The sequence below is a fragment of the Campylobacteraceae bacterium genome (genome assembly GCA_013215945.1).
Classification (GTDB): Bacteria; Campylobacterota; Campylobacteria; order Campylobacterales; family Arcobacteraceae; genus NORP36.
The window spans coordinates 1-85,651 of record JABSOM010000015.1 but is presented as its reverse complement, the minus strand read 5'-3'; the positions used below and the strand labels follow the sequence as shown (position 1 = coordinate 85,651).

75 protein-coding genes, 2 tRNA genes and 1 riboswitch are annotated in these 85,651 nt (G+C 28.0%); of the genes, 48 read left to right on the top strand and 29 right to left on the bottom strand.

The features are described 5' to 3' along the window. The 13 genes from HRT41_14185 to thiD all read left to right on the top strand — a co-directional run. The coding region (locus HRT41_14185; protein ID NQY25171.1) for a hypothetical protein at positions 1 to 2,333 on the top strand (2,333 nt) is incomplete at its 5' end. 111 nt (positions 2,334 to 2,444) lie between these two features. After that, a tRNA-Glu gene (locus HRT41_14180) sits at positions 2,445 to 2,520 on the top strand. 219 nt (positions 2,521 to 2,739) lie between these two features. After that, a complete protein-coding gene (locus HRT41_14175; protein ID NQY25170.1) occupies positions 2,740 to 3,783 on the top strand; it encodes a 3-dehydroquinate synthase in 1,044 nt (347 codons plus the stop codon). After that, on the top strand, positions 3,773 to 5,422 hold the full coding sequence (locus tag HRT41_14170) for a mechanosensitive ion channel (GenBank protein NQY25169.1): 1,650 nt from the start codon (positions 3,773 to 3,775) through the stop codon (positions 5,420 to 5,422). The genes HRT41_14175 and HRT41_14170 overlap by 11 nt, the downstream gene beginning before the upstream one ends. Beyond that, positions 5,423 to 6,688, top strand: a complete 1,266-nt coding sequence (gene mtaB / locus HRT41_14165) for a tRNA (N(6)-L-threonylcarbamoyladenosine(37)-C(2))-methylthiotransferase MtaB (GenBank protein ID NQY25168.1) — start codon at positions 5,423 to 5,425, stop codon at positions 6,686 to 6,688. Further along, complete coding sequence (locus tag HRT41_14160) at positions 6,672 to 8,138, top strand: AAA family ATPase (GenBank protein NQY25167.1); 1,467 nt, start codon at positions 6,672 to 6,674, stop codon at positions 8,136 to 8,138. Before mtaB ends, HRT41_14160 begins: the two co-directional genes overlap by 17 nt. Further along, complete coding sequence (gene bioV / locus HRT41_14155; protein NQY25166.1) at positions 8,122 to 8,646, top strand: pimelyl-ACP methyl ester esterase BioV; 525 nt, start codon at positions 8,122 to 8,124, stop codon at positions 8,644 to 8,646. Before HRT41_14160 ends, bioV begins: the two co-directional genes overlap by 17 nt. A gap of 27 nt (positions 8,647 to 8,673) precedes the next feature. Further along, positions 8,674 to 9,213 carry a molybdopterin adenylyltransferase gene (gene mog, locus HRT41_14150; GenBank protein NQY25165.1) on the top strand — a complete coding sequence of 180 codons (540 nt, stop codon included), beginning with the start codon at positions 8,674 to 8,676 and terminating at the stop codon, positions 9,211 to 9,213. Between the two features lie 64 nt (positions 9,214 to 9,277). Then, positions 9,278 to 9,994 (top strand): thioredoxin fold domain-containing protein, encoded by a 717-nt coding sequence (locus HRT41_14145; GenBank protein NQY25164.1) that lies wholly within the window; start codon positions 9,278 to 9,280, stop codon positions 9,992 to 9,994. A 101-nt stretch (positions 9,995 to 10,095) separates the two neighbouring features. Beyond that, complete coding sequence (locus HRT41_14140) at positions 10,096 to 12,297, top strand: endonuclease MutS2 (protein NQY25163.1); 2,202 nt, start codon at positions 10,096 to 10,098, stop codon at positions 12,295 to 12,297. A gap of 32 nt (positions 12,298 to 12,329) precedes the next feature. Then, positions 12,330 to 13,433, top strand: coding sequence for a succinyl-diaminopimelate desuccinylase (gene dapE / locus HRT41_14135; GenBank protein NQY25162.1), 1,104 nt, complete (start codon positions 12,330 to 12,332; stop codon positions 13,431 to 13,433). A 186-nt stretch (positions 13,434 to 13,619) separates the two neighbouring features. Beyond that, a riboswitch (TPP riboswitch) is annotated at positions 13,620 to 13,709 on the top strand. A gap of 45 nt (positions 13,710 to 13,754) precedes the next feature. Next, positions 13,755 to 15,167, top strand: a complete 1,413-nt coding sequence (locus tag HRT41_14130; protein NQY25161.1) for a hypothetical protein — start codon at positions 13,755 to 13,757, stop codon at positions 15,165 to 15,167. Further along, positions 15,154 to 15,966: a bifunctional hydroxymethylpyrimidine kinase/phosphomethylpyrimidine kinase gene (gene thiD, locus HRT41_14125; GenBank protein NQY25160.1), complete on the top strand. Its 813-nt coding sequence runs from the start codon at positions 15,154 to 15,156 to the stop codon at positions 15,964 to 15,966. The genes HRT41_14130 and thiD overlap by 14 nt, the downstream gene beginning before the upstream one ends. A gap of 4 nt (positions 15,967 to 15,970) precedes the next feature. On the opposite strand, the gene HRT41_14120 is transcribed toward thiD, so the two are convergent. Further along, a complete protein-coding gene (locus HRT41_14120; protein NQY25159.1) occupies positions 15,971 to 16,333 on the bottom strand; it encodes a helix-turn-helix transcriptional regulator in 363 nt (120 codons plus the stop codon). Between the two features lie 136 nt (positions 16,334 to 16,469). Here HRT41_14120 and HRT41_14115 point away from each other — a divergent pair, with 136 nt between their 5' ends. Together HRT41_14115 and HRT41_14110 are read left to right on the top strand one after the other, a co-directional pair. Next, the gene (locus HRT41_14115) at positions 16,470 to 17,060 is read left to right on the top strand and encodes an NAD(P)H-dependent oxidoreductase (GenBank protein NQY25158.1); all 591 of its coding nucleotides are present in this window, start codon (positions 16,470 to 16,472) and stop codon (positions 17,058 to 17,060) included. Positions 17,061 to 17,146: 86 nt separating this feature from the next. Next, entirely contained in the window at positions 17,147 to 17,791 is a 645-nt protein-coding gene (locus tag HRT41_14110; protein ID NQY25157.1) for an NAD(P)H-dependent oxidoreductase, read from the top strand. A 31-nt stretch (positions 17,792 to 17,822) separates the two neighbouring features. Here the strand turns inward: HRT41_14110 and HRT41_14105 are convergent, their stop codons facing one another. Then, a complete protein-coding gene (locus HRT41_14105) occupies positions 17,823 to 19,070 on the bottom strand; it encodes a diguanylate cyclase (protein ID NQY25156.1) in 1,248 nt (415 codons plus the stop codon). A 159-nt stretch (positions 19,071 to 19,229) separates the two neighbouring features. On the opposite strand from HRT41_14105, the gene HRT41_14100 reads away from it, so the two are divergent. Continuing rightward, the gene (locus HRT41_14100) at positions 19,230 to 20,837 is read left to right on the top strand and encodes an ATP-binding cassette domain-containing protein (protein NQY25155.1); all 1,608 of its coding nucleotides are present in this window, start codon (positions 19,230 to 19,232) and stop codon (positions 20,835 to 20,837) included. A gap of 22 nt (positions 20,838 to 20,859) precedes the next feature. On the opposite strand, the gene HRT41_14095 is transcribed toward HRT41_14100, so the two are convergent. From HRT41_14095 to HRT41_14085, 3 genes are all read right to left on the bottom strand, one after another. Next, positions 20,860 to 21,336 carry an acyl-CoA thioesterase gene (locus tag HRT41_14095; protein ID NQY25154.1) on the bottom strand — a complete coding sequence of 159 codons (477 nt, stop codon included), beginning with the start codon at positions 21,334 to 21,336 and terminating at the stop codon, positions 20,860 to 20,862. Positions 21,337 to 21,457: 121 nt separating this feature from the next. Next, entirely contained in the window at positions 21,458 to 23,407 is a 1,950-nt protein-coding gene (gene ligA, locus HRT41_14090) for an NAD-dependent DNA ligase LigA (GenBank protein NQY25153.1), read from the bottom strand. A gap of 55 nt (positions 23,408 to 23,462) precedes the next feature. Then, entirely contained in the window at positions 23,463 to 24,161 is a 699-nt protein-coding gene (locus HRT41_14085; GenBank protein NQY25152.1) for a class I SAM-dependent methyltransferase, read from the bottom strand. Between the two features lie 237 nt (positions 24,162 to 24,398). Here HRT41_14085 and HRT41_14080 point away from each other — a divergent pair, with 237 nt between their 5' ends. From HRT41_14080 to HRT41_14050, 7 genes are all read left to right on the top strand, one after another. Then, on the top strand, positions 24,399 to 25,496 hold the full coding sequence (locus HRT41_14080; protein NQY25151.1) for an ABC transporter substrate-binding protein: 1,098 nt from the start codon (positions 24,399 to 24,401) through the stop codon (positions 25,494 to 25,496). Positions 25,497 to 25,500: 4 nt separating this feature from the next. Further along, positions 25,501 to 27,411, top strand: a complete 1,911-nt coding sequence (locus HRT41_14075; GenBank protein ID NQY25150.1) for a hypothetical protein — start codon at positions 25,501 to 25,503, stop codon at positions 27,409 to 27,411. A 61-nt stretch (positions 27,412 to 27,472) separates the two neighbouring features. Then, on the top strand, positions 27,473 to 27,838 hold the full coding sequence (locus HRT41_14070) for a YbgC/FadM family acyl-CoA thioesterase (protein NQY25149.1): 366 nt from the start codon (positions 27,473 to 27,475) through the stop codon (positions 27,836 to 27,838). Further along, positions 27,835 to 28,317: a hypothetical protein gene (locus tag HRT41_14065; GenBank protein ID NQY25148.1), complete on the top strand. Its 483-nt coding sequence runs from the start codon at positions 27,835 to 27,837 to the stop codon at positions 28,315 to 28,317. Before HRT41_14070 ends, HRT41_14065 begins: the two co-directional genes overlap by 4 nt. A gap of 59 nt (positions 28,318 to 28,376) precedes the next feature. Beyond that, positions 28,377 to 29,624, top strand: a complete 1,248-nt coding sequence (locus HRT41_14060) for a M48 family metallopeptidase (GenBank protein NQY25147.1) — start codon at positions 28,377 to 28,379, stop codon at positions 29,622 to 29,624. Continuing rightward, positions 29,617 to 30,924, top strand: a complete 1,308-nt coding sequence (locus HRT41_14055; protein NQY25146.1) for a DNA recombination protein RmuC — start codon at positions 29,617 to 29,619, stop codon at positions 30,922 to 30,924. Before HRT41_14060 ends, HRT41_14055 begins: the two co-directional genes overlap by 8 nt. Before the next feature lie 64 nt (positions 30,925 to 30,988). Continuing rightward, positions 30,989 to 32,200, top strand: a complete 1,212-nt coding sequence (locus HRT41_14050) for an EAL domain-containing protein (protein NQY25145.1) — start codon at positions 30,989 to 30,991, stop codon at positions 32,198 to 32,200. Here the strand turns inward: HRT41_14050 and HRT41_14045 are convergent. Continuing rightward, positions 32,183 to 32,869 carry a DUF2461 domain-containing protein gene (locus HRT41_14045; protein ID NQY25144.1) on the bottom strand — a complete coding sequence of 229 codons (687 nt, stop codon included), beginning with the start codon at positions 32,867 to 32,869 and terminating at the stop codon, positions 32,183 to 32,185. The genes HRT41_14050 and HRT41_14045 overlap by 18 nt on opposite strands. 79 nt (positions 32,870 to 32,948) lie before the next feature. Between HRT41_14045 and HRT41_14040 the strand changes: the two genes are divergently transcribed. Both HRT41_14040 and HRT41_14035 read left to right on the top strand, forming a co-directional pair. Next, on the top strand, positions 32,949 to 33,290 hold the full coding sequence (locus HRT41_14040; GenBank protein ID NQY25143.1) for a hypothetical protein: 342 nt from the start codon (positions 32,949 to 32,951) through the stop codon (positions 33,288 to 33,290). Between the two features lie 171 nt (positions 33,291 to 33,461). Further along, a complete protein-coding gene (locus HRT41_14035) occupies positions 33,462 to 35,393 on the top strand; it encodes an EAL domain-containing protein (GenBank protein ID NQY25142.1) in 1,932 nt (643 codons plus the stop codon). Here the strand turns inward: HRT41_14035 and HRT41_14030 are convergent. The 6 genes from HRT41_14030 to ccsA all read right to left on the bottom strand — a co-directional run bounded on the left by HRT41_14030 (position 35,390) and on the right by ccsA (position 42,631). Then, a complete protein-coding gene (locus tag HRT41_14030; protein NQY25141.1) occupies positions 35,390 to 35,980 on the bottom strand; it encodes a membrane integrity-associated transporter subunit PqiC in 591 nt (196 codons plus the stop codon). The two genes, HRT41_14035 and HRT41_14030, sit on opposite strands and share 4 nt — an antisense overlap. Then, a complete protein-coding gene (locus HRT41_14025) occupies positions 35,977 to 36,876 on the bottom strand; it encodes an MCE family protein (protein ID NQY25140.1) in 900 nt (299 codons plus the stop codon). The genes HRT41_14030 and HRT41_14025 overlap by 4 nt, the downstream gene beginning before the upstream one ends. Further along, positions 36,866 to 37,606 carry an ATP-binding cassette domain-containing protein gene (locus HRT41_14020; GenBank protein NQY25139.1) on the bottom strand — a complete coding sequence of 247 codons (741 nt, stop codon included), beginning with the start codon at positions 37,604 to 37,606 and terminating at the stop codon, positions 36,866 to 36,868. The genes HRT41_14025 and HRT41_14020 overlap by 11 nt, the downstream gene beginning before the upstream one ends. Further along, positions 37,607 to 38,689, bottom strand: coding sequence for an ABC transporter permease (locus tag HRT41_14015; protein ID NQY25138.1), 1,083 nt, complete (start codon positions 38,687 to 38,689; stop codon positions 37,607 to 37,609). It abuts the gene before it with no gap. After that, a complete protein-coding gene (locus HRT41_14010) occupies positions 38,682 to 39,818 on the bottom strand; it encodes a hypothetical protein (protein ID NQY25137.1) in 1,137 nt (378 codons plus the stop codon). The genes HRT41_14015 and HRT41_14010 overlap by 8 nt, the downstream gene beginning before the upstream one ends. Before the next feature lie 92 nt (positions 39,819 to 39,910). Next, positions 39,911 to 42,631, bottom strand: a complete 2,721-nt coding sequence (ccsA, locus tag HRT41_14005; GenBank protein NQY25136.1) for a cytochrome c biogenesis protein CcsA — start codon at positions 42,629 to 42,631, stop codon at positions 39,911 to 39,913. 258 nt (positions 42,632 to 42,889) lie between these two features. Here ccsA and cmoB point away from each other — a divergent pair, with 258 nt between their 5' ends. After that, a complete protein-coding gene (gene cmoB / locus HRT41_14000) occupies positions 42,890 to 43,804 on the top strand; it encodes a tRNA 5-methoxyuridine(34)/uridine 5-oxyacetic acid(34) synthase CmoB (GenBank protein ID NQY25135.1) in 915 nt (304 codons plus the stop codon). Here cmoB and HRT41_13995 read toward each other — a convergent pair. From HRT41_13995 to dnaJ, 4 genes are all read right to left on the bottom strand, one after another. Beyond that, positions 43,796 to 44,755, bottom strand: coding sequence for a GGDEF domain-containing protein (locus HRT41_13995; protein ID NQY25134.1), 960 nt, complete (start codon positions 44,753 to 44,755; stop codon positions 43,796 to 43,798). The two genes, cmoB and HRT41_13995, sit on opposite strands and share 9 nt — an antisense overlap. A gap of 8 nt (positions 44,756 to 44,763) precedes the next feature. After that, positions 44,764 to 45,540 carry a GGDEF domain-containing protein gene (locus tag HRT41_13990; GenBank protein ID NQY25133.1) on the bottom strand — a complete coding sequence of 259 codons (777 nt, stop codon included), beginning with the start codon at positions 45,538 to 45,540 and terminating at the stop codon, positions 44,764 to 44,766. Between the two features lie 222 nt (positions 45,541 to 45,762). After that, on the bottom strand, positions 45,763 to 46,356 hold the full coding sequence (locus HRT41_13985) for an MBL fold metallo-hydrolase (GenBank protein ID NQY25132.1): 594 nt from the start codon (positions 46,354 to 46,356) through the stop codon (positions 45,763 to 45,765). 295 nt (positions 46,357 to 46,651) lie between these two features. Then, on the bottom strand, positions 46,652 to 47,776 hold the full coding sequence (gene dnaJ, locus HRT41_13980) for a molecular chaperone DnaJ (protein NQY25131.1): 1,125 nt from the start codon (positions 47,774 to 47,776) through the stop codon (positions 46,652 to 46,654). 125 nt (positions 47,777 to 47,901) lie between these two features. Between dnaJ and recR the strand changes: the two genes are divergently transcribed. Genes recR through HRT41_13960 form a run of 4 tightly spaced genes read left to right on the top strand, consistent with a single transcriptional unit; the run spans position 47,902 to position 51,154 of the window. Continuing rightward, the gene (gene recR / locus HRT41_13975) at positions 47,902 to 48,474 is read left to right on the top strand and encodes a recombination protein RecR (GenBank protein ID NQY25130.1); all 573 of its coding nucleotides are present in this window, start codon (positions 47,902 to 47,904) and stop codon (positions 48,472 to 48,474) included. Next, positions 48,474 to 48,647, top strand: a complete 174-nt coding sequence (locus tag HRT41_13970; GenBank protein NQY25129.1) for a uracil-DNA glycosylase — start codon at positions 48,474 to 48,476, stop codon at positions 48,645 to 48,647. Before recR ends, HRT41_13970 begins: the two co-directional genes overlap by 1 nt. Before the next feature lie 3 nt (positions 48,648 to 48,650). Next, positions 48,651 to 50,177, top strand: coding sequence for a PAS domain-containing sensor histidine kinase (locus HRT41_13965; protein ID NQY25128.1), 1,527 nt, complete (start codon positions 48,651 to 48,653; stop codon positions 50,175 to 50,177). A gap of 53 nt (positions 50,178 to 50,230) precedes the next feature. Further along, the gene (locus tag HRT41_13960) at positions 50,231 to 51,154 is read left to right on the top strand and encodes a dUTP diphosphatase (protein NQY25127.1); all 924 of its coding nucleotides are present in this window, start codon (positions 50,231 to 50,233) and stop codon (positions 51,152 to 51,154) included. Between the two features lie 32 nt (positions 51,155 to 51,186). On the opposite strand, the gene HRT41_13955 is transcribed toward HRT41_13960, so the two are convergent. The 6 genes from HRT41_13955 to HRT41_13930 form a co-directional block, all read right to left on the bottom strand. After that, positions 51,187 to 53,775, bottom strand: a complete 2,589-nt coding sequence (locus tag HRT41_13955) for a peptidase (protein ID NQY25126.1) — start codon at positions 53,773 to 53,775, stop codon at positions 51,187 to 51,189. Then, complete coding sequence (locus HRT41_13950) at positions 53,776 to 55,284, bottom strand: helix-hairpin-helix domain-containing protein (GenBank protein NQY25125.1); 1,509 nt, start codon at positions 55,282 to 55,284, stop codon at positions 53,776 to 53,778. It abuts the gene before it with no gap. A gap of 9 nt (positions 55,285 to 55,293) precedes the next feature. Beyond that, a complete protein-coding gene (locus HRT41_13945; GenBank protein ID NQY25124.1) occupies positions 55,294 to 56,238 on the bottom strand; it encodes an ATP-grasp domain-containing protein in 945 nt (314 codons plus the stop codon). A gap of 10 nt (positions 56,239 to 56,248) precedes the next feature. Further along, on the bottom strand, positions 56,249 to 57,346 hold the full coding sequence (locus HRT41_13940) for a M20 family metallopeptidase (GenBank protein NQY25123.1): 1,098 nt from the start codon (positions 57,344 to 57,346) through the stop codon (positions 56,249 to 56,251). A gap of 183 nt (positions 57,347 to 57,529) precedes the next feature. Next, the gene (locus HRT41_13935; protein NQY25122.1) at positions 57,530 to 58,480 is read right to left on the bottom strand and encodes an ATP-grasp domain-containing protein; all 951 of its coding nucleotides are present in this window, start codon (positions 58,478 to 58,480) and stop codon (positions 57,530 to 57,532) included. 183 nt (positions 58,481 to 58,663) lie between these two features. Beyond that, a complete protein-coding gene (locus HRT41_13930; GenBank protein NQY25121.1) occupies positions 58,664 to 59,899 on the bottom strand; it encodes an argininosuccinate synthase in 1,236 nt (411 codons plus the stop codon). A 67-nt stretch (positions 59,900 to 59,966) separates the two neighbouring features. Between HRT41_13930 and HRT41_13925 the strand changes: the two genes are divergently transcribed. Genes HRT41_13925 through lptB form a run of 4 tightly spaced genes read left to right on the top strand, consistent with a single transcriptional unit; the run spans position 59,967 to position 62,357 of the window. Further along, positions 59,967 to 60,212 (top strand): RNA-binding S4 domain-containing protein, encoded by a 246-nt coding sequence (locus tag HRT41_13925; GenBank protein ID NQY25120.1) that lies wholly within the window; start codon positions 59,967 to 59,969, stop codon positions 60,210 to 60,212. Between the two features lie 26 nt (positions 60,213 to 60,238). Next, entirely contained in the window at positions 60,239 to 61,228 is a 990-nt protein-coding gene (trpD, locus tag HRT41_13920) for an anthranilate phosphoribosyltransferase (protein NQY25119.1), read from the top strand. Further along, positions 61,229 to 61,642, top strand: a complete 414-nt coding sequence (tsaE, locus tag HRT41_13915; protein NQY25118.1) for a tRNA (adenosine(37)-N6)-threonylcarbamoyltransferase complex ATPase subunit type 1 TsaE — start codon at positions 61,229 to 61,231, stop codon at positions 61,640 to 61,642. Beyond that, complete coding sequence (lptB, locus tag HRT41_13910) at positions 61,635 to 62,357, top strand: LPS export ABC transporter ATP-binding protein (GenBank protein ID NQY25117.1); 723 nt, start codon at positions 61,635 to 61,637, stop codon at positions 62,355 to 62,357. Before tsaE ends, lptB begins: the two co-directional genes overlap by 8 nt. 13 nt (positions 62,358 to 62,370) lie before the next feature. On the opposite strand, the gene HRT41_13905 is transcribed toward lptB, so the two are convergent. The 3 genes from HRT41_13905 to HRT41_13895 are packed head-to-tail and all read right to left on the bottom strand — an operon-like array spanning position 62,371 to position 65,877. Next, positions 62,371 to 63,687, bottom strand: coding sequence for a diguanylate cyclase (locus tag HRT41_13905; protein NQY25116.1), 1,317 nt, complete (start codon positions 63,685 to 63,687; stop codon positions 62,371 to 62,373). A gap of 7 nt (positions 63,688 to 63,694) precedes the next feature. Further along, on the bottom strand, positions 63,695 to 64,423 hold the full coding sequence (gene kdsB / locus HRT41_13900; protein NQY25115.1) for a 3-deoxy-manno-octulosonate cytidylyltransferase: 729 nt from the start codon (positions 64,421 to 64,423) through the stop codon (positions 63,695 to 63,697). Beyond that, positions 64,420 to 65,877, bottom strand: coding sequence for a PAS domain S-box protein (locus HRT41_13895; protein NQY25114.1), 1,458 nt, complete (start codon positions 65,875 to 65,877; stop codon positions 64,420 to 64,422). Before HRT41_13895 ends, kdsB begins: the two co-directional genes overlap by 4 nt. Before the next feature lie 57 nt (positions 65,878 to 65,934). On the opposite strand from HRT41_13895, the gene polA reads away from it, so the two are divergent. From polA to HRT41_13870, 5 genes are all read left to right on the top strand, one after another. After that, on the top strand, positions 65,935 to 68,640 hold the full coding sequence (polA, locus tag HRT41_13890; protein ID NQY25113.1) for a DNA polymerase I: 2,706 nt from the start codon (positions 65,935 to 65,937) through the stop codon (positions 68,638 to 68,640). Between the two features lie 102 nt (positions 68,641 to 68,742). Continuing rightward, complete coding sequence (locus HRT41_13885; GenBank protein ID NQY25112.1) at positions 68,743 to 69,444, top strand: response regulator transcription factor; 702 nt, start codon at positions 68,743 to 68,745, stop codon at positions 69,442 to 69,444. 26 nt (positions 69,445 to 69,470) lie between these two features. After that, complete coding sequence (locus HRT41_13880; protein NQY25111.1) at positions 69,471 to 69,665, top strand: hypothetical protein; 195 nt, start codon at positions 69,471 to 69,473, stop codon at positions 69,663 to 69,665. Beyond that, positions 69,665 to 70,123, top strand: a complete 459-nt coding sequence (locus HRT41_13875; GenBank protein ID NQY25110.1) for a DUF2116 family Zn-ribbon domain-containing protein — start codon at positions 69,665 to 69,667, stop codon at positions 70,121 to 70,123. Before HRT41_13880 ends, HRT41_13875 begins: the two co-directional genes overlap by 1 nt. 1 nt (position 70,124) lies before the next feature. Continuing rightward, complete coding sequence (locus HRT41_13870) at positions 70,125 to 71,399, top strand: response regulator (protein NQY25109.1); 1,275 nt, start codon at positions 70,125 to 70,127, stop codon at positions 71,397 to 71,399. A gap of 11 nt (positions 71,400 to 71,410) precedes the next feature. Here HRT41_13870 and HRT41_13865 read toward each other — a convergent pair whose 3' ends face one another. The 3 genes from HRT41_13865 to hemB form a co-directional block, all read right to left on the bottom strand. Beyond that, on the bottom strand, positions 71,411 to 72,226 hold the full coding sequence (locus tag HRT41_13865; GenBank protein ID NQY25108.1) for a prolipoprotein diacylglyceryl transferase: 816 nt from the start codon (positions 72,224 to 72,226) through the stop codon (positions 71,411 to 71,413). A 144-nt stretch (positions 72,227 to 72,370) separates the two neighbouring features. After that, a complete protein-coding gene (gene argF, locus HRT41_13860; GenBank protein NQY25107.1) occupies positions 72,371 to 73,297 on the bottom strand; it encodes an ornithine carbamoyltransferase in 927 nt (308 codons plus the stop codon). Positions 73,298 to 73,560: 263 nt separating this feature from the next. Then, the gene (gene hemB, locus HRT41_13855; protein NQY25106.1) at positions 73,561 to 74,535 is read right to left on the bottom strand and encodes a porphobilinogen synthase; all 975 of its coding nucleotides are present in this window, start codon (positions 74,533 to 74,535) and stop codon (positions 73,561 to 73,563) included. A 61-nt stretch (positions 74,536 to 74,596) separates the two neighbouring features. Here hemB and ribA point away from each other — a divergent pair, with 61 nt between their 5' ends. The 9 genes from ribA (at position 74,597) to HRT41_13810 (ending at position 85,370) form a co-directional block, all read left to right on the top strand. Continuing rightward, positions 74,597 to 75,172 carry a GTP cyclohydrolase II gene (gene ribA / locus HRT41_13850; GenBank protein NQY25105.1) on the top strand — a complete coding sequence of 192 codons (576 nt, stop codon included), beginning with the start codon at positions 74,597 to 74,599 and terminating at the stop codon, positions 75,170 to 75,172. Between the two features lie 8 nt (positions 75,173 to 75,180). Further along, positions 75,181 to 75,768, top strand: coding sequence for a 16S rRNA (guanine(527)-N(7))-methyltransferase RsmG (gene rsmG / locus HRT41_13845; protein ID NQY25104.1), 588 nt, complete (start codon positions 75,181 to 75,183; stop codon positions 75,766 to 75,768). Then, complete coding sequence (locus HRT41_13840) at positions 75,765 to 75,974, top strand: hypothetical protein (GenBank protein ID NQY25103.1); 210 nt, start codon at positions 75,765 to 75,767, stop codon at positions 75,972 to 75,974. The genes rsmG and HRT41_13840 overlap by 4 nt, the downstream gene beginning before the upstream one ends. Beyond that, positions 75,950 to 76,357, top strand: coding sequence for a hypothetical protein (locus HRT41_13835; GenBank protein NQY25102.1), 408 nt, complete (start codon positions 75,950 to 75,952; stop codon positions 76,355 to 76,357). Before HRT41_13840 ends, HRT41_13835 begins: the two co-directional genes overlap by 25 nt. A gap of 26 nt (positions 76,358 to 76,383) precedes the next feature. Beyond that, positions 76,384 to 76,542 carry a hypothetical protein gene (locus HRT41_13830; GenBank protein NQY25101.1) on the top strand — a complete coding sequence of 53 codons (159 nt, stop codon included), beginning with the start codon at positions 76,384 to 76,386 and terminating at the stop codon, positions 76,540 to 76,542. Continuing rightward, positions 76,520 to 78,535 (top strand): glycine--tRNA ligase subunit beta, encoded by a 2,016-nt coding sequence (locus HRT41_13825; protein NQY25100.1) that lies wholly within the window; start codon positions 76,520 to 76,522, stop codon positions 78,533 to 78,535. Before HRT41_13830 ends, HRT41_13825 begins: the two co-directional genes overlap by 23 nt. Positions 78,536 to 78,927: 392 nt before the next feature. Further along, on the top strand, positions 78,928 to 83,133 hold the full coding sequence (locus HRT41_13820; GenBank protein ID NQY25099.1) for a transporter substrate-binding domain-containing protein: 4,206 nt from the start codon (positions 78,928 to 78,930) through the stop codon (positions 83,131 to 83,133). Between the two features lie 50 nt (positions 83,134 to 83,183). After that, a complete protein-coding gene (locus HRT41_13815) occupies positions 83,184 to 84,245 on the top strand; it encodes an HD domain-containing protein (GenBank protein NQY25098.1) in 1,062 nt (353 codons plus the stop codon). Between the two features lie 372 nt (positions 84,246 to 84,617). Next, the gene (locus tag HRT41_13810) at positions 84,618 to 85,370 is read left to right on the top strand and encodes a DUF3365 domain-containing protein (protein NQY25097.1); all 753 of its coding nucleotides are present in this window, start codon (positions 84,618 to 84,620) and stop codon (positions 85,368 to 85,370) included. Positions 85,371 to 85,467: 97 nt separating this feature from the next. Here HRT41_13810 and HRT41_13805 read toward each other — a convergent pair. Further along, positions 85,468 to 85,544: transfer RNA gene (locus tag HRT41_13805), tRNA-Thr, on the bottom strand. Positions 85,545 to 85,651 lie beyond the last annotated feature (107 nt).

The window sequence follows — 85,651 nt, the reverse complement described above, 5'->3', positions numbered from 1 at the left end:
GGAGTACAGTAATTAATACAGAAGAAACAGCTTTAGCAAGTGAGGGAATAAGTGTACAATTTTCTGCTTCTTCAACAACAGCTAATGCTGGTATGTGGGGATTAAATACAGGAGAGACTACAACAAGTTCTACTTCATACGCAATAATTGATTATGCAATTTATATAAGTGGTTCAAATATGAGTATTTATGAAAATGGTTCATCAAAAGGTGCATCAACTTCTTATACTACTGATGATGTATTATCAATTAATATAGATAGAGAAAGCGGAGTTGTTACGTATTTAAAAAATGATGTCGTTTTTTATACATCAACAAATATTGCCAATTTAGATGCAGAATATGGGTTTTTAGGAGCTCCTTACTCTACTGGTGCAGGAATTACTGACTTAAAATTTTCAGATACAAATGGTATTAATATTTATGAAAATGCAGGAGAGAATCAAACAATTGCAGTATTAAGTGCAGAAGATGATGACAGTACTTCTTGGACCTATGAATTAGTAAGTGGAGATGGTTCTACAGATAATGCTGCTGTAAGTATTGGTGGAGTTAATAACAATGAACTTATATTAGTTGCAAACCCAAATGCAAGTACACAAGAAAACTATTCAGTAAGAGTACAAGTTACTGATAATCATGGAAATACTTATGAAGAAATCATTGCGTTTAATGTTGTTCCTAATGCAGCACCTACAGATATAGAGTTTTCATCTACTGAAGCACTGGTTGTGAGAGAAAATCCAGGAGAAGAAGAAGGTATCACCGTATTATCAGCAAAAGATGATGACAGTAGTTCTTGGACTTATACTTTGATTTCTGGAGATGGTTCTAGTAATAATGCTCTTGTAAGTATTGGTGGAGTAAATGGGGATGAACTTATTTTAAAAAGTTCAGTAGATATAAGTGAAGATGCAAACTATTCAGTAAGAATTCAAGTTGAAGATAATCATGGAAAAACATTTGAAAAAATTGTAGAATTTAAGGTTCTTGCAAACAGTGGTACTACCTCAAGTAATGGAGATTTTACTTTTGGAGATGTAGATGATTCTACTAGTTCTTTATTATATACATGGGGACAAGCAGTACAAAAATTTACAGGACATACTTTTGGGGATAATGAATTAAATATTCCAGATATTACTTTGAATAATTTAAGCGATAATACCATTGTTGTTTTAAGTAATATTCAAATAGGAATGGTGATTTTTGACAAATCAAATCCAGATAATACTTTTACTTCTAGTATTTATAATACAAGTGTTGATGTTAGTTCTTGGGATTTAGAAAATTTGAGTGTTAATGTTGCTCAAAATATTTTTACTCATGTGAATTCTTATTCTTATGGCTCTGTTTATAGAACAGATGCGTATCAAGAAGAAATTACTTTAAGTGTAAGAACAAAAGATGCTACAAACCAAGAACAAGGTGTTATCCAAGAAGTAAGCTTAAGTATTAATGTAACAGAATCAGCAAGATGGATATCTTCTCCTATAATCTTAGATTTAGACCATGACGGAATAGAAACCCTAGGCTTAGAAAATGCAGTACGTTTCGATATTGATGCTGATGGAGATAAAGATAAAACAGGTTGGGTTGGAGCTGATGATGGTTTACTTGTCCGAGATATCAATGGTGATGGAATAATCAATGATGCTTCTGAGTTATTTGGTGAAGAAACCATAAAAAATGATGGCACAAAAGCCAAAGATGGATACGATGCTTTAAAAGAACTTGATTCTAATAATGATGGTGTTATTAATAAAGATGATGAATTATTTGATGAATTAAAAGTTTGGAGAGATTTAAATTCTGATGGTATTACTGATGAAAATGAAATGATTTCTTTAGAAGCAGCTAATGTTTCTGAAATATCATTACAGTATGAAGAAAGTAATATCGAAGATAAAGGAAATATTATTGGGCTTCAAGGTTCTTATAAAGACAATGAAGGAAATGAACATGCTGCTGCTGATGTATGGTTCTCATATGACAAAAACTCTGCTTCTGAAGGTATTGATTTAGATATAAATAGAATAAACAATTCAACACTTAATTTGAACAATGATAAACAAGATATTATTAATTTAAAATTTGATGAATTAATTGCTTCAACAAATGAAGATGATGAACTTATTATATTAGGAGAACGTGGAGATAGTATTATTTTAGATGGTGGAATTAAAAGCGATGAGAATGAAGATGGAAAGTGGGAACAAAGTGGTACCAAAGAAGACGAAGAAGGTAAAACCTATAGTGTCTTCCAAAGTACTAATGGTACCAGTATTGTTAAACTTCTAATTGAAGAAGACATAGATATAAATACTTTCTAGAAGAATAAAGCAAAGTTATTTACTTTGCTTTATTCTTCAAAATATACAATTATTTTCTACTTTAAGCATCATTAAAAACTATCTTGATTATAATCTGCATCCTATATTATTGACCCCGTCGTCTAGTGGCCAAGGACAACAGGATTTCCTCCTATTAACGCAAGTTCGAATCTTGCCAGGGTCGCCAATACTATAAAAACTCACAAATAATTTTTTTGAGTTACTATTTTTCCTGTAGTTTTTGTATTTATTAGTAGAAAATTAAAGCTAAAAGTCATTTAATACTAAGAAAAATTATAATTTTTTGCATAAATCCTAGCTCATTTACCTGCCCTTATATAGAGACATCAACTCAAATTAATAATTTTTAGATATAATCACTATACTTTATAAACATGGAAGATACATGACAGTTAATATTTCTTTACCCAATGACGTCACTTATGATATAACAATTAATAAACTTAAAAACAATTATTTTGATAGAAAAGTAGTTATTGTTACAAACCCAACTATTAAATCCCTTCATTTAGACTATCTTCTTCAATTTATTTCAGCAAAAGAGTTAAGTATAGTAACTATTCCTGATGGAGAACAGTACAAAAATATGGAAAACTTGGAACTAATATTAGAGCATTGTTTTTTAAATAAACTCAATAGAAAATCATTATTGATTGCTTTTGGTGGGGGAGTTATTGGGGATATGACGGGCTTTGCAGCCTCTATTTACCAAAGAGGAATAGAATTTATACAAATACCTACTACTTTACTTTCTCAAGTGGATGCAAGTGTTGGTGGAAAAACAGGAATTAATAATAAATTTGGGAAAAATCTAATTGGTGCTTTTCATCAACCAATGGCAGTGAATATTGATCCTTCTTTTTTATTAACTCTTCCTAAAAGGGAATTTGCAGCAGGTGTTGCAGAAATTATTAAAATGGCTGTTACTTTTGATAAAGATTTTTTTGAATACCTAGAAACAAATGATTTGGATTCTAATGAAAACATTATAAAAGCGATTTCATTATCCGTTCAAACAAAAGCCATGGTAGTTAATCAAGACGAAAAAGAAAATGGCATTAGAGCTGCATTAAACTATGGACATACTTTCTGTCATGTAATAGAAAAAGAAACACAGTATAAAAAATATTTACATGGTGAAGCTGTTGGTATTGGAATGTGTATGGCAAATGATTTAGCATTTAAACTGGGGCTAATGAGCCAAGAAGATGTAAAAAGAGTAAAAGATGCACTTAAACGTTTTAATATTCCTACTTCTTATAAAATAAAAGATATTGATGCTTTTTATGAAGATTTTTTCTTAGATAAAAAATCTTTGGATGACAAAATAAAATTTATTTTGCCTAAAGGCCTCGGAGACTGTATAATAACTAGTGATGTTAAGAAAAACGATGTTATGGATGTATTAAAGGCATATAATGAAATATAACAAATTTATTCAGATGTTTTTCCTTAGTTTTTGTTTTTTATTTTCTTTGAGCGCGATTGCTGCCCAAAATGATGTAAATTTGGACATGAATACTCTTGTTCAAAATGATCAAGATCTTGAAAAAATCAATTTTATTAATAATAAATTAAAAAAGATTGATGAAGATATTAAAAACAATATCTTATTAAAACGTTATTCAAATTATACAGCTTATAGAAAAATTTCTGCCGAGTTAGATGATTTGGAAATATATTTTAAAAAGATAAAACGAAAAAGAGGCGCTAAGTACAAAGAAGACAGATATCAGCTTTCTAATAAAATTAGAATCAAAAAGAATGAACTTGAGTTGATTGATGAATATAAAGATTCTCCTATTGGTTCTTTGATTAATCCTCCTGAAGTAGGAAAAATTGAGCGTATTACGAATCCCTTTGGAATTATTAATGCATTGTCTTTTAGTAAAAAACTACAAAAAAATAATAAAACGTTTAAAGCTTTAAGTACCGAAGTTTCGAGTTTAACTTCCTTAATTGAAGAAAAGATTTTTTTATATTTAGAACTGTATAACTTAGAACTTTTTAATATTGATAAAAAAGAAAAGTATAAAAAGAATATTATCTTTCTTGAAAAAGAGAAAAAAGATTTTATTATGGTTCTTGAAATTATTTCAACAACACAAGAAGTTTATGCAAGAAGAATAGAACAAATCATATTAGAAAACAATGATCAAATATCTTTACAATTTGAGCAAATGTTAACTATGGCTATCATTATTTTTTCGCTCTTTTTGCTTTCTTTTTTAATTAAATTAGCATTAAAAAAATATTTTTCACAAAATGACAATTATTACATGACCAATAAAATCATTAATTTCATGTTGGCTTTTATGGTCATTATGATAGTAATGTTTGCATATATTGACAATGTATCGTATTTGATTACTATTTTAGGGTTTGCATCTGCTGGTATTGCTATTGCATTAAAAGATTGGTTTATGTCAATTTTTGGATGGATGGTTATAGTTACTTCAGGTTCTATTCAAGTAGGCGATAGAATTAAAGTAACCAGAGGTGGGGTTCAAGCTGTTGGAGATGTACTTGATATATCTTTATTTAAAATAACAATTAGAGAAGATATTACTTATACTTCTTATACTGTAAATAGAAGAACAGGAAGAATTATTTTTATTCCTAATAATTATATATTCTCAGAAATAATTATGAATTATACTCATGCAGGTTTACGTACTGTGTGGGATGGTATTGATATTGTAATTACTTATGATTCTAATTATAAAAAAGCCCAGCATATAGCAAGAGAAATTTTAAAGCATTATTCTAAAGGATATACAGATATCACGCGAAAACAATTATCAAAAATGAGAAATAAATATTCTTTAAGAGCTACAGGAGTAGAACCTAGAATTTATACTTTTGTGGAATCTTATGGAATAGTCATTTCTTCATGGTATCTTACAAACTCATATTCAGCTCTTGTATTAAGAAGTACTATGAGTCCGGAGATTTTGGAAGCTTTTATGAAAGAAGACGATATAACCATCGCTTACCCTACTCAAACTATTAATAATGGAACTGGTCCTACTCAAAGAGTGGCACCCTTAGATTTACCGGAAGTATAAATGAATTTTACAAAAAACAAACAAAAAGTATATTTTAAAACATTTGGTTGCAGAACCAATGTTTTTGACACTCAAGTTATGATGAGTAATCTAAAAGACTTTGATATTACTTTGAATGAAGTTGATGCAGATGTTGTTGTTATTAACTCTTGTACGGTTACTAATGGGGCTGATTCAACAGCAAGATCTTATATTAATTCTTTAAAAAAGATGCCGAATGTTCCAAGAGTTGTTTTTACAGGTTGCGGAGTTTGGACAAAGGGTGAAAAACTTTTTGAAGAAAAAAAAGTAGATGCTTTATTTGGCCACAGTGAAAAAGAAAAAATCAATGAATTGTTATTGCAAAAAGAGCGTTTTTTCGAAGCAGGGGACTTAGAGCATTTAGATAATACTATCGTTGAAGAATTTATTGGAAAAAGCAGAGCTTTTATTAAAATTCAAGAAGGCTGCGATTTTAGATGTTCTTATTGTATTATTCCTTATGTAAGAGGAGATGCAAGGTCTTATCAAGAAGATAAAATTCTGGAACAAATTAAAACCTTAGCTAATAATGGTTTTGGAGAGTTTATTTTAACAGGAACAAATGTTGGCTCTTATGGTAAGAAAAAACATACTTCTTTAGCAAAATTACTTAAAAAAATTGCTAAGATAAAAGGTGTACGACGCATTAGAATGGGAAGTATTGAACCCATACAAATTGATGATGAATTTAGAGAGCTTGTAAACGAACCCTTTATGGCAAAACACCTTCATATTGCTTTGCAGCATACTTCAAAAGAGATGCTTAAAATTATGAACAGAAGAAATAAGGTTTTAAAAGATTTAGAATTATTTGAGTTTTTAAGAAATAATGGTTATGCTTTAGGAACAGACTTTATAGTGGGACATCCAGGTGAGAGTGAAGAAATATGGAGTGAAGCTATGGAGAATCTAAAACGTTTTCCATTAACACATGTTCATGCTTTTACCTATTCAAAAAGAGATGGAACGCCAAGTGCTACTATGAAAGGCGAAGTTAGAGGGAATATTGCAAAAGAAAGATATAAAGAATTGACTTCTATCATCAAAGAAAAAAATTATATCTTTAGAAATAAAAACACTCAAAAATTAGAAATTTTAATTGAACAAAAAAAGAACGGAAAATATATTGGTTTGGATCAATTTTTCAATAAAATTGAAGTAGAAAGCGATAGAGATTTAGTCGGTGACTGGATTTATATAGATAATTATAAAAGAAACGAGGAATATAATGTCGCAAGATTCTAATAATAAGAACTTAGATAACAATCTTAAGTTTATGATTTTATCATCAATTGTTTTATTCATACTGTTTATTTATATGATGCTTAAAGGGGATACCAGAATCGCTGGAACTTCCTATTACGTAGGTTTATTTTTTCTTATTATGTTGTTGCTTACAGCAATAGTACTAAGAATAAACAAAGACAAATTAAAAGCCTATTTTGATAAAAAACGTAAACAATCTGGTCTTGAAGCAAGTCCTTTACCTTCTTTAAATGAGCAGAATGAAATAATAAAAAGTTCGCATATAGAAGCACAAACATCTGATGTTTCTTTTAAAGATGTGGCTGGGATTAAAAATGTAAAAGCAGAACTGGAAGAAATTGTTGATTTTTTAAACAAACCTGAGCGTTATTTAAAACATGGAGTTAAACTTCCTAAGGGTGTTTTGCTTGTAGGGCCTCCAGGTGTTGGTAAAACACTTATCGCAAGAGCAGTTGCAGGAGAAGCTTCTGTACCTTTCTTTTATCAAAGTGGTTCATCTTTTGTTCATATTTATGTGGGAATGGGTGCTAAAAAAGTAAGAGAGTTATTTACTGTTGCAAAAGCCAAAGCACCTGCTGTTATTTTTATAGATGAAATAGATGCTGTTGGTAAAAAAAGAACGGGTGGTTCTAATGATGAGAGAGAAGCTACTTTAAATGAACTTTTAACACAAATGGACGGTTTTGAAGGGGATTCTGGAGTTATTGTTATTGCAGCTACTAATAAACTAGAAATGTTAGATGATGCACTTTTACGAGCGGGGCGTTTTGATAGACGCGTTCATATATCTTTACCTAATATAGAAGATAGAAAAGATATTTTAAACCTTTATTTAAAAAAGAAAAATCACAGTATTAATGTTGATTCCCTAGCAAGTGCAACTTCTGGTTTTTCTTCTGCTTCTTTATCTACTTTAATTAATGAAGCACTCTTAAGTATGATTAAAAGAGAAGATGTAAGTATTAATGAAAAAGACATACAAACAGCAAAAAGTAAGTTAGAGTTTGGGAAAAAAGAGAATATGATTTTGGATGAAAAACAAAAAGAAATTTTAGCTATTTATCAAGCTTCAAAAGCATTTATCTCTAAAAAAAGAATTCTTCTATTTGATGAAGGAATAAGTAAAAGGGATATTGCTTATCCTTCAAAAGTAGAGCTGATTTTTTTACTAAAACAATACTTAGCAGGTTCTATTGGAATAGACGTTATTAAACATGAACAATATATTGTAAATGTAAAAGATTTACAAGATGCTGATACTTTGGCCCTTACAATGACCAATGATTACAAAATGGCTCACTCAAGTGAAGAATTGTTAAGTGAAGTAAAAAATGCCTTAAGAAGTGAATTGTCAAAGAATATTAATACCATTAATAAACTAAAAGACATTATGTTGGATAAAGAGGTTATAAGTGAAAATGACTTCTAATTATTTTTCTGGCTTTTGTCTAAAAGATGAAAAAGAACTGTTTTCTTCTTATTTAATAGAAAATGACTTTACGCTACAGGGATTTTCATATGGGTGCATAGAAGCATTTTCTAAAGCTTTAGTAAGCGAAAAAAGAATAGACTTATTACAACTCTTCTCACCTGCTTTTTTTCAAAGTAAAAATAAAAAATTTCACAGATTACAACTTATGTATTATAAAAAAAATAAAAAATCCTATGTTTTGAACTTTATTAAAAACATTGCATCTCCTTCTTCTTATGATTGTTCTTCTTATATTAAAGAAGGAACATACGAAGAATTAGAAACATTGTTGTCTTATGAGTGGAAAAAAGAGAATCTTGAAAAACTTTTGGGAAAAGGCACTAAGATTGAAGTATATTTGGGCGAAAAAGATGAAATAATTCAAAGCAAAGAAACAATGGATTTTTTTAAAGAGTATGCAAGTGTTTATTATATAAAAAATGCAGGACATATATTAAAAACGTGATTTATCTATTTAAAAAAAGGATTATTATTGAATAAAAATATTGCAAAAATTGGGATTATAACAGCTAGTGATAGAGCAAGTGCAGGTGTGTATGAAGATTTATCTGGTTTAGCTATCGAAAATACATTAAATGAATACTTAAGTTCTTCTTGGGAAAAAGTATACAGAGTTATTGAAGATGATCAAGCTACAATCGAAGCTACAATGAAAGATTTAATTGATAACCATGGTTGTTGTTTAGTAGTTACAACGGGTGGAACAGGTCCTAGTTTAAGAGATGTAACTCCAGAAGCCACTGAAGCTGTATGTGATAGAATGATGCCTGGTTTTGGAGAATTAATGAGAAGTGTTTCGCTACAATATGTACCAACCGCAATACTCTCACGTCAAACAGCTGGTTTAAGGGGATCTTCTTTAATTGTTAATCTCCCTGGAAAACCTAAATCTATTAAAGAGTGTTTGGATGCAGTTTTTCCAGCTATTCCTTATTGCATTGATTTGATGAATGGGCCTTTTTTAGAGTGTAATGAAAAAAATATAAAAATTTTTAGACCTAAGAGTAAATAGTACGTATTAAATAAGTGTTAACATTCTTTTGTTAATATTTTTATAATTATTTTAAAGGATGAACATGAATAAAAAAGTTTTATTATTAGGTGCTACTTTGATGGCATCATTATTAAGTGCAAAAGAGTTAAGTTTTAAAGAAGTTCAAGAAATCGCCAAATTAGATATGTTGGTTAAATCACAAATCATAGTTGAAAAAGCATATTTAGAAAATGATATTTATATGTTGAAAACGAATATTAGAGGACAAGCCCAAACACTTTTTTTAACAAAAGATAAAAAGAATTTGATTGCAGGAAAAGTCTATAATACTAAAACCAGCACTGAGTTAAGTATTCCCAATGATATTTCTATTTTAAAAGGAAAAGAAGGTTTTTCTTATGGAAGCGGTAGTGATGAATATTATTTGTTTACAGATCCAGAATGTCCCTATTGTAAAAAATTTGAAGCTTATTTACCTCAATTAAAAAAACATTTAAAAATAAATGTTTTCTTTTTTCCTCTAAGTTTTCATAAAGATGCGAAAGAACTAAGTTATTTTATCTTGTCTCATAAAGATAAAGATGCGCAAGCTCAAGCTATGTTTAAAGCAGAAGCTTCTAATGAAGATTTTAAAAACAGAAGCTATAAAAGTGGTGAAAAAGGACAATACATTGAAATGGTTGATAATCATTTAAAATTAGGAGCACAATTAGGGGTTCGTGGAACACCTACTATTTATGATTCTAATGGTAAAAGTATAGTTTGGACTTCTTTACTGGAAAAATATAATATTAAATAAAACGCTTGCTAAAGCAATAAAATCTCTTTATTTTATTGCTTTTCCCTCCTAATCTCCTTCCTTACATCCAATATTTATTCAAAATAAGCTATAATTCGCGCATGCAAGATATATTTAAAAAATTAGATTTAGAAGATTATATAGAAAGTTTTTCTTCTCTTTATGCAAGAGAAAAATCAGTTATTTTAGAAGGTGATATTAATTTACACCATAAGCTAATAAAACAATTAGAACAATACAATTTTAAACAAGTTCCTAAAGTTGCTAATCTTGATACTGCTTTGATGCGTATACAAAAACAAGCAGTTTTGAAACTTGATGATATTTTTGAATTTGTAAAGATTATTTCATATTTTGAATATTTAAAACGTTTTAATTTTGATGGAAAACTTGAAGAATGGTTTTCTAAAATTATTACGCCTATTGATATTATTAAAGTGCTTGATTATTTCTCTGATAATGGAGAATTAAAAGAAGGTTTTGATGAGGATTATGATTTAGTTAAACAAGCTATGTACAAAAATAAGCTTGTAATAAAAGAAAGTTTATACAAAAGTGTAAATAACTCAAAACTAAGAGCTTATTTAGTTGATTCCCAAGTACATTTTATTAATCAAGAAGAGTGTTTATTAGTACGTGGTGGGTTTAATCATGTTCTAAAAGGTACAGTAATTCACAGATCAAATGCTGGCTTTTTTTATGTTGTTCCTCACAGTGTTAGTGCATTAAAACAAAAACAAAGTGATCTAAAAAACAAAGAAGAAGAAATTTTATTGAAAATATGTAAAAGTATTTCTTCAAGTTTCAACAAAAACCTTATGTTTTTAAAGTTTATAAACAAAGAGTTTGATAGATTTGATCATTATCAAGCACGATTATTTTTCGCAAAAAGTGGAAACAAGAACTTCATTATTCCTAATAAAAATCACAAAAATAAATTAATTGACTTTTGTCACCCAGCGCTAAGTGATCCTAAACCTATTAGTGTAGATTTTACAAAAGCTGTAGTTATGATTACTGGTGTTAATGCTGGGGGTAAAACAATGATGTTAAAATCTGTTTTATCTGCTGTTTTATTGTCAAAATACTTGATTCCTTATAAAGCTGATGCCAGATCTACCATTGGGCAATTTAAAAAAGTAATTGCTGTTTTAGATGATCCTCAAAGTGTAAAAAATGATATTTCTACTTTTGCAGGAAGAATGCTTGAATTCTCAAAACTTTTTAATCAAAGAAATGTCATTGTAGGTGTAGATGAAATCGAATTAGGTACGGATTCAGATGAAGCAGCTTCTTTATTTAAAGTAATAGTAGAAGAATTAATGAAAAAAGATATACAAATTATTATTACAACCCATCATAAACGTTTGGCTGCATTAATGGCTGCAAATGAACAGGTTGAATTAATTGCGGCTTTATACGATGAACAAAACAGAAAACCAACCTATGAGTTCTTGCAAGGGACAATAGGGCGCTCTTACGCTTTTGAAACAGCAGCAAGATATGGAATTCCTTCTCATGTAGTTAAACTTGCAAAAGAGGTTTATGGAGATGATAAAGACAGATTAAATGAATTAATTGAACGTTCATCTTCGCTGGAGCGAGAATATAAAGAGAAAATAGCACTTTTAGATGAAGAAATTAAAATGCATCAACGCTTAAAAATTAATTTAAAAGAACAAAAAGAAGATTTAGACGATCATATTTATATGGAAAAATCAAAACTTCATAAAGAATATAAAGATGCCACAAGTGAAGCAAAAAAAGCAATTAAAGCAAAAATATATAAAGAGTCCCATCAGCACTTAAATACAGCTCATGTAAAAATGAAAGAAATAAAAGTGCAAAAAGTTGAAGAAGAAATCAATTTTAAAGTAGGGGACCGGGTTAAATACAATACTAACAAAGGCGCAATTGAATCCATAAAAGGGAAAAAAGCCTTTATCCAAACAGATGGTGGCATGCGCTTGCAAGTAAATTTACGAGATTTAAGACGCTCAGGAAATGCTCCTAAAATTAAAGTAAAACAAAAAGTATCTGTATCTGTTGCTAAAACAGGTGCAGGACATGTAAAACTTGATTTACATGGACAAAGAGCAGATGAAGCCATTGATAATTTGGATAAATTTTTATCTGATGCTTTAATTGCTGGTTTTGACGAGGTTTTAGTTTATCACGGTATTGGTACTGGTAAATTGGCATTTGCTGTAAAAGAGTTTTTAGATACTCATCCTTGCGTAAGAGCTTATACCGATGCTCATCCTAGCTCTGGTGGTTATGGTGCAAAAGTAATTAAACTTTAAAATACAATACATTTTTTAATATAGGAATAAATATGACAGTAATAGAACTTTTTCAAAAATTATTAAGATTTAAATCATTAACACCCATAGATGATGGTGCTTTTGATTTTATTGAAGAGTATTTAGGAAATACTTGGACCTGTATTAATATAGATACGCAAGATACTAAAAACAGATTTTATTACAAAAAATTTAACGACAGTGCTCAACATTTATGTTTTGCAGGTCATATTGATGTTGTTCCTTTAGGGGAAGGTTGGAGTGTTGATCCTTTTGCAGCTGATATTAATGATGGTATTATAATTGCACGTGGGGCTCAAGATATGAAAAGTGGCGTAGCTGCATATTTATATGCGTGTAAACATGCACAGAACTTTAATGGTACTTTATCTATTCTTATGACTTCTGATGAAGAAGGTCCTGGTACTTTTGGGACGATTAAAGCCTTGGAGTATTTAAAAAGTATTGATTTTATTCCTACTTATGCAGTTGTTGCAGAACCTACTTGCGAGCTAACATTTGGTGATGCTATTAAAGTGGGCAGACGTGGAAGTATTAATGGGTATTTGCATATTCAAGGAAAACAAGGTCATGCTGCTTATCCTGAAAAAACAATTAATCCCATTCATCAGCTCTCAACTACCTTATCAAATATTGCAGGATATAATTTTGATGAAGGAGATGAATATTTTTCACCCTCACAACTTATTATTACAGATATACGAGCTGGAATGCAAGTTACTAATGTAACACCTGATACACTTGATTTAATGTTTAATGTAAGAAATTCTACGAATACCAAACAAGAAGATATTAAAAAATTTATTCATAAACAATTTAAACATACCAATTATACGCTTGAATTAACACAAGGTTCTTATCCTTTTGTAACAAATAAAGAATCAAAAGTAGTAAAAGTAATGGAAGATTCCATCAAAGATATTTTAAATATTACAACTAAACACTCAACAGCAGGTGGTACTTCTGATGCCAGATACTTTGGAAGTTTTGGTATTGAAGCCATAGAATTTGGTGTGATTAATGATACAATTCATTCAATAAATGAAAGAACAAGCGTGAAAGAAGTTAAAGCTTTAGCGGAAGTTTTTTCTTCTTTAATCAAAAATTTTGATTAGTTTTCCTTAAGTCTTAACAAAAAACTTTTACAAAATATAAACAATAACTCTTCTTTAAAAGATATACAAAATATTTTGTATATCTTTTATCACGTATAAAACTACTACAATTATTATATTTAGAAATACTTCCTGCATTTACTCCTATTCATTTTGATAATTAATCTTATTTTGATTATAATTCACAATAAGCTTTAGGGGTGTCATTTTGACTGAGACCATACCCTTATACCTGATCTGGTTTGTACCAGCGTAGGAAAAAGTTATTTGATAAAAATAAATTTTAAAATCCTTAAGCTTAAATATTAAAAAAGGATTATAATGTTTCCAACATTAGTTTCACAAGGCTTAATTGCCTCCATTATTCTATTTTTAGGTTTTGCTTTTTATTCGTATAAAAAAGCAAAAAACTCCAATGATTCATTGATTATTTATAAAGATGCTGTTTCTTCAACGCTGGGGGTTTCCACATTAACTGCTTCAGCTTTAGGTGTGTGGATTTTATTCTCACCTGCTTCTTCTGCTTTATGGGGTGGATTACCAAGTGTTTTTGGTTATGCCTTAGCTTCTTCTTTGCCTTTACTTGCTTTAGCATTTTTAGGTCTTAAAATCAGAAATGCAATGCCTAATGCTTCTTCTTTAATTGAATACACAGAAGTAAAACTTGGAAAATCCTATAAAAATCTTTTGCTTGTTTGTACCATTTTTTATATGTTTATTTTCTTATGTGCAGAAATGACCGCAGTTGCTAAAGTATTACAATCTTACGGAGGTTATTCTTTAGGTTTGGGAGCTTTTATTATCTTACTTGCAACGGCATCTTATTCTTTAATGGGTGGTTTACGTTTATCTATTAAAACAGATTTTATTCAATTTATCTTAATTATGTTTGTTTTATTGGGATTGTTTTATTTCATTCCTTGGAATAAAAGTTTTGAAACGTTTGATTTTGCAAGTACCATGAGCAGTGATTTTACAAACTTCAATCATGTGGCTTTTGGTTTAACACTTATTATTGCAGTCTTATGTACAGAAGTATTTAATCATACTTCATGGCAAAGAGTATATGCTTTAAAAAAAGATGTTCTAAAACGTTCTTTTATAATTTCTGCGCTTATTGTATTTGTTGTTATTTTCATTTTAGGAATGACAGGATTATATGCTAAAAGTACTGGTTTATTAGGCTCTGATGCAAATTTAGCACTTTTTGATTTATTGGCATTAAAAAGCCCTGTTACTATTTTTATTCTGATTTTATTTGTAGTATCTTTGGTTTTATCTTCTAGTGATTCTTTATTAAACGGAATTGCTTCTTTGTTTGTACTTAATAAAGAAGAAAACTCTAAAAATCTTTCTTTTTACAGATGGGTAATTGTACTTACTTGTTTTCCTGTTTATTATATTGCTTCAAAAGGTTATGACGTATTTTACTTATTTTTAGTCGCTGATTTAATTTGTTGTGCACTTATAGGTCCAGCAATTTTTGCAATTTTAGGAAAAAGAGAATATCCAAAAGCTTTTTTAATTGGAATTATTTCTTTAGTAGTTGGAGCTTTATTATTTCCAGGACTTAATTTTACGGATGGGATATTAGTGTCATTTTTAGGGGGTGCTAAAGAAGTACCTGCTTTACTTGCACAGAATCAATTGTTTTTTTCTTTTATTCTTTCGGTTTCTTTGTCCTTTATTTTGACTCTTCTTTTTTCAAAAGAAGCGAAAAATGTTAAGATATAAAACCCTTCAAATCATCTCTGGATCTGATTCCAGTGGTGGGGCAGGGATGCAAGCAGATATAAAAACAGCTACATCTTTAGGCGTTTATTCTTTAAGTGCTTTAACAGCCCTTACCGCCCAAAATACCTGTGGGGTAAGTGAAATCCTAGATATTGATGAAAAGTTTGTTAAAGCCCAATTAGATACAAATTATGAAGATATCAAATGTGATGCTGTAAAAATTGGAATGCTTCATAAAAAAAGCTTAATAAAAGAAATAAAAGATTTTTTGCTTAAAAATAAAATACAAAATATAGTGCTTGATCCTGTTATGGTTTCAACCTCTGGAGCTGTTTTACTTGAAGAAGATGCTATTTTATCTTTGAAAAATGACTTATTTCCTTTAGCAGATATTATAACTCCCAATTTACATGAAGCAAGATTGTTGTTTGAAAAAGATATAAATACAAAAGAAGATGCTCAAAATGCCTGTTTATATCTTGGGACTTTTGGCTGTAAATATGTTTTAATTAAAGCTTTAGAGTATGAAGAAGGTTTTAGTATCGATTGTTTATATAGTGTAGAAACAAAAGAATTTACGTACTTTAAAAATAAAAAGATAGATACGTTAAACACTCATGGAACTGGTTGTTCCTTATCTTCTGCTATTGCTTCTTATTTGGCACTTGGTTTCAAAATAGAAGAAGCTTGTCAAAAAGCCAATACTTATGTTAATGAAGCTATTACTTCGGGTTCTAAGTATAAGATTGGGAAAAATACTGGCCCTATTAATCACATGTATAAGATTATGAAAGACTAGTTTTTTACTTTTCCATATCACAAGAGTCTGGAGTTATTTCTCCATGCTCTTGTACATAACCAAGACCCCAGTTGTACATTTCATTTACTACTGTTTTTAATCTTTTTCCACTAGGAGTTAATGAATATACTACTTTTGGAGGAACTTGAGCAAAAACTTTTCTGTTTATGATATTCTTTTCTTCTAATTCTTTTAATTTTACAGTAAGTGTTTTTTGTGTTATCTCACAAATTTCTTCATTCAGTTCTTTAAACCTTTTATTGCTGTCTAACAAATGATAGATAATAGACAATTTCCATCTGTCATTAAATATGTCTAGGGTTACGTTAATAGCACAGTTGAACTCTTTATTATTAATAATATACATTAATTTCCTTATATGAAAGTATTATATCATAAATAAACAAATACTCCATTACTTACCTAAAGTAATGTAAGCAACATTTAAGTTAATTAGCAATATACTCCAAAATTAATGGATAACATAAAAGAAATGAGGTCAAATGAAAAAAGTACTGATTATAAATGGACATCAAAGATACGAAGGTATTGCGGAAGGAAAATTAACAAAAATATTAATTGATGCTGCGCTTGATGTTTTTAATGAAAAAGACTTTGAGGTGCAACACAGTGTAGTTGAAAGCAATTATGATGTAAAAGAAGAATTGGAAAAATTTGCCTGGGCGGAGTATATTTTATTTCAATATCCCGTATATTGGATGGGTGTACCTTGGCTTACAAAAAAATACATTGATGAAATTTTTTCAGGGGGTTATGGAAATGTTACTTATGTTAATGATGGAAGAAGCTCAAAAGACAGCAGCAAAAAATATGGAAGTGGAGGTTTATTACAAGGTAAAAAATACATGTTAAGTTTTACTTATAATTGTCCTTCAAGTGAATTTTCAAATAAAGAGGGTTTTTTTGATGGATTATCCTTAGATGAAGCCAATATCGCGACTCATAAAACGTTTCAGTTTTGTGGAATGAACGCATTAAAAAGTTATGCGATGCATGATATTTTTAAAAGTGATTTAGATGTAAAAAGTGAGCTCAAAGTATTTAAAGAACTTTTATCAAAGAATTTTTCTTAGAAAAATTGTTTATAACTTACTTTTAGTATCGTAATGATATTTTAATACTAAAGAGTGTATACTTACTTAGAAATAAAAGGACCAAAATGCAAAAAGAAACAAATAAAACGATATTCAATGAAGCAATGGATTTTAGACATGCTTGTAAAGTTTTCGATGATACAAAAGAAATTGAAGAAAGTGACTTTAATTATATTCTAGAAGCAGGACGTAAATCACCATCTTCTTTTGGAATGGAACCTTGGAAGTTTTTAGTAATTAAAAACGAAGAACTTAAAGAAAAGATAAAAGAAGTGTCTTGGAATCAAGTTCAAGTTACAAGTGCTAGTGAATTAATAATTGTACTTGCCAAAATTTATGATGTAAAACCTGAGTCAAGTATTCCAGGTAAACGATTTGCTAGACGAGATATGTCTCAAGAACAATATGATTTTTACTTAAATTTATATGCCAATCATTTAAGTGATACTTTAAGTTCTGATTCAAATATTTATGCGTGGACTTCTAAACAAACATACTTAGCCGTAGCTAATATGATGACAGCAGCTGCTAGTATTGGAATTGATTCTTGTCCTATAGAAGGTTTTGAGAAAGAGAATCTTGAAAAAGTATTAGGTCTTGATACGAGTAAGTACCAAGTATCAGTAGTCCTTCCTTTTGGATACAGAATTAATGAACAAAGTTCTCAATTAAGACTTAGCTCTAGTGAAGTTGTTGAAATAATTAAATAAAGAGTCAAAAATAAGTATTAGTAATTAATACTTATTTTAAAAGAATTACTTTATTTCTTCCTGTTTCTTTTGCTTCATATAAAGCAAGATCTGCTTGTTTCAACATGTCTTCAAATGAAGAAGCAAAAGAAGTGGTAAGTCCAATAGAAACAGTAAATTTAAGTTTTAAATCCTCAATATTTATAATTGTTTCTTCAAATGCTTTTCTGATTTCTTCATAAAGTTCTAATATTTCTCTTTCATTGATGTTTTTACTAATAATACAAAACTCTTCTCCACCGACTCTGGATATTAAATTATTGTTATCCAAAAACGTATTTAAAATCTCAGGAATATGTTTAATGGCGATATCTCCCACATCATGACCATATTGGTCATTTATATTTTTAAACTTATCAATATCAATAATCGCACAAGAAAGATAACTGTCTACTTTTTTTGCTTTTTCGTAAATTTTTCTTCCTTTTTCAAACAAATAACGTCTGTTATACATTCCTGTCATATAATCCTTATTTGCTCGATCCCTGCTTTGTTCAAAAAGTTTTATAATGTCAAGATTAGAATTTACTCTTGCATAAAACTCTTCGTCTGAAAAATCTTTGTAAATAAAATCATTGGCACCGTATTTCAAAAATTTTGCAACGATTTCTTTATCTGTTATTGAAGATAAAGCAATAATTGATATCTCATCTTTTTTGTATTTTTTTCGCATTAATGCAGTAAGTTCTAGGCCATTCATTCCTGGCATTATGTAATCAACTAATATTAACTTGATTTTATTTTTACTTTTCATGATTTTTATTGCATCTTCTGCGCAAGATGCTAAAATTGTATTGATATTGTATTTTTTACATAAGTGTTTTATTTTTGCCGAAAAAGATCTGGAATCATCAACTACTAATACATCAACTTTTGAATTGTCTATAAATCTTTGCACAACATAAGCCGTATAATCAAGAGAATAAGCGCCATTTTTAATTACATAATCAATTATAAAATCATGTTTATATAAAGGATTATTTTTGTCGTATTGTTTGGCTGTTAAAATGATACTGGGAATAGAAAATTTTTCCATAAATAGTATTATTTCTCCATCAGGAGCATCTGGTAAACCTAAATCTAAAATAGCAATATCAAATTTACCTTTTTCTTGAAGTAAAAGATTGGCACATTCTTGTTTTGATTTTGCCGTAAATATTTCTAAAGGACTTATATGTTCTAATACAGAAACCAATCCTTGCAACAACGTTATGCTGTCATCTACAATAAGTATTTTCAAGTTTAGCCTTTGTAGTTATTTAAGAATTATTATATAGTTATTTATTTTAAAAACTTCCACTGTTTTTAAATTAAATTTTAATAAGAAGTATTTATTTGCCTTATGGAAAACTTAGATATTTTTGGATATAATCGCCTTTTATTAAACAATGGAGATTTTATGGTACAAACAGTTAATCTTAAAAAAGCTTACGGCTCAAGAGTTTTATTTCAAGATATTAATGTCAAGTTAGATTCAGGGAAAAGATATGGTTTAATCGGCGCAAATGGTGCTGGAAAAACTACATTTCTTAAAATATTATCAGGTATTGAAGATGCTACAGATGGTGAAGTTCAAGTTCAAAATGGTAAAAAAATTGGAACCTTGGGGCAAAATCAATTTGCGTACGAAGAGTATTCAATTTTTGATACCGTTCTTTTAGGAAATAAAAGACTTTATGATGCAATTAAAGAAAAAGAAAAACTGTATTTAGAAGAATATACGGATGCAATTGGAGATAAATTAGGTGAATTAGAGATTATTTGCTGTGAAGAAGATCCAACGTATGAATACGATATTAAAATCACAAAAATTCTTGAAGATTTAGGTTTTCCTGCTTCAAAACAAAATGATTTAATGTCAAGCATTACAGGTGGAGATAAGTTTAAAGTCTTATTGGCACAAGTTTTATACCCAAAACCAGATGCATTATTTTTAGATGAGCCTACGAATAACTTGGATATTGCAACTATTGGATGGTTAGAAAACAGACTTCAACATCATGATGGAACAATGGTTGTTATTTCTCATGATAGACACTTTTTAAATGCTGTTTGTACAAATATTTTAGATGTTGATTATAAACAAATCAGAGAATTCTCAGGTAACTATGATGATTGGTATATAGCTTCAATGGTAATTGCTAAACAAAATGAAAAAGATGTTAACAAAAAATTAAAAGAGAAAGATGAATTAGAAAAATTCATTACACGATTCTCTGCAAATGCTTCAAAAGCAAAACAAGCAACATCAAGACAAAAACAACTTGACAAACTAAATGTTGGGTCTATCAAGGTTTCTTCAAGAAGAGATCCTGCTATTATCTTTAAACAAAAAAGAGAAGTTGGAAAAGAAATTCTAACACTTAAAAATGTAAGCAAATCTTTTGATGGAAAAGTTGTATTAAATGACATTACTTTTACTGTTGAAAAAGAAGATAAAATAGCTGTTATTGGGCCAAATGGTATTGGAAAAACTACATTATGTGAAGTAATGGTTGAAAATATCAAAGCAGATTCTGGTGATATTTTATGGGGAGCTACTATTCAAAATGGTTATTTTCCTCAAAATGCTACGGATTTAATTGAAGGTGATATTACTTTATACGATTGGTTAAGAGCTTTTGATAGAGATGCAGATATTTCTGAAATTAGAAACTGTTTAGGACGAATGTTATTTAATGGTACTGAGCAAGAAAAACAAGTAAAAGCGTGTTCTGGTGGTGAAAAACACAGAATGATGCTTTCTAAAATTATGTTAGAACAACCCAACTTTATGATTTTAGATGAGCCTACAAATCATCTTGATTTAGAAGCTATTATTGCACTTGGAGAAGGACTATTGGCTTATGCTGGTTCTGTTATTTGTGTATCTCATGATAGGGAATTATTAGATGTATATGCTAATAGAATTATAGAAATTCAAGCAGATGGATCAATTATTGATTTTAAAGGTTCTTACGAGGAATTTTCAGAATTAAAGTCAAGTCAAGTAAATAAAAAGAAGTAACACTTCTTTTTATTTTAATAATTTATCGTATATGAGTAATTGACTTAGCTTCAATTCTAGCTTCTTTACGTCTAATAGCATCTTTATATCTTCTTTTGTCATCGTCTGTTTCAATAGGAAGTTTTGGTACTGGTGTTGGATTTCCTTTTTCATCTACTGCAATCATGGTAAAATAACATACATTTGTATGTTTTGTCTCTCTGTTTTTTACATCTTCTGAAATAACTTTTATTCCTATCTCCATTGAAGTTCGTCCTGTATAATTAACAGATGCATAAAAGGTCACAAGTGAACCAATTTTAATAGGATTTTGGAAAAGTACCATATCAACAGATAAAGTAACTGCATACATCCCTGTATATCTTGCCGCACAAGCATAAGCTACGTGATCAAGCATTTTTAATATTTCACCACCATTGACATTGTCGCCAGAGAAATTTGCTTTATCTGGTGTCATTAACATAGTCATGGCAAGTGATTTTTGGTCTTTTTGAATCATTCTTCGCCTTTAAAAAGTATTAAGATATATTATAGAACAAAAGTAATAATATGACTTGATTCAAATATAGTATTCACTTTATTCGCATAAAAAAGATGAAAAAGTAACAGTATAAAGTACTTTACTTCAATAATTCTCTCATTTGTGTTTCACTTATTGTATTTACTTTTAACAATAATGCTTTATCGTATTTAGAACCCGCATCTTCTCCATAAATTAAGAAATCCGTTTTTTTAGATACGGAAGAACTTACTTTAGCTCCTAAGTCTTCTAGGTCTTTTTTTATCAAACCTCTGCTTACACTCATTGTTCCTGTAATAACTACCGTTTTAGCTTTAAAAGGGTTTTCAGCTGCTTCAATTCTTTGCTCAATTTTAGGATTAATAATTGAAAATAACTCTTTAATCAAGGTATCATTAACCCGCATAAATTCTAAAAATGAATTAACCATTTGTTCCCCAAAACCCTCAATACTGATAAGTTTTTCGTAGGTGAGAGAAAAAAGTTCTTCTCCAAAACCTAAGGCTATTTCTTTTGAAGCTACTTCCCCTATATGTTCAATTGCTAAGGCGTTTATTAACCTATGTAACTGGGTACCTTTTGTATCTTTTATAGCCTTTAATAAATTATTAATTCTTTTTTCTTTAAAACCTTCTAAAGAAATTAAATCATTAAATTCTAAAAAATATAAATCTAAGATGTCTTTTATTTTTTTCTCTTTTACTAGTATTTCAACAATTTTAATACCCAAACCATCAATATTCATACAGTTTTTTGAGGCAAAATATATAATGCTTGTTACTACTCTTGAACTGCAATCAAGATTTTGGCACTTAATTAATATACCTTCATCTAATAATTCACTTTGGCAATTGGGACACTCAACTGGCCTTTTTATAGGAACTGAGCTAGAATCTCTTCTCTCTTTAAATACTTTTGTAATTTTGGGAATAATATCTCCACTTTTTATAATGATAACTTCATCGTTTATCCTTAAATCCAAACGCGCAATTTCATCATAATTGTGTAAAGATGCTTTCTCAACAGTTGATCCATCAATTAAAGTAGGTTCTACTAACGCTACAGGAGTAATAACACCTGTTCGTCCTATTTGTTGAATGATATCAATTACTTTTGTTGTTTTTTCAACAGCTGGAAATTTATAAGCACATGAATATCTTGGAAATTTTACGGTATGTCCTAGTTCTTCTTGTATTTCTAGATTGTTGATTTTTATTACCATTCCATCTAACATCATGGGTATTTTTTCTCTTTTTGCAATTATTTCATGATAAAGTTTTTCAATACCTTCTACTGTTCTTGTTTTAGTAAGCATGGGAGGTTTGACAAAACCAAGTGTATAAATATATTCCATTAAAGATGAGTTTGTTTTAAAGGAAAGCTTATGTTGTCCTACACCCCATACATTAAAAAACAGTTTTCTTTTGGCTGTAATTTTGGGATCAAGTTGTCTTAATGAACCAGAAGCAGCATTTCTTGGATTTGCAAACATTGCTTCATTGTTTTTAGCCCTGTCTTCATTTATTTTTTCAAAATCAGCTTTTTTTATAACAATTTCGCCTCTTATTTCAATTAAAGACTTTTCTTTTATTTCCAAAGGAATTGAGTGAATAGTTATAACATTGTTTGTAATATCTTCCCCAATACTACCATCACCTCTTGAGATGGCTTGTTTTAAAAAACCATTTTCATAAATTAAATTTAATGATGCCCCATCAAATTTTGGTTCACAATAAAATTCAAGATCAGTACTTACTTTTTTGGCCCTTTTAATCCAATCTATTAATTCTTGTGTGTTAAATACATCTTCTTGTGACCACATTCTACTTAAATGATCGGCTTTATTAAAGCCCTCAAGTACTTTACCTCCAACACGATTATTAGGAGTATTCGCGTTGGCATGAGAAGGGTTTTGTTTTTCATAGGATAAACAAAGTCTGGCTAAACTGTCATATTCTTCATCACTTGCTTGTGGGTCATCTTGAACATAATAAGCGTAGGCCCAAGATATAAGTTTTTCTATATTTTTATTGTATTCATTTTGTGTCATATTTTTTCTTCATAATTGATTTTTTTTATTGTATCTAAAATGTTTTACTCTAGGCTTAGATTTTTTGTAAAATATCTACCCTAAAAGGTTTTAGAAATTCTGCTTTATCATTCTTAGAATATTCAAGATATTTTTCTTTGATTTTTAAGTAAAGTTCTTCTTTTAATTCATTGTTGTTATAGGATTGATTAATATGTTTAAGACTAAATTCTTCAAATGAATTATAACTTATTTCAGCATTAAAAAATATCTCTTGAAAGAGTTTAAATTTTTCTTCTTTCACCGCTTGTTCTATGCTTAAAAAAGCTTCTGCTCTTACTTCTTTTTCATTATGAAACATAGCAATTAATTCATTGTGTTTTCCTTTAAAAAGTGGCTCAGAAATATATAATAATCCATTGGGTTTTAAAACTCTTTTTATTTCACTCAAAGCCTGTTTCATTAAATTTTTAGGTATGTGATGAAAAGATTTGAACATGAATACCATATCAAAAGTCTCATCATTGAAGCCTAATTCTTCTGCACCATAAGGTTTGTAAATAATACCATCATTATTAAGTAAGTTTTTCTTATGTTGTATTATATCTATTTCACAAGCATATATACTTCTATCAAATCCATTATTTTTTATTTCTTTAGTGATTTTGGCATTGCCGCAACCTAAGTCTAAAATACATTTATTGTTTAAATTGAGTGTTTCTACTAAATACATTTCATTAAATGTTTGTATTATTTCTTCTTGAAATTCTTTCATATTGAACCTTCTTTTTATATATAACAGTATATAAAATTTGCTCTAATAAAATAGAATTAAAAAGCCAAAGCTAGGAATTATTGGTTTTTTGTTACAAAAGAATCCACAAAAAAAACAGTTTTCTAAAAAAAGACAATATTTTTTTTAAAAACTTATATTAAATTAATTTAATATCATTATACTTTCTCATAATAAAATTATTAATCTTTTATATCTATAGTAAAAGGAGTTTTTAAGATGTATCTAAAATATTTTTTTCTATTTACTTTATTGTTAAAATCACTTTTTGCCCAGGATTCTTTGCATATTGCCGGTATTTTTTCTCATACTGGAAAAGCAGCAAAAGGAAATTTTTATTCTATTGAAGCTCTTAGAATTACTGTAAATTTGATAAACAAAACCGGCGGTATTTTAGGAAAACAAATTATTCTTCATGAACTAGATAACAAAAGTACGGCTTTAGGCTCCATGCAAGCTGCCCTAAAAGCAGACGAGTTAAAAGTCTCTGCTGTTATTGGTTCTGTTTGGAGTTCTCATAGTATTGCAATGGCTAAGATATTACAGGATAAAAAAATTCCTATGATTTCTAACTTTTCAACCAATCCAGCTTTGAGTAAAATAGGAAATTTTATTTTTAGAGTGTGTTATGTGGATATCTCACAAAGCAAAGCTCTTGCCAAATTTATCTCTACTTCTTTAAAAGCAAAAACGGTTATTGTTTTAGAAAATATTTCCAGTAACCATTCTATTTCTCTAAATAAAGAAATTCAAAAAAGTTTTAAGAATTTTAATATTAATATTTTAGATGTTCTAAAATATAATAAAAGTACCAGTAATTTTAAAAATATTATTGCTGTTATCAAAGAAAAAAAACCCGATATTGTTGTTTTAAGTGAGAAAAGTTTTAAAAGTGCTTTATTGATTGAACAAGCTTATGATATGGGGCTGTCAAAAATATTTGTTGGTTTTGATTCTTGGAGTAAGATTATGTATGAATATTCCAATAAGATTAATGGAAATTATTTTGTAACCCATTGGCATAAAGACAATAACAATGAAATATCAAAAAAAATATTGCCTCAATTAACAAAAATTCAAGGTTCTGGAGCACTTCTGACTTATGATGCGGTGATGCTTTTAATGGATGCCATCAAAAGAACAGAATCTTTTGATCCTTTAAAAATACAAAAAGCTTTACTTTTAACCAAAAACTTTAAAGGTGCTACAGGAAATATAAGTTTTGATATAAATGGTGACCCCGTAAATAAAGATAAAATTATAGTAAAGTTCGTAAATAATAAGGTTTCTTATGTTGAAACCATAAAAAGCTTTTGAATTTATGAAAAATACACTAAAACAGCAATTTTCCTATAGTTTATTATTGTTATTTATTATTTTATGTCTTATTTTTGTGCTCTTTTTGAATCCATTGAAAAAAGAATTAGAAGCGAAAGTTTTTGCTAATATAAATGTTTCTGTTCAAAGTTTTATGAAGTTAAGTTCTGGCATTTTAATCAATGATTTTATTTTAAAACAATATGACTCTATTAAAGCAACCTGTATGGATTTGCAAAGTCTTGATGGAATACTTCATATTGCTGCTTTTGATGAACAGAATGTTTTAATCTATCAAAACAAACAAGCTTCCTCTTTTGATATAAAGTATTTTGATAAAAAAAATACTTTATATTTTGATGAATATCAGTTTATGTACCATGGAAAAAGAGCCATTGCTTTTGAATATGACATTAGAGCTATCAATAAAACATGGGGAAAATTAGTTATTTATTATTCAGTAGATGAATTTGTATCTTTAATGAGTAAAATTGAATTATTTGTGTATGTTTTTTTGTTTTCTTTAATCCTTATCATTTTTATTTTAATCAATACTTTGTTAAATAAGTTAATCATTCATCCTATTCGTATTATTTCAAAACAAATGAAAAATATGAATAACAGTATTTTATACACTAAGATAACATTAAACAATAAAAATGAGATTGGCGACATGGCAAGTGCTTTTAACGAACTTTTTTTTAAAAATAAAATATTAATTCAAGAATTACAAGACAATAATTTGGGTTTAGAAGCAAAAATAAAAACAAGGACCTTAGAATTAGAGGCACACAACGATAAATTATTACTCACAAAAGAAGCTTTAAATACGCGCATAAATGAGTTTCATGCACTTATTAACTCCACTCTTGAAGCCCTGATTGTATTTGAAAATGATAAATGTACCGAAATCAACTATGAATGTTTAAAACTATTTGGTTTTGATTCTAAAGTAGAAGTTTTGGGTAAAAAACCTGCTTATTTTATTGCAAAACAATCGCAAGGTTTAGTTTTAACAAACAGTATAAAGAAGTACAGAGATTCTTATGAAGTTTTTGGTGTCAAAAAAAATGCAGAAACATTTTGTATGTTATTAAAAGAAGATATTTTTATTTCGTCAAAGAAAAAATTCAAAATACTTGCAATTTTAGATTTAACAGAAGTTAAAAACAGAGAAAAAACCTTATCTCTTAATTTAAAATTAGCATCTATGGGTGAAATGCTTGAAAATATTGCACATCAATGGAGACAACCCTTATCAGCAATTTCTGTAGCTGCCAGTGGAATGGAGCTACAGCATGAATATAAATTTTTAGATGAAAAACAATTTAGAGAATCTATTCGTATCATCTTAAGCAATACGAAACAATTATCACAAACTATTGATACTTTTAGAGATTTTTTTAAAGCAAAAAATGAAAACATTATTTTCAATTTAAAAAAAACCTTTCTTAAAACACAAAAACTAATTTTCTCAAAATATGAAGAGTCGAATATAAAACTGATTTTAAACCTAGAAGATGTAAATATTACGGGGAATGAAATAGAATTAATGCAAATTTTCTTAAATATTTTGAACAATTCAAAAGAAGCTTTTGTTCATGGGGGAAAAGAATATAAACGTTTTGTTTTTATTGATATTATTAAAGAAAACGATTTTGCCATTATTTGCATAAAAGACAATGCTTTGGGCATTAAAAAAGAGTTTCTGGAAAGAATCTTTGAGCCTTATTTTACAACTAAAAAACAACATTTGGGTACAGGTACTAGTTTATATTTAGGCAGAGAAATTATATCAAAACAGTTTAAAGGCAGTATAGAAGTCAATAACATCACTTACGATTACGAAAAAACAGTGCATCAAGGCTGTGTGTTTAAAATAAAATTACCTATTAATAACAATCCTAGTATCTAATTAGCTTATCTTAACCCTAGAATAGTATACTGAAGACAAGAATAGAAATAGGATTATTTTAATGAAAATACGAATATATTATGAAGATACCGATGCCGGTGGAGTTGTTTATCATACGAATTATATAAAATTCTGTGAAAGAGCCAGATCAGAGCTTTTTTTCTCAAAGAACTTAAGTCCTCAAAAAAATAATAATGAATTTTTTGTTGTAAAAAAAATCGAATGTGATTTCATAAAACCTGCTGTTTTAGGAGATATAATTGAAGTAAAAACTACCTTAGTTAAACGAAAATTTACTTCTTTGCTATTACAACAAGATATCTATAGAGATGATGTTTTACTGTTTAAAGCAAGTATTCTAGCTGTTTATGTAAAAGATTTAAAACCTTTTCGTATTCCTGATGATATGTATGAAGTTTTAGCATGAGACTTTTAATAAGTTTTTTACTGTTTGTTGTGTTTTTTACTAATATTAATGCAAGCGATAAACTTTTTTTTCTTCCTGGTGACAAAGAAGCGGTAAGTGCAAGATTATTAAAAGAAATCAATATTTCTAGAAAAAGCATTTTAATTGTGATGAATGAGTTTAACTACAAAAAGATTGCTATAGATTTAATTAGAGCAAAAAAAAGAAAAAACTTAGATATTACAGTGTATTTAGACTTTAATAAAAACAATAAGAGCAGTATTGTAAACTTATTAAGAAAAAATAAGATAGATGTGAAATTAATTAGAACAAGAATGAATGCTTCTTTTATTTTATTTGACAAGGATGTATTAATGTTTGGAAGTCTTAATTTAAATAAAAATGCTTTTAAAGGAAACTACGAAATAATTATGTTCTCTGATGATTCAAAAAACATAAATAAAGCACAATTATTTTTACAAAAAACGTTAAAAAACTAAAATCATAAGCATTGTTTATTTAGCTTTGCTATAATACAAAAAATACCTAAGGATTGTATGTGTTAGAATATTTTATTATTGCTTATTGTATATATTTTACAGTAAATATTTATACTTCATTTATGCAAGTTGCTTTTATAAAAAAAGCAAAAAAATTAAAACCTGTTATCTTGGATGAAACAAGATATGAAATAGCTGGGAATTACGCGATTGAAAAAGAAAAAATGACGATTCTTTCCTCTTTTTATGAATTTATCATCTTTTTTGCGTGGATTTCTTTTGGTCTTGAATTTTTAGATTCAAGTATAGTAATTGAGAGTTTGTGGCTTAAAGCAGTGATTTTTGTGAATATATTTATTATTATAAATTCTATTTTATCTATGCCTTTTGAAATATATAAAGTTTTTTCTTTGGATAAAAAATATGAATTTTCCAATATGACGGTTTCTTTGTATATAAAAGACACCATTAAAAGTACGCTTTTATTTTTAGTCTTTGGATCTGCTGTAATTGCCGGAATTTCACTGATTATTGAACATTTGGCTTTTTGGTGGATTTGGGGTTTTGTTTTTATTTTCTCTGTAATTATTTTAATTAATATGTTATATCCTATTATTAGAGATAAAATGTTTGATAAATTTGAGTCTTTAAAAGACAAAGAGCTTGAAGAAAAAATTGAAAAATTATTACAAGCGGTTGATTTTAAAAGTTCAGGTGTTTTCTCAATTGATGCTTCCAAACGTGATAATAGATTAAACGCTTATTTTGGAGGATTAGGAAGTACTAAACGAGTTGTTTTATACGATACTTTGATAGAAAAATTAAGTCACAATGAATTATTGGCTGTTTTAGGCCATGAATTAGGACATTTTAAAAATGGAGACATTCTTAAAAATATAGGAATCATGGGTTTAATTATGTTTGTATTTTTTGCTTTTTTTGGAAATTTAAGTGAAGAATTATTTTTACAAATGAAACTAAACAATGAACCTTACTCTATAATTATTGTATTTTTAATGTTTTCACCTATTTTTTCATTTTTTTTGATGCCTTTAATTTCCTTGATTTCCAGACACAATGAATATGCAGCAGATGAATTTGGTTCAAAACTACAAAGTAAAGAAGACCTAGTGAATGCTTTATTAAAACTTGCAAATGAAAACAAATCTTTTCCTTTAGCACATCCTTTATATATTTTCTTTTATTATTCACATCCGCCATTAACTGAGCGTTTTAAAGAACTGGGACATGATATTCACAAAGACGACAATAAAGCAGATAAAGGTGTTAATACAGACAATGCTTAAAAATGACTTTCTTATTTTAGCACTTGTTTTAGTATTTTCTTTTTTGCTTATTTGTCTTCTTTTTAAATTGTTGTATGACAAAAAAATACAAAAAAAACTTTTTGAATATGAACTAAATATACAAAATCTACATAATACCTATAAACAAGAGTTAAATAAGTCTGCTTCTTTATTAAAAGAAAAAGACTTTGAAATAGAAGCTTTATCTTCTAAATATGAAGAAAAAGAAAAGTACTATAATAAGATTCAAGAAAATGAACAAAATTCTTATGCTCAAAAACTCTTATTATTAGAAGAATCTAAATTAGAAATCAAAAAAGAATTTGAATTAATTTCTTCAAAAATTTTTGATGAAAATACAAGAAAATCCAATGATAATTTATCCTTAGTTCTTACACCCTTAAAAGAACAATTAGCAGGCTTTAACCAAAGAGTTAATGCAATCTATATAGAAGAAACAAAACAAAGATCGTCTTTGTTAAACGAGATTAAAACACTAAAAGATTTAAATTTAAAAATATCGGATGATGCAATCAATTTAACAAAAGCTTTAAAAGGTGAAAATAAAACCCAAGGGGATTGGGGCGAAATGATATTGTCTAAAATTTTGGAGCAAACGGGTCTTAGAGAAGGTATAGAATACAGCACCCAAGGTTCTTATACTTCAAATGACGGGAAACGCCTAAGACCAGATGTAATTGTACATTTACCTCAAAATAAAGACATAGTGATTGATTCTAAAGTTTCATTGCTTTCTTATAGTAAATATATTGAACATGATAAAAAAGAAGACAAAGTATTCTACGAAAAAGAGTTAATAAAGTCTATTTCAAAACATATTAAGGACTTAAGTTCTAAAAAGTACGAAGATATAAAAGCCGTAAATTCTTTGGATTTTGTGCTCTTGTTTATTCCAATTGAAGGTGCATTTATGCTCGCAACCTCAAAAGATTCTGTTTTATTTCAAAATGCTTTTGAACATAATATTATGCTGGTTTCTCCTTCTTCTTTGTATGTTAGTTTACGTACAATTGAAAATATCTGGCGTTATGAGCATCAAAATGAAAATGCCCTGCTAATTTCTAAAAAAGCGGGACAATTATACGATAAGTTTTATTCTTTTGTAAAAGATATGGAAGATATCGGACTGCATATAAATAGAACACAAAAATCTTATGAAGCTGCCACTAATAAGTTATCACAAGGAAATGGAAACTTAATTAAACGCAGTGAAGAATTTTTAAATATGGGAGTAAAACCAAAAAATATAATTTCTTCAAATACTTTAAATAATAAGTAAATAACTTTTAACTTTATTTTAAGTGATTTATTGATATCCTTTACATAGAAAATAGGGTATTGTAATGGCTAAAATAAATAATATTTATAAAAACAACGAAAATAAGCTCAAAGATAGTATAGAAAAAGTAAATTTGTCCTTATTAGTACTTGTATCTGTAAAAGACTTTAATATGATAAAACAATTTTATGCCAAAGATAAAATTATGGACATAGAAATCTGTTTTTCAAAAAAACTTCTAGAACTTCAAAATCATAAAAAATTGTTTGATAAAACATATATTTTAGGTGAGGGTATCTTTGCATTAATATGTGATTTATGTTCATTTAATACCTTAAAAAAAGAATTACTTGGTTTTTTTGATGAATTTGTTGAAAAAGTAAATGAATCTTATTTGTTAATTGAAAATTCAAAGTATGATTTAAATATAGATTTATCTTATGCAATAGGCAAGTATAAACTATTTGCTGATGCAAAACAAGGTTTAAAAGAAGTACGGAAAAGACAAAAAAATGTTTATTATGCCAATGATTCTTCTTATATACCTAAATATTATCCAAGCATCAAAAAAACGTTAATTAAAAATAAAACAAGGTTTAAATCTTATTCTTTATTTTCTTATTGTATTCCTATTATCAATAATAGGAATAATAAAGCAGAATATTATGAATATTTTCTTGATTTAAAAGACAGTAATAACAATATTCTTAGTCCTTATAATTATCTACTCTTAATGCATAAAGAAGATGAAAAACAAGGCGTATCAAAAGATCTACTTGAATACTCTTTTAAAATACTTACAAATACGAAAGGATACTTAAATATTGACTTGTGTTTAAGTGATATAGAAAACATTGAAATGCGGGCTTATATTTATCTTTTACTTTATGAGAATAAAAAATACTGTCATAATATTGTATTTAATTTATTAGAAGAAAATAAAATAAATGATTTTTCCCTTATCAAACGTTTTATCCTAAAAGTAAAAGAGTTCGGTGTTAAGTTCTCTTTGAATAAATTCATTCATTCATCTGCTTCTTTTGAGCGCCTTCTTTTATTTGATCCTGATATTATAAGAATTGATGAGAGCTTAATTAATAGCTTGTATACGAATTATTTTTCTAAACAGTTCTTAAAAACAGCCAATGAATTTGCAAGAGCACAAAATATTAAAATGATAGCACCTTATGTAAAAAATGAAAAAAATATTGTTATTTTACAAGAATTAAAAATTCCTTATTCACAAGGAAAAAGAATTTTAGGATACAAGGCTTAGTTCATATAACCAATTATGCAAGGGCAAACATTCTTCATAAAACTTATAATTAGATGTAATAATTTTTTTTGAAAAAAACGTTTTATTTGGTTTATGGGTTTTATAAGCAAAAAGACAATTGTACAAAGAAAGATAAGCCAAATCATCTTCTTTTTTGAAACCTAGAGGATAACGCTTATAATATGTTGGAGAAATTTTTATTCCTTTGCATGATAAATCTTTTAATATAGAATCTAATTCTTGTGCATTTTTTTCTATTTTAATATATTCTCTATAGGCTTGTAATAAGTCTTTTTTAAAGGTTCTTATTCCACTTGCTAATAAAACTTCGCTAGAGGTGTATTGCATATAAAATGAAGCAGATTGCATTCTGTGTGCATTGCCTTGCCAAAACATTAATCCTATCTTTGTTTTAATAGGTGTTTTATCTTTTGAAAAGCGTACATCTCTGTAGATTTTGAATAATGAGCCTGATACTTTAGGAATTGCTTTAATATTTGGAACCAAAGCAATTAAATGTTCACCCATTTCTTCAATATAAGCAATATTTGGCTCTAGTATGACTTCTTTCCAACGATGTCTGTTTTCTTCAAACCATATTTTGTTGTTATTGTGTTTTATTTCTTCTAAAAATTCTAATGCTTCTTTTTTGAAACCATTAAATAGCATTTTTTTTCCTTATTTTGAAGAATAAATTATATCCAAAGAAGTATTTGATATAATTTGATAATTAAAACATGGAGATACAATGTCATACGAAGAAATATTTATCTTAGGTTGGAATTTAAATGCACTAATGTTTGTAGCGAACTTATTATTGGCATTTAAAGTCATTTCAACAGCAGACAAATCAAAGTTGCAAGAAGAAAGTGAAGAATTAAAAGAACTAAAAAATAAGTTGGATTTTTATTATCCTTATCGTACATATACAACACTGTTGGCATATCTGGTTCCTTTTACTGCTTGTTTTAGGATAAGTTATAAAATTTTTGAAATGTATTTATTTATACAAAAAAATGTTGATGCAAAAATGTTTGATTATATGGTATATAAGTATAAAGAAGAAATATCAAGAGCTGAAAATAAATAACTATGCAAATTTTTTTACTATATCTGTTATTATTAAATAATAAATAGTTACATCTACCTACTTAAAGTATATTGACAGTAATATAAGTTTATTTTATATTACTGTCAAGGTTGTTTTATAATAATTTTGATATAATAACAAAAATAAATATATTCTAGGGATTGTATTACTATGCTTAAAAATACAGATTGTTTATTAATATTACTTTTAGGAGATTTTAAAAACTCTCGTATGTTTAATACAATCTCTAGAAATTTTAAGAATATACTTAAGTGTAATTCTTATGAAGATGCACTTTCTCTTATGAAAAACAATCGTATTGATCTTATTATTTGTGAAAATAAAAAAGGTTCCTCTCTCTTTTCTTTTTTAGAAAAAGAACAGAAACATATACAAAAACAATTATTATTTGTTCTGAATTATGATTTAGATACAAGTGAGCTTTTAAAAAGTATAGAATTAAAGCTAGATGCTTATTTGCTTGATTCTTCCAGTAAAAAAGAGTTTTTTGATAAAATTTCTCCCATTATAAATAGTTATTTAAAGATCAATAGTAAAGTTTTAGGTGAATATTACGACAGTTCAAATAAAAACATTTCTTTGTTTAAAATAAATCAAAAAGGTATTATTACTTATGCAGATGATAATTTTTGCTCCTTAAGTCAATACTCAAGAAAAGAATTAATTGATACGAACTTAATTAATTTAAAGCATAAACTTATATCAAATGATGAATTTAATATGATTTGGAATAATATTAATAATAAGAACTGGAAGGGTATTTTACGTCTTAGTACAAAACAAAAGGATAGTTTTTGCAATAAAGTTTATATTGTTCCTGTACATGATATAAATAATACGCTTACTGAGTATATATGTTTTTCTCATTGCATAGATGATTTTGTAAGTGACGAGGATGAACTAAAAAGTAAAATTGAGAGCAATAATTTATCTGTTCTGGCTCTTATTTCTATAGAAGAGTATAAAATTTTGGAAAAGTTTTATTCTTCTGAATTAATAGAAAGAATAGAAAAAAATTTCAAAGAAAATCTTTTATTAAATTCTGAGCATAAAGAAATGTTTTCTAAGGTATATGCTCTTGGAAAAGGAAGGTTTGCAGTTATTTGTGCTTTTAATGATTATATGGAAACACAGAAAAACCTTAAAGTGTATTTTGATAATTTTGTTGATATTATTAATTCAAGAGTGCTTTTTATTGATGAAACGGAATATGATTTAAATATTGTTCTTTCTTATTCTTTTGGAAAATATATGTTATTTGAAGACGTTACTCAAGGTTTAGAAGAAGCTATAGTTGGAAATAAAAGTGCTTTTAACTCAAGCGATGCTTCTATAAGAGGATTAAAACTAGCAAAAAATACAGAAATAATACAAATGGTTAAAATTGCACTGGATAATTATAATATTATTCCTTATTTTCAACCCATTATAAATAATAAAACTGAAAAAATTGAAAAATATGAATCTTTAGTAAGGCTTATTGATGAAAACAACAGAGTACTTTCTCCTGGTGAGTTTTTGAATGTAACAAAAAAGAGTGAGTTTTACTCTCAAATTACTAGAAGAGTATTGGAAAATTCATTCAAAATTCTGGAAAAAATAAATACAAGTATTTCAATTAATTTATCTGCCCTTGATATTGAAAAAGAGCTTACGAGAGAGCTTGTATACTCTTTGTTAGAGAAATACAAAGAACATTCCCATAAAATTGTTTTTGAGCTATTAGAAGATGAAGAAGCAAAAGACTTTACTGTTATTAAAAAGTTTATTAGAAGGGTGAAAAAAGAAGGAGTGAAAATAGCCTTAGACGATTTTGGAAGTGGTTATTCATCTTTTGAGAGAGTTTTACTTTACGAACCTGATATAATAAAAATTGATGGCTCTTTAATTAAAAATATAGAATACAGTGATTCTTCTAGAAACCTTGTAGAAACTATTGCAATTTTTGCAAAAAAACAAAATATTAAAACCATAGCTGAATATGTTGAGAATGAAAAAATCTTTAATATCTTAAAAGAGATTGGAATTGATTATTCTCAAGGTTTTTATTTTGGAAAACCAGAAGATTTAAAACTGAGTTAATTATTATTTAACTCTTCTTTTATCCATAGGTTTAGGTCTTTTACATATAGATTACTTAATAGATTTAAATCCACTACTGTACTATTCGCATTCTCTCCTTGGGTTTCTTTTTCATAAGAGAACTGTTTAAATACTGTTTTTTTGTTTGCTTTATTTTCTAAATAATTATTGATTTTTATTGATACATAACTTTTATTATTTATATAAAACTGTTTAAAATCTAATATTAAACCTTGTAATCTGTACGTGGTTTGTGCTTTTATATAAGAAGATTTAACCAAATAATACTCATTACTTAAGTTTTCAATAATCATGCTTTGCAACATTTTTGATGGTTTATCACTCCATTTGCTCAAAGCATAATTTTCTTGAGAAAGATTTTCATTTTTATAAACAATATTGAGACTGTTTAAACTACCTAAGGATTTGGGCTCAATTATTTCTATACTTTCTTTTATTTTGTTTTTAAACAATGTTTTATTATTTAACATCAAAGAATAAGTGTCATAAGAAGACACTTCCTGGGTAATACTAAGACATGAACTAAACAATAATGATAAACTTGTTAAAAGTAGTATACGAATCATTTTATTTCTCCTGGACCATATTTAATATCTCTTACTTGAAAAACTTTTCCCATATCGTTTGAAATAGTATCAATTTTCTCATCAACATTTAACATTAAATTCTCAAACTTATCTAAAGTAGCATTAATATTATTTGAATTATTGTTGGCATTTTTCAAGGTAGTTTTAATTTGATTAATCAAAGATTTGATATCTTCTTTCATTAAAGAGTTTATTTCTTGCGTTGCTTCTTTCATATTGTTTAAACCAATAGAAATATTTGATATATTTTCTTTTGATAAAATACTATCAATTTTTTCAAGAAGTAGATCAAAATTTATTTGTTCTTTATATAAGTGTTTTGTTGATATATTAATATTTTCAACGATTTCTTCAACATTTAAAAGAGTTTTTTTACTGATTAATACATTTAATTTTTCTAAAATTCCATCAAATTTACTAACGATATCTCCTGCATCAGAGGTGATTTTATTGATAAAAGATTTTTTTAATGGAATAATACCAAATCCATTACTATTAAGCTCTAGTACATCTGAATCATGAGTTCCTCCCATTATTTCTATGTATTTATTTCCTGTAATTCCCTTGCTTTCAATGACAGCATAAGAATTCTTTTTTATAATAGTATAATCACTTACAAATAATAAGACTTCAATTTGTTCAATATTTGTTTTGTCAATTTTAATGGATTCTACTTGCCCAATATCCAAACCTTTATATGAAACAATAGAGTTTTTTTGCAAACCGCTAATGGAATCTTTTACATATATTTTATAATATTTTAAGTTGCTTTTGTCAATATCATAGCGTGCTAACCATAATATAAATAAAATAATCCCAATAAAAAATGAGAGTACAAATATACCAACTATTGTGTATGAAACTTTATTTTCCAAATATATCCTTATTCTTTAAAAATTTATTTATCTTTAAATTATTTTCTTTTAATGCTTTTTCATAAGAACCATTAAATAAGATTTTGTTTTCATCCAAAATAATAAAACGATCCAAGGTACTTTTAATTGTATCTAAATCATGCGTAATTATGATTACACTCAAATCAAGTAAGTCTCTTAGATTTAATATCAGTTCATCAAAAGCTCTTGCGCTTGAAGGGTCTAATCCAGAGGTTGGTTCATCTAAAAAAAGTATTTTAGGATCCAATACCAAAGCACGTGCAAGAGCTACTCTTTTTTTCATTCCTCCGCTTAATTGTGAAGGCATTAAAGAGGCTGTTTTAGTATCAAGACCTACCATTTTTATTTTTGTGTAAGCAATGTCATATATTAAGTCTTGAGGCAAAGAGGTATGTTCTTTTAATAATACAGAGATATTATCAATTACATTCATTGAAGAAAATAAAGCACCAAATTGAAAAAGCACTGACCATTTTTTACAAATATCTTCTCTCTGCTTAAAATTAAGTTTTTTAATATCTTTTTCAAATATATTAATATGTCCACCTTGTATTGGCTCAAGAAGAATCATTTGCCTTAACAAGGTTGACTTTCCGCTCCCACTTCCACCTAAAATTCCAAATATTTCTTTATCATTAATGTCAAAACTTATATTATCGTGTATTATATTTTTATTAAATACAGTACTTATATTTTTTACTTGAATCATCTAAAATCCAATTGTAATAGAAAGGTAAGAGATAATTGAATTAACAACTATTAACCAAAGAATAGAATCTACAACAGATTTAGTAGTAAGCATTCCAATGGAAGCTGTACTTCCTCTTACTTGCAACCCACGATAACAACCAATAATACCAATAATTAGGCCAAATAAAGGAGCTTTTACCATGCCTAATAAAAAATGTCTGACTTCTACATAATTATATATTCTTGTAATAAACTCAGAAAAACTCATGGATAAATAAAACTTTGCCAATAAAAATTCTCCTAATAAACAGACCATATCTGCAAAAAATACGATTAATGGCATAATGATAACAAGTGCAAATACTCTGGGTAAAATAAGGTAAATATCAGGTGCAAAACCCATGGTTCTCATGGCGTCAATTTCATCTGTTATTTTCATTGCTCCAATTTGGGCAGTATAAGAAGAAGCAGAACGGCCAGCTACAATAATAGCAGCTATAAAAGGTGCAAATTCTCTAAACATAGACATAGTTGTCATTTCAACTATTTGAAGACTTAAACCAAAAGTTTCTAGTTGAATCGCACCTTGATAAGCAGTAACAAAAGATATTAAAAGCATAGTAATCGCAATTATAGGAATAATTCTAAAACCAGCTACTTCAATGTGGTAAATTACAGCTTTAAAGCGTATTTTTGAGGGATGCAATAAAGAATAAAAAAGATAAAAATTCAATCTTCCTACAAAATATAAAAATCCCAGAAAGTTATTGTAAAATTCTAAAATACTAAGCGTAATATTATGAAAGATATTTTTCTTTTTTTCTTTTGAATAAGAATGTTTTTCATAGTTTAAACTATAAAAATCCAACATTTTTTTATGTTTTTTAGAAATATTTATTATTTCTATCGCGCAATGATTTTTTTCAAGTTTTGTGATATATTGAATAAGTAAAATAATACCACTGGAGTCAATCTTTTCCAGATTAGTGAATGAAAAAGTGACAGTATTATTGCTGATATTCTTCAAGCTTTTTTCTAATAGAAAAATTTTTTCATTTAAGGTGTATTTTTCCCAAATACCATTGATATCAATATTAATCATTACAGTACCTTATGATATCTCTAAGTGTTTCATTGATTTTACCTAAGTTAAAATCATCTGTATTCGCGTCTTTTAAATGTAAAAGATAAAGATTAAAAGCTAAAGATGCTGTTTTTATGTGAGGATATTTTACTTTTAATAAATTAGTCTCAAGACCACTAGGAAGATTTTGATTAGAAGAATTAAACAAATATTTATTATAAGTTTCTAAAATATTTTTTTCGAAAACATTATTCTTTTCTTCTGTAAAATATATTTTTTCATTTTTAGTTTCAAAACCATAGGTTTCACAAGTTTTTAATACTTTTTGAAGAAGTACTTGCACCGATGAGAAAGTAATTTGAACTTCAATACATTCATGATCGGTTCTAACAGCACTTAGGTGAATGTGCTCTTGAGAATTATCATAATTAAATTTACTATTAGAAAAATTAAGCATAAAATCAATGATTTCATCACTGTAAATATTCATATATTCGCTTTTTGCATCAACTTTTTCTATTAACATATTATTGTGTGTTTTTAAAGGACTTATATGGCACGCGATAATTGCTTTTGCTCCAAAGGGCAAATCCTGTGTATTAAAATCTAAAAGTTTAGCTTTGGCTTCTTTAATAGTAGATGATAATAATCTTATAAGATCACTTTTTTTATTTTCTTTGCTAAAAAGACTTATTTCATATAAATCAAGATTGTTTTTATTTTTAATAATTTTATTTTTATAATGTTTTGCATAAATAGTGTTTCTTATTTTTTGTGAGTTTAAACTAAGTATATAAGTAGAGCTAAGTTCTATATCTATTTGGGCTGCTTTAGTATTTTTATTTTCTATAAATAAAAATTCACAATCATTATGATTAGCCATTAGAAAGAACATACAGGAATAAACAATTGTATTTAAGCCAATATACGTATTATCTTTACTGTCTAGCGCATCATAGTGTACTTGTAAACATAATTTAGCTTTAGAGTTTTTTATTTTACATAGAATATTGTTGTTTTCATCTTTTGTAAAATTGTATTGATATTCTTTTGAGCAGTTTTTTAAATATTGCAAAAAAGAAGTGTGATTATTTGAACATTTTTCTATTTCTTTTAAGTCTTCAAAAATATCAAGAATATTTTTCAAATAATGTCCTTATTTTTCGCAATTATATCAAAAAAGTGATTAAAATTGTTTTTAAGAAGAAGACTTAATATACAATATTAAGTCTTTTTAAATTAATTATTTAGATTTCGTTTTCTTGATGCCAGAATTATAGTTAATAAAATGGTAGCAAAAGTATAGTACGTCCATGTAGGAATAGGTATAGGGTCACCTGTTGCATAAGAGTGTAATCCTGATAAATAGAAGTTAACGCCTACATAAGTCATTATAATAGACGAAAAAGCGAGTAGGGCAGCACTTGAAAATACAAAAGGATTATTAAAAGACTTAATAAATCTTAAGTGAATAACAATGGCATATACTATAATGGATACATAAGCCCATGTTTCTTTTGGATCCCAACCCCAGTATCTTCCCCACGATTCATTTGCCCAAATAGCTCCTAAAAAGTTTCCAATTGAAATTAGTGTTAAACCAATAATTAAAGCAATCTCTGTAATAGCTGCTAAGTGTTTAATAATTCCATCAAAGTGTTTTCTTTTTTCATTTCTAAAAATAAATAAGATCAATGAAGAAAAAGAAACAAAAGCTCCCAAACCAAAGAAACCATAAGATGCAGTTAAAATTGATACATGAATAGTCAACCAATAAGAGTTAAGTACAGGTACTAAGTTTGTTATTTGAGGGTTAACACCTGTTAAATGGGCTGTAAACATAAATATTCCTGCCATTATAATGGCTGAACTTAATGCAAGCAGAGAGCGTCTGAAAAAAGCAACTGCTGCAAACATAGAAGACCATGAAATATATAACATAGACTCATACGTATTTGTCCAAGGAGCATGTCCTGATACTACCCATCTTAATCCCATTCCAAAGGTATGGATAGAAAATAGTGCTATAGTGATGATTGTAAAGAATAAGGTAATTTTTTTGGCATTGATTTTTGGATTAAAGATCACAATAAATGCAGTGATAAGAATAATCACACCAAATACCATATATGCTATCGTTAATTTAAAGAAAATGTCTAATTTATCTAAAAATATTTCTCTCTCAACTGCTGCTTTACTTAATACAACATCAAAACCAACTTTATACTGATATTGTGATATTAAAGCCAAATATTTATCGGCTTCTGTATAATTTGCATTAGCAGTATTTGTAATAAACCCATTAACAAGGGTTTGCACTGCTGTTTGGTTCATGCCTTTAAAAGAGGTAAATGCTTCTAGAGGAGCATACCATTTATTATTTTCTTTTGATGATTTTTCTTGTGGAAAGATTTTGAACATATCTCCATTAAAAACCATATAAGCTACATTTAAGCGTTCATCAACTGCTATAATATCTCGCTCGTAAGTTCCACGTTCATTAGGACTTGTCATACTAGCTGTTTGTGATTCTTCTTGTAATAAATATTTTCCATCTTTAAATACATCTGAAAATGCGATATATTTACTTTTTACATCAAGACCAAGTATTTTTTTAAGTTTTGGTGTTTTTATGGAGATCATTTTTACATCTCTCCAAATTTCTGGTCTGCTTAACATACCCAATACTATTTGATTGTAATTTAAAGAAAATAAATTGTCTCTTCCTGAGAGTTTATTTACTATTTCTTTATTTAGAGCTTCAAGTGGTTTCATTCTTCCACCATTACTTTGTACAGTTAATTTTGCAAAGTTTTGTGATATATCTTTTGCATTTGTATTTAAGTCTTTTGCATATTTTATGAATACTTCTTGTTGTACAAACGGAAGTGTTTCTGCTTTAACATCCAATGCAGAAAAAGACAGTAAAGATAAAATTAGCGCATAAGCAATATTTTTTTCTTTTACCATTTTAGTAAGTTTACTAAAACGTGATTTTTTATCAAATAGGTTGAGTGTAAAACCAAGAATTAACATCATATAACCAAAATATGTTGGCCATTTTCCAGGATCATTATTAACAGACAAAACAGTACCTTTCTCATCGGGATCAAAAGAGCTTTGGAAAAATAAAAAGTTTCCTTCTTTTAACGTATTGTTCATAAATATTCTGTAATCATAAGGTTTTTCACCTTTTTTAATTACAGTAACTTCAGATGCATAAGAAGCAGGACTCATACTTCCTGGGTATCGTTCAAGTTGAAAGTCATTTAAACGAAGTGAAAATGGCAGTTTTAATGTTTTTGAACCATATTCCATTGTAATTAAGGTGTCACCAAAACTTACTGTTCTTGGTACTCCTTGAATTCCTCTTTTCCCTGGTAATTTAACTGTTTTTGTAATACCATTTAATGTAGCATCAACGGTTAAAATACTCATGTCATCTTTTCCTTTTTTAACATAAAAAAAGTTATTAAGAGTAACATTTAGAATTTTTTCATCAAAACTAATATCGTGAGAGAAGTGTTTGTCGCCAATTGCTCCAAATTCCATTGGAAATTCTTTGTAAAAACCTTTGTTTTTTAGTTTTATTCTAACTTGTAAATAAGGTTCTTGAGAGATCATAAGATTTGACGTTTCTCCTTCTCTTATATGAATAATACCTTCGTATCCCATGTATCTTGTAATTCCAGCACCTAATAAAATGACAAGAAAAGAAGAATGTATTAAAAACCTAGCAGGGACTTTCCACATTTTTCTTTTGTACATAATACAGGATAAGTTAATACTTATAAGTACGAAAACCATTTCATACCAAAGATGATTGAATACTAATACTCTTGCAGTAGAAGTTCCATAGTCATTTTCAATAAAAGTTGCAACTCCTGCACCAATAGCTAAGATTGCCAGTAAGGAGAGCGCTAGTTTAAAAGAGAAAAAAATATCAGTGATTTTGCTCACATATAGTCCTTTGTATATATATCATCTAAATAAAATCAATTATATAAAATTATTGTGTATATAGCGTGTATTTATTTAGTATCAAGATGATTTTAATAACAAATAATTAATGAAGAATTAACTCATTGTTCTAAAAAGACAATTATAACTAAACTTAGGTTTCAAAGGATTGATTTTACTCAATTTATACATAATGTGTGTTTACTTATTCCCTAAAAGTAATGGCAAAGATTTATATACTTTGGCTATACTTCCAAAATGGATATAGAGAAATTAAAATTAAAAAAAGTTAAATGTTTAGAATGGAAAAATGTCAAACCTTGGGTTGATCAATTAAACCGTCTAAAAGAAATGAATATTAGTAGTGAAGACATTAGTCTTAAGGACAGTGTTTGTATTGGAAAAGCAGATGAATTAAACGAAGAAGAGCATGCTGCATTATTAGAAACTGCAAAAACATTGATTCCTTGGAGAAAAGGACCTTTCAATCTTTTTGGACTGGAAATTAATTCTGAATGGCAAAGCAATATTAAATATGATTTAATACGTCCTTTTTTTAATTTAAAAGACAAAGTTGTTGCAGATATTGGCTGTAATAATGGGTATTACATGTTTAGAATGTTAGAAGATAAGCCTAAAAAAATTATTGGTTTTGACCCTGCTCCTTTGCCTATGTTACAGTTTGAATTTATCAATCATTTTTATAAAAGTAATATTGAATATGAAATGTTAGGGGTTGAGCATTTAGAAGCATACAATCATAAATTTGACTTTATTTTTATGTTGGGTGTTTTGTATCACAGACCAGATCCTGTTGGAACACTAAAATCTTTAAACAGAGGATTAAATAAAGGTGGAGAAATTTTAATTGATACTTTTATGATAGATTCAGAAGAAGAAGTAAGTCTAACACCTCATGATAGGTATTCTAAAATACCAAATATCTATTTTATACCAAGTATAAAAGCTTTAAAAAATTGGTTAAACAGAGCAGGGTTTGGAGAGATAGAAGTTTTAGCTACTACTGTTACTTCTAATGAAGAACAAAGAAAAACACCTTGGTCTTTTGATCAAAGTTTGGAAGATTTTTTAGATCCCAATGACTCATCAAAAACCATAGAAGGTTATCCTGCGCCAAAAAGAGTTTATATTAAAGCAAAAACTTTAAAATAAATCAATTGTATCCTCTTCTTTTATCTCTGTAAAATGTTGTAGGGTACTTCTTCCTGTATTTTTAGCTTCATAAAGTGCCATATCCGCATTTTTTATCGCATCATCAATGGATTCATACGTGTGATATAAGGTAAGCCCTATACAAATTGTTTTTTTAAGAATGTATTTTTCATGAACTGTAATTTCAATTTTAGAAAATTCTTCAATGATTTTTTGCGCTGTTTTTTCCACTTCATTTTTAGAAGATGTATTGATTAAAGAAACTAAAAATTCATCTCCTGTTAATCTAGCAACAACATCAAATTCTGAAATATTCCCATGAATCACTTTTGCAAGTTCAATTAGAACCTTATCTCCTACGTCGTAATCAAATTCATCAATAACTGCTTTGAAATGATCAATACCAATCATTAAAAAATAAATACTTGATGTTTTGTTTTTTGATAAAGATAAAAGTTTTTTTACATGTTTTGTTAAGTATTGTCGGTTGTATACATTAGTAACAGAATCAATACTTTGTGATTCTACATAATTTTTCTTAAGGATTCCACTTTGAATAATAGGTGCAATTTGGCTAAAAGCAGCTTCAATCACAGAATAATTACGCTGTAGTATTTCAAAGTGTACTTTTGAGTTGGTATTAAAAGAAACTATTGCATTTAAGTTCGTATGCGTATTTATAATAAAAAACATAGTAAGTTCATCATCAAGATAAAATTCTTCACCTTTTTTATAAATAATACTTTTTGTATTATCATCAATATCAAAGAGTGAAAAGGTTAAATTGTCTACATTAAAATGAATACTTAACCATGTGAAAATATAATCAGCACTTTCTGTTATATTTCTTGCATACATCAATTGATCATTAAGTCCATATATACGTTCCAGTGCAACAAAGGCTCTTTCATCATTTGCAGATTTTTTAATTAGTTCTAATATACTTTTCATTTTTTCTCCTAAAAAAGCTCTAGGCTTGAAGATAACTCTTTTGAATATTGAAAAACTTTTGAGCGTCCAGTATTTCTAGCTTCCAATAATGAAATATCAGAATTTTTAAGTATATCCTCAATTGTAGCAGAATCATTTGGATATAAAGAAACGCCCGCACAAATAGTTTTCTTTAATATTGCACCTTTCTTAAGTAAAAACTCTATTTTTGAAAATTTGTCTACAAGTTTTTGTGCAATAAAACTTGCATTATTTATATTATCAACATTGGGCAAAACAATCAAAAATTCATCTGCTTCCAGATGAATAACGATATCAGAAGTTCGTACTTCTTTAACAAGCATATGTGCCAGTTTAATAAGTACTTCCTCTCCTATATCATAAGAGAATTCTTCAATAATTGCTTTAAAACGGTCAATTCCAATACTTAAAAAACCAATCACGTGTTTTTCTCTTTGAGCAAGAGGCAACATTTTTTCTAAGTGTTGCACTAAATATTTTCTATTGTACAAACCTGTTGTATAGTCAATAAGTTTTAACTTTTTAATGGTATCGTTTAAATAAATGGTATATACCATATTTGACAAAAACAAGGTCAGATTTTTAAGTATTTCACTGGTGTTTTCTATTTCTTCTACACTTATCTTATCGTTATAGAAAAGATCAAAACTGATATCAACATCATTATTAAGAGTGTAGCTAAGAAAGAGAGAACTCTTTGAAATAGAACCATGTTTTACACTGAATAATAATTCTTTTTTTACTTTACTTTTATCTTTAATCAAAAGCTCAAAAGAATTTATTGAATAATTATTGTGAAAAAAATCATTTAGAAGCCCGTAGGTTTCATTGATATTTTTATTATTAATTATTTTTTCTTCTAAGATTAAGAGTTTTTCTTTATCTTTGGTTTTTAGGCAAGTAAGTTCTTTAATAATATTTCTTTTTATAATTTACCTTTCATTGACAAACAAATAATATTTAATAGCATTTTATTATAATTTCACTTATAGGTAATTTAGCCACTGCACTAAAGAGTTATTTTCTGCTTTTAATGTAGTAGAAATACCATGTCCAGGATGAATATTGTAGTCCTTTTCCCAAGAAAGTACTTTTTTAAGAGAATGTTTCATATCTTCAACATTTGAATAAGGAAAATCACAGCGACCAATACTGTCTTTAAAAATAAAATCTCCTGAAAACAAATCTTTGTCAATTTGAATCATCGAACAACCAGGTGTATGTCCTGGAAAAAAATGAAACTTAATTTTAATACCTTGTATTTCAATTTCTTCATCTTCTTCTATTTCAACATCAGCAGCAGAATGTGGCATTCCCAAACCATAAGAATCCATGCTTAACATAAAAATATCTTTTTTAGGGGTATGCAGTTTAATATTATACGTTTTACAAACAATATCATTGGACCAAACATGATCAAAATGTCCATGGGTATTTAAAACAGCAATTGGATTGTTCACCTGTTCTTTTATCCAGGGCAGTGAATTCATTCCAGGGTCAATAATTAAATCTTTATCATTAATAGTTACTATATAACAATTGGTTTGATAATCACCCATTGCTTGTACCTTTATTTGCATTTAAATCCTTCTTCTTCTATTCATATTATAACAATTTGGAGGAAACAACTTGCTTATTTTTACTAAAAACACTACTTCTTGGTAAATAAAAAGTGCCAAATGTGTTAAGAAAGGATAAATATGAAAGAAAAAACGTTTAAAAGTGAGCAGATAAAATTATTATTTTAGTTTTAATTTGTAAAAAATTTAAAGAGTAGGGTGGATAAATTAGGATGAATGTATTTTTAATTAGTATAATAACTTTAGAAAAACTGAAAATTACAGGAGTGTGTAATTTTCAGCTTAATAAAATTGATTATTTAAACCAGTTTTTTACTTTATCGAACATTGAATCAAAATTACGTTCATGTGGTTTACTTTGTGCACCAAAAGATTCTTGAAGTTTTTCAAGTAAATCTTTTTGTTCAGTGTTTAAAGTACTTGGATATTTAATTTTAATTTGTACGACTAAACTTCCAATGCCATAACCTTGAACCGATTTAACCCCTTCGTTCTTAAAGTTAAATTGTTCTTTGTCTTTTGTACCAGCAGGTATTTTAAGCTCTAATTCCCCTCTTAAAGAAGGAATGGTAATACTAGCGCCCAATGCAACTTGTGTGAAAAAGATAGGAACTTCAATATAAATATCATCATCATGTCTTACAAAATGTTTGTCTTCTTTTACTGATATTTGTAAATATAAATCCCCTCTTGTATTATCAGGTGCAATATTTCCTTTGTCTGAAATTCTTATTCGGTTTCCATCGTTTACACCTTCTGGAATAGATACTTCAAAACTGCTTTTTTCTTCTTTAAATCCATGACCAAAACATTTTTTACATTTTGCACTAACACTTTGTCCACTTCCTTCACAAGTAGGGCAGGCTTGCGCAAAAGTCATAAACCCTTGTCTCATATGAACTTGACCTTGTCCTTTACACGTAGAACAAGTACTTAGTTTTGCATCTTTAGCCCCTGTTCCTTTACAAGGCTCACAAGCTGTTTTAAATGTATATTTAATCTCTTTTTTACAGCCAAATACTGCTTCATTAAATTCTATATTAATTTCAACTGCAATATCAAGATTGTATTTATATGTTTTTGCGGCAGAACGTCTTTGACCCCCACCACCAAAGGAAGAACCAAACATTTCTTCAAAAACAGAACCAAGGTCATCAAAACCACCAGAGAAACCACCTCTTTGTTGTCCATGACCTTCTAATCCTTCTTTTCCATGTCGGTCGTAAATTGAGCGTTTTTCATCATCGCTTAATACTTGATATGCTTCATTAATCATTTTAAATATTTCTTCAGCTTCAGAATCTCCTGGATTTTTGTCAGGATGATATTTTTTTGCCATATTTCTGTAAGCTTTTTTAATAGTACTTTTATCTGCATTTTTACTAATTTCTAATAATTCGTAATAATCTTTGTTAATCAATTAGTAACTCCTAGTTTTTATGCGATTTTATCTAAAATAAGATAAAAATAAGATATAAAACGAATAATATAGAAATAATAAACGCATCTTACTTATGTTTAAAAATTATTTGATATAATTCGCCTATGAAAAAAGGATTAGAGAAATTTTATGATTTGGTTGAAGCTTTTGAGGCTTTACCAAGCATTGGTAAAAAATCAGCATTACGTTTAGCGTATCATATTTTAATGAACGATAATTATTTAGGAATTAAAATAGCACATAGCATTGAAAATGCACTTAAAAGTATTAAAAAATGCCAAGAGTGTGGATGTATGAGCGAGCATGAGATTTGTGAGATTTGTTTAGATGATACAAGAAATGCACAAATACTCTGTTTGGTACAAAGTGCTAAGGATATTTTTGTAATAGAAGAATCAAAACAGTTTAAAGGAAAATATTTTGTAATTGAAGAATTAGAGCAAGAAAGTTTGTCTTTATTACTTTCTTATGTGCAAAATAATAAAGTAAATGATATTTTATTTGCACTTACTCCTTCTTTATCGAATGACGCTTTTATTTTGTTTATAGAAGATAAACTTCAAAACTTTGATATCAGTTTTACAAAAATAGCACAAGGCGTACCGACAGGTGTTTCTTTAGAGAATGTTGATATTTTATCTTTAGCAAAAGCCATACAAAGTAAGGTTGTTATTTAATGAATAGAAAAATAGTATGCCAAAAATGTTTATATTATTTTGTAACTTGGCAAAGTAAACAACCCCATGGCTGTAAAGCTTATAATTTTAAATCAAAAACAATTCCTTCTGTAATAGTTAAGCGCTCAAGTGGAATTGATTGCTGTTTTTTTACTTTAAAAAACCAAGGTTAAATGATGTCTGAACTTATAAATCCTATACGCGTACTTACTGGTAATCAAAGAACCATTATTAAATATTGGCTAGAAAATGAAAGCTTATGTACTTTATTGCATAAAAAACAAATTATTATAAAAGATTTTTTAAGAAACTATGCTTTGCCTCTTCTAAATTATTACATACGTGCATTAAAAGAAGAAACACTTTATATAAACAAAGAATTTTCTTCTAAACTAATTGAATTTTTTAGAGAAAAAGACCTAAACGCGGGAGAGGTTTTTTCCATATATAATGATATTAAAAAAGCCATATTAGATGTATTGTATATTAATAATATAGACTCATATATAGTATTTAAGCGTATAAATTTTATTTTTGAGAAAAATATTTCTTTTATATTAGTTTCTTACACTAAAAACAATACAAACAATTTAAAAAAGATGGAACCTGAAGATTTTGAATTAGAACACGCAAAAAACATTGAGATAATCGATAAAAATATTCTTTTGTGCAAATTAGATAAAAATTTCAAGTTTACCTATGTCTCAAGCGCATACTGTGACTTAAGTTTGTATTCAAAAGATGAACTTTTAGGAAATATGTACGATTTTTTGAAATACAGTAAAAAAGAAGATATTCTTTATAAAGAATTAATTACTGTACTTAAAAAAGGAAAAAAACATCAAACAGAGTTAAAATGCAGAAAAAAAGACGGTACTTTTTATTACTTGAATGTTTATATTGTTCCTTTAATAAATGAAAAAGGTCTTTTGCTTTCTTATGAAATTATAGAACATGATATATCTTTGGAAAAAGCGCTAGAAGAACAACAAGAAATGTTTATTGAACAAAGTAAGAGTGCAGCCGTGGGAGAAATGATTTCTATGATTGCACATCAATGGAGACAACCTCTTCAAGCTATTTCTATTTTGATCCAAAAATTACCTTTAACTAAAATGATGGACGGAGAAATTCCTGATGATGTTTTAGACCAAGTTGTTAGTGATTCCAATATGCAACTTGAATATATGTCAAAAACAATAGATGATTTTAGGGATTTTCTTAAACCAAATATTAAAAAAGAAAGTATTATTGTTAAAAATTTAGTGTTAAAAGTAAAAGATTTTTTATCCTATATGTTAACGCTTGATTCTATTGAATTAATCATACACAATGATGACGAGAATGCACAAATGACCATACATGTAAATGAGGTAGTTCAAGTGTTAATTAATATTGTTAAAAATGCTCAAGATGCACTCCTTAGCAATAAAAAAGACAAGAGAGAAATCACTATTCATTCTTGTGTTCAAAACAATTATGTAATAATTAAAATTCAAGATAATGCAGGTGGCATTGATGACAAAGTAATTAAAAAAATATTTGATGCTTATTTCTCTACGAAAGACGATAAAAATGGTACAGGCTTGGGACTGTTTATGAGCAAGAAAATTATTGAAGATCGTAATAAAGGTTTTTTAACTGCTTATAACAATGAAGATGGTGCAGTTTTTGAAATACAACTTGAAGAAAGTAACAATTAATTAAAGTTTTTGTACAATTAGCCTTAAATTTCTAGTAATTGTAGGAGAACATTTTGTTATATGAAGAATTAAAAGTTGTTAGTAAATCTTTAGGGTTTGTAAGTATTGAAGATTTTGCTAAATACGTTGGAAAAACATCTTCAGATGTTTTAGTTTGGGAAGAAAAAGATGAAATTCCATACACTATTTCATTGATTGTACACTTGTTAAAGGGTGATATTGAGCTTCCCAGCAATGGTGCTTTAGATAACTTAGTCGAAGAATGTTTACCCCTTGCTTCTTTATTAGAAGAAGCCTCAAGCTTTCCTCACAAACTAGAAGAAATGTTTTTATTACAAAAACAATTAAATGATTCAACCAATGGTCCTAATTGGGAATTAGGTCTTAATAAACATGGAAAAGAAATCAATTGGTTAAGATGTATTCATATGGAAGTAGCAGAACTCATTGACTCAACTCCATGGAAACATTGGAAAAATATTAATGCAAAACCAGATATGAATAATATTCATGTCGAATTAGTTGATATTTGGCATTTTTTAATGTCTTATATTTTGCAAGAAACAAATGTACCTAGAGCTGTTTCTTTGGTTAATACTCATTGTATATATGAAGCCAATGAAGAAATAGATCCAAAAATAATGGTAACTGAGGCTGAAAAACTTTCTTATATCGCCATTGCTATTCAAACAGGAAATATTCCTTCGTTCTCTGGAATTGAGCGATTTATTGACCAATTTTTTAGAGCCTGCAAAATATCTGGACTTTCTTTTAAATGGTTACAAAAACTCTATATTGGAAAAAACTGTTTAAACAAATTCAGACAAGACAACGGGTATAAAGAAGGTTCTTATATAAAAATTTGGAATGGAGAGGAAGACAATGTTGTAATGGTTTCTATTCTGGAAAAAATGCAAGATGTGTCTTTTGATTATTTATACGATAAACTTGGCGATCACTACGCTATGTGTAAATAAATCTTTTATTTAAAAAATAAGTAGTTTCCTACTTATTTTTTTGCTTCGTATCTTATAAAAACAGGTTTTGAATAGTTGGGTACATCATCATATGTAAAAATAGCATAGTATTTTGAAATATCCTTTGAACCAAACTCATCATAAGTAAACTCGTCATTTCCTGCATAAAGTTTTTGTCCATCAACCTGTGACAGGGGTGCTCTGTATGGATTCTTTATAACTAAAACTCCTTTTAGTTCTTTATCTTTTGGATTTTCCCAAATAATCTTCACTTTTCCGTTATCATTAATTATTTTTGCATTTTCTACTTCTTTTATAGGAAATCTTCTTTTTGTAATATGTTCAATAATAAGTTTGGGTGCTAAATCATTGTTTAAAAGTTCCCATGAAATTGTTTTGTTTTTAATAAACTTTTTTGAAGAAGTGGCTTTTAAAATAAAAGAGACATCTACTTTGTTTTTTAATTTTTTATTAAGTTCTATTTGTGCAAAAGAATCAAACATAAAATACTGAGTTTGATTGTTTTTGAGTTCATTTGCACTAACATCGTAACCAATGTTTTGAATAATTTCTCTCTTACTAATTGATTTATAACTTTTACCTGTATTTTCATCTATAAATTCTAAATGAAAGCGAATATCGTCTTTTATGTAAATTGCTTTTGAATTTAATTCAAAATAAGCCTTTGTAATCATTGTATAATCATAAGCAGGCAAAGAAGATAAATTAAATTCAAAAAATGAATATATCTTTTTACCTTGATCATCAAAACCACAGGTGGCAACATTATTTAAAATACTTTTATTAGATATCGTATGTACTTCTTTTGGATACAGCGTAGTAATATTAGTATCTACATGATAGGTAAGTTCTATTCTTGGTCTGTATGTTAATCCAAAACCAAATTTCCCATAGCCAATATCCCATTGCATCATTTGTTTGTTTCGTGCAATTTTAAGCTCTTTGGGACCTTCTACTCGTAATACAATTTGATCATTTTTTATAAATTTTTTCAAAGCAAGGCACTCAATTCCGGACAAGTGCCAGCTTCTCCATATACCTTGCGTTAATTGGGAAGATTGTGTAGCTTGACCAATATAAGATATAATTTCCATATCATTAACATCATCAAAATTAGTAATATCACCCATAGTATCTTGATTAACAATTCCTACATTCCATTCACCATATTTTTCAATAGTAGTAGAAACTCTATTAATAGGATAAAGATTAAAACTAGCCGATTTAATAATGGCATTAGCTGCCAATGTTTTAACATTAATAGTAATTAGAGCATAAGATATGCCTTTATTCTCATCAATACCAACAAATAAGGAATTAATACCAAAGTGTTTGTCATTGTTTTTTAAGTTTTCAGATACATAACCTGTTGTTGCTGCGCTGGCGTAATAAGTTCTCGAAAACTCATCAAATTCCAAAGAAGTTTTTACTCTAATTTGAGGGAAAAAAGGTGATTTAACTTTTGTTTTTTTGTTTACTGCACGAATATTGTAAAAATAATCTTTGTTTGATTCCAGATTTATATCGCTAAAACTATGGCTTTGTGTTTGTGCAAGTAAGTTAGCATCCATACAAAACTTTTTATTTTCATTGCTTCTATACACTTCAAAATATATGTTCTCATCTTTTTTATATTCCCAGATTAAATCAACATGAGAAGATCCAATATCACTTACTTCAAAACTTTTAACTCTAAGTACATTCGAATCTTTTTTATAATTAGGCACTTCTTTTACCGCACTTAATAATGCGGGAATATGTTCTCTTAAGTTTTCGTTCATATCTTCCATATAATCGCTTATATTTCGTGTTCCTACTTCTACCACACTTGAAATAATACCTTTTGAATAATAAAATTCTCTTCCACTTCCAGAAATTAGTTTAGCAGGTGGTTTTCCTTGATGAATCCCATATTCTCTGCCAGATATTTTTCTAATCTCTTCAGCCATATTTGCACATAATATATTCATATCACTTGTATCTAGAGTATCTTCATGCCTAAAATCATGAGCAGGGAAAAAAACATTTCCTTGGGAATGGTAATCAAGCGCAATGGTTATATTCTTATGTGCTAAAACAAAGTCTCTTAAGGCTTGCGATTCGGGTTCAGAGAAAGGATTAGGACCTCCATAAATATTGGAGTTCGTTTTTGTACTGGAAATAAAACCAATGGGAAAATTTCTGTTTAAATCCACACCAAAAGTTCCATCAGCATTAACTCTTCTGTTTTTTCTCCAAAAAGAAAAATGATTTCTAGAATATTCATAACCATCAGGATTTGCACAAGGAACCATATAAATAGTTGCTTTCTCTAAATATTCTTGCAGCATTAAATCATGTTCTAAGTTTTCTAGGATGTATTTAGTAAACTCAATTGCTAATTCATGTCCTACCCACTCTCTTGCATGAATAGTTCCTGTGAAAAACAGAGCAGGTTTTTTATGCGCATTTTTTATATCGCTTGATATGGTAATTAAATTAATATCTCTTTTTTCCCATGTTTTTCCGATAGTTTCAAGTGTAAAGTGTTTTTCATAATCTTTTGCATACTTTGTAAATATCTCAGTGGATTGAGCATATGATCTATAAAGTTGTTTCAATTATTTATCCTCTATCTTAAATCTTGATTTAAGTTCCGAAAATTTATTTTTTCCAATTCCCGCAATATGTTTAAGATCATCAAGTGAAGTAAACTTACCTAACTTTTCTTTTTCATTTAAAATTATAGCTGCCAATTTTGAGCCAATACCTTTGATTTTTGTCAAGGTTTTTTTACTGGCATCATTTAAATTAAAGCGCATATCTTCAAAATCATCATTCCAAGAAGAAATCAATTGTGCATCAATAGCTTCTAAATCAAGTAAATCAGAAGGATCAGTAATAATATTGTCTTTTTGATATTCCAAAATTTCTATTGCTAAATCTTCTTCCATTGCATAAAGTGTCATGATATCTGTCAAGTTTGCTGTATTTAAATTAATTTTAGTGAAAAACACTTCTTTTGATTCTTTTGTATTTTTTAGCAGTTCCTTGGCAATTGGCAAATCTTCTGGTTTAATAGAAGCAGGAAGATCACTTTCTACGCTTTCAAGCGTTCGTTCCATGTCGAAATTGTCTTCTTTGTCATTTATATACCATTCTCCATCAGCAGATGGTTTATAAGCAGAAAATCCTATATGTCTCATAGTTCTTAATAAATCAGGATTTATCTTGCCAAGTTCTTCCCAAGAAAATAAAGGCACATGAGGTTTAGGAAATTTTCCTTGTGAAAAATCCCACATTAAATATTGACAAATCCAATCTCTAATATAAGGAAAAGCAGCAAAAGCAGTAGCGCATTCTAAAATATATGGTTCATCTGTTTTAGCATCAATTGCAATATCACAAGCCCAATACTCCGCTTTTGCAGCTTTTGATGCTTTAACGGCTAATTCAAGTGAAGACATGGGAACATTTTCATAAGACATTGAACCCCCTTGAGAAGTGTTGGTTATCCATTCTCCTTCTCCTGAAAATCTCCAAAAAGCACAAACAGGCTTATGTCCAATTAACATTATTCTTAAATCTCCAGAGTACTTTAAATCAATAGCATTCTGCGTATAAACAGGAGAGTATTTTTTTTCTTTAACTAAAGAAAGAGCTTCTTTTACATTATTCACTTTATGTACAAAATAACCTCCATAATTTGAAGGGCCATAGGATTTTTTTATTATCTGAGGATATGTTGCACTTTTTCTAAAATACTCAAAAGCTTTTTTTTCATCATAAAAGATTTCTGTTTTTGGAATAGCTAAATCGTACTTTTTACAAAATAACGTTACATTCTCTTTTGATTTATTAGGAAACTGTGTTTCTAAAGAGGGAACAAAACGCACATCTGACAATTCTTTGGCTATTTGAACAAAAGTATCGTAGGCAGTTGCGGGAATATTCCCAATTAAAATATTAATTTTCTTTCTTTTCACTTCTTTAATGAAACGTTTTTTGTCATTTTTCCAATGATAGGTAACTTCTTCAATTTTTTCAGGCCAAGCCTTAAAATTTGAATAATCAAAAAATCTTAGCACGTAATCCATATATAAAAAACCTATTGTTGGTAACTTTTTCATCATTTTTCCTTATTTTAATCTTCTATTTTTTCTTTTTCTTCGTTCTTTTTCAACTTTAATTGTTTTTTTCTCAATTAAATCAACTATTAAATCAATTTTTTTGTCATTAAAATTTAAACCCATTTTTTCTTGCTCAGGTGTAGCAAAAGCAGGAATACCATTGACTTCTAACACAATATATTCTTCTTTTTCTCTGTCATAAATAATATCAACACCTGCAATATCTAAGCCTGTAACCAAAGTAGCTTTTTTAGCCAAAGCTACTACCTCATCATTTGCTTCTCTATTAAATACACTTCCTCCACTTGTAATATTGGTTCTCCAGTCATTTCCACCCGCTTTCCTTCCATAACACCCTACAAACTCACCATTAACAATATCTACCCTATAATCCGTATTATCATAATCAATAAATTTTTCAACATAAAAATAGCGTAAATCCATTTGATTTAAAAAAGGCATTAACATGTCGAGTGTTTCTTGTGAGTCAATTTTAGTAAGTCCTCTACCTCCCCATCCATCTGTGGGTTTATACACCATTTTATTCCATTTTTTCATAATAGATTTAAGATGATGGGTATCATCTCTGTGACAAAGTTTATAATCTGCTGTTTGCACCCCATTGTGTCTTAATAAAAAAGCGGTTTGAAATTTATCTTCGCTTAGTTCAAACGAATTGTATTCATTAATCATTGGAATAACATTGTTTAGTGCTTTATATATATACAGTTGATATTGTGTTTGCTCTCCCGCATTATAAGAAAACATTAAATCTAATTTATCAAGTTTTATGCCATTATGGATTATATGTCCATTCTTAGCAATGGCTTCTCTTAGATTAATATCGCTTAAAACATCTATATATCTTTCTTTAAGTTTATCTATAAGCTTATTTTGAATAATATCTCCACCACCATTAGAATACATCCACATAGCTATTTTTTTTCTGTCCATAATAATTCCTTTACTTACTAACTTGAAAATGACTTAATATTTGTGTCATTAAATTTATTCGTTTTTCAAATGATTTTAAACAGGCTCTTTCTTTTACTGTATGGTCCCCATCACCAAAAGGGCCAAAACCATCTAAGGTAGTAGTCCCTTGTGATGCAATTATATTTGCATCACTTACTCCACCTCTTTTTTCGCAAAATAATTTTTCACCAGAAATAGCCTCTATTTTAGTAATTAACAATTCTTGTTTATCATTAGCCTCCATTACATCTCTTTGTATAGCGCCACTTAAAACTGCTTTTGAACCTTCTACATAAGAAGTATTACAAATATCATGTAAAGCACTTAATAGTCTGTTCTTCTCTTCATTTTGGGTGTATCTTATCTCCAGAGTAATGCTGGCTTTTGGAGAAATAGTATTGGCACCAATACCTCCTTTTATTTTTCCAACATTACAAGTAGTACCTTTTTTTAGGTTTGTAAGTTTTACCAGTTCTTGCAGTTTATAAGAAGCCTCTAAATTGGCATCAACTCCTTTTTCATAGTTATTTCCAGCATGTGCTGCCAAACCTTCTATATCAATAGTAAACGTACCTACACCTTTACGTGCATTAACTACTTCTTCTTTAATTCCCGCAGCTTCAAAAACAAAACAGTAATCGTAGTTTTTTGCAATACTTGAGCTTAAATTTTTTGAATCATCACTTCCTGACTCTTCATCAGATACCAGTAAAAAATCAATATTGTGTATAGCTCTGTTTGTTTCATAGATATTTCTTAGTGCTTGCAAAGCAACTATATTTCCACCTTTCATATCACAAACTCCTGGCCCATATATCCATTGCTCATCTTTATTAAAACCTTCAAAGGTATTGGGCGGGAAAACAGTATCGTTATGGCCTAAAAGCAGAATCTTTGGTAAATTGGCTTTTTTAGAAGTTGTATGCAACAAATGATTACCAATTAAGTCTCTTTCATATACTGTAGTTTCAAAACCTATATCTTCAAGCCATAAGGACATTATTTCACCTACTTTATCAACACCTTCTTTATTTTTTGTATAAGAATTGATAGTTATAATTTTTTCAAGATCGTGTATATATTTCATGATTCTCCTTTCTTGCAATTATTCATTTTGACGTTTAAAATATAATACTACTATATAATTTAATATATTATTCTTAAGTAATAAATTAAGTTATTTAATAAAAAGAAATATTAATATTTAAAATTGGCTATAACTTTGTATATGAAAATAACAATATTCTTTTATTGTTTTTATTGGGTGTTTTTACGCTACGACTTGTGTTTTATATATTGGTTTATTTAAATCATTATTTTTCTTGGAAACTTTTTTAAGAATTAAGTCAACAATTAAATCAATTTTTTTATCATTAAAATTTAGACCCATTTTTTCTTGTTCTGGTGTGGCAAATGCAGGTACTCCATTGATTTCTAAAACAATATACTCTTCTTTTTTTCTGTCATAAATGATATCTACACCTGCTATCTCAAGTCCTATTGCTTTTGTCGCGTTTAAAGCAAGTTCAACAACTTCATCATTTGCTTCTCTTAAAAATACACTTCCACCACTGCTTATATTGGTTCTCCAATCATTAGAAGAGGCTTTTCGTCCATAACAAGCAACAAATTTTCCATCAACAATATCGATTCTATAATCTGTATTATCATAATCAATAAATTTTTCAACATAAAAGTACCTTAAATCCATTTGATTTAAAAAAGGCATAAGCATAGCAAGTGATTCACTTGAATCAATTTTTGCAAGCCCTCTGCCTCCCCAAGCATCTGTTGGTTTATACACCATTTTTGACCATTGTTTAATGATGGAGGTTAAATGATGAGTATCATCTCTATGGCATAATTTATAATCTGCAGTTTTAATTTTATTTTTTCTTAGTATAAAAGAAGTATGAAATTTATCTTCACTTAATTCAAAAGCTTCAAATGAATTAATCATAGGAATAACTCTGTTAAGTGCTTTGTATAAATACATTTGATATTGAGTTTGTTCACTTGCATTGTAAGAGAAAAATAAATCTAATTTATCTAGTTTTATGCCTTTATGTAAAATATGTCCATTTTTGGCTAATGCTTCTCTTAGGTTCAAATTTACTAAAGTGTCAATATTTCTGTCTTTTAGTTTTTTGCATATTTTTTTTTCAATTAACTCACCACCTGAATTCTTATACATCCAAATACCAATTTTTTTATTGCTCATTACTTTTCCTATTGAAGGATTCGTTTAGGTATGTTTATAAACGTTTTTTAGTATAACCAAGAAAAATTTCAGTTTAGTAACATCATTGTAGTTTAATAATTTAAAAAAAAAGTGAAAGAATATTTAGAGAAAGAGGGGATATAAAAGCATTAAGTAATGCTTTTATATTTTAAGTAGAAAAGGTTATTTTCTTTTTTGACCAGAAATAATAAATCTAAGTGCATTTAATTTAATAAAACCTTCTGCATCTTTTTGATTGTATACTTCATCTTCTTCAAAAGTTGAGTGTTCTTCTGAGAATAAAGATTGTTCTGATTCTCTACCAACAACCATTACATTTCCTTTGTACAGTTTTAATCTTACTGTTCCTTCAACAAATTTTTGTGTTGCATCAATAGAAGCTTGTAACATTTCTCTCTCAGGTGAAAACCAAAAACCATTATAAATTAGTTTTGCATATCTTGGCATTAACTCATCTTTTAAGTGTGCTTCTTCTCTATCTAGGGTAATAGATTCAATTGCTCTGTGCGCTTTTAACATAATTGTTCCACCTGGTGTTTCATAACACCCTCTGGCTTTCATCCCAACATAACGATTCTCAACAATATCAATTCTTCCAATACCGTGTTTGTTCCCGTAATCATTTAATGTTTTCAAAAGTGTTGCTGGGCTTAAATCTTCTCCATTGATTGCATAAGGATCACCATTTTTATATGAAATACTTATGTATTCAGCTTTATCTGGAGCATTTTCAGGAGAAACTGTCCACAACCACATAGCTTCTTCAGGTTCTTTGCTTGGATCTTCTAGACTTAGACCTTCATAAGAGATATGCAACAAGTTTGCATCCATTGAATAAGGGCTTACACTTGGGTTTCCATTTTCATCTAAGTGTTTTTTATCAATATCAATATTATGGTCTTTAGCGTAAGCTAAAAGTTTTTCTCGTGAATTTAAATCCCATTCTCTCCAAGGAGCAATAATAGTAATATCAGAGTTTAAACCCAAATATCCAAGTTCAAATCGCACTTGATCATTTCCTTTTCCAGTTGCCCCGTGAGATACAGCATCTGCACCCATTTTTTCTGCAATTTCAATTTGTTTTTTTGAAATTAAAGGACGTGCAATAGACGTACCTAATAAATATTCACCTTCGTAAATTGCATTGGCTCTAAACATAGGAAAAACATAATCTTTTACAAATTCTTCTTTAATATCTAAAACAAAAATATTCTCTTCTTTTATTCCCATTGCAAGCGCTTTTAAACGTGCAGGCTCAACTTCTTCACCTTGACCCAAATCAGCTGTAAATGTTATTACTTCTGCTTTGTACTCATCTTGTAACCATTTTAATATAATAGAAGTGTCAAGGCCTCCACTGTAGGCTAAAACTACTTTCTTAACTTCTTTTTTCTTCATACTATTCTCCTGCACTTAAATTAAATAATTTTCGAAATTTTATCTAAAATTAGCTATAATCTCTATTATGAGAATAGATAAATTTTTAAACGCCGTAAATATTACAAAAAGAAGAGCTGTTGCAGAAGATATGTTAGCACATAAAGTTGTGCTAATAAATGGTCTTAGTGTCAAAAAAGCAAAAGAAGTTAAAATAGGAGATACTATAGAAATAAAGTATCTTGAAAAAAGTGATATTTTTAAAGTCTTACAAATACCACAAACTAAATCAACGCCTAAATCAAAAATGTCTGAATATGTTACCCAGATATAAACTTCTTATGAAAAAAAGGATGAAAGATGTTTAATAAAGCAAAACTTAAATTTGATGATATTTTTGAAAATAGGCTACCAGTTGATGAAGTAAGAGAATATTTAATAGAACTTCATGAAAGAGGGGAAGATGCTGCAGAAATAGCTGCTGCTGCATCTGCTATGAGAGAACATTTACTTCCACTTGAAGTCCATTATGATTTAAAAGAAAAACTTATTGATGTAGTAGGTACAGGAGGAGATAAGTCAAATTCCTTTAATATCTCATCTACTGTTGCTATTTTATTAACTGCTTGTGGCTGTTTTGTAGCAAAACATGGAAACAGATCTATTACAAGTAAATCTGGAAGCGCTGATATGCTTGAAGCTTTAGGTATTAATCTTAATCTAGAAGCATCAAAACAAATTATTATGCTTGAAGACACTGGTTTCACATTTATGTTTGCGCAAAATCATCATCCCGCAATGAAATATATTATGCCTATAAGAAAAAGCATCCCTCACCGAACAATTTTTAATATCTTAGGTCCACTTACGAATCCTGCAAATGTAACGAAACATTTATTAGGGGTGTTTGATAAATCCTTTATCAATAAAATGGCTTCGGCTCTTGAACTATTAGATGTAAAAAGATCAATGGTTGTTTCCTCCCGTGATAAAATGGATGAAATCTCTATTTCTGATATTACTTATGCAACATCAATATACAATGGAAAACTTGAAGATTTTATTATTGATCCACAAAATCTTGGCTTTAAATTACAAGATAAATCTCTAATTATAGGTGGCGATGCCAAACTTAATGCACAAATAACACGAGATATCTTAGGAAATAAAGAAAAAGGTGCCAAACTTGATATTGTTTTATTAAATGCAGCAGCAGCTTTAGTTGTTGATGAAAAAGCAAGAGATTTACAAGAAGGTATAGAAATATCAAGAGATGCTATAGAATCTGGGCGAGCAAAAGAAAAACTTGAGCAGCTTGTTCGTGTTTCAAAACTTTTAACACAAGAATAAATGCAAAAAGTATTAACCTTAGGTTTAAAAGAACTTCCAATTCTTGTTCACACACTAAAAGACTTAGTTAAAGAAGATTGCATTATTTTATTAAGAGGCGATTTGGCCAGTGGTAAAACTACATTTGTAAAAGAATATGTTAAAAGTATTGGTATAAAAGAGGAAGTGACTTCTCCTACTTTTTTACTTCAAAGTATTTATGATGACAGAGTTTTTCATTACGACGTATACAATAAAAGTCTTGAAGAATTTATTTCTTTGGGTTTATTAGAAGAATTTGAAAAAGAAGGTTTACATTTTGTAGAGTGGGGCGATGAAAAACTAGAGAAAATATTAAAAGAATATGGTTTCAATACCATGAGTATTAATATTTTAAAATCCAATGATAAAAGGCAATATACAATAAATGCATAATTTAAGAATTGAAGATATTAAAAAAAGTATTAAAAAAACACATATTTTACATGGCATATCATTGGAAGTTAATTCTGGTGAAATTGTTGGTTTATTAGGTCCAAATGGAGCAGGTAAAACAACTACATTTTATACCGTTTGTGGTCTTGTAAAACCAAGCAGTGGAAAAGTCTTTTTTGACAATGTTGATATTACGCATTTACCTCTACATAAACGTGCTTTAAAAGGAATAGGTTATTTACCTCAAGAGTCATCCATTTTTAAAGATTTATCTGTTGAAGATAATTTAATGTTAGCTGCTCAAATTGTAACAGATGATAAAAAAGACCAAATTAAAAGAGTAGAAGAGTTATTAGAAGTATTTAATATAGAACCTATACGACAAAGAAAAGGTATTTCTTTATCAGGAGGGGAGAGAAGGCGTACTGAAATAGCACGAGCGCTGGTATCTAAACCAAAATTTTTACTCTTAGATGAACCTTTTGCTGGCGTTGATCCCATTGCAGTTAAAGATATACAAGAAATCATCCACCAATTAACACTTATTGGTATTGGTGTTTTAATTACAGATCATAATGTAAGAGAAACACTGGAAATTTGTGACAGGGCTTATGTTATGAAAAGTGGTTCTTTACTGGCTTCTGGAAAAGCAGAAGAAATTAAAAACAATGAGCTTGTAAGAAAACATTATTTAGGTGCAGGTTTTTCTTTTTAGCTTGTTTTTTTAATTAATAAACTTCGACTCTGTTTTTTCCTTTTTCTTGGGCACTTCCTAAAGCAGTGGTGACTTTGTTTATAAACGTATAAATATCGTCATTGTTTTCATAAAAACTCAAACCAAAACTTGCTGTTATTACACTGTTAAGTTCTTCTATTTGTAAGTTTTCTATTTCAATTCTAATTTTTTCAGCAACTACAATAGCACCATTTATATTGGTTTGTGGCAGTAAAATTAAAAACTTGTTTTCTTCATACCGGGCTAAAATATCATGCTCACGTAAAGATTTTAATAAAATTGAAGAAAGTCCAAGCAATAAAGCATTACTATTCTTTTTAAGAGTATTATTGCAGAGGTGAGCAAAATCATCCAAAGAAAGCATTAAAAGTGTTAATTCATTTTTATATCGTATATCTCGTCTTAACTCTTTCGCAAAAAGTTCTAAAAATCTGTTTTTATTGTATAAATTTGTTAAAGAGTCAAAATTTCTTTGATGTTCCAATAAATTTGTTTTTTTCTTCTTTGGATTTAACTTTTGGAAAGTGATTATATATTGAGACCTTATTTTATCGTATTCTTCAAGACTAATTGTGAAAATATTTTCTTTATTTTTATTGTTTTTAATGTTCACAGAAATTTCTAAATCTTTTTTCTCTAATATATAATCTATCCAGTTTTCTTCATCTCTAAGATTTTGTGAAGAAAAATATTCTTCATCTTTTTCAAATATATCAAGTAAATCAGGGTAAGTATTTTTAAATTCTTCAATTGTTTTAATACTAAAATAATTAAGAAATTTTTTATTTGAGTGCAATATCTCTTTTTTATTTATAATTAATACAAGATTATTTTGAGCATCTAAAATAGTACTAATATTTTTATTAGATTCTATTATTTTATCTTGTAAATTATCTTGAACAATACTTAACTCTTTTTTTAAAAAAATAGGTTCAACAGATTTAACAACAGCATCTAATAATAAATATAAATCTATGGGTTTTAAAGAATACTCACACACTCCAATATCAATTGCTTGTTTTAAAAAAGCAGGATCATTGTATGCGCTTGTTACTACAATAGGAATATCTTTGTTTAGTTTTTTTATCGCAGCACACATCTCTAAACCATTCATTCTAGGCATGTTTATATCTGTAATAATCAAATCAATGTCATCATGCTGTTTGTATATATCCAAACCTTCTTGTCCATCTTTAGCAAGATAAACCTTTTTTGTTATGCTGCTTAATGTTCTACCTGTAAATTCTCTTACATCGGTTTCGTCTTCGGCATAAAGAATAGTTGTTTTTGATAAAATAGCTTTATTCATAATACTCCTAGATCTTTCCAAATAATTTTAATGCATTTTCTAAATCTTCTTGTGTATCTATTCCAAAAGATTGAGACTCAACTTCTACCATAGATATCTTTTTTTCATGATAAATAGCTCTTAATTGCTCTAATTTCTCTATATGTTCAGTAGGTGCATTTTTTAAATTGCAAAACTCGTTTAAACTTTTAACCGTAAAACCATAAATACCCAAATGTCCATTGTATAAAGAGTCATCATAATGATCTCTGTGGTAGGGGATTTTTGAGCGAGAAAAATAAGTCGCGTTATTATACGCATTTAATAAAACTTTTACATGATTTGGATCATCTGCTAAATTTGAAGAAATTTTTTTATAACACGATACCATCATTATGTCTTCTTTATTTTTCTTTATTTCTTTCACTCTATTTATAACAGCACGTACTACTTCTTCTTCAATAAAAGGTTCATCTCCTTGTACATTAATTACAATATCATCATCTTTTAATTTAAGGTTTTGTGCCGCTTCATTGATTCTATCTGTTCCACTTTTATGCTGTGTTGATGTCATAACTGCATTAATACCATATTCTTTTGCCAAAAGAATTACTTCTTCTGAATCTGTTGCTATGCATACATCATCTAAAGCACTAACTTGTCTTGCTGTTCTAATTACCATTGGAAGTCCCAGTATATCAACTAATACTTTATTTGTAAACCTAGAAGAGTTTAATCTTGCTGGTATTATTATCATTCATTTCCTTTTAAATTAAGTGGAAGTTCAATTGTGACTCTTAATCCTGTATTGTGATTTGTAATCTTTATACTTCCACCTAAATGCATTTCAATAAGCATTTTACATCTGTATAAACCTAAACCAACACCTTGCTGTTCTTCTTTAGTGGAAAAATAAGGTTCAAATATTTTGTCTATGATATCAGAAGGAATACCTTTCGCATTGTCTGAAATTTCAAAATAAATTTTATCATGTAAAACATATTCTTTAAGTAAAATAACACCTTTTTTAATATTATTCCTTAAAATAGCTTCTTTTGAGTTAATAAGTAAATTAACTAAAATAGAAGAAAGCTCATTTTTATAAGTATAATAATCAGGCGTTTGACTTAATATTTTTGCAAAATCAATACGATCAAAATCACTTGAATTCTCAAAAATTTTCAAGGCTTGTGAAATAATTTCTTTTGAGCATGTTTTTATTGCTGTTGCATTTAAAGATATTATATTTTGAAACTCTTCAATGGTTTGGGATAAATCATCGACTTTATTTTTAATACTTATTAAATTGGCGCTGATCTCTTCTTTTTTAATATTTCCATTCATTTCTAATTCAAAATCCATAGTTTGAACTGATAAAGAAATAGTATTTAAGGGTTGTCTCCATTCATGAGAAAGCATTTGTATTGTTTCTCCCATAATGGCTAGTTTTGACTGTTGTAATAAAATTTGATCTTTTTGCTGTATTTCTGATTGTAAATTATCTTCGCTGGTTCTATCAAAAAGCAGTATGGTATATCCAATAACATCACCATATTTATTAAATTGTTTTTTTGACTTAAAATCAACAATAAATTTATTTTCGTCTTTTTTTACATAATTCAATTTGCACAGATATTCTGTATTGTTTTGAATACTGTCCCAGAGCTGTAAATACTCCTCTTTTTTATCTTTTTCATGTAAAAACAAAAGAGATTGCCCTAAAAATTCATCTTTTTCATACATACACAGATTTACAAAAGAATTTGAGCCTTTTGTAATTAAACCTTTTGTATTTAACTGAACAGAAGAAACATAAGCATCAAGAATTTGATCTTTTGAAATTTCTGCTGTTATATCTTTGGCGTTTATTATGAAAAAATTGTTTTCAGCCATTCGTGTTAAGGTTATTTGTAGATAAACTTTTTGTTTATCTTTTCTTTGACACAGAAGAGTTAGTTGTTCTTTGTTGTTATTTGTTTTGTAATTTTGTATTAAAGAAGAGAATTTTTCTTTATATTTTTGATGAATGAGGCTTTCAAAATTTAATTGCAATAATTCGTCTTTTGAAAAACCAAGAATTGGAGTAAAAGCTTTATTAATATAAATAAATTTACTTTTCTCATTTATAATACCAATTGCATCCCAAGAACTATCTATAATGGCTCTTAGCTCAATATTTGATTGCTCTAACTTTTTAATATCCAAAGACATAGGGCACCTTATTTTTAAGTGTTATTATTATATTATAAAAAAATATAAAAAGGATTAATATTGAAAAATATAACAGTTATTGATACATTTGGGTTTTTATTTAGATCTTATTATGCATTGCCTCCATTAAAATCAAAAACAGGATTCCCAACAGGTTTGTTAACAGGATTTATGAATTTTATTTTAAATATAGGAAAAGATTTTCAAACAGACTATATTGTATTTGCCCTTGATTCAAAAGGACCTACTTTTCGTAATGAAATATATTCATTGTATAAAGCAAACAGAGGAGAAGTGCCAGAAGATTTAATAGCTCAACTTCCTGTTGCAATTGAGTGGATTGAAAAAATGGGTTTTCAAACAGCTGCAAGAGTTGGTTTTGAAGCAGATGATATTATCGCATCTATTGCACACGATGCAGTTTTAAAAGGTCTTCAAGTAAGAGTAGTTTCTCATGACAAAGATTTATACCAATTAATAAAAGACGATGAAGTATTTTTATTTGATCCTATTAAAAAAGTAGAAGTAACAGAAAAAACATGTTTTGATAAATACGGAGTCAAAGCCTCTCAATTTACAGATTATCAAGCACTTTTAGGTGATTCTGCTGATAATGTACCAGGAGTAAAAGGTGTTGGTGCTAAAACAGCACAAGCTTTAATTGAACAATTTGGAGATCTGGACAATATTTATAAAAATATTGAGAGTATTGAAAAACCAAGATGGATCAAACTTTTAAAAGAAAGCAAAGAAATGGCTTATATTTCAAAAGAATTAGTAACGCTAAAAAAAGATTCTCATAGTATTGATGATATAGAAAATTTTGTTTTACCAAGTGAAAATCCTATTTTAAAAATAGAAGATACCTTAATTGAATTTGGGTTAAAAGCTGTTGTTACGCGTGTTTCTCAAATGGGATTAAACTATAGAACCAATATTCCTAATAATCAAGCCCAAGCTTCAGAAGTTCCTTTAGTACAAGAAAGTATATCTTTTCAAAAGATATTATTAAACGATGAAAAAACTCTTTTTGAAACCATAGCCTCCATTCCAAAAGATTCTTTAGTGGCTTTTGATACTGAAACAACTGATTTAGATACAAAAAAAGCCAAGATTGTTGGTTTTTCTTTTTGTTTTGACACTAAAAAAGCCTATTATGTACCAATAGATCATTTTTATTTAGGTGTTCCTGATCAAATTTCAAAAGATTGCGCATTAAGAGCTATAAAAATGTTAAATGAACATAAACTTATTTTACAAAACTTTAAATACGATTACGATGTTATAAAATTTAATTTTTCTTATGAATTAACACTTTATGCAGATACCATGATTATGTCATGGATGTTAGATCCTGGTTCCAAAGTAGGTTTAGATGCAATGGCTTTAAAATATTTTGATCATAAAATGATTGCTTTTAAAGATACCGTTAAAAAAGGTGAGAACTTTTCAAATGTAGATTTAGAAGATGCCTGCGCATATGCCAGTGAAGATGCTTTATTAACTTATAAACTTTATGAATCTTTATTAATAGATTTTAAAGAAAATGAACATTTGTTGGAACATGCTAAAAAACACGAATTTTATTTTATCAAGGTACTTTCAGACATGCAAAATGAAGGTATTAAAATAGACACGGATATTTTAGAAACATTAAAGATTAAAAATTCAATTCATATAAAAGACTTAAATGAAAAAATATCTGCAATAGCGGGAAGTGTATTTAATCTAAATTCTCCCAAACAACTGGGAGAAGTTTTATTTGAAAAACTGGGTTTAAAAGCAAGTAAAAAAACAAAAACAGGCTACAGTACTAATGAATCTGTTTTAAGCAAATTAATTGACTCACATGAAATCATACCTTTAATTTTACAGTATAGAGAAGCTTACAAACTACAATCTACGTATATCGAGCCCTTATTAGCACTTGGTCTTAAAAGTGAGGATCAAAGAATTCATACCTCCTTTTTACAAACAGGAACAGCAACAGGACGATTAAGTTCAAAAAACCCAAATTTACAAAACATACCTACACGAAGTGAAGCAGGAAAACACATAAGAGAAGCTTTTATAGCAAAAGAGGGTTATTCTTTAGTTGGTATTGATTATTCACAAATTGAATTAAGGCTTTTGGCTCATTTCTCGCAAGATAAAGCCCTTGTAGATGCTTTTAATTCAGGACTTGATATTCATACTCAAACATCTGCTCATATCTTTGGCGAAGAAAAAGCAAAAGAATACAGAAGTATTGCAAAATCAATTAATTTTGGACTTATTTATGGAATGGGAGCTAAAAAACTTGCAGAAACAGTTGGAATTACCAGTAAAGAAGCAAAAGTTTATATAGAGTCTTATTTTGAAGCATTTTCAAGCGTTAAACCTTATTTAAAATCCATTGAAGAAGATGCTATGTTAAATGGTTTTGTTGAGACCTTGTTAAAAAGAAGAAGAGTATTTGATTTTACTTCCGTAGCTGGAATGCAAAAGGCTGCTTTTTTAAGAGAGGCTGTAAATACCGTTTTCCAAGGCAGTGCTGCTGATTTGATTAAATTATCAATGAACAAGATACATCAGAAATATTCAAAGAATTCTGATGTTAGAATGCTCCTTCAAATTCATGATGAATTAATATTTGAAATAAAAGATAATAAAGTTAACGAAATAATAACCGATTTAAGTTATATAATGTCATCAATTATTACTTTGTCAATTCCTTTAGAAGTATCTGTTTGTGTCGGTAAAAGCTGGGGTGAGTTGAAATAATAACATTAAATGTACAAAAAGTTTATTTTAAAATAATAAATCTTTGACAAGTTTTATTATTTTAGTTATAATTATTTACATACTAAAGAGAAAGAGTAAATCATGTTAAAAACAGTAAAAAACATAAGAAAACTTTATAACGCAAAATTATTAGTTATAAGTAACGACCTTGAAATAAAGAATTCATTTGAAAAAGAGTTAGATGAATACTTTAAAGAAATAAAAATTATGTCTAATGCTAAAGAAGCAGTAGAAGCAGCCTCTAGCTCTAACTTTGATATTGTATTGATTGATACGAGTTTAGATGGTTATTCTTTTAGTGAAACCTGTAATGAGTTAACACAAGTAGCTCCAACCTTACCTAAAATCATTGTATCTAGTGATGAAGTGAATGATGATATTGTTACAGCTATTAATAACAGTGCTTACACTTTTACTACAAAACCTTTGAGATTGAAGGACATTAAATTAGCAGTAATTATGTGTCTTAACCAAACAAAAAGAGGGGATAAGTATGATTTCCAACATGGAATTTACTTTGATGAATACAGAGATCAATTTTTCAAAGCAGGTGGAGCTTTAATTGACTTTACAAGACTAGAAAAATCATTTCTAAAACTTTTAATTATTAAAAAAGGTGATATTATAGATTATGATATTATTAGAAATGTTGTGTGGAAAGGTAAGAACATGTCTATTTACACTATGAGAAATATAGTAAATAAAATCAGACAAAAAACATACTATGAAATTATTAGAAATCATTCTAATAAAGGTTATGTTATTGATGAAGTCAAAAATTAATTTTAAACTTTGTTTAGGGTGGTATAATGGATGAAGTAATAGTAACAAGAGAAGAATTAATAAATATGTTTGAAAGCGAAGATATTGTTGATACGGGAAAAGGGTGGATTATGCACGATAACTTTATAGATATCGTTGCATTACATGAAATTGACCCAAAATTCTTGCAAGATATTACTAAAGCAAAAACGTATAAAATAATAACTAAAGGTAAATCATAATGTCACATTGCCCATTTTGTAATAAAAAAATTGCAATGAGTAAAGCTTTTTGTTCTAAGCATTGTAAAGAAAATTATTTTCAATTAATTGCAATTCAGATTCCAAAACTTTTCATTAAAAATATTTTTATATTCTGTACACAAGAACAAAAAGATGTTAAAATTGAAGAGTTTGCTACAAGACATGGATGGAGAATTGATTTGGTTAAAGATAAAATCAATAATCTTGCCGCTGAATATGGATATACTCATGATGATGAAGTGTCAAACTATTTTTTAGTTAGACTTTATTATTTCTGCAACAAAGAACAAAGAGAAGAAGAAATTAAATTTTTTGCAAAACGTCACAATCTTGAATTAAAACCCTTGATTATAAAAATAGACAAATTAGCTGAAAAAAATGGCTATAAAAATAAAGACGATAGTATTACAGAAAAATACAAAAAAATTAGGTCGTAAAATGGCTGCTGCTAATAGTCAGTTCAAGGATAGTATACTCTCCTCTTCTTCTATCCTTTATCTTGAAGACGAAGACACTATTAGAAAAGAAACAAGCGGAATCCTTCAAAAATTTTTCAAAAATGTCTATACTGCAGCTAATGGACAAGAAGGACTTGAGCTTTATCTAAAATATCAAGAATCAATTGATATTATTATCACTGATTTAAATATGCCGAAAATGGATGGTATTTCTTTTATGATTCAAGTAAGAATAAAAGACAAAAGAATCCCTATCTTAGTATCAACTGCTTTTTCAGATACTGAAAATATCATTAAATCCATTAAACTTAAAGTTGCAGATTATATTTTAAAACCCATGCAATTAACAACAACGTTAAAAATCATTTTAAATATCCTCTCTGAAATTAATAATATTAAACTTATTAAACAACAAAAAAACGAACTAGAGAGTTTTCAAGCTGTTTTAGATAAACAGAATCTTATTAGTAAAACAAATCCTGAGGGAATAATAACTCAAGTCAATAAATTATTTTGTGATGTTTCTGATTATAAGGAAGATGAATTATTAGGTTTTAATAGAAGTATAATTAGACATCCTGCTGTATCAAGTGAATTTTATAAAAATATTCACGACTGTATTAACTCAAAAAAAATATGGAGAGGTAAACTTAAAAATATTACCAAAGAGGGAAGTACTTTTTATACAAAAACAACTATCATTCCCATTTTTGATCTAGAAGGTATGTTAATAGAATTTATTTATATTGGGTTTTTAATTACTAAAGAAGAAGAAGAAAAACAAACACTCAAACGATATATTTTAAAGCAAAAATCAAAATTCTTAGAAGATGAAAACTCATTAGAAACAAGATTAAGTAGCAAACTTGAATTAGCAAAAAAAGAAAATTCTTTACAAGAAATAATAAAAAATGAAAAAATTAATGAATTTATTGTTAATATTGAATCCCAATTAAAAACATCAAGAAACAGACTAATCGAAGAGAAAGCAAGAGTTTTAGGACTTGAAAATAAAATAAAAGCAATTGATACCAAAAATTATACCTTACAGGCTTCATACAAAGACAGAATGATTAAATTGCATAAAATCATGGAATCAGCTAACTTTAAATATGAAAAATCAAAAAAAAGAGAAATGATGCTTGATGATAAGTTAATTAAAGCGCAAGAATCTATTAAAGTCTTACAGTCTATTTCTGATAATCATTTAAAAAGAATTGAGGATCTAAGTTCCTTAATTAAGATAGGCTCTTAAAAACAAAAAGCCTAGGCTTTTTGTTTTTTTACTTTTAAGATAATCATCAAACAAATACTTGCGAATATAAATGAAATAAGCATACCCATTGTTAACCAAGAAGTATTAAACAAAAATCCCAATTGGATATCGGGTTCTCTGTACATTTCTGCAATAATCCTCATTAAAGAGTATAAAAATCCATACATTAAAAATAACTGTCCTGTAAACTTTGTTTTATTACGATACATAAACAAGATAACAAATATCACAAAACCTTCTAAAAAAGCTTCATACAAAGCAGAGGGATGCCTTAAACTGTCTCCCACATAAATTCCCCAAGGAAGATCAGTTGTACGTCCAATTAGTTCTTGATTTAAAAAATTTCCAATACGTCCAAAAGTATAACCAAAAGAAATCCCAACAACTGAGATATCTGCTAAAAAAAGCATGGACAGTTTATTTTTTCTACAAAATAAATAAGAAGCGATTGCAAAACCAATTACTGCTCCATGATAAGACATTCCAGAAATTCCTGTAAATTCGCCATTTACAAAAGGATTGAATATTTGCCAAGGGTGACTTAAATAATAAGATGTTTGTGTATCATAAAATAAAACATAGCCAATTCTTGCACCTAAAATAACACCAATTTCAACCCACCAAATATAGGAATCAAAAACAGCCTCTTTTATATTAATATTATCTCTTTTAATCAATTCTTTTGCAACAAAGATTGCAGATAGTAGAGCAGTTGCATACATAATTCCGTACCAATGAACAGATACAGAAGATATACTAAATGCTACAGGGTCAAAATTTGTATAAATATTTTGCCAAAATTCCATCTTAATCCTTTAGGTAATTATTTTAATGGGGGTTTTAAATACAGTTTTAATACCTGTATTCTATAATTTTTTTTTAAATTTGAGTTGGATATAAGTGTTTTAAATAATGAATCATTTAAAAAAAGAGCTAATACTTAGCCCTTTTTAGTCGTTTCTTTTTGAATCCAACCAAACCATAATACCTTTTTGGGCATGAAGTCTGTTTTCTGCTTCTTCAAAAATTTTACTTGCTTTTGATTCTAAAACTTCAGCACTTACTTCATATCCTCGATAAGCTGGTAAACAATGAAGAAATATTGCATCATTTTGTGCTTCTTGCATCATTTTATTATCAACTATATAACCTGTAAAGTCTTTGATTCTTTTTTCTTTCTCATCTTCTTGTCCCATAGATACCCACGTATCTGTAGTAACAACACTTGCACCTTTAACAGCAAGTTTTGGGTCATTATAAATAGTGATTTTAGCACCTGATAATTTAGCATCTTTTAGTGCTTCTTTTAAGATGTCTTGATCTACTTCATAACCAATAGGCGTAGCAATTCGTAATTCAAAACCAATTTTAGCACAAAGATTTAGCCAAGAATGTGCTAGGTTATTTCCATCTCCAATATAAGCAACAATTAAATTTTCATCTTTATTGCATTCTTGAATGGTAAGATAATCAGCCATTAACTGAACAGGATGATATTCATCACTTAAACCATTAATAACAGGTACTTTTGAGTATTTTGCAAATTCTTCAATATTTGCTTGTGCTGTTGTTCTTATCATTGCCATATCAACCATTCTTGAAATGACGCTAGAAGTATCACGCATAGGTTCTCCTCTGCCTAATTGTATATCATTAGAAGATAAAAACAGTCCAATACCTCCCAGTTGATAAATACCTGTTTCAAAAGATACTCTTGTTCGTGTAGAACTCTTTTCAAATATCATTGCTAGGGTTTGTTTTGGTAAATAATCTTTAAAAATTTTATTTTTTGTTTCTATTTTTATTTTTCTTGCCAGTTCTAATATTTCTAGAATTTCATCTTTTGAATAGTCTTTTAATGTTAAAAAATGTTTCAAGTTAATCCTTTGTAAGTACTTTATCTTATTAAAAAAGACATTATATTCAAATTGCAATTATTATATTCTTAATAGGGTGGGTTTTTTACTTGTGCCTATTTTTATTATCTTAGTTATCAAAGATACTAAGAAACAATGTTTTTTAGTATAAGGCATATAGATTAATAAAACATTAACACTTTTAAATTTTGTATATTTCATTATAACGAAATGAAATATACTTAATTTTCCTTACTTTAGAAATAAAAGCAAAGAGGTAAACGTTATTTACCTTTTAAAAGCAAACACGCTTCTTTTGCATGATAAGAAATAATAATATCAGCTCCGGCTCTTTTAAAAGAAATTAGTGTTTCCATCATCACACGCTCATAATCAATTAACCCAGCATTCCCTGCATGTTTTAGCATAGCATATTCGCCTGAAACATTGTAAGCAGCTAAGGGTAAATTACTTCTATTTCTTATATCTCTAATAATATCTAGAAAAGAAAGGGCAGGTTTAACCATTAAGATATCAGCCCCTTCTGCTTCATCAGCCAAAGATTCTTCAATAGCTTCTAGGCGGTTTCCTGGATTCATTTGGTACGTTTTCCTGTCGCCATAAGAAGGAGCACTTTGTGCAACATCCCCAAAAGGCCCATAATAACCAGAAGCGAATTTACTTGAGTACGCCATAATAGGAAGGTTTTCAAAACCATTGTCATCCAGAACTTTTCTTAAGGTTTTAATAATCCCATCCATCATTCCAGAAGGAGCAATCATATCAACACCTGCTCTTGCATGAACTAAAGCCTGTTGAGCAGATATCTCCAGTGTTTTATCATTGTGTACTGTATTTGTTTTGGGATCAATGATACCACAATGACCATGATCTGTATACTCACAAAAACATAAATCACTCACAATAAACATATTGGGGAAATCTTTTTTAATAGCTTGTACACTTCTTGAAATTAAACTATTTTCATCCAAACATTCACTTCCTATTGAGTCTTTAAGGGTAGGTATTGCAAATAAAATAATGGAGTTTAATCCCATCTCAACTAATTCTTCACACTCTTTTAAAATCGAATCTAAACTCATTTGGAAAACACCAGGCATTGAGCTTACTTCATTTTTAATATTTTTACCTTCAACTACAAATAATGGATAGATAAAGTCTTGCGTACTTAAGCTTGTTTCACTTACCATATTTCTTAAAGTTTCATTAATTCTAAGTCTACGAAATCTTTTAAACATTCTGTTTACCTTTTTTAGATATTATATGCGCCTATTTTAACAATATAAGGTTTAAATACTTATGAACATAGAAAAATCTAGTTTTGCAAGTTTACCAACAAAGTTTGGGACTTTTAAAATTAAAGCATATAAAGAAAATAACCAAGAACACCTGGCGATAATGAGCCAAGATTTTGAACGTCTTGATTCTCCTTATGTAAGGGTTCATTCAGAATGTCTAACAGGAGATACTTTTGGCAGCTTAAAATGCGATTGCCAAAATCAATTGCATCAAGCCTTAGAATTTATTTCTAAAAATGGTGGTCTTATTATCTATCACAGGCAAGAAGGTCGTAATATTGGCTTGGTAAATAAAGTTAACGCTTATTGTTTACAAGAACAAGGTAGAAATACTATTGAAGCTAATCTTGAATTAGGTTTTGATGAAGATGAACGATATTATTTAATTGTGGAAGAAATATTAAAAGATTTAAATATTTCAAGCATTAAACTTATTACAAATAATCCAAAAAAAATAAAATACATGGAATCTATTGGAATAAAAATAATTGAGCGCATTCCATCAATAACAGAAGTAAACAAATACAATAAAAGCTATTTAGAGACTAAAAAAGAAAAAATGGGTCATCTTTTATAAGGAATATAATGAATTTAAAAAATCAATGTGAAAAAATCAATCTTAATTTTGATGAAAAATTTTATGAAAATTGTAATAAATTTATACAGACATTACAAGAATGGGGTAAGATTCACAATTTAAGTGCGGAATTAGAAACGCAAAAAATTGAGAAAAACATTATGGATTCTATTTATCCTTTAAGTTTTTTAGATTCTTTTGAATCTTTTGCCGATATTGGAACAGGAGCTGGTTATCCTGGCTTAATTCTTGCAATGGCAAAACCTGAGGTTAAAGCGTACTTAATTGAACCCAGAGCAAAAAGAGTTGCTTTTCTTAATTTTATAAAAAATTCTTTAAAACTTGCAAATGTTGAAATTATTTGCAACAGAATAGAAAATGTACAAGAGATTAAGGTTGATTTATTTACCTCAAGAGCAGTAACAAATACAGCACTACTAATGGAATTAACAAAAAATTTAAGCTCTGAAAACACTTCCTTTTTATTTTATAAAGGTTCTATGCTCAAGAGTGAGCTTGAAAATGCTAAAATTAAGAATTATAAAATATATCCAGTAAATGAGAGAAATTATTTGTATATAAAAGGACAAAAATGATTTTTAAAGCATTGGCTTTTTTAGCTGTTATTTTCATTGTTTATCTTGTGTTTTTTAAAAAAAGCAGAGAAAGTGAAATTAAAAAATCTATGAAAAAAGATGAAGAAATAATGGATGCTTGCCCAACATGTAAAACTTTTGTAAGCAAAGAAGATGCTATTTTATCAAATGGAAAGTATTTTTGTTCAAAAGAATGTTTGCAATGATTATTATTGGACATGAACTATTAGCTTACGAAAGATTCGTTTATGTAAATAATAAAGAAGAAATCTCGTATACAAAAGCAAACAGTTCTGTTTTATTTGTTTATGAAAAAGATTTATTAAAATACTCAAGTACGAACCAAATAAATTTTTCTGTTCTTGTATCCAGTATAGAAGAGAGTATTTTTGCAAATGCATTAAATGCACAGTATCTTTTATGTGAAAAAGACTTGGCGATTAAGGTACAAAAAATAGCTGAGCATTATATGTTTGATACAAAAGTTTTATGTATCATTGAAAAAGATCATGAAATAGAAGAACTTGCTGTCTTAGGAATTGATGGTATTGTTTATAAAAATAGCATAAACAAAAATCTTAAAAAATAAATAAAATTTTCTGTAAAAGGACCCACGTGAAAGATATACTAGATATTATTGTTGTAATTGGTTTTGTTATTATTGTCTTTGGCTTTGTAAGAGGCTTTAATGAATTACAAGTTAATAAACATACGAAAAAACTAGATGAAATGAAAAAAAGAGAGGAAGAAAATGACAAAACCACTACTGATTGAAATAGGGCTTGAAGAACTTCCTGCTATTCCATTTTTAAAAGAACTTCCAAATATAGAAAAAAAATGGTCTGATATTTTAAAAGACAAACAATTGTCTTGTGATTTTGAATTTTATTATACTCCTAGACGTTTGGTTCTTTGGCACAAATCTTTTGCTTTAAAACAAGAAGACCAGATAATTGAAAATATTGGTGCTCCTCTTAGTATTGCTTATAAAGATGGAATTGCAATGCCTGCTGCTCTTGGTTTTGCAAAAAAATGTGGTGTTGATATAAGTGAAATTTCATCTATTGATAAAGGAAGAGGAGATGTTTTATACTTTAAAAAAGAAGTAGAAGGGCAAACTTCTAAAGATTTATTAAATGAAATGATAAATACTTTTATTAAAAAACTTAACTTTGGAAAATCTATGCGTTGGGGTTCAAGAAAAGATTCTTTTATTAGACCCATTCGATCTTTATGTCTTATGCATGATGAAGAAGTTCTAGAAGCTGAACTATTTGGTGTAAAATCTTCTAATACAGCATATCCTCACAGAATGGTTTCTTACGAGCCTTTTTCTTTTAACAAAGCCAGTGATTATTTTGATGCGTTAAAACAAAATGGTGTTATTTTATGTGCAAAAGAAAGAAAATCGATTATTTTAGAACAAATGAAAAAAATTGAAGCAAAACATAATTTAAGTATTGATATTGATAAAAGTTTATTAAATGAATTGGTGGCTATTACAGAATACCCCACAGCACTTTTAGGGACTTTTGACAAAGACTTCTTAAATCTTCCCGAAGAAGTAATTATAACGTCGATGAAAGAGCATCAACGATATTTTGCTGTTTTTAATAACGACAACCTCTCTAATCATTTTATTGTTGTATCAAACAGTAAAACAAATGATTTTTCTCATATTATTGCAGGAAATGAAAAAGTTCTACGCCCAAGACTTGCTGATGGAATGTTTTTTTACAAAAATGATTTAAGAATAGGGCTTCAAAATGAAGGTCTGAAAAAACTTGTTTTTGTTGAAGGTTTGGGTTCTATGCATGATAAACTTCAAAGAGAAGTAAAAATTGCAAACTATCTATCCAATGCTTATAATATTGAAAACAAAGAAGATATTACAAAAGCAGTACTAATGGCTAAATCAGATTTAATGAGTGAAATGGTTTGTGAGTTTACTGAGCTTCAGGGTTTAATGGGATATTATTATGCCAAAGCAGCAGGGCAGAATAAAGACATTTATACTGCAATAAAAGAACAATATCTTCCTGATGGAGAAGACGCTGATTTACCATCATCAGTATTTTCTTCAATTATTGCCCTTTCATATAAACTGGATAATTTAATGGGCTTATTTTCTGTTAATAAGATTCCTACTGGATCAAAAGATCCTTTTGGGCTTAGACGAGCAGCTTCAGGGATAGTAAAAATTGTAATTGAACACAAACTCTCTTTTGATCTAAACAAGCTTGTTGATACTTTATCTCCTAACTATGAAGGTTTAAATAAAAAACAACTTCTAGATTTTTTTAATGAACGATTATTTAAAATCTTTGAAGTTAATCCGTCTGTTTTAAAAGCAGTTTTAGGAAGCGGCGAAAAAGATATTTATAAAATTTCAAAAAAACTATGTGCTTTAAATCCATTTGTACTCGAAGGTGACTTTAAAAACCATGTAGCTACGTTTAAAAGAGTGGCAAACATAATAAAAGGCCTAGACTTATCTAAAGAACTTATCATCAACGAAGCGTTGTTAAGTGATAAAGAAGAACTTACTTTATTTGATGAATACAGTGCAATTGTATCAAAGGAATATACATGTTATGAAGAAGAGTTAAAAGCCTTATTTGCTTTAAAACCAGCTCTTGATGCATTCTTTGATAATGTATTCGTAAATCACGAAGATGATAATATCAAAAACAACAGAAAAAATCTTATCGCTTTAGTATATCTGGCATTTAGAAATATCGCAGATATTAAAGAAATCACGATATAAGCTAAATACAAGTAAATACACATAACTACAAGGTTCCTAAAATAGGGCCTTGTACAAAAAATCAAGAAACAACTTACTGTAAATATTTTAATAATTTAAAAAATAAGATCAATAGATCAATTTCAATGTCTTAATATAAAAGTCCATTTATTTAATTACTTTTTCTCTTTACTTTTTAAGTGAGAATATCACAGTATAAAAATTATTTTAAAGCAATTAAATATAAAAATTTAAAGAAATCTGAAATATCTACATTTATTTTCTATATAATATAGTTTATGAAAAATTCTTATAATATATAGTACAGAGATACAAGGGGTATAACAATTTAATAAGGTATTATTTAAATCTTATTATTCATTAAACTAAATTATATGATTAAAAGGTTATTTATGAAATTTATATTTTGTTTTTTATGTTTTATCAATATTCTTTTTGCTTCTTCTCCTGTAATAAAAATAGCAATTACTAAAAATATGATTCCTTATTCTTTTATTGATGAAAACAATAAAGCCAAAGGTATTTTGGTTGATTATTGGAAACTTTGGGCCTCTAAAACACAGCAGAAAATAGAATTTGTTCCTTTGACTTGGCCGGAAACACTTGAAGCGATAAAAAAAGGTAAGGTAGATATTCATTCTGGCTTATTTATGAATGAAGAAAGAAAAGAATATATAAAATTTATAAAACCTATTTATCAAACTACCTCACAAATATTTATAAAAGTTAATAAAATAAAAGAAATTATAAATATTGATGCTTTGGATAATAAACGCTTGGGTTTAATATCTAATTCTTATTTCGAAACGTATATTAAAAAAAACTTCCCTAAAATAAAAATTAAGACCTTTATCTCTAATGATACACTAATAGATTCATTTTTTAAAGAAGAAGTGGATGCAATAATTGATGACAGTTTAATCATATGGTCTCATATGGTAAAAAGATATAAACACAATGAAGTGATATCTTTGGAGGATTTTGCTGTTAACAAGTGGTTTTATGCTGCTATAAAAAACGATAAAAAGAATATAAATCTTGAGAATCAAATCAATTATGGAATGAGTTTAATTTCAAAAAAAGACTTAATAAACATTCAAAACAAGTGGGCAATTGATAAGGGTTTAAGTTTTTATAAAAGAAAAGAAAAAAATTTTACAAAAGAAGAATTAAATTACATTAAAAATTCTCCTGCTTTAACTCTAGGTCTTGATGACTGGGGAGATATGATGCATTCCAGCGACGGTATTAAACTAGAAGGCTTTTCAGGAGAAATTATTCTAAAAGTATTTGAAATATCTGGTTTAAGATATAAAATTGTAAAAGATGATTGGAATATTTTATTAAAAAAGTTTAAAAATAAAAAAATTGATATTTTACCTGCAACATATTTTACTAAAGAGAGAAGTTCTTTTGGTTTATACAGTAAAAAATATATGTCTTTAAAAGATTTTATTTACGTAAAGTTTGACAATCAAAATATAAAAAAACTATCTGATCTAAACCATAAAAAACTAGCAATCGTAAAAGGTTATGGAAATATAAGATACGTAAAAGAAAAATTCCCTAATATCAAAATTATTGAAACGAATAACCTAGAAGATTCTATTTCAAAAGTATTAAATGCAGAAGTTGATGCTTTTTTTGAATTACAATTTGCAGCGGAGGCAAAGATAAGAGAATTATCTTTGCCTCTATTAAAAGGTATATATCAAAATGATATAAAAGCCAATGATTTACATGTTTTTTCTAGAAAAGATGATTTACTTTTACAAAAGATTATACAAAAATCACTCAATGCCATTCCTAAAAAAGTGATGGATAAAATCACTAAAAAATGGTTAAATCCTAAAGAAAAACAAGAGCTTAATATAGCTTTTGGTAAAGGAAGAGAGCCTTATTCAATAGATAAATCTTATTTAAAAGGTATTGAATATGATTTAATCAATGAAATATTAAAAAAGAGTAGAATTTCTATTAAAAATATAACAAATTTATCTTATGATAAATTACAAAATGCTTTAAGTAACGATACAAGCTTGGATATAGCAGTAACAGTTAAAGAAAAAGATGATGGGTACTATTATTCAGATGATTTCATAAATTTTGAAAATATAGCAGTATCAAGAGTTAAAGATAATATCACTCTTAATACTATTAGTGATTTAAAAAATAAAAATATAATCGCATTTAAAGAGGCATATAAATACTTAGGTGAAAAATACTTTTCATTGTTTAATTTAGAAACAAGAACAAAATCATACAAAGAGTATGAATATCAAGCAAAACAAGTAAAAGATTTTTTAGACAAAAAAACTGACGTCATAATTATAGATAAAAATATATTTTTATGGCATTTAAAAAGATTAAGCGATGATAGTATCAATAAATACAAAATTGAAGCTATCTTTCCTAATAAAAACGCGTATAAAGTAGCATTTAAAGATGAATATATTAAAAATATATTCAATAAAAATCTTAAAATCTTGAAAGATAATGGAGAACTTAAAGATATTTTCTTTAATTATATACACAGAGACATAGAAGCAAAAGTAAAAATTAATTCTCTGATTTCTACTCTTGTCTCAAGGTTTATTTTTACAAATGAAAGAAATAAAATAGATAATATTCTTAAACAATTATTGAAACTAGAATATATTAAAAAATTAGAAGTTTTTAATAATAAGAAAATTTTGTTATCCTCCACTTCAAAAGAAACATTGAAAAATTATGCACTTCAGGACAGTCATTATCAAGTATCAAATATACCGAGAAAAGTTGGTTATATTAAAGTATATTTTGATGAAGAAAAATTAATTAAACACTCTAAAAGAGAACAGTTAATTCCTCGAATAGATTTTTTTAAAGGTTTAGACAGTTATTCTTATATAAAAAAAGTATACAAGCGTTTTAACTATTTAAATAAGGAAATTATTTTCTCTAAAAAAGAACAATTATTTATGAAAAACAATCCTATAATACGTTTTTCTGAAAGTGATTGGTCTCCTTTATCTGTCATTGAAGGAAAAGAATTTGATGGAATTTTAAATGATTATATGAAAATATTAAATAATAAAACAAATATACATTTTTCTTATGTTAAAACAAAAAAATGGTCAGATGTTTTAAGAAAATTCAAAAATAATGAAATAGATTTTATTCCCGGGGTTGCAAATACAAAAATAATTAAGAATATGGGTTTAGTATCCAATAGTTTTATTGCCTTTAATTTTGCAATAGTTAGTAATGAAAATGCTTCTTTTATAAGTGGCCTTGAGGCCTTGAATGGGAAAATACTTGCTTTACCAAAAGGTTTTACCTCTAATATTCTTATACGATCAAACTATCCTGGAATAAAAGTAATAGATACAAAAACTATAAAAGAAGCCTTATCAATGGTTTCACAAGGAAATGCAGATGCTTTTGTAGGTCATGAAGCAGTGACAGTATATAATATCAAAAAATATTATAAAAATTTAAAAATTGTTGGACTTTCGAAAGAAGAATTTTCTCATCATATGTTAATCAAAAAATCACATCCCGAGCTTTTATCTATAATAAATAAAGTCATTGCAACAATTAGCCAAAAAGAAAAAGACGAGATAAATGAGAAGTGGATAAAAACAAAAATAAATACAGCTGTAGATTATTCAATAATTTATACAATAATTGCTGTTTTTTTACTTATACTACTTATTATCTTATACTTTACAAAAAAATTATCTTTAGCAAAGAACTCAACAGAAATAACAAATGAAAAATTAAATGAAAATATTATAGAATTAAATTCTACGAAAGATGCATTAGAAGATTCAAACCATGAATTACAAGTTTCCTTAGAAAATCTAAAAAAAACTCAAGATAAATTAGTAGAATCTGAAAAAATGGCAAGTTTAGGTGGATTAGTTGCTGGAGTAGCCCATGAAATTAATACTCCTATAGGTATTGGACTTACAGGATCAAGCCATTTTTTAGAGCTAACGCAAGATATTATAAGAAAATTTGATAATGAAGATATGACTAGAAGTGATTTTCAAGAGTATACGCAAAATTCTCTTGAACTAGCAAATTTGATATTCTCGAATTTGAAGAGAACAAACCATCTTATAAAAAGTTTCAAACAAATATCAGTAGATCAAACAAGCGAAGAAAAACGAAAATTTGAACTTAAAAATTATATTAATGAAATTTTAATAAGTATAAATTCTGTGATTAAAAAAACAAAAATAAAAGTCATAGTCAACGCAGAAAACAAAATATATTTAAATTCTTATCCTGGAGCTATTTCTCAAATTATTACAAATCTGATTTTTAACTCCATAAATCATGCTTATGAAGATAATGAAATTGGAATTATTACAATAGATTTAAAAAATGAGAATGAAAAAACAATTATTGTTTACAAAGACGATGGAAAAGGTATAAAAAAAGAAAATTTGAGCAAAATATTTGATCCTTTTTTTACTACAAATAGAAATAAGGGTGGAACAGGACTGGGACTAAATATTATATACAATATTATTACCAGCCAATTAAAGGGTAGTATTTCTTGCGATAGTATTGAAAACATAGGTGTAAAATTTATTATAAAAATTTAAAGAAGGAACATTTTATGGATTTTTTTAAAACAGAAAATTTAGTAGAAAAAATGGAAGACAAAAAAAAATTTAAAATAATTATTGCAGATGATGAAAAAGATGTTCATTTATTAACAAGAAGTGTATTGAAAAAATTCGAATATAAGAACAAAAAATTAGAAATTATTAGTACCTACAGTGGTGCAGAAACTATTGAGGTTCTTAAAAAAAACTCTGATGTTGTTTTGATTTTACTTGATGTTATTATGGAAACAGATGATGCAGGACTAGAAGTTAGCAGAAAAATTAGAAATGAGTTAAAAAATAATGTAATACAAATAATTTTACGAACAGGGCAGGCATCAGATATTCCGCCTTATAAAGTAGTAAAAGATTATGAAATTAATGATTATAAAGAAAAAGCCGAATTAACGTCTGAAAAATTAAAGATAGCACTAACTACTGCTATTCGTACTTATGAGAACTTGCAAGAACTTAAAGTTGCTAATGAAAAAATTGTTTTACTTATTGATGAAATCGAGGAGACTCAAAAAGAGGTTGTATTTAGATTGGGTTCTGTTGCAGAAACCAGAAGCCAAGAAACAGGAATGCATGTAAAGAGGGTGGCTGAGTATTCAAAACTTTTCGCATTATATTATGGATTAGAAGAAAAAGAAGCAGAGATACTAAAACAAGCAAGTCCTATGCATGATATTGGAAAAATAGGGATTCCCGATAATATTTTAAATAAAGCAGGAAAACTAACTCCTGCTGAATTTGTAATTATGAAAAAACATGCAAGTATAGGTTATGATATGCTTAAAGGCTCTAATAAATCAATATTAAAAGTGGCTGCCATTGTTGCAAATGAACATCATGAAAAGTATGACGGTTCAGGATATCCAAGAGCATTAAAAGGTGAAGACATACATATTTATGGAAGAATAACAGCAATTGCAGATGTATTTGATGCTTTAGGAAGCCAGAGGTGTTATAAAGATGCTTGGCCCGATGAAAAAATATTTAATCTTTTTAAAGAACAAAGAGCAAAACATTTCGATCCCAGACTAGTGGATATCTTTTTTGCTAAATTATCAGAATTTTTAAAAATACGAAATACTTTTAAAGATTAAAATGGTTTAACATCTATTCAAAAAATCTTTAGTTTATTTTTAAAGTACCTAAGCGTTTGAAGTGTCAAATTTTTGTGAGTATAAAAGATTTTTAAAACTTTATTGTAATTGATGTGATCAATAAGAAAGAAGCTAGTAATGATAGCTAGGAGAGAAGTATTAGTGGATTTAATCTACTGATCGTACTTGCACAAGAGGAGTATCAAAAATTGATTTTAAGTACATAATGAAAAGTTTAGAATTAGACAAGTAAAAATCACAATATATTTTTAAGAAACGATGCTTATAAGCCTTTTCTTAATCTATTTAGATAAATAAATATTTTATAAAATTATTTATTTATCTACCTATACTTACACATAAGGACTTCTTATGAAAAGTGATTCCCAAATACTTACTAAAATATTTACGCCTCTTGTTATTATTACAATAGTTTCAGCAATACTACTTTCATTGTATATAACAAATCAAACGAAAAAAAACATTATTAGCAACAGTACTGTTTATGCACTAAATACTATTAAACAATATAAAATGTTAAGGCAATATTATACAAAGTATGTAATAGAAAAAATTCCTCCCTCTATGAATATCGATTATATACATAAAAATTTGAATAATACACTTCCTTTACCAGCAACCATGCTAAAAGATTTAAGTGTCTTGTTAGGTCAAGATAAAAATGGTACTCAGATTAATCTCTATAGTAGTTATCCTTTTCCAAGTTCAGAAAACCGTAAACTGGATGATTTTTCCAAACGTGCTTTGATAAAGTTTAAAGATAATAAACAAAAAGATATTATAGAAATAACTACACGAAATAATAAAAAAGTGCTAAGAGTTGCTACGCCTGATTATATGACACAAAATACCTGCGTTAATTGTCATAATACAAGAGAAGATTCACCTAAAAAAGACTGGAAACTGGGAGATATCAGAGGTATTTTAGAAGTTATTATTCCAATTAATAAAGAATTAGAATTGGCACAAAGTCTAAATATTCAGATAATTATCTTAATTTTGTTTTTAGTAAACATGATTTTATTGGTTTTGTATTTTTATTTTAAAAAGAATATATTAAAACCTTATAAACATTTATACGATGAAAGAAAAAAGTTTTATTAGTTCTTATATAAAACAGAGTTTACAATAAATATTTCAAGTTCGCGGCTTAAATATACTCTGTTTTATACAATAATGTATTAAAGAAATTTAGTAAAAGTGGAGCTAGTGATAGGAGTTGAACCTACGACCTGCTGATTACAAATCAGCTGCTCTAGCCAACTGAGCTACACCAGCATCCAAAATGTTGTTTATAAGTTAAACTTATAAATGGTATCAAGAGGGAGACTTGAACTCCCGACCTCCGGCTTATGAGACCAGCGTTCTAGCCAGCTGAACTACCT

What these genes read in the sequence shown, in the direction of transcription:
- HRT41_14175 (NQY25170.1), top strand. Translation starts at nt 2,740, where the DNA reads ATGACAGTTAATATTTCTTTACCCAATGACGTCACTTATGATATAACA.
- HRT41_14170 (NQY25169.1), top strand. Translation starts at nt 3,773, where the DNA reads ATGAAATATAACAAATTTATTCAGATGTTTTTCCTTAGTTTTTGTTTT.
- mtaB (NQY25168.1), top strand. Translation starts at nt 5,423, where the DNA reads ATGAATTTTACAAAAAACAAACAAAAAGTATATTTTAAAACATTTGGT.
- HRT41_14160 (NQY25167.1), top strand. Translation starts at nt 6,672, where the DNA reads ATGTCGCAAGATTCTAATAATAAGAACTTAGATAACAATCTTAAGTTT.
- HRT41_14145 (NQY25164.1), top strand. Translation starts at nt 9,278, where the DNA reads ATGAATAAAAAAGTTTTATTATTAGGTGCTACTTTGATGGCATCATTA.
- HRT41_14140 (NQY25163.1), top strand. Translation starts at nt 10,096, where the DNA reads ATGCAAGATATATTTAAAAAATTAGATTTAGAAGATTATATAGAAAGT.
- dapE (NQY25162.1), top strand. Translation starts at nt 12,330, where the DNA reads ATGACAGTAATAGAACTTTTTCAAAAATTATTAAGATTTAAATCATTA.
- HRT41_14130 (NQY25161.1), top strand. Translation starts at nt 13,755, where the DNA reads ATGTTTCCAACATTAGTTTCACAAGGCTTAATTGCCTCCATTATTCTA.
- thiD (NQY25160.1), top strand. Translation starts at nt 15,154, where the DNA reads ATGTTAAGATATAAAACCCTTCAAATCATCTCTGGATCTGATTCCAGT.
- HRT41_14120 (NQY25159.1), bottom strand. Translation starts at nt 16,333, where the DNA reads ATGTATATTATTAATAATAAAGAGTTCAACTGTGCTATTAACGTAACC.
- HRT41_14115 (NQY25158.1), top strand. Translation starts at nt 16,470, where the DNA reads ATGAAAAAAGTACTGATTATAAATGGACATCAAAGATACGAAGGTATT.
- HRT41_14110 (NQY25157.1), top strand. Translation starts at nt 17,147, where the DNA reads ATGCAAAAAGAAACAAATAAAACGATATTCAATGAAGCAATGGATTTT.
- HRT41_14100 (NQY25155.1), top strand. Translation starts at nt 19,230, where the DNA reads ATGGTACAAACAGTTAATCTTAAAAAAGCTTACGGCTCAAGAGTTTTA.
- HRT41_14095 (NQY25154.1), bottom strand. Translation starts at nt 21,336, where the DNA reads ATGATTCAAAAAGACCAAAAATCACTTGCCATGACTATGTTAATGACA.
- ligA (NQY25153.1), bottom strand. Translation starts at nt 23,407, where the DNA reads ATGACACAAAATGAATACAATAAAAATATAGAAAAACTTATATCTTGG.
- HRT41_14085 (NQY25152.1), bottom strand. Translation starts at nt 24,161, where the DNA reads ATGAAAGAATTTCAAGAAGAAATAATACAAACATTTAATGAAATGTAT.
- HRT41_14080 (NQY25151.1), top strand. Translation starts at nt 24,399, where the DNA reads ATGTATCTAAAATATTTTTTTCTATTTACTTTATTGTTAAAATCACTT.
- HRT41_14075 (NQY25150.1), top strand. Translation starts at nt 25,501, where the DNA reads ATGAAAAATACACTAAAACAGCAATTTTCCTATAGTTTATTATTGTTA.
- HRT41_14070 (NQY25149.1), top strand. Translation starts at nt 27,473, where the DNA reads ATGAAAATACGAATATATTATGAAGATACCGATGCCGGTGGAGTTGTT.
- HRT41_14065 (NQY25148.1), top strand. Translation starts at nt 27,835, where the DNA reads ATGAGACTTTTAATAAGTTTTTTACTGTTTGTTGTGTTTTTTACTAAT.
- HRT41_14055 (NQY25146.1), top strand. Translation starts at nt 29,617, where the DNA reads ATGCTTAAAAATGACTTTCTTATTTTAGCACTTGTTTTAGTATTTTCT.
- HRT41_14050 (NQY25145.1), top strand. Translation starts at nt 30,989, where the DNA reads ATGGCTAAAATAAATAATATTTATAAAAACAACGAAAATAAGCTCAAA.
- HRT41_14045 (NQY25144.1), bottom strand. Translation starts at nt 32,869, where the DNA reads ATGCTATTTAATGGTTTCAAAAAAGAAGCATTAGAATTTTTAGAAGAA.
- HRT41_14040 (NQY25143.1), top strand. Translation starts at nt 32,949, where the DNA reads ATGTCATACGAAGAAATATTTATCTTAGGTTGGAATTTAAATGCACTA.
- HRT41_14035 (NQY25142.1), top strand. Translation starts at nt 33,462, where the DNA reads ATGCTTAAAAATACAGATTGTTTATTAATATTACTTTTAGGAGATTTT.
- HRT41_14030 (NQY25141.1), bottom strand. Translation starts at nt 35,980, where the DNA reads ATGATTCGTATACTACTTTTAACAAGTTTATCATTATTGTTTAGTTCA.
- HRT41_14020 (NQY25139.1), bottom strand. Translation starts at nt 37,606, where the DNA reads ATGATTCAAGTAAAAAATATAAGTACTGTATTTAATAAAAATATAATA.
- HRT41_14015 (NQY25138.1), bottom strand. Translation starts at nt 38,689, where the DNA reads ATGATTAATATTGATATCAATGGTATTTGGGAAAAATACACCTTAAAT.
- cmoB (NQY25135.1), top strand. Translation starts at nt 42,890, where the DNA reads ATGGATATAGAGAAATTAAAATTAAAAAAAGTTAAATGTTTAGAATGG.
- HRT41_13995 (NQY25134.1), bottom strand. Translation starts at nt 44,755, where the DNA reads ATGAAAAGTATATTAGAACTAATTAAAAAATCTGCAAATGATGAAAGA.
- HRT41_13985 (NQY25132.1), bottom strand. Translation starts at nt 46,356, where the DNA reads ATGCAAATAAAGGTACAAGCAATGGGTGATTATCAAACCAATTGTTAT.
- recR (NQY25130.1), top strand. Translation starts at nt 47,902, where the DNA reads ATGAAAAAAGGATTAGAGAAATTTTATGATTTGGTTGAAGCTTTTGAG.
- HRT41_13970 (NQY25129.1), top strand. Translation starts at nt 48,474, where the DNA reads ATGAATAGAAAAATAGTATGCCAAAAATGTTTATATTATTTTGTAACT.
- HRT41_13965 (NQY25128.1), top strand. Translation starts at nt 48,651, where the DNA reads ATGTCTGAACTTATAAATCCTATACGCGTACTTACTGGTAATCAAAGA.
- HRT41_13950 (NQY25125.1), bottom strand. Translation starts at nt 55,284, where the DNA reads ATGAAAAAGTTACCAACAATAGGTTTTTTATATATGGATTACGTGCTA.
- HRT41_13945 (NQY25124.1), bottom strand. Translation starts at nt 56,238, where the DNA reads ATGGACAGAAAAAAAATAGCTATGTGGATGTATTCTAATGGTGGTGGA.
- HRT41_13940 (NQY25123.1), bottom strand. Translation starts at nt 57,346, where the DNA reads ATGAAATATATACACGATCTTGAAAAAATTATAACTATCAATTCTTAT.
- HRT41_13935 (NQY25122.1), bottom strand. Translation starts at nt 58,480, where the DNA reads ATGAGCAATAAAAAAATTGGTATTTGGATGTATAAGAATTCAGGTGGT.
- HRT41_13930 (NQY25121.1), bottom strand. Translation starts at nt 59,899, where the DNA reads ATGAAGAAAAAAGAAGTTAAGAAAGTAGTTTTAGCCTACAGTGGAGGC.
- HRT41_13925 (NQY25120.1), top strand. Translation starts at nt 59,967, where the DNA reads ATGAGAATAGATAAATTTTTAAACGCCGTAAATATTACAAAAAGAAGA.
- trpD (NQY25119.1), top strand. Translation starts at nt 60,239, where the DNA reads ATGTTTAATAAAGCAAAACTTAAATTTGATGATATTTTTGAAAATAGG.
- tsaE (NQY25118.1), top strand. Translation starts at nt 61,229, where the DNA reads ATGCAAAAAGTATTAACCTTAGGTTTAAAAGAACTTCCAATTCTTGTT.
- lptB (NQY25117.1), top strand. Translation starts at nt 61,635, where the DNA reads ATGCATAATTTAAGAATTGAAGATATTAAAAAAAGTATTAAAAAAACA.
- HRT41_13905 (NQY25116.1), bottom strand. Translation starts at nt 63,687, where the DNA reads ATGAATAAAGCTATTTTATCAAAAACAACTATTCTTTATGCCGAAGAC.
- kdsB (NQY25115.1), bottom strand. Translation starts at nt 64,423, where the DNA reads ATGATAATAATACCAGCAAGATTAAACTCTTCTAGGTTTACAAATAAA.
- HRT41_13895 (NQY25114.1), bottom strand. Translation starts at nt 65,877, where the DNA reads ATGTCTTTGGATATTAAAAAGTTAGAGCAATCAAATATTGAGCTAAGA.
- HRT41_13885 (NQY25112.1), top strand. Translation starts at nt 68,743, where the DNA reads ATGTTAAAAACAGTAAAAAACATAAGAAAACTTTATAACGCAAAATTA.
- HRT41_13880 (NQY25111.1), top strand. Translation starts at nt 69,471, where the DNA reads ATGGATGAAGTAATAGTAACAAGAGAAGAATTAATAAATATGTTTGAA.
- HRT41_13875 (NQY25110.1), top strand. Translation starts at nt 69,665, where the DNA reads ATGTCACATTGCCCATTTTGTAATAAAAAAATTGCAATGAGTAAAGCT.
- HRT41_13870 (NQY25109.1), top strand. Translation starts at nt 70,125, where the DNA reads ATGGCTGCTGCTAATAGTCAGTTCAAGGATAGTATACTCTCCTCTTCT.
- HRT41_13865 (NQY25108.1), bottom strand. Translation starts at nt 72,226, where the DNA reads ATGGAATTTTGGCAAAATATTTATACAAATTTTGACCCTGTAGCATTT.
- hemB (NQY25106.1), bottom strand. Translation starts at nt 74,535, where the DNA reads ATGTTTAAAAGATTTCGTAGACTTAGAATTAATGAAACTTTAAGAAAT.
- ribA (NQY25105.1), top strand. Translation starts at nt 74,597, where the DNA reads ATGAACATAGAAAAATCTAGTTTTGCAAGTTTACCAACAAAGTTTGGG.
- rsmG (NQY25104.1), top strand. Translation starts at nt 75,181, where the DNA reads ATGAATTTAAAAAATCAATGTGAAAAAATCAATCTTAATTTTGATGAA.
- HRT41_13840 (NQY25103.1), top strand. Translation starts at nt 75,765, where the DNA reads ATGATTTTTAAAGCATTGGCTTTTTTAGCTGTTATTTTCATTGTTTAT.
- HRT41_13825 (NQY25100.1), top strand. Translation starts at nt 76,520, where the DNA reads ATGACAAAACCACTACTGATTGAAATAGGGCTTGAAGAACTTCCTGCT.
- HRT41_13820 (NQY25099.1), top strand. Translation starts at nt 78,928, where the DNA reads ATGAAATTTATATTTTGTTTTTTATGTTTTATCAATATTCTTTTTGCT.
- HRT41_13815 (NQY25098.1), top strand. Translation starts at nt 83,184, where the DNA reads ATGGAAGACAAAAAAAAATTTAAAATAATTATTGCAGATGATGAAAAA.
- HRT41_13810 (NQY25097.1), top strand. Translation starts at nt 84,618, where the DNA reads ATGAAAAGTGATTCCCAAATACTTACTAAAATATTTACGCCTCTTGTT.